The sequence below is a fragment of the Dechloromonas sp. ARDL1 genome (genome assembly GCF_051122455.1).
In the GTDB taxonomy this organism is placed as follows: Bacteria; Pseudomonadota; Gammaproteobacteria; order Burkholderiales; family Rhodocyclaceae; genus Azonexus.
Genome location: NZ_CP168939.1, coordinates 513,344 through 626,006, shown reverse-complemented (window position 1 = coordinate 626,006; position 112,663 = coordinate 513,344). Strand labels below are relative to the sequence as shown.

Annotated in this window: 115 protein-coding genes and 1 pseudogene (2 of these 116 cut by a window edge); 42 read left to right on the top strand and 74 right to left on the bottom strand. The window is 59.6% G+C overall.

Going from position 1 to position 112,663, the window contains the following annotated elements; genetic code table 11:
* The 9 genes from AB6Q56_RS03050 to AB6Q56_RS03010 form a co-directional block, all read right to left on the bottom strand.
* Positions 1–132, bottom strand: partial view of a VF530 family DNA-binding protein gene (locus tag AB6Q56_RS03050; RefSeq protein WP_434515719.1) — the 5' portion only. Its footprint begins 33 nt before the window's first position; 132 of the gene's 165 nt are visible here — the first part of the coding sequence; the start codon lies at positions 130–132; its stop codon lies off the left edge, out of view.
* A 19-nt stretch (positions 133–151) separates the two neighbouring features.
* Entirely contained in the window at positions 152–637 is a 486-nt protein-coding gene (locus tag AB6Q56_RS03045; protein WP_434515718.1) for a hypothetical protein, read from the bottom strand.
* Positions 638–815: 178 nt separating this feature from the next.
* Positions 816–1,763: an alpha-E domain-containing protein gene (locus AB6Q56_RS03040; RefSeq protein WP_434515717.1), complete on the bottom strand. Its 948-nt coding sequence runs from the start codon at positions 1,761–1,763 to the stop codon at positions 816–818.
* A 2-nt stretch (positions 1,764–1,765) separates the two neighbouring features.
* On the bottom strand, positions 1,766–3,178 hold the full coding sequence (locus tag AB6Q56_RS03035; protein ID WP_434515716.1) for a circularly permuted type 2 ATP-grasp protein: 1,413 nt from the start codon (positions 3,176–3,178) through the stop codon (positions 1,766–1,768).
* Positions 3,179–3,379: 201 nt separating this feature from the next.
* Positions 3,380–4,561, bottom strand: a complete 1,182-nt coding sequence (locus AB6Q56_RS03030) for an acetyl-CoA C-acyltransferase family protein (protein ID WP_434515715.1) — start codon at positions 4,559–4,561, stop codon at positions 3,380–3,382.
* Between the two features lie 21 nt (positions 4,562–4,582).
* Positions 4,583–5,506 (bottom strand): CobD/CbiB family protein, encoded by a 924-nt coding sequence (locus AB6Q56_RS03025; protein ID WP_434515714.1) that lies wholly within the window; start codon positions 5,504–5,506, stop codon positions 4,583–4,585.
* Between the two features lie 64 nt (positions 5,507–5,570).
* On the bottom strand, positions 5,571–6,167 hold the full coding sequence (locus AB6Q56_RS03020) for a CoA pyrophosphatase (protein WP_434515713.1): 597 nt from the start codon (positions 6,165–6,167) through the stop codon (positions 5,571–5,573).
* Positions 6,164–6,421, bottom strand: coding sequence for a hypothetical protein (locus AB6Q56_RS03015; RefSeq protein ID WP_434515712.1), 258 nt, complete (start codon positions 6,419–6,421; stop codon positions 6,164–6,166). Before AB6Q56_RS03015 ends, AB6Q56_RS03020 begins: the two co-directional genes overlap by 4 nt.
* A 10-nt stretch (positions 6,422–6,431) precedes the next feature.
* Positions 6,432–7,070, bottom strand: coding sequence for a retropepsin-like aspartic protease family protein (locus AB6Q56_RS03010; RefSeq protein ID WP_434515711.1), 639 nt, complete (start codon positions 7,068–7,070; stop codon positions 6,432–6,434).
* Positions 7,071–7,092: 22 nt separating this feature from the next.
* Here AB6Q56_RS03010 and AB6Q56_RS03005 point away from each other — a divergent pair, with 22 nt between their 5' ends.
* Positions 7,093–7,806 carry a type 1 glutamine amidotransferase gene (locus AB6Q56_RS03005; RefSeq protein ID WP_434515710.1) on the top strand — a complete coding sequence of 238 codons (714 nt, stop codon included), beginning with the start codon at positions 7,093–7,095 and terminating at the stop codon, positions 7,804–7,806.
* Positions 7,807–7,869: 63 nt separating this feature from the next.
* Here the strand turns inward: AB6Q56_RS03005 and AB6Q56_RS03000 are convergent, their stop codons facing one another.
* The 6 genes and pseudogenes from AB6Q56_RS03000 to AB6Q56_RS02975 form a co-directional block, all read right to left on the bottom strand.
* A complete protein-coding gene (locus tag AB6Q56_RS03000) occupies positions 7,870–8,364 on the bottom strand; it encodes a YajQ family cyclic di-GMP-binding protein (RefSeq protein WP_434515709.1) in 495 nt (164 codons plus the stop codon).
* Between the two features lie 60 nt (positions 8,365–8,424).
* Positions 8,425–8,736 (bottom strand): pyrimidine/purine nucleoside phosphorylase, encoded by a 312-nt coding sequence (locus AB6Q56_RS02995; RefSeq protein WP_011288757.1) that lies wholly within the window; start codon positions 8,734–8,736, stop codon positions 8,425–8,427.
* Positions 8,737–8,958 carry a DUF2788 domain-containing protein gene (locus AB6Q56_RS02990; protein WP_434515708.1) on the bottom strand — a complete coding sequence of 74 codons (222 nt, stop codon included), beginning with the start codon at positions 8,956–8,958 and terminating at the stop codon, positions 8,737–8,739. It lies immediately after the preceding gene.
* A 246-nt stretch (positions 8,959–9,204) separates the two neighbouring features.
* Positions 9,205–10,428 (bottom strand): annotated as a pseudogene (locus AB6Q56_RS02985) (argininosuccinate synthase); the annotation flags it as partial.
* 39 nt (positions 10,429–10,467) lie between these two features.
* On the bottom strand, positions 10,468–11,388 hold the full coding sequence (argF, locus tag AB6Q56_RS02980) for an ornithine carbamoyltransferase (protein WP_434515707.1): 921 nt from the start codon (positions 11,386–11,388) through the stop codon (positions 10,468–10,470).
* 2 nt (positions 11,389–11,390) lie between these two features.
* Positions 11,391–12,563, bottom strand: coding sequence for an aspartate aminotransferase family protein (locus tag AB6Q56_RS02975; protein WP_434515706.1), 1,173 nt, complete (start codon positions 12,561–12,563; stop codon positions 11,391–11,393).
* A gap of 248 nt (positions 12,564–12,811) precedes the next feature.
* On the opposite strand from AB6Q56_RS02975, the gene AB6Q56_RS02970 reads away from it, so the two are divergent.
* Positions 12,812–13,111: a DUF3579 domain-containing protein gene (locus tag AB6Q56_RS02970; protein ID WP_434515705.1), complete on the top strand. Its 300-nt coding sequence runs from the start codon at positions 12,812–12,814 to the stop codon at positions 13,109–13,111.
* A gap of 87 nt (positions 13,112–13,198) precedes the next feature.
* Here AB6Q56_RS02970 and rpsT read toward each other — a convergent pair whose 3' ends face one another.
* Positions 13,199–13,468: a 30S ribosomal protein S20 gene (gene rpsT, locus AB6Q56_RS02965; RefSeq protein WP_150429559.1), complete on the bottom strand. Its 270-nt coding sequence runs from the start codon at positions 13,466–13,468 to the stop codon at positions 13,199–13,201.
* Positions 13,469–13,642: 174 nt separating this feature from the next.
* Between rpsT and AB6Q56_RS02960 the strand changes: the two genes are divergently transcribed.
* The 7 genes from AB6Q56_RS02960 (at position 13,643) to AB6Q56_RS02930 (ending at position 21,343) form a co-directional block, all read left to right on the top strand.
* Positions 13,643–14,086: a type IV pilin protein gene (locus tag AB6Q56_RS02960; protein WP_434515704.1), complete on the top strand. Its 444-nt coding sequence runs from the start codon at positions 13,643–13,645 to the stop codon at positions 14,084–14,086.
* Positions 14,080–14,625: a GspH/FimT family pseudopilin gene (locus AB6Q56_RS02955; protein ID WP_434515703.1), complete on the top strand. Its 546-nt coding sequence runs from the start codon at positions 14,080–14,082 to the stop codon at positions 14,623–14,625. The genes AB6Q56_RS02960 and AB6Q56_RS02955 overlap by 7 nt, the downstream gene beginning before the upstream one ends.
* Entirely contained in the window at positions 14,619–15,080 is a 462-nt protein-coding gene (gene pilV, locus AB6Q56_RS02950; protein WP_434515702.1) for a type IV pilus modification protein PilV, read from the top strand. Before AB6Q56_RS02955 ends, pilV begins: the two co-directional genes overlap by 7 nt.
* On the top strand, positions 15,046–16,386 hold the full coding sequence (locus AB6Q56_RS02945; RefSeq protein WP_434515701.1) for a PilW family protein: 1,341 nt from the start codon (positions 15,046–15,048) through the stop codon (positions 16,384–16,386). Before pilV ends, AB6Q56_RS02945 begins: the two co-directional genes overlap by 35 nt.
* A gap of 68 nt (positions 16,387–16,454) precedes the next feature.
* Entirely contained in the window at positions 16,455–17,111 is a 657-nt protein-coding gene (locus AB6Q56_RS02940; protein WP_434515700.1) for a pilus assembly PilX family protein, read from the top strand.
* A gap of 27 nt (positions 17,112–17,138) precedes the next feature.
* Positions 17,139–20,672 (top strand): pilus assembly protein, encoded by a 3,534-nt coding sequence (locus tag AB6Q56_RS02935; RefSeq protein ID WP_434515699.1) that lies wholly within the window; start codon positions 17,139–17,141, stop codon positions 20,670–20,672.
* A gap of 125 nt (positions 20,673–20,797) precedes the next feature.
* Positions 20,798–21,343, top strand: coding sequence for an energy transducer TonB (locus AB6Q56_RS02930; RefSeq protein ID WP_434515698.1), 546 nt, complete (start codon positions 20,798–20,800; stop codon positions 21,341–21,343).
* Here the strand turns inward: AB6Q56_RS02930 and ispH are convergent.
* From ispH to AB6Q56_RS02905, 5 genes are read right to left on the bottom strand one after another with little or no spacing between them, the layout of a single operon-like run.
* Positions 21,297–22,232 carry a 4-hydroxy-3-methylbut-2-enyl diphosphate reductase gene (gene ispH / locus AB6Q56_RS02925; RefSeq protein WP_434515697.1) on the bottom strand — a complete coding sequence of 312 codons (936 nt, stop codon included), beginning with the start codon at positions 22,230–22,232 and terminating at the stop codon, positions 21,297–21,299. The two genes, AB6Q56_RS02930 and ispH, sit on opposite strands and share 47 nt — an antisense overlap.
* The gene (locus tag AB6Q56_RS02920) at positions 22,232–22,663 is read right to left on the bottom strand and encodes an FKBP-type peptidyl-prolyl cis-trans isomerase (RefSeq protein WP_434515696.1); all 432 of its coding nucleotides are present in this window, start codon (positions 22,661–22,663) and stop codon (positions 22,232–22,234) included. The genes ispH and AB6Q56_RS02920 overlap by 1 nt, the downstream gene beginning before the upstream one ends.
* Positions 22,660–23,208 (bottom strand): signal peptidase II, encoded by a 549-nt coding sequence (gene lspA / locus AB6Q56_RS02915; RefSeq protein ID WP_434515695.1) that lies wholly within the window; start codon positions 23,206–23,208, stop codon positions 22,660–22,662. The genes AB6Q56_RS02920 and lspA overlap by 4 nt, the downstream gene beginning before the upstream one ends.
* A complete protein-coding gene (ileS, locus tag AB6Q56_RS02910; RefSeq protein ID WP_434515694.1) occupies positions 23,132–25,930 on the bottom strand; it encodes an isoleucine--tRNA ligase in 2,799 nt (932 codons plus the stop codon). The genes lspA and ileS overlap by 77 nt, the downstream gene beginning before the upstream one ends.
* A gap of 9 nt (positions 25,931–25,939) precedes the next feature.
* The gene (locus AB6Q56_RS02905; RefSeq protein WP_434515693.1) at positions 25,940–26,863 is read right to left on the bottom strand and encodes a bifunctional riboflavin kinase/FAD synthetase; all 924 of its coding nucleotides are present in this window, start codon (positions 26,861–26,863) and stop codon (positions 25,940–25,942) included.
* Between the two features lie 161 nt (positions 26,864–27,024).
* Between AB6Q56_RS02905 and AB6Q56_RS02900 the strand changes: the two genes are divergently transcribed.
* Entirely contained in the window at positions 27,025–28,062 is a 1,038-nt protein-coding gene (locus AB6Q56_RS02900; protein ID WP_434515692.1) for a GGDEF domain-containing protein, read from the top strand.
* Between the two features lie 18 nt (positions 28,063–28,080).
* Here AB6Q56_RS02900 and AB6Q56_RS02895 read toward each other — a convergent pair whose 3' ends face one another.
* Positions 28,081–29,424, bottom strand: a complete 1,344-nt coding sequence (locus AB6Q56_RS02895; protein WP_434515691.1) for an N-acetylmuramoyl-L-alanine amidase — start codon at positions 29,422–29,424, stop codon at positions 28,081–28,083.
* Positions 29,379–29,873, bottom strand: coding sequence for a tRNA (adenosine(37)-N6)-threonylcarbamoyltransferase complex ATPase subunit type 1 TsaE (gene tsaE, locus AB6Q56_RS02890; RefSeq protein ID WP_434515690.1), 495 nt, complete (start codon positions 29,871–29,873; stop codon positions 29,379–29,381). The genes AB6Q56_RS02895 and tsaE overlap by 46 nt, the downstream gene beginning before the upstream one ends.
* On the opposite strand from tsaE, the gene queG reads away from it, so the two are divergent.
* Both queG and AB6Q56_RS02880 read left to right on the top strand, forming a co-directional pair.
* Positions 29,868–30,917 carry a tRNA epoxyqueuosine(34) reductase QueG gene (gene queG / locus AB6Q56_RS02885; protein WP_434515689.1) on the top strand — a complete coding sequence of 350 codons (1,050 nt, stop codon included), beginning with the start codon at positions 29,868–29,870 and terminating at the stop codon, positions 30,915–30,917. The genes tsaE and queG overlap by 6 nt on opposite strands.
* Before the next feature lie 88 nt (positions 30,918–31,005).
* Entirely contained in the window at positions 31,006–32,556 is a 1,551-nt protein-coding gene (locus AB6Q56_RS02880) for a diguanylate cyclase domain-containing protein (RefSeq protein ID WP_434515688.1), read from the top strand.
* Between the two features lie 13 nt (positions 32,557–32,569).
* Here the strand turns inward: AB6Q56_RS02880 and AB6Q56_RS02875 are convergent, their stop codons facing one another.
* The 10 genes from AB6Q56_RS02875 to AB6Q56_RS02830 form a co-directional block, all read right to left on the bottom strand.
* On the bottom strand, positions 32,570–33,289 hold the full coding sequence (locus AB6Q56_RS02875; protein WP_434515687.1) for a TorD/DmsD family molecular chaperone: 720 nt from the start codon (positions 33,287–33,289) through the stop codon (positions 32,570–32,572).
* The gene (locus AB6Q56_RS02870) at positions 33,279–33,950 is read right to left on the bottom strand and encodes a 4Fe-4S dicluster domain-containing protein (RefSeq protein ID WP_434515686.1); all 672 of its coding nucleotides are present in this window, start codon (positions 33,948–33,950) and stop codon (positions 33,279–33,281) included. Before AB6Q56_RS02870 ends, AB6Q56_RS02875 begins: the two co-directional genes overlap by 11 nt.
* Positions 33,950–36,523 carry a molybdopterin-dependent oxidoreductase gene (locus AB6Q56_RS02865; protein ID WP_434515685.1) on the bottom strand — a complete coding sequence of 858 codons (2,574 nt, stop codon included), beginning with the start codon at positions 36,521–36,523 and terminating at the stop codon, positions 33,950–33,952. The genes AB6Q56_RS02870 and AB6Q56_RS02865 overlap by 1 nt, the downstream gene beginning before the upstream one ends.
* Positions 36,524–36,535: 12 nt before the next feature.
* Positions 36,536–37,390, bottom strand: coding sequence for a hypothetical protein (locus AB6Q56_RS02860; protein ID WP_434515684.1), 855 nt, complete (start codon positions 37,388–37,390; stop codon positions 36,536–36,538).
* 2 nt (positions 37,391–37,392) lie between these two features.
* On the bottom strand, positions 37,393–37,701 hold the full coding sequence (locus tag AB6Q56_RS02855) for a hypothetical protein (protein ID WP_434515683.1): 309 nt from the start codon (positions 37,699–37,701) through the stop codon (positions 37,393–37,395).
* A gap of 69 nt (positions 37,702–37,770) precedes the next feature.
* A complete protein-coding gene (locus tag AB6Q56_RS02850) occupies positions 37,771–38,133 on the bottom strand; it encodes a hypothetical protein (RefSeq protein WP_434515682.1) in 363 nt (120 codons plus the stop codon).
* Between the two features lie 259 nt (positions 38,134–38,392).
* Complete coding sequence (locus tag AB6Q56_RS02845; RefSeq protein ID WP_434515681.1) at positions 38,393–39,724, bottom strand: sigma-54-dependent transcriptional regulator; 1,332 nt, start codon at positions 39,722–39,724, stop codon at positions 38,393–38,395.
* Positions 39,721–41,550 carry a sensor histidine kinase gene (locus AB6Q56_RS02840; RefSeq protein WP_434515680.1) on the bottom strand — a complete coding sequence of 610 codons (1,830 nt, stop codon included), beginning with the start codon at positions 41,548–41,550 and terminating at the stop codon, positions 39,721–39,723. Before AB6Q56_RS02840 ends, AB6Q56_RS02845 begins: the two co-directional genes overlap by 4 nt.
* A 24-nt stretch (positions 41,551–41,574) precedes the next feature.
* The gene (locus tag AB6Q56_RS02835; protein ID WP_434515679.1) at positions 41,575–42,414 is read right to left on the bottom strand and encodes a sulfurtransferase; all 840 of its coding nucleotides are present in this window, start codon (positions 42,412–42,414) and stop codon (positions 41,575–41,577) included.
* 3 nt (positions 42,415–42,417) lie between these two features.
* Positions 42,418–42,762: an STAS/SEC14 domain-containing protein gene (locus AB6Q56_RS02830; RefSeq protein WP_434515678.1), complete on the bottom strand. Its 345-nt coding sequence runs from the start codon at positions 42,760–42,762 to the stop codon at positions 42,418–42,420.
* 229 nt (positions 42,763–42,991) lie between these two features.
* Between AB6Q56_RS02830 and AB6Q56_RS02825 the strand changes: the two genes are divergently transcribed.
* The gene (locus tag AB6Q56_RS02825) at positions 42,992–43,984 is read left to right on the top strand and encodes a TerC family protein (protein WP_434515677.1); all 993 of its coding nucleotides are present in this window, start codon (positions 42,992–42,994) and stop codon (positions 43,982–43,984) included.
* Positions 43,981–44,259: a hypothetical protein gene (locus AB6Q56_RS02820; protein WP_434515676.1), complete on the top strand. Its 279-nt coding sequence runs from the start codon at positions 43,981–43,983 to the stop codon at positions 44,257–44,259. The genes AB6Q56_RS02825 and AB6Q56_RS02820 overlap by 4 nt, the downstream gene beginning before the upstream one ends.
* An 18-nt stretch (positions 44,260–44,277) precedes the next feature.
* Here the strand turns inward: AB6Q56_RS02820 and AB6Q56_RS02815 are convergent, their stop codons facing one another.
* Positions 44,278–45,129, bottom strand: a complete 852-nt coding sequence (locus AB6Q56_RS02815; protein ID WP_434515675.1) for a DMT family transporter — start codon at positions 45,127–45,129, stop codon at positions 44,278–44,280.
* A gap of 84 nt (positions 45,130–45,213) precedes the next feature.
* Positions 45,214–46,350 (bottom strand): aromatic ring-hydroxylating oxygenase subunit alpha, encoded by a 1,137-nt coding sequence (locus tag AB6Q56_RS02810; RefSeq protein WP_434515674.1) that lies wholly within the window; start codon positions 46,348–46,350, stop codon positions 45,214–45,216.
* A 104-nt stretch (positions 46,351–46,454) separates the two neighbouring features.
* On the opposite strand from AB6Q56_RS02810, the gene xseB reads away from it, so the two are divergent.
* The 6 genes from xseB to AB6Q56_RS02780 all read left to right on the top strand — a co-directional run bounded on the left by xseB (position 46,455) and on the right by AB6Q56_RS02780 (position 52,349).
* Positions 46,455–46,694 carry an exodeoxyribonuclease VII small subunit gene (gene xseB / locus AB6Q56_RS02805; protein WP_434515673.1) on the top strand — a complete coding sequence of 80 codons (240 nt, stop codon included), beginning with the start codon at positions 46,455–46,457 and terminating at the stop codon, positions 46,692–46,694.
* Positions 46,691–47,584, top strand: a complete 894-nt coding sequence (locus AB6Q56_RS02800; RefSeq protein ID WP_434515672.1) for a polyprenyl synthetase family protein — start codon at positions 46,691–46,693, stop codon at positions 47,582–47,584. Before xseB ends, AB6Q56_RS02800 begins: the two co-directional genes overlap by 4 nt.
* A gap of 1 nt (position 47,585) precedes the next feature.
* Positions 47,586–49,451 carry a 1-deoxy-D-xylulose-5-phosphate synthase gene (gene dxs / locus AB6Q56_RS02795; protein WP_434515671.1) on the top strand — a complete coding sequence of 622 codons (1,866 nt, stop codon included), beginning with the start codon at positions 47,586–47,588 and terminating at the stop codon, positions 49,449–49,451.
* A gap of 19 nt (positions 49,452–49,470) precedes the next feature.
* Positions 49,471–50,271: a GTP cyclohydrolase FolE2 gene (gene folE2, locus AB6Q56_RS02790; protein ID WP_434515670.1), complete on the top strand. Its 801-nt coding sequence runs from the start codon at positions 49,471–49,473 to the stop codon at positions 50,269–50,271.
* Between the two features lie 58 nt (positions 50,272–50,329).
* Positions 50,330–50,704 (top strand): YkgJ family cysteine cluster protein, encoded by a 375-nt coding sequence (locus AB6Q56_RS02785; RefSeq protein ID WP_434515669.1) that lies wholly within the window; start codon positions 50,330–50,332, stop codon positions 50,702–50,704.
* A 355-nt stretch (positions 50,705–51,059) separates the two neighbouring features.
* Positions 51,060–52,349 (top strand): haloacid dehalogenase-like hydrolase, encoded by a 1,290-nt coding sequence (locus AB6Q56_RS02780; protein ID WP_434515668.1) that lies wholly within the window; start codon positions 51,060–51,062, stop codon positions 52,347–52,349.
* A gap of 84 nt (positions 52,350–52,433) precedes the next feature.
* On the opposite strand, the gene AB6Q56_RS02775 is transcribed toward AB6Q56_RS02780, so the two are convergent.
* The 21 genes from AB6Q56_RS02775 to rpsP all read right to left on the bottom strand — a co-directional run bounded on the left by AB6Q56_RS02775 (position 52,434) and on the right by rpsP (position 69,786).
* On the bottom strand, positions 52,434–52,982 hold the full coding sequence (locus AB6Q56_RS02775; protein ID WP_434515667.1) for a BMC domain-containing protein: 549 nt from the start codon (positions 52,980–52,982) through the stop codon (positions 52,434–52,436).
* Between the two features lie 14 nt (positions 52,983–52,996).
* Positions 52,997–54,313, bottom strand: a complete 1,317-nt coding sequence (locus AB6Q56_RS02770; RefSeq protein ID WP_434515666.1) for a 4Fe-4S dicluster domain-containing protein — start codon at positions 54,311–54,313, stop codon at positions 52,997–52,999.
* Positions 54,314–54,353: 40 nt separating this feature from the next.
* Positions 54,354–55,100 (bottom strand): BMC domain-containing protein, encoded by a 747-nt coding sequence (locus tag AB6Q56_RS02765; protein WP_434515665.1) that lies wholly within the window; start codon positions 55,098–55,100, stop codon positions 54,354–54,356.
* Between the two features lie 4 nt (positions 55,101–55,104).
* Positions 55,105–55,764, bottom strand: a complete 660-nt coding sequence (eutL, locus tag AB6Q56_RS02760; protein WP_434515664.1) for an ethanolamine utilization microcompartment protein EutL — start codon at positions 55,762–55,764, stop codon at positions 55,105–55,107.
* A gap of 15 nt (positions 55,765–55,779) precedes the next feature.
* A complete protein-coding gene (eutC, locus tag AB6Q56_RS02755) occupies positions 55,780–56,673 on the bottom strand; it encodes an ethanolamine ammonia-lyase subunit EutC (protein WP_434515663.1) in 894 nt (297 codons plus the stop codon).
* A gap of 11 nt (positions 56,674–56,684) precedes the next feature.
* Positions 56,685–58,046, bottom strand: a complete 1,362-nt coding sequence (locus tag AB6Q56_RS02750) for an ethanolamine ammonia-lyase subunit EutB (RefSeq protein WP_434515662.1) — start codon at positions 58,044–58,046, stop codon at positions 56,685–56,687.
* 12 nt (positions 58,047–58,058) lie between these two features.
* On the bottom strand, positions 58,059–59,480 hold the full coding sequence (locus AB6Q56_RS02745; protein WP_434515661.1) for an ethanolamine ammonia-lyase reactivating factor EutA: 1,422 nt from the start codon (positions 59,478–59,480) through the stop codon (positions 58,059–58,061).
* Positions 59,481–59,493: 13 nt separating this feature from the next.
* Positions 59,494–60,729, bottom strand: coding sequence for an ethanolamine utilization protein EutH (gene eutH / locus AB6Q56_RS02740; RefSeq protein ID WP_434515660.1), 1,236 nt, complete (start codon positions 60,727–60,729; stop codon positions 59,494–59,496).
* Positions 60,730–60,760: 31 nt separating this feature from the next.
* Positions 60,761–61,582 carry an ethanolamine utilization protein EutJ gene (gene eutJ, locus AB6Q56_RS02735; RefSeq protein WP_434515659.1) on the bottom strand — a complete coding sequence of 274 codons (822 nt, stop codon included), beginning with the start codon at positions 61,580–61,582 and terminating at the stop codon, positions 60,761–60,763.
* Positions 61,583–61,596: 14 nt separating this feature from the next.
* Positions 61,597–63,015 carry an aldehyde dehydrogenase family protein gene (locus tag AB6Q56_RS02730; protein WP_434515658.1) on the bottom strand — a complete coding sequence of 473 codons (1,419 nt, stop codon included), beginning with the start codon at positions 63,013–63,015 and terminating at the stop codon, positions 61,597–61,599.
* Between the two features lie 72 nt (positions 63,016–63,087).
* Positions 63,088–63,372: a EutN/CcmL family microcompartment protein gene (locus AB6Q56_RS02725; RefSeq protein ID WP_434515657.1), complete on the bottom strand. Its 285-nt coding sequence runs from the start codon at positions 63,370–63,372 to the stop codon at positions 63,088–63,090.
* Positions 63,373–63,554: 182 nt separating this feature from the next.
* A complete protein-coding gene (eutM, locus tag AB6Q56_RS02720) occupies positions 63,555–63,845 on the bottom strand; it encodes an ethanolamine utilization microcompartment protein EutM (protein ID WP_434515656.1) in 291 nt (96 codons plus the stop codon).
* 32 nt (positions 63,846–63,877) lie between these two features.
* Positions 63,878–64,972 (bottom strand): phosphate acetyltransferase, encoded by a 1,095-nt coding sequence (gene pta, locus AB6Q56_RS02715; protein WP_434515655.1) that lies wholly within the window; start codon positions 64,970–64,972, stop codon positions 63,878–63,880.
* 8 nt (positions 64,973–64,980) lie between these two features.
* The gene (gene eutT, locus AB6Q56_RS02710) at positions 64,981–65,814 is read right to left on the bottom strand and encodes an ethanolamine utilization cob(I)yrinic acid a,c-diamide adenosyltransferase EutT (protein WP_434515654.1); all 834 of its coding nucleotides are present in this window, start codon (positions 65,812–65,814) and stop codon (positions 64,981–64,983) included.
* Between the two features lie 15 nt (positions 65,815–65,829).
* On the bottom strand, positions 65,830–66,582 hold the full coding sequence (gene eutQ, locus AB6Q56_RS02705; RefSeq protein ID WP_434515653.1) for an ethanolamine utilization acetate kinase EutQ: 753 nt from the start codon (positions 66,580–66,582) through the stop codon (positions 65,830–65,832).
* Positions 66,579–67,097 (bottom strand): EutP/PduV family microcompartment system protein, encoded by a 519-nt coding sequence (locus AB6Q56_RS02700; RefSeq protein WP_434515652.1) that lies wholly within the window; start codon positions 67,095–67,097, stop codon positions 66,579–66,581. The genes eutQ and AB6Q56_RS02700 overlap by 4 nt, the downstream gene beginning before the upstream one ends.
* Positions 67,076–67,474 carry an ethanolamine utilization microcompartment protein EutS gene (eutS, locus tag AB6Q56_RS02695; RefSeq protein ID WP_434515651.1) on the bottom strand — a complete coding sequence of 133 codons (399 nt, stop codon included), beginning with the start codon at positions 67,472–67,474 and terminating at the stop codon, positions 67,076–67,078. Before eutS ends, AB6Q56_RS02700 begins: the two co-directional genes overlap by 22 nt.
* Before the next feature lie 377 nt (positions 67,475–67,851).
* Positions 67,852–68,223, bottom strand: coding sequence for a 50S ribosomal protein L19 (gene rplS / locus AB6Q56_RS02690; RefSeq protein WP_150429528.1), 372 nt, complete (start codon positions 68,221–68,223; stop codon positions 67,852–67,854).
* A gap of 25 nt (positions 68,224–68,248) precedes the next feature.
* Entirely contained in the window at positions 68,249–69,013 is a 765-nt protein-coding gene (gene trmD, locus AB6Q56_RS02685) for a tRNA (guanosine(37)-N1)-methyltransferase TrmD (protein WP_434515650.1), read from the bottom strand.
* Complete coding sequence (gene rimM / locus AB6Q56_RS02680; RefSeq protein WP_434517121.1) at positions 69,010–69,507, bottom strand: ribosome maturation factor RimM; 498 nt, start codon at positions 69,505–69,507, stop codon at positions 69,010–69,012. The genes trmD and rimM overlap by 4 nt, the downstream gene beginning before the upstream one ends.
* A gap of 27 nt (positions 69,508–69,534) precedes the next feature.
* The gene (gene rpsP, locus AB6Q56_RS02675) at positions 69,535–69,786 is read right to left on the bottom strand and encodes a 30S ribosomal protein S16 (RefSeq protein ID WP_150429526.1); all 252 of its coding nucleotides are present in this window, start codon (positions 69,784–69,786) and stop codon (positions 69,535–69,537) included.
* 162 nt (positions 69,787–69,948) lie between these two features.
* Between rpsP and AB6Q56_RS02670 the strand changes: the two genes are divergently transcribed.
* Positions 69,949–71,463, top strand: coding sequence for a hypothetical protein (locus AB6Q56_RS02670; protein WP_434515649.1), 1,515 nt, complete (start codon positions 69,949–69,951; stop codon positions 71,461–71,463).
* Here the strand turns inward: AB6Q56_RS02670 and AB6Q56_RS02665 are convergent.
* Positions 71,435–72,268, bottom strand: a complete 834-nt coding sequence (locus AB6Q56_RS02665; RefSeq protein WP_434515648.1) for a YihY family inner membrane protein — start codon at positions 72,266–72,268, stop codon at positions 71,435–71,437. The genes AB6Q56_RS02670 and AB6Q56_RS02665 overlap by 29 nt on opposite strands.
* A gap of 21 nt (positions 72,269–72,289) precedes the next feature.
* On the opposite strand from AB6Q56_RS02665, the gene wrbA reads away from it, so the two are divergent.
* Together wrbA and AB6Q56_RS02655 are read left to right on the top strand one after the other, a co-directional pair.
* Positions 72,290–72,886: an NAD(P)H:quinone oxidoreductase gene (gene wrbA / locus AB6Q56_RS02660; RefSeq protein ID WP_434515647.1), complete on the top strand. Its 597-nt coding sequence runs from the start codon at positions 72,290–72,292 to the stop codon at positions 72,884–72,886.
* Positions 72,883–73,254, top strand: coding sequence for a DUF2069 domain-containing protein (locus AB6Q56_RS02655; RefSeq protein ID WP_434515646.1), 372 nt, complete (start codon positions 72,883–72,885; stop codon positions 73,252–73,254). Before wrbA ends, AB6Q56_RS02655 begins: the two co-directional genes overlap by 4 nt.
* A gap of 28 nt (positions 73,255–73,282) precedes the next feature.
* On the opposite strand, the gene AB6Q56_RS02650 is transcribed toward AB6Q56_RS02655, so the two are convergent.
* From AB6Q56_RS02650 to ilvB, 5 genes are all read right to left on the bottom strand, one after another.
* Positions 73,283–74,824: a 2-isopropylmalate synthase gene (locus AB6Q56_RS02650; protein WP_434515645.1), complete on the bottom strand. Its 1,542-nt coding sequence runs from the start codon at positions 74,822–74,824 to the stop codon at positions 73,283–73,285.
* Positions 74,825–74,839: 15 nt separating this feature from the next.
* Complete coding sequence (gene pssA, locus AB6Q56_RS02645) at positions 74,840–75,592, bottom strand: CDP-diacylglycerol--serine O-phosphatidyltransferase (protein WP_434515644.1); 753 nt, start codon at positions 75,590–75,592, stop codon at positions 74,840–74,842.
* Between the two features lie 151 nt (positions 75,593–75,743).
* Complete coding sequence (ilvC, locus tag AB6Q56_RS02640; RefSeq protein WP_434515643.1) at positions 75,744–76,760, bottom strand: ketol-acid reductoisomerase; 1,017 nt, start codon at positions 76,758–76,760, stop codon at positions 75,744–75,746.
* Positions 76,761–76,784: 24 nt separating this feature from the next.
* Positions 76,785–77,276, bottom strand: a complete 492-nt coding sequence (ilvN, locus tag AB6Q56_RS02635; RefSeq protein WP_027459068.1) for an acetolactate synthase small subunit — start codon at positions 77,274–77,276, stop codon at positions 76,785–76,787.
* Between the two features lie 19 nt (positions 77,277–77,295).
* The gene (gene ilvB / locus AB6Q56_RS02630) at positions 77,296–78,996 is read right to left on the bottom strand and encodes a biosynthetic-type acetolactate synthase large subunit (protein WP_434515642.1); all 1,701 of its coding nucleotides are present in this window, start codon (positions 78,994–78,996) and stop codon (positions 77,296–77,298) included.
* A gap of 102 nt (positions 78,997–79,098) precedes the next feature.
* On the opposite strand from ilvB, the gene AB6Q56_RS02625 reads away from it, so the two are divergent.
* From AB6Q56_RS02625 to AB6Q56_RS02610, 4 genes are read left to right on the top strand one after another with little or no spacing between them, the layout of a single operon-like run.
* A complete protein-coding gene (locus AB6Q56_RS02625) occupies positions 79,099–79,677 on the top strand; it encodes an RNA polymerase sigma factor (protein WP_434515641.1) in 579 nt (192 codons plus the stop codon).
* Positions 79,674–80,057, top strand: coding sequence for a DUF3619 family protein (locus AB6Q56_RS02620; RefSeq protein WP_434515640.1), 384 nt, complete (start codon positions 79,674–79,676; stop codon positions 80,055–80,057). Before AB6Q56_RS02625 ends, AB6Q56_RS02620 begins: the two co-directional genes overlap by 4 nt.
* Entirely contained in the window at positions 80,054–80,566 is a 513-nt protein-coding gene (locus AB6Q56_RS02615; protein ID WP_434515639.1) for a DUF3106 domain-containing protein, read from the top strand. Before AB6Q56_RS02620 ends, AB6Q56_RS02615 begins: the two co-directional genes overlap by 4 nt.
* On the top strand, positions 80,563–80,976 hold the full coding sequence (locus AB6Q56_RS02610) for an RDD family protein (RefSeq protein ID WP_434515638.1): 414 nt from the start codon (positions 80,563–80,565) through the stop codon (positions 80,974–80,976). Before AB6Q56_RS02615 ends, AB6Q56_RS02610 begins: the two co-directional genes overlap by 4 nt.
* On the opposite strand, the gene lptG is transcribed toward AB6Q56_RS02610, so the two are convergent.
* Both lptG and lptF read right to left on the bottom strand, forming a co-directional pair.
* Entirely contained in the window at positions 80,977–82,062 is a 1,086-nt protein-coding gene (gene lptG, locus AB6Q56_RS02605) for an LPS export ABC transporter permease LptG (protein ID WP_434515637.1), read from the bottom strand.
* On the bottom strand, positions 82,062–83,144 hold the full coding sequence (lptF, locus tag AB6Q56_RS02600) for an LPS export ABC transporter permease LptF (protein ID WP_434515636.1): 1,083 nt from the start codon (positions 83,142–83,144) through the stop codon (positions 82,062–82,064). The genes lptG and lptF overlap by 1 nt, the downstream gene beginning before the upstream one ends.
* Positions 83,145–83,215: 71 nt before the next feature.
* Between lptF and AB6Q56_RS02595 the strand changes: the two genes are divergently transcribed.
* The 5 genes from AB6Q56_RS02595 to AB6Q56_RS02575 all read left to right on the top strand — a co-directional run bounded on the left by AB6Q56_RS02595 (position 83,216) and on the right by AB6Q56_RS02575 (position 88,967).
* On the top strand, positions 83,216–84,712 hold the full coding sequence (locus tag AB6Q56_RS02595) for a leucyl aminopeptidase (protein WP_434515635.1): 1,497 nt from the start codon (positions 83,216–83,218) through the stop codon (positions 84,710–84,712).
* Positions 84,709–85,131 carry a DNA polymerase III subunit chi gene (locus AB6Q56_RS02590; RefSeq protein WP_434515634.1) on the top strand — a complete coding sequence of 141 codons (423 nt, stop codon included), beginning with the start codon at positions 84,709–84,711 and terminating at the stop codon, positions 85,129–85,131. The genes AB6Q56_RS02595 and AB6Q56_RS02590 overlap by 4 nt, the downstream gene beginning before the upstream one ends.
* Before the next feature lie 9 nt (positions 85,132–85,140).
* Complete coding sequence (locus tag AB6Q56_RS02585; RefSeq protein WP_434515633.1) at positions 85,141–85,584, top strand: hypothetical protein; 444 nt, start codon at positions 85,141–85,143, stop codon at positions 85,582–85,584.
* A 64-nt stretch (positions 85,585–85,648) separates the two neighbouring features.
* Positions 85,649–88,474 (top strand): valine--tRNA ligase, encoded by a 2,826-nt coding sequence (locus AB6Q56_RS02580; protein WP_434515632.1) that lies wholly within the window; start codon positions 85,649–85,651, stop codon positions 88,472–88,474.
* Between the two features lie 13 nt (positions 88,475–88,487).
* Entirely contained in the window at positions 88,488–88,967 is a 480-nt protein-coding gene (locus AB6Q56_RS02575) for a hypothetical protein (RefSeq protein WP_434515631.1), read from the top strand.
* Positions 88,968–89,004: 37 nt separating this feature from the next.
* On the opposite strand, the gene pabB is transcribed toward AB6Q56_RS02575, so the two are convergent.
* The 3 genes from pabB to AB6Q56_RS02560 are packed head-to-tail and all read right to left on the bottom strand — an operon-like array spanning position 89,005 to position 92,476.
* Positions 89,005–90,765, bottom strand: a complete 1,761-nt coding sequence (gene pabB, locus AB6Q56_RS02570; protein ID WP_434517120.1) for an aminodeoxychorismate synthase component I — start codon at positions 90,763–90,765, stop codon at positions 89,005–89,007.
* Positions 90,762–90,989, bottom strand: coding sequence for a sulfurtransferase TusA family protein (locus AB6Q56_RS02565; RefSeq protein ID WP_150429507.1), 228 nt, complete (start codon positions 90,987–90,989; stop codon positions 90,762–90,764). Before AB6Q56_RS02565 ends, pabB begins: the two co-directional genes overlap by 4 nt.
* Before the next feature lie 38 nt (positions 90,990–91,027).
* Positions 91,028–92,476, bottom strand: a complete 1,449-nt coding sequence (locus tag AB6Q56_RS02560; protein WP_434515630.1) for a M48 family metalloprotease — start codon at positions 92,474–92,476, stop codon at positions 91,028–91,030.
* Positions 92,477–92,587: 111 nt separating this feature from the next.
* Between AB6Q56_RS02560 and moaC the strand changes: the two genes are divergently transcribed.
* Genes moaC through soxZ form a run of 3 tightly spaced genes read left to right on the top strand, consistent with a single transcriptional unit; the run spans position 92,588 to position 93,823 of the window.
* Complete coding sequence (moaC, locus tag AB6Q56_RS02555; RefSeq protein WP_434517119.1) at positions 92,588–93,031, top strand: cyclic pyranopterin monophosphate synthase MoaC; 444 nt, start codon at positions 92,588–92,590, stop codon at positions 93,029–93,031.
* A 4-nt stretch (positions 93,032–93,035) separates the two neighbouring features.
* Entirely contained in the window at positions 93,036–93,509 is a 474-nt protein-coding gene (soxY, locus tag AB6Q56_RS02550) for a thiosulfate oxidation carrier protein SoxY (RefSeq protein ID WP_434515629.1), read from the top strand.
* 2 nt (positions 93,510–93,511) lie between these two features.
* Entirely contained in the window at positions 93,512–93,823 is a 312-nt protein-coding gene (gene soxZ, locus AB6Q56_RS02545; RefSeq protein ID WP_434515628.1) for a thiosulfate oxidation carrier complex protein SoxZ, read from the top strand.
* A gap of 77 nt (positions 93,824–93,900) precedes the next feature.
* Here the strand turns inward: soxZ and AB6Q56_RS02540 are convergent, their stop codons facing one another.
* On the bottom strand, positions 93,901–94,104 hold the full coding sequence (locus tag AB6Q56_RS02540) for a cold-shock protein (RefSeq protein ID WP_150429503.1): 204 nt from the start codon (positions 94,102–94,104) through the stop codon (positions 93,901–93,903).
* On the opposite strand from AB6Q56_RS02540, the gene AB6Q56_RS02535 reads away from it, so the two are divergent.
* From AB6Q56_RS02535 to rraA, 4 genes are all read left to right on the top strand, one after another.
* Positions 94,103–94,300: a hypothetical protein gene (locus tag AB6Q56_RS02535; protein WP_434515627.1), complete on the top strand. Its 198-nt coding sequence runs from the start codon at positions 94,103–94,105 to the stop codon at positions 94,298–94,300. The two genes, AB6Q56_RS02540 and AB6Q56_RS02535, sit on opposite strands and share 2 nt — an antisense overlap.
* 75 nt (positions 94,301–94,375) lie before the next feature.
* Entirely contained in the window at positions 94,376–94,684 is a 309-nt protein-coding gene (gene clpS / locus AB6Q56_RS02530) for an ATP-dependent Clp protease adapter ClpS (protein WP_434515626.1), read from the top strand.
* Positions 94,684–96,942 carry an ATP-dependent Clp protease ATP-binding subunit ClpA gene (gene clpA, locus AB6Q56_RS02525; RefSeq protein WP_434515625.1) on the top strand — a complete coding sequence of 753 codons (2,259 nt, stop codon included), beginning with the start codon at positions 94,684–94,686 and terminating at the stop codon, positions 96,940–96,942. Before clpS ends, clpA begins: the two co-directional genes overlap by 1 nt.
* 65 nt (positions 96,943–97,007) lie before the next feature.
* Positions 97,008–97,499, top strand: a complete 492-nt coding sequence (gene rraA / locus AB6Q56_RS02520) for a ribonuclease E activity regulator RraA (RefSeq protein ID WP_434515624.1) — start codon at positions 97,008–97,010, stop codon at positions 97,497–97,499.
* Positions 97,500–97,552: 53 nt separating this feature from the next.
* Here the strand turns inward: rraA and AB6Q56_RS02515 are convergent, their stop codons facing one another.
* On the bottom strand, positions 97,553–99,349 hold the full coding sequence (locus AB6Q56_RS02515; protein ID WP_434515623.1) for a methyl-accepting chemotaxis protein: 1,797 nt from the start codon (positions 99,347–99,349) through the stop codon (positions 97,553–97,555).
* Positions 99,350–99,672: 323 nt separating this feature from the next.
* Here AB6Q56_RS02515 and aceA point away from each other — a divergent pair, with 323 nt between their 5' ends.
* Positions 99,673–100,983: an isocitrate lyase gene (aceA, locus tag AB6Q56_RS02510; RefSeq protein WP_434515622.1), complete on the top strand. Its 1,311-nt coding sequence runs from the start codon at positions 99,673–99,675 to the stop codon at positions 100,981–100,983.
* A gap of 224 nt (positions 100,984–101,207) precedes the next feature.
* Positions 101,208–104,867 carry an EAL domain-containing protein gene (locus tag AB6Q56_RS02505; protein WP_434515621.1) on the top strand — a complete coding sequence of 1,220 codons (3,660 nt, stop codon included), beginning with the start codon at positions 101,208–101,210 and terminating at the stop codon, positions 104,865–104,867.
* A gap of 105 nt (positions 104,868–104,972) precedes the next feature.
* On the opposite strand, the gene AB6Q56_RS02500 is transcribed toward AB6Q56_RS02505, so the two are convergent.
* Entirely contained in the window at positions 104,973–105,326 is a 354-nt protein-coding gene (locus tag AB6Q56_RS02500; protein WP_434515620.1) for a YbaN family protein, read from the bottom strand.
* Positions 105,326–106,228 (bottom strand): LysR family transcriptional regulator, encoded by a 903-nt coding sequence (locus AB6Q56_RS02495; RefSeq protein WP_434515619.1) that lies wholly within the window; start codon positions 106,226–106,228, stop codon positions 105,326–105,328. The genes AB6Q56_RS02500 and AB6Q56_RS02495 overlap by 1 nt, the downstream gene beginning before the upstream one ends.
* Positions 106,229–106,342: 114 nt before the next feature.
* Here AB6Q56_RS02495 and aceB point away from each other — a divergent pair, with 114 nt between their 5' ends.
* Positions 106,343–107,941, top strand: coding sequence for a malate synthase A (aceB, locus tag AB6Q56_RS02490; RefSeq protein ID WP_434515618.1), 1,599 nt, complete (start codon positions 106,343–106,345; stop codon positions 107,939–107,941).
* A gap of 122 nt (positions 107,942–108,063) precedes the next feature.
* On the opposite strand, the gene AB6Q56_RS02485 is transcribed toward aceB, so the two are convergent.
* The 3 genes from AB6Q56_RS02485 to AB6Q56_RS02475 all read right to left on the bottom strand — a co-directional run.
* Positions 108,064–110,754, bottom strand: coding sequence for a DEAD/DEAH box helicase family protein (locus AB6Q56_RS02485; protein ID WP_434515617.1), 2,691 nt, complete (start codon positions 110,752–110,754; stop codon positions 108,064–108,066).
* Between the two features lie 88 nt (positions 110,755–110,842).
* The gene (locus AB6Q56_RS02480; protein WP_434515616.1) at positions 110,843–111,898 is read right to left on the bottom strand and encodes a virulence RhuM family protein; all 1,056 of its coding nucleotides are present in this window, start codon (positions 111,896–111,898) and stop codon (positions 110,843–110,845) included.
* On the bottom strand, positions 111,895–112,663 hold the 3' end of the coding sequence (locus AB6Q56_RS02475; RefSeq protein ID WP_434515615.1) for a site-specific DNA-methyltransferase. 971 nt of this gene lie beyond the right edge of the window; 769 of the gene's 1,740 nt are visible here — the last part of the coding sequence; the start codon falls outside the window, past its right edge — the gene reads right to left on this strand; its stop codon occupies positions 111,895–111,897. The genes AB6Q56_RS02480 and AB6Q56_RS02475 overlap by 4 nt, the downstream gene beginning before the upstream one ends.

The window sequence follows — 112,663 nt, the reverse complement described above, 5'->3', positions numbered from 1 at the left end:
GCCGACATAGTTGAAGCAGCGGATGTCGATCTGCCGTCCGAGTTCAGCCCAGCCGTAGTGGGCAACCAGTTGGTTCAGGATGGCCTCCAACGTGACGCCATGCAGCGGGTTGTTCGGTTGTTCTTGCGTCATGCCTGAACGGATCGTAGGCTCAGCGCTTGCGCTGTTTGGGCAGCGGCTTGCGCTGACGCTGGCCGGGGCGAGCCTTGGCGGCTTCCGGCTTCGGTTTGGGCACCAGCAGGTTCTTGCCGGAGCCTGCTGCTGCCGCACGATGAGCCAGCATGGCGGCGCGTAGCTGTTCGGCGGGAATCGCCACAGCCCCGCCCTCGCCGGTCGTCGCGTAGGCCGCCAACTGGCTGCGCAAGGCGACCAGGCGATCTGCCATCTCGCCCTTGCGCGGCAAAGCTTCAATCAGGCTTTCGGCTGCCGGTGTCAAGGCGACGCCACCATCGCGGTCGACCAGCAGCCCGTTCTGCCCGAGGCGGACAAAAGCTTCGCTGAGCTTTTCCTCATTGGGGATATTGCCCTGGATCAGGTCGATGGCGGCCATGATTTCAGGCAATTCGGCGGGACGGCGCTTGGCGGCAAGAGCCGTGGCAAGCAGTACAAGAGGATCGTGATCGTGGATCGGGTACATGGACAGCCTTGAAAAAAGCAAAGAAGCAGCCGAACACCGGCTGGCATCTGCGAGGTTCGCAGTTTAAAGCCAGCCGCCACCAAGCGCTGGATTCATTTCACCATTTTGGGAAATAAACCCTCCCGGTGACGCGCACGGCCCGGCATGACCGGGCCTCGTCCGCCGTGCACTCTCCAACTCAGGCCGCTTCCGTCATCGGCACCAGGAAATCCTTGCTGATCCCCTCGCCAAGCAGGTAGATGCGATCCATGAAATCCTCGAGCCACGCGTGCAGCCCCTGCTCAAGAATGCTGCCGATCTGCCCATAGTGCAGTTGTGCATGCAGCAGCCCGGCCTGGCGGGTGGTTTCGCCCGAGTGACGATTGGCAATCAGGTCGAGGTTCTTGACGACACCGTTCATGCAGAAATGTAGCGAGCGCGGCATGTCCTTGTTGAGGATCAGCAACTCGGCCACACGATCTGGTGTGATCACGTCGCGATACACCTTGCGATAGACCTCGAAGGCCGACACCGAGCGCAACAGGGCCGCCCACTGGTAGAAGTCGGTCGCCCCCTCGTCGCCATGCGGACGCAGCACGTGGTACTTGAAGTCGAGGATGCGCGCGGTGTTGTCGGCTCGTTCGAGCAGCGTCCCGAGCCGGATGAAGTGATAGGCCTCGTCCTGCAGCAGCGTGCCGAGCGTGGTGCCGCGCGTCAGCGACGAGCGCATCTTGACCCACTCGAAATACTCGCTGATGCCGGTGCTGACCAGTTGTTCGAAACTGCGAGTGCGCGCTTCCAACCAGGTGTAATTGAGCGTTTCCCACATTTCGGTGGTCAGCGTGCCACGCACGGCATGGGCATTCTCCCGGGCCATGCGCAGGCAACAATGGATCGACGAGAAGTTGTCGGCATCGCTGACCATGAATTTCAGTACGTTCTCACCGTTAACCGTCGCGTACTTGGCGGCATAGGCCTCTTCCAGGCTATTCAACGCGATAATGGCTCCCCAGCTCTGGTTTGCCGCCTCCTCGGACTGCGGCACCAGTGACATCTGGTAGGTCACATCCAACAGGCGGGCCAGATTCTCGGCGCGCTCCATGTAGCGCGACATCCAGAACAAATGATCGGCAGTACGGCTCAACATGATTAATCCTCCAGAACCCAGGTGTCCTTGGTACCGCCGCCCTGCGACGAATTGACGACCAGCGACCCCTTGGTCAGCGCGACGCGGGTCAGGCCGCCGGGCACCATGTTGACGCATTCACCCGACGACAGGACGAAAGGGCGCAGGTCGAGGTGGCGCGGCGCAATGCCCTCCTCGACGAAGGTCGGGCAGTTGGACAAGGCCAGCGTCGGCTGGGCGATGTAGCCATCCGGCTTGGCGATCAGCAACTGCCGGAAGTGCGCGATCTGCTCCTTGGTCGACGCCGGGCCGACCAGCATGCCGTAGCCGCCGGCACCATGCACTTCCTTGACTACCAGTTCGAGCAGGTGGTCGAGCACGTACTTCAGATCTTCCGGCTTGCGACACATGTAGGTCGGCACGTTGTTCAGCTTCGGCTCCTCGCCGAGATAGAAGCGGATCATGTCCGGTACGTACGGGTAGATCGACTTGTCGTCGGCGACACCGGTACCGACCGCATTGGCCAGCGTCACATTGCCGGCACGGTAGGCCTGCATCAGGCCCGGCACGCCCAGCGCCGAATCGGCGCGGAACACCTGCGGGTCGAGGAAATCGTCGTCGATGCGGCGATAAATGACATCGACACGCTGCGGCCCTTGTGTGGTCCGCATGTAAACCACGTCATCCTTGACGAAGAGATCGCGCCCCTCGACCAGTTCGACGCCCATCTGCTGGGCCAGGAAGGTGTGCTCGAAATAAGCGCTGTTGTAAGCACCCGGCGTCAGCACCACCACCGACGGATCGGTCACACCCTTTGGCGCCACCGCCCGCAGTTTTTCCAGCAACAAGTCCGGATAATGCTGCACGGGCGCCACCTTGTGCTTGGCAAACAATTCGGGGAACAGGCGCATCATCATCTTGCGGTCCTCGAGCATGTACGAGACGCCTGATGGAACGCGCAGGTTATCTTCCAGCACGTAGAACTCGCCCTCGCCGGCCCGCACGATATCGACCCCTGTAATGTGGGCGTAGATGCGCCCCGGCACATCGACGCCCTGCATGATCGGGCGATACTGGGCGTTGTTCAGTACCTGTTCAGCCGGAATGATGCCCGCCTTGAGAATTTCCTGGTCGTGGTAGACGTCCCACAGAAACATGTTGAGCGCCCTGACCCGCTGGCGCAGACCGGATTGCAGCGCCTTCCACTCCGCAGAAGGAATGATACGGGGGATGATGTCGAAAGGGATCAGGCGCTCCTTCCCCGCCTCCTCGCCATACACGGCGAAGGTAATGCCCACCCGGTGAAAGGCCAGATCAGCTTCGGCGCGCTTGCGCTCGATGCGCTCCGGCGAGCTTGCCTTTAGCCAGTCTTCATATCCCTTGTAATGCGCCCGGACGCCACCCTGGGCGTCAACCATCTCGTTATAGAAGTTCATTTTGGACTCGTCGCTGAGAATGCTCCCGTTTCGGATTCAGCAGGTTCCATGCCACCCGTAAATACGCATCCCATCATGTGCAAAATACAACTTCATGACGATTAGCGCACTGTCGAGGTGCGCAATCCGCACAAGATGGTGCAAATAAAAAACCCGCTGGATCGCTCCAGCGGGTTTTCTTTGAAAACGCAGCGAAAAGGCTTAGACGCGTTCGAAGATCACGGCGATGCCCTGGCCGCCACCGATACACATGGTGACGAGGCAGTACTTTCCGCCGATACGATTCATTTCGTAGATCGCCTTGGTGGCGATGAAGGCACCGGAGCAGCCGACCGGGTGGCCGAGGGCGATGGCACCGCCGTTCGGGTTGGTCTTGGCCGGATCGAGGCCGAGCACCTTGGAAACCGACAGGGCCTGTGCCGCGAAGGCTTCGTTGGACTCGATGACATCCATCTGATCCAGGGTCAGGCCAGCCTTCTTCAGGGCCAGCTTGGTCGCCGGGATCGGGCCTTCACCCATGACGTCGTTCGGCACGCCGGCAACGGCGTAGGAAACCATGCGGGCGATCGGCTTCTGACCAGCAGCGGCAGCCTTGGCGGCATCGGCCAGCACGAAGAACGCAGCGCCGTCGTTGATACCGGAAGCGTTACCGGCGGTGACGGTACCATCCTTCTTAAAGGCCGGCTTCATCTTGGCCAGCGATTCCATCGTGGTGCCACGCTTCAGGTGCTCGTCGGTGTCGAACACAACCTCGCCCTTACGGGTTTGCTTGACGATCGGCATGATCTGCGACTTGAAGTGACCGGCATCGATGGCGGCAGCAGCGCGACGCTGCGATTCGACCGCGAACGCATCCTGGTCTTCACGGCTGAATCCATGCTTGGCAGCGAGGTTTTCAGCCGTGATACCCATGTGGCCGACGCCGAACGGGTCGGTCAGCACGGCAACCATGGCGTCGATCGCCTTGGTGTCGCCCATACGGGCACCGGAGCGCAGGGCCGGCATCAGGTAGGCAACCTTGGACATGACTTCGACGCCACCGCCGATACCGTAGTCGGAATCGCCGAGCAGAATGTTCTGGGCAGTGGTCACGATAGCCTGCAGGCCGGAGGCGCACAGGCGGGAAACCTGCATGGCGACGGAATCCATCGGCAGGCCGGCCTGGATGGAGGCAACACGGGAGACGTAGGCATAACGGGAATCAACCGGCATCGTGGTGCCGACGGTCACGTAATTGATGGCTTGGGGATCGACACCGGAGCGGGCAATCGCTTCTTTCATCACGGCACCGCCCAGATCGCACGGATCCATGTCGGCCAGCGAACCACCAAAAGCACCAATGGGGGAACGAACAGCACTCAGAACGACAACATCTTTGCTCATGAAAACCTCCTGATATAAGTTTCAGCCCACCAGACTAGCGAGCCCCAGCAAAAAGAGCAACAACATCCACACAACCGTGGCTCGCCAGACGAGGCCTACGGCACTCTGCATGAAATCCACGTCGGCTGGGTCGCCCAGCCCCAGTTCCCCGCGATCGGCGATCTCGACGCCGTCGACAACGGGGCTTCCCAACTGAACGCCCAAGGCGCCGGCACCGGCGGCCAGAACGATACCCAGATCACGATCCGGCCATTGTGCCGGCTGCGTGCGCCAGCAATACGCCGCATCCTCGAAGTCGCCGACGATGGCAAACGCTGAGGCTGTCGTCCGCAAAGGCAGCCAGTCGATCACGCCGAAGGCTTGACGGGAGAACAGCGCGAACTGGTTTTCCTGGTCAACACGTTCAGCATTCCAGCGATCGCGCACGATCACGGCAAGGCGATAGAGCAAGGCGCCACAAGGCCCGGGGAGCAGGATGAACCACAGCAAGACGGCGAAAACATGCCGGTGCGAAGCCGCCAGGGCACCCTCGATCGACAGGCGCGCGATGTCTTCCGATCCCAGGTTGTAGGTCGAGCGCCCCTGCCACTCTGCGAGCAGGCTGCGGGCCCGGTCAAGGTCGCCGAGGCGCAAGGCCAGCTGGATCTCGGTGTAGTGGTGGCTGAACTGCCGGAATCCCATCGTCAGGTAGAGTACGCCGACGTTGAGCAGCAGCCCGAACAGAGGATTCAGCGCGACCAGCGCGCCATAAGCAATGCCGACCAGAACGACCGGCAGCAGAACGGCAAAGCACCAGGCAAGCACGCCATGGCGATAGGCGCCGGAATTGAAACGGGACTCGATGAATTCCGCCCACGCACCGAACGGCTCAGCGACGATGCGACGGTAATCGAGGGGCTGCAGCTGCTCGATGAGAAAGACTGCAATCAGCGAAAGGAGACTCATGTGGGGCTGAGGATTGCCGTGTTCGGCTTATTTTCGTATTGCAAAACGCCACGATACCACAAGCTCAGGGTGCCTGGAGCAGCCCGAGCCGCTCCGACAATGAACGGATCATGCCGGCCGTCGCTCCCCAGATGAAATACTCGCCGTAGGGCATGGCAAAGTAATGGCGCAATGCTCCGCGATAGTGCAACGAATGCCGCTGGTGATTAGCTGGGTCGATCAGGAAGGCGAGCGGCACCTCGAAAATCTCCGCAACCTCGAAGGGATCTGGCTGCAAGTCGAACGGCGGACGCACCAGCGCGACGACCGGCGTGACCCGGAACCCGGTCCCCGTCCGGCATTCAGGCAGGAACCCGACGATTTCGACACGCTCACGCGCCAGCCCGATTTCCTCCTCGGTCTCGCGCAAGGCAGTTTCGATCGGCGTCAGGTCATGCGCTTCGACACGACCGCCGGGAAAGCTGATTTGCCCAGCATGATCCCTGAGGTGGGCCGTACGCTGGGTGAGCAGGACCGTATGTCCATCGTCCCTCAGGACAATCGGAAACAGGACGGCTGCCGGCGTCAGGGGCTCATCCTGGGCGCCATCCTCCTGCACAAAGTGACCGGCCTTCGGCTCTCCGAACAAACTGGCCCGCAGTCGATCCAGATCGACGCTCATTTTGCCGGGGAGTCTTCCTCGATTTCCGCGTTCACCGAAGCCAAGGCGTCCTGCAGCGTTTCTTCCGACAGATCGTTGATCGTGGTGGCCACCAGGTCGGCCGACTCGACCGCCCCCACCGGCAGCCGCTTGCTGTCCAGGCTGGCAATCAGGACAGCCGCCGAGCCGGCCACGCGCAGCAAGGCCTGGCGCTCCCCCATCATCAACTCGATCTCGCGGCGCAAGAGGGCGATTTCCTGATCTTTTTGCGGCATATTATTTCTCCTAGAATCGTTTTTTAAGTGTCATTGTGCTGCCATCGCGCAGCATTTCCATTCGGTTCAGAAAGCTCATTCCGAGCAGTGCAATCGGCATCTCCGTCTGATGGATCAGCGCATCGACGTTGTGCAGCGTGATATCGCCGATGCGGACGGTATCCAGTTGAACCTTGCTCACCACCGCCTGGCCGTTGGCCGTATTGCTCAAGGTCTTCTGACCGCGATTGAAATCAACCCCGACCCGCCGTGCATCGGTCGCGCCCAGGGAAATCATCGTCGCCCCGGTATCGACCAGGAAACGGACCGAGGTACCGTTGATTGTGCCGGTTGTATAGAAATGCCCCTGTCCGTCGGCTGTCATGATGATCTTGCCCGAGCCATCCGTATTCACCGCACCGATAGCATGCTGGCCGACACGCAACGGACGTTTCTTGCCGCCGATCTCGACCACCACCTGATCATTCTGAATGGACAGCACTTTGACGCCATCGACCGTGTGCCCGACCGGCACGGCCTGCGGCTCGGCACCATTGATCATCAACATGGCCTTGCTACCCATGATGCCCGCCAGACCGACATCCTGAGCGCTTGCGGTGAATGGCAGCAGGACAGAGAGCAGCGCGAGGAGCGTAGAATGGCCGATCACTTTTCCGGATAAATTCTCCGCCATGAAGCCCGTCGCCATCTTTCGCCACTCCCCAACAGAAGGTCCCGGCTATTTTGCCATATTCCTTGAGCAGCAAGGGATTCCGTGGCAATTGATCGCCATCGACGAGGATGAAGCGGTGCCCACCAATGCGCACGACTACTCCGGACTATGCTTCATGGGTGGCCCGATGAGCGTCAACGATCCCCTGCCTTGGATCGAACAGAGCTGTGCGCTGATTCGTTCCGCAATAGCCGCCGGAATCCCGGTCATCGGGCACTGCCTGGGCGGCCAGTTGATGAGCAAGGCCCTGGGCGGCGCGATCACCCGCAACCCAGTCAAGGAAATCGGCTGGGGCGATGCCTACGCCGAAGGCCATGCCGTGGGCAAGCAGTGGCTGGGTGATTTGGCCGGCAAGAGCGGCAGTGTGTTTCAATGGCATGGCGAGACCTTCAGCATCCCGCCCGGCGCGACGCGTCTTTTCTCGAACAATCACTGCGCCAACCAGATGTTCGCGCTCGGCCCCCACCTGGCCATGCAGTGCCACATCGAGATGACGCCGGAAATGATCACCACATGGAACGAGGACTGGGCTGGTGAAACCCAGGGCGTGAGCGATCAGGTGAGCGTTCAAACGCCGGAAAGCATGGCCAGCGAGTTGGCCATGCGACTGCCGCAAATGCGTCAGCTATCCGATCAACTCTATTCGGTCTGGATCGGCGGACTGGCCCGCTGAGAAAGCAAAAGGGCAGCCCAAGCCGCCCATTTCGCATCTATCGCCAGTGGCGCCGGCAAGCGATCAATCGCGGAAATTGCCCGCCTTGATCGGGAAGTCGGTCACCTCCTTGCGAATCAAGGCGATGCAATCCTGCAAGTCGTCGCGCTTGGCACCCTGAACGCGCACCGCGTCGCCCTGGATCGAGGCCTGCACCTTGAGCTTGGCATCCTTGATCATCTTGACCAGTTTCTTGGCTAGCTCGGTCTCGATGCCCATCTTGATTTTCAATTCCTGCTTGACCTTGTTGCCGGAAACTTTCTGTACCGGCTGGTGATCGAGGCGCTTGGTGCTCTCGACCTCCTTCTTTTCCATGGCAGGAAACAGAATGTCCTTGATCTGGTCGAGCTGGAAGTCCGAATCACCGTGCAAGGTGATGACCTTGTCCTTCTCGTTGAACTCGACCTTGGCCGAGGTGCCCTTGAAGTCGTAGCGGTTGTCGATCTGGCGAACTGCGACATCGATGGCGTTCTTCAACGCCACCATGTCGGCTTCGGAAGTGAAGTCAAAACTGGGCATGGAATCTCCTCTAATCAAAAAACCCGGCACGACGGCCGGGCTGGTTGGCGCACTGGCTGCTTAGCCGAAGTGGCAAACGTAGTGGTACGGCTCGTCGCAGGCAATCTCGAAGCTCGAGTTGCCCGGCACGTTGAAGGACTGGCCGTCGCCGTAGGTCTTCCACTCGCTTTCGCCCTTGAGCTTGACACGGCAGGAACCGCCCACGCCTTCCATGATTTCCGGCGCACCGGTATTGAAGGTCAGGCTGGACGGCAGGATCACGCCAACCGTCTTCTTGGTGCCGTCGGCGAGGACCACGGTGTGGCTGACGCACTTGCCATCGAAATACACATTGGCCTTCTTGACCACTGAAACGTTGTCGTATTGCGACATTTAAATACCCCAGATTTTTTGAATGACACTCTTGGCGATAAAACCGACCATGCCGAAAGCCAGCACGAAGAAGAGCACAAAAGTACCCGTCTTGCCGGCCTTCGACTTCCAGGCAATCTCACCGATGATGAACAGCATGAAAAGGATGAAGGCGCCGACGCCCCAGGTCGAGAAGAAATCCGCGATCTGTTCTTCGTTGAACCCGAATACGGTGCCGTCCATCGCTTAGCCCTTCTTCTTCGCCGCCGGTTTCTTGGCGACAGCCTTGGCCGGCGCTGCCGCCTTCTTGGTTACCGGTGCGGCAACGGCCTTCTTGACCACGGCCTTGGCGGCAACCGGCTTGACGACCGCCTTCGGCGTTGTCTTGGCAGCCGGCTTCGCAGCAACCTTGGCGGCTGCTTTGCTTGCCGGCTTGGCGGCGGTTTCCTTCTTCGGTACAGCCTTCTTGGCCGCAGCCGGCTTACCGGCCTTCTTCGCAGTCAGGTTGGCCGCGATGCGCATGCGCAGGGCGTTCAGCTTGATGAAGCCACCGGCATCGCGCTGGTCGTAGGCACCAGCGTCATCCTCGAAAGTAGCGATAGTCGAATCGAACAGCGAATCGGTCTTCGAATCGCGGCCGACGACGATGACGTTGCCCTTGTACAGCTTCAGACGGACGGTACCGTTGACCGTTTGTTGGGTATGGTCGATCAGCACTTGCAGCGCTTTGCGCTCCGGGCTCCACCAGTAGCCGTTGTACACCAGGCTGGCGTAGCGCGGCATCAGGTCGTCCTTGAGGTGGGCGACTTCACGGTCGAGCGTGATCGACTCGATGGCGCGGTGGGCGCGCAACAGGATGGTGCCGCCCGGGGTTTCGTAGCAGCCGCGCGACTTCATGCCGACGTAGCGGTTTTCGACCAGATCGAGACGACCGATGCCATGCTTGCCGCCCAACTCGTTGAGCAGGGCCAGCACTTCGTGGGCCTTCAGCTTCTTGCCGTTGACGGCGACAACATCGCCCTTGGCGAATTCGAGGTCGAGGTACTCGGCCTTGTTCGGTGCCTTTTCCGGCGACACGGTCCAGCGCCACATCGATTCCTCGGCTTCGGCGGCCGGATCTTCCAGATGGCGGCCTTCGTAGGAGATGTGCAGCAGGTTGGCGTCCATCGAGTACGGGGAACCACCCTTCTTGTGTTTCATGTCGATTTCGATGCCGTGCTTTTCAGCATAGGCCATCAACTTTTCGCGCGACATCAGATCCCACTCGCGCCACGGGGCGATGACCTTGATGCCCGGCTTCAGCGCGTAGGCGCCAAGTTCGAAACGCACCTGGTCGTTGCCCTTGCCGGTCGCGCCGTGGCAGATGGCATCGGCGCCGGTTTCATTGACGATCTCAATCAGGCGCTTGGCAATCAAAGGACGAGCAATGGAAGTACCGAGCAGGTATTCGCCTTCGTAAACGGTGTTCGCCCGGAACATCGGGAAGACGAAGTCGCGGACGAATTCCTCGCGCACATCGTCGATGTAGATGTTCTTCGGCTTGATACCGGCCTTCAGCGCCTTGGCACGCGCCGGCTCAAGTTCTTCACCCTGACCGAGGTCGGCCGTGAAGGTGACCACTTCGCACTTGTAAACATCCTGCAGCCACTTGAGGATGACCGAGGTATCCAGACCGCCCGAATAGGCCAGCACAACCTTCTTGATGTCGCTCATTTGCGTTCCCTTGTTTCGATTTTGATTCAATCCAACCGCTCAGGCCTGAATACGGCCGAGCAGCAAATATTCCATCAGCGCCTTCTGCACGTGCAAACGGTTTTCCGCTTCGTCCCAAACCACCGACTGCGGACCGTCGATCACCTCGGCAGTCACTTCCTCGCCGCGATGGGCCGGCAGGCAATGCATAAACAGCGCCTGCGGATCGGCCACGCGCATCATGTCGCCGTCGACACACCAGTCGGCGAAGGCCTTGAGACGAACCTCGTTTTCCGCCTCGAAGCCCATCGAGGTCCATACATCGGTATTGACCAGATCGGCCCCGCGACAAGCGTCCATCGGATCGGCAAAGATCTCGTAGTGCGCCTTGTCCACCCCGTCAATCAGAGCAGGATTCAGCTCATAACCCGGCGGCGTCGACACGTGCACCTTGAAATCGAGCACTTGCGCCGCCTGAAGCCAGGTGTTGCACATGTTGTTGGCGTCGCCAACCCAGGCCACGGTCTTGCCCTGAATGCAGCCGCGATGCTCGATGTAGGTATAGATATCGGCCAGTATCTGACACGGATGGTATTCGTTGGTCAGGCCGTTGATCACCGGCACACGGGAATTGGCGGCAAAGCGCTCAATGATCTCCTGTTCGAAGGTACGAATCATCACGATGTCGCTCATCCGCGAGATCACCTGCGCCGCGTCCTCGACCGGCTCGCCGCGCCCGAGCTGGGAATCGCGGGTATTCAGGTAGATCGCCGCACCGCCGAGCTGGTGCATGCCGGCTTCGAAGGACAGGCGCGTCCGCGTACTAGCCTTCTCGAAGATCATGACCAGCGTACGGTCCTCAAGCGGCCAATACTTCTGGTAGGACTTGAACTGGTTCTTGATCCACGCCGTACGCTCGAATACATAGTCGAGTTCGCTACGGGAGAAATCCTTGAATTGCAAAAAGTGTTTGATTGCCATGATTAAGCAGCCAGAAATTCCTTGATCAGCGGTGCGGTACGCGCCACCAGCTCACGTGCATCGGCCTCGCTGAAGATCAGCGGCGGCAGGAAGCGGACGACGCTATCCGCCGTCACATTAATCAGCAAGCCGGCGGCCAGGCCGCGAGCGACCAGTTCGCCGCACGGGCGATCCAGTTCGATACCGATCATCAGGCCATGGCCGCGAATATCGACCACGCCATGGGTTCCCACCAGTGCTTCGGCAAACAGCTGGCGAATCAGGTCGCCAATACGGGCAGCGTTGGCCAGCAAGCCTTCCTGCTCGATAACCTCGATGGTGGTCAACGCCGCGGTGGACACCAGCGGATTGCCGCCAAAGGTCGAACCGTGGTTACCCGGCCCGAACAGGCCGGCCGCCTTGCCGCCGGCCATGCAGGCACCGATTGGCACACCGGAACCCAGTCCCTTGGCCAGAGTAGCGATATCCGGCTGGACGCCGACTTGCTGATAGCCGAACCAGCTGCCGGTACGCCCCATGCCGCACTGGACCTCATCGCAGATCATCAGCAAGCCGCGAGCATCGCACAGAGCCCGAACACCTTGGTAGAAGGCAGGATCGACCAGATGGATACCCCCCTCTCCCTGAATGACCTCGAGCATCACGGCGACCACATTATGGTACTGCTCAGCAACACTGCGGATGGCCTCAAGGTCGCCATAGGGAACCCGAACGAAGCCGCTCACCAGCGGCTCGAAACCGGCCTGAGCCTTGCGATTGCCGGTGGCCGAAAGGGTTGCCATCGTCCGCCCGTGAAAGGCCTTCTCCATCACGATGATCGTCGGCAGATCGATCTGCTTCGTATGCCCGTAAAAACGGGCCAGCTTGATTGCCGCTTCGTTGGCTTCGGCGCCCGAGTTGCTGAAGAACACTTCGCTCATGCCGGACAGCGCGCACAGCCTGTCGGCAAGCTGTTCCTGCTCGCGAATACGGTACAGATTGGAGGTATGCAACATGCGCCCTGCCTGGGCCGAAATGGCAGCAACCAGCTTCGGGTGGGCGTGGCCCAGCGTCGAGACCGCGATGCCGGACAAGGCATCCAGATACTCCCTGCCTTCGGTATCGGTAATCCGGCACCCTTGACCATGACTGAAAGTCACCGGCAAACGGGCATAGGTATTCATGACATGCGACATGAGGCAACCTCAGAAAACGAAAACGGCGGCAAATGCCGCCGAAACGACCACCACCACAAGCGGAACAAGCCTACCGGGCAGCAGAAAGCTGAATTTTATGAGAAAAACCAGGCCGTGTATAGAACAGCACCGGCCGCCAAGGCCCGATGAGTAAAGCCAGATCGCCGCCGTAATTATGGAAAGGTTAAGCGCTTCTGCTAGAATGCGCCCACGCAAGGTCGTATCGCCCGCAAACGCAGAGTAAAACAATGACAAATCCAGAATCGACCACATTCATCATTGTTGGCCTGACCAAGGAAGGACGAAAATTCCGCCCCAGTGACTGGGCCGAGCGCCTATGTGGCGTCATGTCCGCCTTCGGCGCCGAACGCAAGATGAAATACTCCCCCTACGTCGGCCCCGGCGACTACAACGGCGAAAAAGCTGTCTTCGTCGATGGCCGCCTCGGCGAACTCGAACCGATGGCCTACCGCTTCATGCTCAATTTCGCACAGGACAACGACCTGCAGATCGTCGACGGCGTCTGCTCGATCGACGGCAAGAAGTAACCAAGCCAAGCACAGCCGAGAACAATAGACACCGACAATAAAAAAGGCGCCCGGAGGCGCCATTTTTATTGGGTCAATCCGCAGGAATCAGGCAGCAGCAAGTGCCTTGATCTGAGCAGAAAGACGGCTCTTGGTACGGGAAGCTTTGTTCTTGTGAACAATCTTCTTGTCGGCAATGCGATCGAGCACTGCGACAGACTGCTGGAAGACGCCCTGTGCGGCGGCTTTGTCACCAGCTTCGATCGCCTGACGCACGCGCTTGATCGCGGTACGCAGGGTCGAACGCAGGCTGGCGTTGTGGGAGCGCTGCTTGTCAGCTTGACGGGCGCGCTTGCGGGCTTGTGCGCTATTGGCCATGAAATTAATCGCCTTGAATTCAGTAAATTGGCTACTTTAACACAACCATTTAAACTGAACAATACCCCGCCCCCCCGAAAACCATTCACTCCGGCTTTGCAACCGCTCATCTTCCCGCAAGCCTAGACCCGAGTCGATTCTATATAGTACGAACTAGACACAAAAGGAATCGTTATGCCATTACGAAAGAAAAAAGGCGGGTTTACGCTGATTGAAGTGATGATTGTCGTCGCAATCGTTGCCATACTGGGAGCGATTGCTTACCCATCTTACGTTGCTTATATGCAGCGCGGCATGATTGCCGAGGCCATTGGCAATTTGGCTGAAATGCGCGTTCGACAGGAACGCTATTTTCAAGATAACCGAAGCTATGTATCAGCTGGAGTTACCTGCAACGCCAATCTTGCTTCACTCACAACCGGCCTTGAACAAAGGTATTTCACTCTGGGGTGCGCAGGCACCGCAAATACCTTCACTGCGTGGGCAAACGGCACAGGCGCAGTAAATGGCATCAATTTCACAATTAACCAAGATAACATTCGCCAGACAACGGCATTCCCTGGAACTGTCGGCCTACCGCTGAACTGCTGGATATCGAAACGAGGAGAGGCATGCTGAAACCAGTTTCTCACCCTACCTCAATGCAGGGTTTTACGCTGGTAGAGTTATTCGTCGCCATTTTGGTGCTCGCCATTTTGCTTGGGCTTGGAGCCCCATCGTTTCGTGACTTCATTCTGCGCGGCCAGATTCGTAGCGCCAGCGAAGCAGTGGAAAATGGAATTCAGTTAGCGCGAGCAGAAGCTGTCCGCCGGAACCTGCGTGTCCGTTTCGTGATTGGAAGCCAAACCGGACAATCCTCCTGGACAGTCAGCGAAGACACCTCAGGCACGATTATTCAGCAATCTCGCGCCAGCGGCGAAGGGGCGAGCGCAGTAACGACTACAATAGCCCCCGCCGGTGCCACAACCATAACTTTCAATTCTTTCGGACGCATCGCAGCAAACGCCGACGCATCGGTTTCACTTACTCAGGTCGAACTTACTAATGCGGCAGCCCCGAGCGGCTCATCCCGTCGAGTTGTTGTTGGATCAGGAGGTGCAATTCGACTTTGCAATCCTGACACCAACCTTGCCAGTACGGACCCCACAAAATGCTGACCGTCCCTACCTCTAGAACCAAGCAAGAAGGCGTCGCCTTACTTGAAGCGCTAGTCGCCATCCTAATTTTCTCTATCGGACTTCTCGGCTTGGTCAGTTTGCAGGCCAGGGCGATTGCGACGACATCAGATGCAAAATACCGTTCCGATGCTGCATTCCTCGCGAACAAAATTATTGGAGTCATGTGGGGAGACAAGGCCAATCTAGCTGCCTATTCCTCCGGGGGAGTTGCTGGCAATGTATGTGATGCTGGGGTCGCCGGCGCAAACGCAAACGTTGTCGCATGGCTCGACGAAGTTGGTGCCGCACTCCCTGGTGCAGTTGCCAATCGTCAGCGAATTGTCGTTGACGCAGCATCAGGCCAAGTTTCCATTGCCATTTGTTGGCTTACCTCACCAAATGCTACGAGCTATCACAAACATGAAGTCTCAGCACGAATCCAAGACAACACCTGACAGGCAAGTCCCCTCCCGACACTTTAACCATCATGAAGACGGCTTTAGTCTCGTCGAACTGATGGTAGGGATGACCGTCGGCTTAATAGCGATCCTTGCAGTTTTGCAAACACTTTCGTTCTATGAGAACCAGAAACGCACTACTGTTTCTGGCGCTGACGCGCAGCAAAGCGGCCTCATGAGCTTATTTGCAATTGAACAACAAGTTCATAACGCAGGTAACGGCTATGCGTCAAACGACACCTACTCGTGCCAGAACGTTTTTTGGTACTTCGACCCCGATGGATCCACAGGAGCGCGTAGCGCGATCGGTAGCACTGGTAGCAACACACCAAACATTGCAGGCTCACTGGACATATCCCCCATCCGACTCAGCAACAACCTTACAGGCGCCCGCCCTTTTGCAGATGCTATAGACGTCAACAGCGCCTCGCGCTTTATTGGCTCGACACCAACACGACTAACTCAGCGAATGGACGCCACCAACCGGACGCTATCGGTTGAACGTATCTTTGATTTCAATGTAAATGACGTAATCTTGGTAGTACGACCTGATAGGCTTAATTGTGCGCTCATGAGAATTTCAGCGATCGATCTCAACACATTTACCTTGACGACAAACTATGCGGCAGGCAACACCCCTGAATACAACCCGCCGACAGCAGATCTGACAACGAGTAACTGGCCTGGCTATGGAATACGAGCAAGCGACGCACAAGCCTTTGTCGAAAAATCTCTGGTTTTCCGTATCGGAGACGTGAATAACGGAGGCATCACCACACAGCGTTTTTGCATTTTCCACCCCGCCAACACGAACACTTTTGAGCTACGGATTGATCCATCTGCAAACTGCTCCACAACCCCTTGTACGGCAGCAAACCAATGCTTCACTTTAGCCAATGATGTCGTCAATCTACAGGCTCAGTATGGCTTCAGCAGTGCCAACAACATTCGAACCGTTACCTTCTGGAGGAACCCTGATCACGCTGACGTAACCTCTTTGACGGATGAACAACTGCGCAAGCGGGTCAAATCTATCCGTATCGCGGTTATCGCACGAAGCAGCAAGCGAGAAGGAGGAGTAGTGACCCCAATCTGTACCGCAACGACTGCCACCGGACCATGTGCATGCCAGAATGCAGCAAACAATTTTGGCCCCTGTCTATGGCGCGACACAGCAGCCGATCAAGCTCCAGCCGTTGATTTACGTTTAGGAAATGGAGATACCGAATGGCAGCACTATCGCTACAAGGTATTTGAAACCGTTATTCCGTTACGCAATTCTGTCTGGCCAGATTTCTTATGAGCCCCGCCACCCCTAATATCGCTCGCCTCCCCGGACGCTCCTCCCGAACTCAACGTGGGGCCTCGCTAATGATTGCCCTTATTGCGCTCATTATCGTGAGCTTGGCAGGATTGGGCCTTATCCGCTCAGTAGACACTGCATCTTTGGTTTCTGGAAACTACGCATTCAAATCTAGTACGCAAAGCATGACCGACTTGGCAGTTGAAGAAGCACGCGCATACTTGGAAACGCTCGTTACAACTGCCAGCGCTGCAAATACAAATTTACCAGTTGGCTGCACAGCCTCCATTTCCGCGAACTCACTGGGGAATTGTCGCTATTACGCTCGACAACAGAATGAGGACGGTGTCACTAGAACGCCATTTATCGACTGGGCCAATGGAAACATACCAAAATACAGCGCCACCAACCCACCTCCCAGCGGGTGGCCTGCTAACGTTACGCCTCCTACAGGTTATGAAATCCAGTTTGTCATCGAACGACTATGTAATACGAACGCAGCAGTAGCAGTTGACCAAGGTACAGCACCAACTTATTCAAAATCGAAAAATACTTGTTTGAATGTATTCCGAGATCCCAATATGGTCAGCACAGGGTCAGGGCGGATTGGTTCATCATTTAGCAGTGACGACCTGCTTTTAACATCACTGGTTTACCGGGCAACCGTACGTGTTGCCGGCCCCAGAAACACAATTACTATCACACAAGCCCAGTTCCAACGCTGACCCTTGGATTAGGAAAGAGGAAAGACCATGCCCCCATCCATTTCCATCCGCGCCAAACGCATTGCCGCGCAAACACTTGTCTTCTGGTTTTTAGGCATTGAATTTATTGTACCAGCACTGAGCGCAACAACAGATTTGGCAGACTCCCCGATGGCTGTTACAAATGCCGTTAAACCGAACATCATGTTCATTCTTGACAATTCGGGCAGTATGGAATGGCGGTCCATTACTGGGACCGATGCTCTGAATGAATACAGCGATAATGAAACGGAGTTTTACTCTAGCAGCTACAATCAGCTTTGGTATGACCCAAATACCACATATTCCCCGGGGATCGATAAAACAAGCTTTTCAAGTACAAATACTACGGGGTCGCTGCTCAACCCCTCTACACCTACAGCAGCCCCAAACAACCCATATTTATCTGGCGCTGGCTCAACTGATCTCACGCCCTCGTGTTACTACGCAGGTGCAACTCCACCTTTAAAACCTACGATTGGCGGCAACTGCAGAAGCTCGGCAACGGGCTCTTACACAAATGGGCCTATTGCGGTTAAATCTTTTTATTATGTTTATTCTGGAAGCGGGTCGTTGACGACAGATAGCAACTATTCACGTCAAGACATCATTCCAAGCGTTACGAGCTACGTCCGTAACACGACCCGAACCGACTGCGGGATAGGAAGCACGACAGTCACTTGTAATTACAACCAGGAAATTCAAAATTTCGCCAATTGGTGGACCTACTATCGCACTCGCATCCTCACGATGAAAACGACGATGGGTCTAGTATTTTCAGGACTTAGTGACAAATACCGGGTTGGCTTCTCGACAATCAACAATTCGGCATCAACAGGCAATAACACCGGTGCAAATTTTATTTCCATTGGTGATTTTGATTATTCAAAAAAACTGACATGGTATACACAGCTATATTCCATCGACCCTGCCAACGGCACACCCTTGCAGAGAGCGCTTCAGCGCGTTGGCGAATATTATGCTGGCAATAGCATGGGTTATTCGTCGAACAACAGCACCGATGACCCTGTCCAATATTCCTGTCAGCATAATTATGCAATCCTATCGACAGACGGATTCTGGAACAGCAATACAGTCAATCTGGGCAATAGGGATACCACTGTCCCAACTTTACCCGAAACCGTTACGGGATTAACATCTGGAAGCAGCTTTCCCAAACCCTACTACGACGGCACCAGTACATCGAACACTCTAAGCGATGTTGCTATGTATTATTGGGCCACCGACTTGCGTACCAGCGGCACAAAATCCACCAACAACGTTTCCGCAAATGCGGCCGATCCTGCCACCTGGCAGCACATGACCACTTTTACCATCGGTTTGGGAGCAGACGGCAGTAAGGATTACCGCGATGACTATCTGACCGCGACAACCGGCAACTGGTACTACAACAATCTCATCAACGGTTCAGATAACTGGCCAACGCCTGTAGCGGATACCAACACGGCAATTGACGATTTATGGCATGCAGCGGTAAATGGGCGCGGACAATATTTCAATGCAAAACACCCGACAATCCTGAAAACCTCACTGCAAAGGGTTCTGGAAGACATTATTGCGCGTAGCGCCTCTGCTGCAGCCGTTGCTGTTGCCAGCACGGACGTCTCAATTGACAACACCTCATATGCCTCCACCTACAACTCAGGCACCTGGGATGGGCAGCTCGGAGCCTACCCTATCGATCAGATAACCGGCCTCGTCTCAACGACTGCCACTTGGACAGTCCGCGACCAGCTCGACAACATGACTCAAGCCAATCGCCGCATAGTGACGCGAGCCATCAGTAGCAATGCTGGCATCCAATTTCAGCCCAGCGCCGCATCTACTTCAACCAAACTAACTGCTACCCAACAGAATTTTCTGAATTCGAACACCACACCTCCCGGCCCGTCGGATGGCGCGGATGTTCTAGCCTATATCAGAGGAGATCGTAGTCAAGAAGGTCCAAATGGCGCCTACAGAACGCGTGCGCACCTACTTGGTGACATTATCAACGCAGAGCCAGTTCTCGTTTCCACTCCCGTTTTTTCCTACGCTGACGCCGGATATTCGGCTTTCAAGCTTGCCAATACCGTTGGGCTCCCCAATGTCACACGTATCAAAACGGTGTTCCAAGCCGCCAACGATGGCATGATCCACGCTTTTGACGGCTCCACGGGAGCTGAGAGTTGGGCGTACATTCCTAGTTTCGTTTTGCCAAATTTGAATCAACTCACCAAAAAACAGGGATTCGTACACAAATATTACGTTGATGCCACACCAATCACTGGCGATGTTGACTTCAGCAAAACCAGTGGCAGCATACTTGCCACCTCCGATTGGCGAACCATGTTAATAGGGGGGCTTGGTAAAGGTGGTAGTGGCTACTACGCACTTGATGTCACGACTCCGACCGCATCCGATGAAGCGGATGCTGCCACCAAGGTATTGTGGGAATTTCCCTCCAGCACAACCAGCGGCAATTTCAATGTAACCACACCATCCGGCTACACAGCCAATGGACTGACTATTGCCGCGAACATGATGGGTTACACCTATGGCCGCCCCATCATTACCAAGACCCGTGCCTATGGCTGGGTAGCGCTCGTTACATCTGGCTACAACAACGGGGATGGTCGCGGTTTTCTTTTTGTCATCAACGTAAAAACTGGAGCCGTTCTGCATATCTTCAACACCGCTGTCGGATCAAGTACCTCTCCTAGCGGTCTAACTTATATCAGCGGATATGCCACTAATGCGCAGTACGACAACACAATAGAACAAGCATATGGCGGTGATCTGAATGGAAACGTTTGGCGTTTTGATCTAAGTTCTGCCACTCCATCCAACTGGAGTGTGCAAAAACTTGCTGTACTCGTAGACCCAAGTGGAAATGCGCAACCAGTTACCAGCGAACCAGAATTGGCGACAGCAACGATCAATGGAGTTGCCAAGCGCTTGGTATTCGTGGGCACAGGAAAGTACCTTGGTCAAACCGATGTTCCTGGCGTTGTTGGAGCCAACTCCAATGCGACTCAAATACAAACGATGTATGGCTTGGTCGACGACCTGAGTACATCCCCCCTGATTTCACCGTTACGTAGCAATCTACAGGCCCAGACATTGGTCACGAGCGGGAGCACAAGAACAATCACGGGCCAATCCATAAATTGGACAACCCAACGAGGTTGGTACATTGACCTTCCGGCGCAGGAACGAATCACTACAACCCCTGCATTGGCCATTGGAATGCTGTATTTCACAAGTAACACCCCCAACACAGACCCTTGCTTACCCGGAGGTAGCAGTTGGCTCAACATAGTCAACTATGTTTCTGGTACGCAGGTAGCTGGAAGTAGCTACGCTTCGATTTCTCTAGGCAATGTACTGGCCAGTCGTCCAATTACCATTCAGACCGTGGATGGCAGCATCAAGGCCATTGTTCGGACATCAGACAGCCTGACGCCAACAACAGCGTTGCCCTATACACCACCTTCCATCAGAACACGTCGTGCCACTTGGAAAGAAATACCCAACCAATAGATGCGACAGAGGGTCTCGTACTCAGACGAGGCCCTCTTACAAGGCGCCCGCTTTCCACATACATCCTGATTTCATTGGGGTTTCATGTACTCGCAATATTTTTCTGGAACACGGGTATTGCGAATATGGCGCAAGCCTCCCCGCCCTCCAACTCACACCGCAGATTAAGCGCACAACTTTCGCCATTGATAGCGCAATCTTTAGATTACGACTCGTTCTCGTCGTTTGCTCGCTTGCGTCCGGAAATCAAGAATCGTAACAGGAAAACATTCCCTAAGCCGCCCCCCACCCACCTACCTTCCTCAATTTCCAGCGAGCGGCCTACCACCTATTATCGGCTGGCCGAACTAGATCAACGCCCATTGGCACTGAGTCATCCAAGACCATCCTACCCCGAAACTTCAGAGCAATATATAAGTGGGAAAATTGTCATACAGTTACTAATCAACTCAAATGGGCGTGTAGATTGGGTGGAAACACTCCCTACCGAATTGCCGACAGTATTTGTAGATGCCGCAAAGCAGGCTTTCTTAAATATCCAATTCAAGCCGGGCATGATGAGTGGTCAGCCCGTTGGAAGCCAACTTTGGCTGGAAGTATTGTTTGAAGGAGCCGAAGAGGAAATCAGCCCGCAATTAGATCCTGTAGTTCCCTTGGCAAAGGAAAACTAATGCCTTCCGTCACTCCATCCAGCTGAGCGACACGATCAGCTCCCAAAACTTGCAAACGGGCAACAACTTCATCCACAAGTAATTCTGGTGCTGAGGCTCCTGCCGTCAATCCAATAACCCCCACCCCATCGAGCCATTCGGGCAGAATGTCGTCTGCTTTATCGACCAGAAATGCACGAGTTCCCAAATTATCGGCAACCTCCCTCAGGCGGTTAGAGTTTGAGCTGTTGCTAGAACCAACAACCAAAACTAATTCAGTTTGTTGAGCCAAAGCCTTCACGGCATCCTGCCGGTTTTGCGTGGCATAGCAAATATCGTCCTTCTTCGGCCCCTGAATATCTGGGAATCGTGCCTTCAGCGCATCGATTACCTGTGTTGCATCGTCAACCGACAAGGTGGTCTGCGTTACGAAAGACAGTGAATCCGGGTGCTGTATGACCAGTCGTTGAACATCCTCAGCCGTTTCCACCAGATACATCCCACTGTCGCTCTGTCCCATCGTGCCTTCGACCTCGGGATGCCCCTTGTGGCCGATCATGACGACTTCGCGGGTCTGGTTGCGCATCTTGCCGACTTCGACGTGAACCTTGGTCACCAGTGGGCAGGTGGCATCGAAGACCTTCAGGCCACGGGCTTCCGCATCGGCACGGACGGCCTTGGAAACGCCGTGAGCGCTAAAGATGACCGTGCTGCCGGCGGGTACTTCATCCAGTTCCTCGACGAAAACCGCTCCCTTGGCCCGCAGGTCGTCGCAGACAAACTTGTTGTGCACGACTTCGTGGCGCACATAGATCGGCGCCCCGAATTTCTCCAGGGCGCGCTCGACGATCGCGATGGCACGTTCGACGCCGGCGCAGAAGCCGCGAGGGTTGGCAAGGATGATTTCCATTACATGATTCCGATGATTTTCACTTCGAAGCGGATCGTCTTGCCGGCCATCGGGTGATTGAAGTCGAAGAGCGCGTGCGTGGCGTCCAGTTCGCGCAGGAAGCCGGCAAAGGTGCCGCCGTTCGGCGCGGTAAATTCGACGACGGAATTCTCCTTGAGTTCCATTTCCGGTGGCAGGCCGCTACGGGCGATACGCTCGACCAAGCGGGCGTTGTGTTGTCCGAAAGCCTCGTCCGGGGGCAATTCGAATACGTATTGCTCCATCGCCGGCAGGCCGATCAGGACCCTTTCAAGGTTCTCGGCCAACTGCCCGCTCCCCATCTGCAGAGTAGCCGGGCTCATGTCGAAGGTAGACAGGAACTCTTCGCCATCCTGCGCGGTAATGCGGTAGTGAAGGGTCAGATAGCTGTCGGAGCGAACAACTGTGCTCATTGCGAATCTCTTTCTTTGACGAAAAGCGAAGCCCAGACCATGAGGACCGCGCCGAGCGTGATCGCTGAATCGGCAACATTGAAGGCCGGCCAGTAGTAACCGGCAGCATGCCACTGAACGAAATCAACGACGGCACCGAAACGAATGCGGTCGATCACATTGCCCAATGCACCGCCCATGACCAGCGTGAGGGCCAGTGCCATCAGTTTCTGCTCGGGATGGCGCTTGAGTTCCAACGCGATCCAGCCGGAAACGCCCAACGCCAGAACGCTGAAGAACCAGCGCTGCCAGCCCGGCTGGTCGGCCAGAAAACTGAAGGCGGCACCCGGATTGAAGGTCAGCACCCAGTTCCAGAACGGTGCCACATAGATGGTTTCACCGTACTGGAGATGACCAAGCACCACCCATTTACTGAACTGGTCGAGAATAACAACAATCGCCGCCAGCCCATACCACCCCTTGGCCGTTCTAGGCACGGGTACGCGCCTCACCCTCGCCGTGCAGGTTGCTGACACAGCGGCCGCACAGCCCAGGATGTCCGGCATCGGCCCCCACATCGTCGCGCACATGCCAGCAGCGTTCGCACTTGGCATGCTCCAGCGGCGTGGCCATGACCTGCTCGACATCGTCGCGGATCGCGGTGGCGGCCGACACGATGAAGACAAACTTAAGGTCGTCGCCGAGCGAAGCCAGTGCCTCGAACTTCTCGCCGGCACAATGGACGGCGACCGCCGCCTGCAGGGCCGAACCGATTTTTCCGGCTTCGCGCTGGGCTTCCAGCGCCTTGGTCACATCGGCACGCGCGGCGCGGATCAGGCTCCACTTGGCGAGCAGGTCGCCCTCGCCCTCCACCGCCGGCAAGTCGTGCCAGAGCTGGAACATCACCGAATCATCTTCCTTGCCGGTCAGCACGGCCCATACCTCTTCGGCGGTGAAGGATGTAATCGGCGCCAGCAGACGCACGAAAGCCTGCGTGACATGCCACAAGGCGGATTGCGCCGAACGGCGGGCAACCGACTTCGGCGCCGTGGTGTATAGGCGGTCCTTCAGGATGTCGAGGTAGAAGCCGCCAAGATCCTCTGAACAAAAGGTTTGCAGTGCCTGAACGACACGGTGGAATTCGTACTTGTCGTAGTCGGCACGGCAGCTGTCCTGCAGTTCGCGGGTCAGGGCCAGCGCGTAGCGGTCGATCTCCAGCCATTGCCCGACCGGCAGCATGTCGGCGGCGGCGTCGAAATCGGAAACGTTGGCAAGCAGGAAGCGCAGGGTATTGCGGATGCGGCGGTAGCCTTCGACAACGCGCTTGAGGATTTCGTCGGAAATGCTCAATTCGCCGGAATAGTCGGTCGAGGCCGTCCACAGGCGCAGGATGTCGGCGCCCATCTTGTCGGACACCTGCTGCGGCGCGATCACGTTGCCCTTGGACTTGGACATCTTGTGGCCCTTGCCATCGACGACGAAACCGTGCGTCAGCAGGGCCTTGTACGGGGCACGGCCGTCGATGGCGCAACCGGAGAGCAGCGAGGACTGGAACCAGCCGCGATGTTGGTCGGAGCCTTCGAGATACAGATCGGCCGGATGTGTCGACACGGCGGCGTGCGAGCCACGTAGCACATGCCAGTGCGTGGTGCCGGAATCGAACCAGACATCCAGCGTGTCCTTCATCTTGACGTACTGGCCAGCCTCTTCACCGAGCAGTTCGGCGGCATCGAGACTGAACCAAGCCTCAATGCCGGCCTTCTCGACGCGCTGTGCAACCAATTCGACCAACTCGGCCGTACGCGGGTGCGGGTGGCCGGTATCCTTGTGCAGGAAGAAGGGAATCGGCACGCCCCAGTTGCGCTGGCGCGATACGCACCAGTCGGGGCGAGTCTTCATCATGCCTTCCAGACGGGCGCGGCCCCAGGCCGGGAAGAACTGGGTTTCATCGACAGCGCGCTCGGCGATCCAGCGCAAGGTCGGTTCGCTCTCGTCCTTGCGGTTTTCCATGCCGATGAACCATTGGGTCGTGGCGCGGAAGATGATCGGCGTCTTGTGGCGCCAGCAGTGCGGATAGCTGTGCTGGATGCGTTCCTGCTTGAGCAGGCGGCCACGCGCCTCCAATTCGCCAAGGACGAGCGGATTGGCTTCCCAGACGGTTTTTCCGGCCAGTTCGCCGGTCGACAGCGCGGGGACGGTGGAGATGAACTTGCCGTCGTTACCGACCGGGTTGTTAACCGGCAAACCGTATTTCTTGCCGATGTTGTAGTCGTCCACACCGTGTGCCGGTGCCGTATGCACCAAGCCGGTACCCGCCTCGGTCGTCACGTGCGTGCCGCAGATGATGGCCACGTCGCGGCTCTGGAACGGGTGCTTCAACAGCATCTGATCCAGCTTGTCGCCGGTGCAGGAACCCGCCACCGTGCCTTCCAGCCCGTAGCGCTTGAGCGCCGCATCGGCGAGTTCGCGGACAAGGATCAGGGCGCCCTTCTCCGTTTCGATCAGGTCATAGGTCAGTTCCGGATGCACGCTGACCGCCTCGTTGGCCGGCAGCGTCCAAGGCGTTGTCGTCCAGATCACGGCGAAGGCCGGGCCGCGCAGATGCGTCAGACCAAAAGCGGCGGCCAGCTTGGCCGCATGGTTTTCATGAACCTCAAAGGCGACATCGATGGCCGGCGAATTCTTGTCCTCGTACTCGACCTCGGCCTCGGCCAGTGCCGAACCGCAGTCCAGACACCAGTTGACCGGCTTCAGGCCCTGGTACAAGTAGCCCTGCTCCAGGATTTTTCCAAGGGCGCGGATTTCGTCGGCTTCCGCCTTGAAATTCATGGTCAGGTAAGGATTGTCCCATTCACCCAGCACACCGAGGCGGATGAAGTCCTTCTTCTGGCGCTCGACCTGTTCGGCGGCATAGGCGCGGCACAACTCGCGCACCTGATCGGCCGGGATGTTCTTGCCGTGCAGTTTCTCGATCTGATGCTCGATGGGCAGGCCGTGGCAGTCCCACCCCGGCACATAAGGCGCATCGAAACCGCTCAAGGTCTTCGAACGGACGATGATGTCCTTGAGCACCTTGTTGACCGCATGGCCGATGTGAATGTCGCCGTTGGCGTACGGTGGGCCGTCGTGCAGCACAAAACGGGGGCGCCCTGCGCTGATCTCGCGAATACGCTGGTAGAGCTTCTTCTGCTGCCACTGGGCGACCCATTGCGGCTCGCGCTTGGGCAAGTCGCCGCGCATCGGGAACGGGGTATCGGGGAGATTCAGCGTGTCTTTGTAGTCAGCCATTGTGCGTGCTCACAGCTTGAAAAATGCCCGCGCTGCCGCGGCGTCGGCCGCGATCTGCGCCTTGAGGGCGTCGAAATTGGGAAAGCGTTGCTCGTCGCGCAGCTTATGTACGAAACGCACCGAAATATGCGCACCGTAGATGTCGCGATCAAAATCGAAAAGATGAACCTCCAGCAGCGGCCGGATCGTTCCGCCAACGGTGGGGCGGATACCGAGGTTGGCGACGCCCGGCAGGGGCCGATCGCCAAGGCCGCTGACCTCAACGGCAAACACACCGGCCATCGGCAAGGGATTGTGCTTGATACGCAGATTGGCCGTGGCGAAACCGAGTTGCCTGCCCAGCTTCTGGCCGTGTAGCACTTGACCGTCGATGATGTAGGGGCGACCAAGCAAACGCGCGGCATGCTCCATGTCACCCGCCGCCAACGCGCGGCGTACGCCTGAACTGGAGACGCGCTCGCCATCGAGCGTAACGCTGCCCATGGCTTCGACGCTAAAACCGAAGCGGGCGCCGGCCTGCTGAAGGTAAGCATAGTCGCCGCTGCGGCCACGACCGAAACGGAAGTCATCGCCGATGATCAAATGCCTGACCTGGCATCCTTGCACCAGCACCTGCTCGACGAACTCCTCGGCCGAGAGGGCGGCGAACCGAGCATTAAACGGGCACACCATCGCCTGGCTGGCACCGCATTCGGCCAGGAGCTCCAGCTTCTCACGAACCGTGGTCAAACGTGCCGGTGCGGACTCCGGTGTAAAAAACTCCCGGGGATGCGGCTCGAAGGTAAGCACCATCGGGACCAGCCGATGTTCGCGCGCGTAGTCCGCCAAGCGAGCGACCAAGGCGCTGTGTCCCAGGTGAACGCCGTCGAAATTGCCGATGGCGAGCACAACGGGAGCAGGGACAGGACGTGAATGGCCGCGAAAGACGCGCATGGATTGCTTGATGGGAAAAACGTTGAATTATAACGGTCTGTAACCCCCTCGGGGCACCCCGGTCGGCCTCGCCCCGCACAGCATTGACGCAAGCCAGGCAGTCGACACCCCGCATTTCGCTATAATCGGCAAATTGAACACTCTGCTTTCCGCCCCACGTCATGCTTGAATTGATCAGCCATGTCATCCAGATTTCGTCGCGCCGGGATCGCACGGAGATCAATTCATCAATGGTGGACGCGCTGAAGGCACTGTTTCACCCGCAGCGACTGACCATTTATCGCTGCTACCCCGGCACCCGAAAGCTGATGGTCTTTGCCTGTGCCAGCCATGGCCCGGATGGAAAACGGCTGCGCAACGCCTATGTGCCGGACAGGAAATTCTGCCAGCCACTCGAGCGCGACCCCATCCTCGCCCGTTGCCGCAAGGAAAAATCGGCCGTGCTGGATTACCTCGACGATGGTTCCCATCGGGTCGTCTTCCCGATCATGGATCACAATGAGCCGATCTATCTCATCGACCTTGTGCTCTCCGACAACTTCTCGGCCGACGAACGCGTGACCCTGATGGGGCTGGTCGAGTATTTCGGCAACCACATCGGCCTGCTCGACTACGGCGAAACCGACACGCTGACCGGGCTGGCCAACCGCAAGACATTCGACAAGCACCTTTTCGAACTCCTCGGCAAGGCGTCCATCGATCCGCAAAACGACACCCATGAAAGCCGACGCCGCGGCTCCGACAACAACCCGCACTGGCTGGCAGTCTGCGACATCGACCACTTCAAGCTCGTCAATGACACCTTCGGACATCTGATTGGCGATGAAGTGCTGATCATGCTGGCACAGGTCATGCGCCAGTCATTCCGCTTCGACGATCAGCTGTTCCGTTTTGGCGGTGAGGAGTTCGTGGCATTGCTGCAGCCAATGACCGAGCAGGACGCCATGTCGGCGCTGCAGCGCTTCAGGAGCACCGTCGAACACCAGTCTTTCAGTCGTGTCGGCAAGATCACGATCAGCATCGGATTCAGCGCCCTGCAAGCGCACGACACCCCAACCGATGCCATAGACCGCGCCGACGAGGCCCTCTACTTCGCCAAGCACAATGGCCGGAATCAGGTGGCCTGCTACGAACGATTGATCGCAGCGGGCGATCTTTCAGCCAAGGAAATCGCCAAGGGCGAGGTCGAGTTGTTCTAAGCCCCCGCCAGGGCTTGCCTACGTCAGCTTGGCCTTCGGTCCGGGCGGATGCTTGATGAAGTACTGGCGAATGCCGCGCACCATCGCCCCCGCCAGCTTTTCCTGATAAGCATCGTCGTTGAGGCGCGCCTCTTCTTCCGGATTGGAGATAAAGGCCGTTTCGATGAGTGCCGACGGAATATCGGGCGCCTTGAGCACGGCAAACCCCGCCTGCTCGACATGGGCCTTGTGCAAGGTATTGATCGAACCCAATTCGCCCAGCAGGTACTTGCCCAGCTTAAGGCTATCGTTGATGGTCGCCGTCTGCGACAAATCGAGCAGCGTACGCGCCAGGAAGAGATCCTTGCTACCGAGATTCACGCCACCAATCAGGTCGGCATCGTTTTCCTTTTGCGCCAGGAGGCGGGCCTGCGTGCTCGAAGCACCTTTTTCGGAGAGCACGAAGACCGATGACCCGCGGGCATCCGGCTTGATCCAGGCATCGGCATGTATGGACAGGAAAAGGTCGGCGCGCACGCGGCGGGCCTTTTGTACACGCATCTGCAAGGGAACGAAGAAATCAGAATCGCGGGTCAGCACGGCACGCATGTTCGGCTCGGCATCGATGCGGGCCTTCAGACGGCGGGCCACCTCGAGCGTGACGTTTTTTTCATAGGTTCCCGCCCTGCCAATGGCACCGGGGTCCTCGCCGCCATGCCCGGGGTCAAGCATGATGGTCACCAGGCGATCGACGACGGGTTTGCCGGACTTCTTGGCGGTCTGCACCTCGGGGGCTTCGACCGGAGGCTTGTCCGATTTCCTGCCAGCCATATCATCGGGTCGCGCCTCGTCGGCAACCTGAAAATCCTGTCCGCCCTTGAAGGGCTCAACAGCCTCCTTACGACCTTCGAGCAAGGCCATCATCGGATCCGGCGGATTAACCGGATAGACATCAAGCACCAGCCGATGACCGTACTCGCCAACCGGTGCCAATGTGAACACCTGCGGATTGACCTTGCCCTTCAACTCCATGACTAGGCGAACAACGCCCGGCTTGAAGCGACCGGCACGCAGCAACTTGATGTTGGGGTCATCGGTCGCCACCTTGCGCGCCAGGCTATCGAGAACACTGTTGAACTCGACACCTTCGATGTCGACGACCAGGCGATCCGGATTCTCGACCGTGAAATGCGTGAATTTGAGCGGTGCGTCATGCTCCAGCGTGACGCGGGTGTAATCGGCTGCCGGCCAGACGCGGACAGCCAACACGGACGGCAGCTTCGCTGCGGCGCCGGCTAGCGGCGTCACGGAGACGAGCAGCGAGGCGCCGGCATATTTCAGGAGTTGGCGGCGCCCATGGCTGGGATGAGCGCGTCTAGACATGCTTGCCCTTCCGGTGAATCTGCCACGGCTTCGAGGACACGCCCGACACCCGCATGATAAAGGCGCAACCGCAGGTCTGCCGGCGGAAGGCAGCCTTGAGCGCGCTCCGGCCACTCGACCAGGCAGAGCGCAGCGTCATTAAAGTATTCATCAAAGCCCGCATCGAGAAACTCCTCGGGTGACTCGAAACGATAAAAATCAAAGTGATATAAGTATAAGCTCGAAATTACGTAAACTTCAACCAATGAATAGGTCGGACTTTTGACCGGCCCGGCGTGACCAAGTGCCTGAATCAGCGCTCGCGACAAGGTCGTCTTGCCCACACCCAGGTCACCTTCGAGGAAGACGACCATGCCCGGTTTCAGCGCGGGAGCCAGCTTTTCGCCAACAGCCTGGGTTGCCGCCTCGTCGGGCAATTCGAAAACAGCGGTAACATCGGGGTTATGCACGATCAGGACTCCACGGTGGATTACGCGGCGCTCAAGGAACAAATCCGCGACGCAGGACGACAACTGGGCTTTGCAGCCATCGGCGTGGCCAGGGCCGACCCCGGCGAAGCGGTGGCCGGGCTGCGCGCCTGGCTGGCCGAGGGATGCCATGGCGACATGGATTATATGGCCCGCCATGCCGAATTGCGCGCCCGCCCCGAACTCCTTCAACCGGGCACGATCACCGTCATCAGCGCCGCCCTCGACTACCTGCCCCACGCCAACATCGTCGACCGGCCGGATCAGGCGGCCATTTCGCGCTACGCGCAGGGCCGCGACTACCACAAGGTGATCCGCGGCCGGCTACAGAAACTCGCCGACCAAGTCAGTGCACTGGTTGGGCCCTTCGGCTACCGCGTCTTCTCCGACTCAGCGCCAGTCATGGAAGTCGAATTCGCCCGCCAGGCGGGTCTCGGCTGGCGGGGAAAACATACACTGCTGCTCTCGCAGCACGGTTCCTGGCGCTTTCTCGGCGAAATCTACGCAGATCTTCCCCTGCCACCGGACGCACCGATCGAAGCCCATTGCGGGACATGCACCGCCTGCATCGACGCCTGCCCGACGCGTGCCATTGTCGCTCCCTACAAGGTGGATGCCCGCCGTTGCATTTCCTACCTGAGCATCGAACTGGACGGCCCGATTCCCGAGGAATTCCGCCCACAGATGGGCAATCGCATCTACGGCTGCGACGACTGCCAGCTATGCTGCCCCTGGAACCGGTTCGCGCAGATCGGCGACCGCGAGTTTGCCCCGCGCCACGGGCTGGATTCGGCCAGCCTGATCCAGCTGTCACGCTGGACGGAGCAACAGTTCAACGACCGCTTGGCTGGAAACCCCATACGTCGCATTGGGCACTCGCGCTGGCTGCGCAACATCGCCGTCGCACTCGGCAATGGCCCCGCAACGCCCGATGCCATGGCGGCGCTGCGCGATTTGTGCGACCACCAATCGCCCCTCGTGCGCGAGCACGCTATCTGGGCACGCCAACGACTCGACGCCCAATAAAACCAGATATCATACATTTTTATCACTTTGGTGATATTTACAGATTTCAGGAAGCAGTGAATCATCCGGTCATCCGGATACGACCTTCATGCTTTCCTTTCACCATCGCCATACCCTGATCGCCACAATGGGCCTCTGGCTCGGGGTTGTCGCATTTGCCGCCCATCTCCTGCTTTCCGCCGAGATCGGACGGCGTGAACGGGATTTCGATAATCAGATTCAACATCTGGCCAGCGAGGTCAGGAACAAGCTGGACATGAATGAAGCCGTGCTCGCCGGCTTCGCCGCATTCCTCCAGGCCGTGGAACGCAATGACATCGCCTCGGCAACACGCTACGCCGCTTCGGTCACCGCCGCTTATCCGCATATCTACATGCTTGAAGTGGCGCGCCAGGTGCCGCTTTCGGAACAAGCCGAGCTACAGGCCACCTTGCGCAGGGAATGGTTGCCGGGTTTCACGATCAAGGATTTCCCCTGGCTCACCCAGCGCACGCTGGCCGGCCCGAGCACACAAAAATTCACCTGGCCGATTCTCTTCATGTATCCGGCCCTGCCGGAAGCCGAGAGCATCTATGGCGTGCGCCTGGAAACCGTGGACTATCTGGCGCATTCACTGGCGCTCGCGCAAAAGAACACCCGCCCCGTGGCCTCCCCGCTATTTCAGATGTATGAAGGTGGCACCGCCTACATACTGCTCCGGGAGGTGGATCGTAGCGAACGACGTGACAGCACCCGTGGACTGAACATTTTCGGCACCACCATGACGGCCTTGCTGCTGATCAAGGCCGAGTCGCTGCTGCCAAGCAGCCCTCTCGGTGCGAAACAGCCTGGTTTCGAATACTCGGCGGCGCTGCTCTCCGCCAATCACGACCCAAGCACCTTGTTCACCCTGTCCGCCGAAGCATCGGAATGGCCGAACCGGGCATTCCTCCCCCGCCTTAGCCGTCAACTAAGTATCGACAACGCTTCGCAGCCGACGCTCATGCGCTTCGAGCAACAACTGCTCTGGGGCGAACTGCTGAGCGGGGAAACGATCCTCATCTTTGCCCTGCTCGCCTGCGCGCTGGTAACCGTTCCCACGCTGATCCTTCGCCACCTCAAGACACTGGAACATGGAGAACGCGAACACGAGCGCTCGGCCTATCTGGCCACGCACGATCTGCTCACCGGCCTACCCAACCGCTTTCTGTTCAGCGACCGCTTCGAGCAGTCGGTCCAGCAACACCTCCGGAATGGCAACGCCTTCTCCTTGCTCCTGCTCGATCTCGATCACTTCAAGGAAATCAACGACCGGCACGGACACGAAGTGGGGGATGAAGTCCTGATCGAAGCGGCACGGCGTATGACCCACGAAATTCGTGCCTGCGATACCGTCGCCCGCCATGGCGGCGATGAATTCGTCATCCTCCTGGCGAACACGCTGAACCTGCAGGATGCCCAGGCCGTGGGCGAAAAACTGAGGGCGGCGATTGCGGCACCTGTGGCGACCAGCGCCGGCCACCTGACACTGACCTGCAGTATCGGTGTTGCCCTCTATCCGGCGCAGGGCCAAACGCTCGACGCCATACGCAAGGCCGCCGATCAGGCCATGTACCAGGCCAAAGCAGGCGGCCGAAACGCCGTGGCGGCGGCCGGCTGAACGACCGGCCGCCCTACCAACTCGGCCCGGCGGCACCGGGCATGAAGCGGATCGGCGCGACTTCGACCTTGTCGAGCACCAGCTTGCGATTGATGCGCTCGGCCATCTGCTCCCGGGAGGGAATCGGCAGGTCATACACCTCGTCGAGCAAGCGACGGAAGCGCAGCAGCCAGACATGCGTCAATTCAACCAGCGCCGCGTAAAAACGGGTACCGCATTGCATCGATACCCGTTGCGCGAAATCGGGAAACCAGTAGCCGAGGTGCTCGTCGATGAAAGCCGCCGCCGATTTCAGGTCGACGGTCGGATCGACGAGGATGAGGCGCAAATACTGCAGCTGCAGCACGAAATGGTCGTCGAAGCGGTTGCGCCAGTCGACCGCCTGTAACCCGGCTGCCGCGTAGAGCTCCCGCAACTCGAACATCGGCGCCGCGCAGGCCAGATGGTCGTCGGACAACCAGACGGATTCGTAGGGCGAGGCGCCCAGGCTATTGTTCAGATAAATCGCCGCAAAATCGGCCGCCAGTTCATCGAGGGACTCCTCCTCGTTCAAGGCATCGGCCATGTTGGCGTAGGCGGCCCGACCATCGTCGCCTGCCGGCGGCAAAGCCAGGCCGTGCGGGAAGTCGGCAGACCGCAGCGCGCCGATGAGCGCCCCCTCCAGCTCCCGATCGTGCAGGCGGATCAATTGATCAAGATCGTCGGCCAGCGCGACAAACAGTTCATTTTCCATCGATCCGTCCCTTGCTGTGAGGAATGAAGGCAATCGACGGGCGCGTCAGCTCCGGATTGGCCATATTCTTGACTTGCTTGACCGGTTTATCGTTGGGCCCCATTGCCGTGGTCTTGAACGCCCCCTTCCATATTTCCTCGATCGGCCCGATATCCAGCACCCGCATCATGCAGGCCATCACGCAATAAGGTTTGCGGCCGGCTTCCAGTTCGTCGATGCACATGTTGCATTTCTTGATCACCAGTTCCTGCGGATCCCACTGCGGCGCACCGTAGGGGCAGGCGGCCTCGCATTTGCGGCAGCCGATGCACAGCGTCGAATCGATATCGACCACGCCGTTGTCGGCCCGCTTCCAGATCGCCCCGGTCGGGCAGGTCGGCAGACAGGCCGGTTCGGCGCAGTGGTTGCACGCCATGTTGACCTTGTAGGCATGGACATCCGGAAAGCTGCCGCCCTCGACGTACATGACGCGCCGGAAGCGCGGCCCCGGCGGCAAGCCGTTCTTGTCCTTGCAGGCGATTTCGCAGGCCCGGCAGCCGATGCAATCGACGTTGTGGTGGATAAACCCGAGCTGGACGGCCGGTTTTACCGGCTCGTAGGTCTGCGCAACCTTGCGCTCGATGGCCGACTTGAGTTCCTGCTTGTCGATCTTCTTGACCATTACTTGTCCCTCCGGAAGATGACGGAGCGCGAGGTGGCCTGGGTATCCCAACCCGGGTGATGTTCAAGGCTGGTCTTCTTGAAATCGACCAGGATGGTGTTGTAGGCGAACGCGCCGGCCGGGCTCGGCTGGTCCAACGTCAGGAAATCCGGGTTGCCAGCGCGATCGGTGCCGTCCTTGGCGAGATCCATCCATGCACCTTCATAGAGCACGACGACGCCCGGCATGCAGCGCTCGGTCACATACGCGGGAACGACCACCCGCCCGCGGTCGTTCCAGACCTCGACAATATCTCCGGTAACGATGCCGCGCGCCTTGGCATCGCGGGCGCTGATGGTGATTTCCTGCTGGTAGGTTTCGCGCAGCCAGGGAATGTTGTGGAAGATCGAATGGGTACGCCAGCGCGGGTGCGGCGTGACCATATGGAAAGGATAGGTCTTCGCCTTCTCGTGATTCAGCGACTCGAAGGGCTCGATCCACTTCGGGATGTAGGGGATTTCGTAGCCGTACTGGGTCTTCGTCCAATCCTTGATGTTGGCCAGCGTAGTGGAGAGTATTTCGATCTTGCCCGAGGGTGTCTCGAATGGCACGCCCTGGCTGATCTGTTCCTCGAACGCGACATGCGGCTTGTCGAAGGTGAATTTGTAGACCCCGTGCTTCTTGAAGGTCTCCCAGGACATCTTGACGCCCTGGTGCGCCTGCACCTTGTTCTTCCACCAGTCGGTCAGGTAGGCCTCGTCGGTCGCATCGTTGTTCTGGAAATAATCGCGCTGCGACTTGGGGTTGTAGCGCTTGCCGAAATTCTCGACGCTCGGATCGAGCTTCTCGATGCGATAGGCCAGCTCGGTAAATACCTGGAAATCGGTCTTCGACTCGCCCAGCGGCTCGATGACCTTCGGCCGATGGATGTAGTAGTGGCCCTTGTACCAGGGCAAGGCCACGTCCTGGCGCTCGAAGTGGGTGGCGATCGGGAACAGCACGTCGGCCCACAGGCCGGACGGCGTGATGGTCGAATCCATGCAGACGACCAGTTCCAGCTTCTTGATCGCGGCGATTTCCTTGTTGATGTTGGTCAGCTGGTTGAACCAGTCCGAGCCGTGCCAGAAGATCGCCTTGATGTTGGGAATCTTGCCGTCCAGCTCGTCGTTGCGCGGCCAGCAGCCGATTTCCTCGCGCTTCACGTTGGGGTAGTTGAGCACGCAGTGCGCCCAGCGATCCGACTTCAGCGAGGCGTACCAGACGTTGGCGTACTTGTCGTATGGGTAGGCCACCGCTTCAGCGTGCCAGCCCTTGCCGACACCCTCGGCGCAGCCGCCCAGAATGCCGATGTTGCCGGTCATCGCCTGAAGGGCGGCGGCCATCCGGTTGTATTGCTCGCCGTACGATGCGCGCCCCGGCGCCCAGCTCGCCTTCAGCGCGGCGGGCTTGGTCGTGGCGTACATCTCGGCCAGCTTCCTGATATCGGCCGCCGGCACGCCGCATATTTTCTCGGCCCACTCCGACGTTTTCGGCGTGCCGTCGTACTTGCCGAGGATGTAGTCCTTGAAGTTCTCGCGATCCTTGAACTGCTCCGGCGTCGTGCCGGCATCCATCCCCTGGCAGAACTTGTCGATGAACTTCTGGTCCTGCAGGTTGTTGGCAAAGATATGGTGGGCCATGCCGGCGAGCATCGCGGCATCGGTGTTCGGCTTGATCGGAATCCACCAGGCGTCGTAGCTGGCCGCCGAGTCGGTGTATTGCGGATCGACCACGACGAACTTGCAACCGCGCTGCTTGGCGAGGCGCATGTAGTAGAAAGTGTTGCCGCCATGGAAGGTGTAGGCCGGGTTCCAGCCCCACATGATGATCAGCTTGGAGTGCGCGAAGGCGTCATCCTCGTTGCCGTCGGTGATGGTGCCGAAGGTCATGCGCGAACTGAAGGTCGTGCCCTGATAGCTGGGCACCGACCATGAGTTGGTGCGGCAGCCGAACATGCCGAGGAAACGGGCGAGCAGCCCCTCGATCTGGTCGGATTTGTGCAGCACGCCATAGGAGGTACCGGCATACGCCTGGTCGAGAATGGCGGTCGGTCCGTATTTCTGCTTCAGGTCGACCATCTTGCGGGCCACGTAGTCGAGCGCCTCATCCCACGATACCCGCTTGAACTTGCCCTCGCCGCGTTCGCCGACGCGCATCATCGGGTAGAGCAGCCGCTCCGGCGAATACAGCCGGCTGCGATAGGAGCGCCCGCGCAGGCAGGCGCGCAGTTGCGGCACCTGCTCGCTCTCGAAACCGAACTTGCCGCCCTCCTGGTAACGCCCGTCGTCAGTACTCAGCCGAACGATCACATCGCCCTTCTTGTGCGCCACCAGCATGTGGCGCGAACCGCAATTGTGGTCGCAGGAGGTCACCACGGTGGTCAGTTGGTCGTCACGCGGGTAGGGCTCGTAGGCGAAGGCCTTGGCCTCCTTCTCACCGCTGCCGAGTTCAACCAGCCCGCTGGTCGTCGCCACGGCGGCGCCGGCCCCGACGGTCTTCAGGAAATTGCGGCGCTTGGGGTTGAGGAGATCGAGCCAGTTTGTTTTCTTGTCCATGGTCGTTCCTGCTTATTTCTGGGTCACAACGGGAAGCAGAAAGCGTGCTTCCGATTCGGTCGGGCGGTCCTTGGCCCAGTCGGGCACCTCGGGGGCCATGCCCTCCCAGGCGTGGCGCGGATAGGGATAGCTGATGCGGTACCACGAGCGGCCGCCGTGGCAGCCGTAGCAGGTATCCGCGTTTTTCGCCCCGGCCGCCTCGATGGCCTCCGCTTTCAGATAGCTGACCTGATGGCGCTTGGTACGGATTGCCGCATGGCAGGTCAGGCAGCTGTTGCCGAACATTTCTTTGCTCTCAAGCCATGGCGAAGGCAGGCCCATGACCTGGATGTTCATCTGGCCGTGGCATTTCAGGCAGGTGGTTTCCGGATTGACCTGTTTGCGCAGCGTGAAGGCATCGGTCGATTGCGGCATCGCGGTCGCCGACGAGCCGGGCGCCTCCTCGCGCGGGTCGCTGCCCTGGTGGCAGGTCGTGCAGCTCAGGTTCATCAACTCCCTGGCCATCGGCGTCACCAGATGGCGGCGATGGAACGTATCCTGCTCGCCGGCATAGGTGCTCAACCGCTGGTACCAGGCCTTGCTGGCAGCCGCCTTGATGCCGACCGGCGAGGTCTCGCGCACCTTGTCTTCGAGCACCTCCCGGTGGCAAGCCAGGCACTGGGCGTCAGTCGCCTTGTCGATCGCCGGCTTGAAATGGATCGGGTCGTAGGTGGCGCGCAGATGGTCCTTTCCCGAGTTGACCGGGCCTTGGGCCGCAATGGCGGCCGTCTGCGCTGGCTGACGCAGTTGCAAACCCAGAAAGATGCCGACTGCTGTCGCAATCGCCACCAGCGCCAGAATCAGAATGCCGGTCTTGGGGCTTTCCATGATCAATCTTTCTTGTTGTCGTTGTCGTGCAGTTGGCGAATATCGTAGCGCCCCTGCAGATTGGGCCGGTTGAACGGGGTATACCAAGCCCCCTGGTCCTTCAGGAAATCGACCCCGGTTCGCGGTTCGCCTATCCCTTTCAGTGCCCGCGCCTTCCAGGCTTCACTTTGCTCGAAACGCTCGACAACCGGCGCACCGGCTGGCCGTTGATAAGGCTGCAAACCGGCCACCCCATCCGTCTGTGCCGATGCCGCGGCAGTCAGGAAAAACTGTCCGATCAGGAAAACCCGGATTTTGATCTTGCACGTCACGATGCATGACTCCATCGAAAAAAGGGGCGGAGAGAAAGTTACCTCCGCCCCATTGTGGCACCGGGTTCGTTATTTCTTGCCCTGCATGCCGCTCATGCCCTTCTGGCCCTCCATACCGGACATGCCGCCCATACCGGACATACCTTTCTGGCCTTCCATACCGGACATGCCCTCCATGCCTTCCATACCGGACATCCCACCCATGCCGGACATGCCCTTCTGACCTTCCATACCCGACATACCGCCCATGCCGGACATGCCTTTCTGGCCTTCCATACCGGACATCCCCTTCTGTCCCTGCATGCCGGACATGCCGCTCATCCCCTTTTGACCTTCCATGCCGGACATGCCTTTCTGCTCGGCATGCACGTTGGCGGTAGCGGCAGCCAGGGAAACGAAGGCAACGGCAGCCATAGTCGACAATTTCTTCATGTAGGTTCCTCTCATGTCATTAGGTATTCGCCCCGCCTCCTTGGCAAAAGCGGCCCCGGTAGCGACCGGGACAGTATGCCTAACGCACATTCCGGACCATCTCGAAGCAAAAGCACATGCAATTGATTACATTGATTTTTTATCAAACAACGCAAGCAGGCCAAATCGCCATACTGCCAAATTGTCAGGGCACAATCGCGTACATTCCCGCAACCTATTGATTCCAAACAAATCCGCACCATGCCATTTTGGCAGGCGCTCAGAAATCCAGTTCGTACAGCTTGATCAGGCGGTAGATGTTGCGTTCGCTGATGCCCAGGACAGCGGCCACCTGCGCCCGATTACCGGCATGCCGAATCAGGCTCTGGCGCAGGCATTCGCGCTCGACCTCGGCCAACTTCGGCTCATGCTCGAAGGCGTAAATCACCGCATCCTCACGGCGCGACAGCAATGGCCCGAAATGTTCGGGGCGGATGCGCTCTTCCCGTCCGGCCAGGATCGCCGCCCGCTCGATCAGGTTGCGCAGCTCACGCACGTTCCCCGGCCAGTCGTAGGCGACCAGCAGCTTTTGCGCCTCGACGGTCAGCTTGCGTTCGATACCGCGCGAGAAGCGCTGCAGGAAATGCGTGGCCAGCAAGGGAATGTCGTCGCGCCGCTCGCGCAAGGGCGGCACCTGGATGACGAAGCTGGCCAGGCGGAAATACAGGTCGCTGCGAAAACCGCCGGACTGGCTCAACTCGGCCAGGTCGCGGTTGGTTGCCACGACAAAGCGCACATCGGCCTTCAGCGTCTTCGCCCCGCCGACCCGCCGGAAGGTGCTCGTCTCCAGCACCCGCAACAGCTTGGCCTGGTTGGCCGGCGAGGTTTCGCCGATTTCGTCGAGGAACAGGGTGCTGCCCGCCGCCTCCTCGATCAGGCCCTTTTTCTGGCGGTCGGCACCGGTGAAGGCGCCGCGCTCGTGGCCGAAGAGTTCCGATTCGAACAGCGTCTCCTGCAGCGTACCGCCGTCGATAGTCACCATTTCCCGCCCGGCCCGCACACTTCCCTCGTGCACGGCCTGCGCCACCATTTCCTTGCCGGTCCCGGACTCGCCCTGGATCAGCACCGTCGCATCGGTCGGCGCGACGGCTTCGATCATCCGCTGCAGCGCTTCCATCGCTTTCGAGCCTCCCACCAGCGGCCCCGGCCGACGGGATTCGAGCTGGCGCTGGTAGAAGGCGTTCCGGCTGCGCAATTCGGCGCTGGCCAGTTCGCGGCGAATGGTGATTTCCAGTTCGTCAAGGCTCACCGGCTTGGTCAGGTATTCGACGGCGCCCGCCTGGATCAGGCTGACCGCATTGCGGATCGAGCCGTAACCGGTGAGTACGATGATCGGGAACTGGGGCGACAGGGTTTCGACCAATTGCGGCGTTTCGGCGTCGGGCAGCTTGAAGTCGAGAAAAAGCAGGTCGGGCTCGCGCTCGGCCAGCACCCGCGAGGCCTCGGCCCAACTCGTGGCCCCGATGGCTTCCAGTCCCATATCGCCGATCTGCTCGACCAGCAACTGGTTGAAGACGCGGTCGTCGTCGACGACCAGAATCAGTTTTTTCATGCCTCCACCTTTGCGACCGGCAACGCGACACGGAAGATCGTCCCCGTCCCTTCGCGACTGACCACGTCGATACGACCGCCGTAGCGCTCGACGATGCTCTTGCAGATAGTCAGTCCAAGACCAGTGCCACCTTCGCCATCGGCCCGACGGCTGTAGAACGGGTCGAATATGCGGCCGAGGGCCTCGTCGGGAATGCCGCAACCGCTGTCGATTACCTCGAGCAACGCCTCGCTCTCGCCCCCTCGTGTCCGCACCGTCAATTCGCCCCCCTGCGGCATGGCGTGATGGGCATTCTGCACGAGGTTGAGCACCAGCATGCGCAGATCGCTGTCATCCGCCAGTACGCGCGGTTCCGCGGCGTCGAGGTCGAGATGCTGGACAATGCCGTGGCTGCGGGCATCAAAGTCGAGCAGGCTGACCGTATCGCCGACCGCGCGGTTGAGATCGACGATCTGCGGAATCTGCTGCGGCAAACGGGAGAGCAGCAGCAAGCGCTGGGTAATGCCGGTGCAGCGGTCAATCTCGACGCTCATCATCTCGAGATAGCCGAGCAGCCGCTTGGGATCGTCCTGCCCGTTGCGCAAGCCGCGCAGCAGACCATCGACCGCGAGGCGCATCGAACCGAGCGGATTGTGGATTTCATGGGCAATGCCGGCCGCGAGCAGGCCGAGCTCGGACAGGCGCTGCTCCTGCGAATGGCGCACGGCCTGCGAGAGATCGATGATCGATTCGACAATCAATGCCTCGCCTTCGTGTTGCAAGCGCACGGAATGCACCTCGACCGGGAGTTCCCGGCCATCGGCGGCGCGATGATGGTGGCGACACTTGAGCGCCTGTCCATCCTGCCGCAGTTCGTGTACCGGGCAGATAACCATGGTCGGCGCGCAGGGCGTTTCGCGGGCATGGCTGGAGCGATGGCAGGCCTGGCCGAGCACCTGCTCCGGGCTCACCCCCAGTTGCCGGCAGTAGGCGCTATTGGCCGCCAGCACCCGGAAATCGCGCTGTCGGATGACGCGCACCCCGTCGGGCAGGCCATCGAGCAATTGCTGCAGGTACTGCTGTTGCTTCTCGGAACGACCGATCTGCTCGACCAGGCGTTCCGCCATATGGTTGAAGCTGGTCGCGAGACGCCCCATTTCATCCGCCTCGCCCAGCGGCGCGCGAATCGACAGATTGCCCGCCGCCAGCGCATTGGCCGTTGCATCCAGTCGGCCCAGCGGCGCGATGACCCGGCGGCGCAACAAGCGCCAGACAGACCAAAGGGTCAGGCCGAGCACCGCGATGCCGGCCGCCGAAAACAGCGCTGCGCTGCGGTAAGCAGCCTGGCGGATGGTTCCCGCATCGTAATCGACCACCAGGATTCCATTGACCGGATGCAGATCGATCGGCCCGTGGCAACCGATACAGGGGAGTTGGTTGGGCACCGGGTTGATCGAGCGCAGCACCTCGCCCCCCCCATCCCCCTCGACGAAACGACTGACCGGAACGCCCGGCTTCGTCGCCGCGGTCAATTCGGGAAATACGCGCCCCAACCGGCCGTCAGCCGACGCGAAACGCACCTCGCCATGCGGCGCCAGGATCATCACACCGGCGATGCCCGGCTGTTGCCCCAGTTGCCGGACGATATCGCGCAACCCCGGCACATCGCGCTTGAGCATCGCGTTTTCGAGTGCCACCCGGAGCAGACGGTTCACCTGCTCCGAGGTGGTCGCCCGCTCTCGTTCCAGTTGGTCGCGATAAAGTCCGAGAAAGAGGATGCCGAAGAGCAGCGAGGCCCCGCCGGCAACCAGCAACACCTGGCGGAGGATACGGCGCGACAACGACATTCCGGCTCCTCCCCGCAGCCCCGCTCAGCGGGCGACCGGCCGCCCCGGGTCGGCGCACCACTCGCTCCACGACCCGGCATAGAGTCGCGAACCGGGCAAACCGGCAATCTCCATCGCTACCATGTTCAGGCAGGCGGAAACACCGGATCCGCACTGGTGGATGACCTGGTCGGGCGGCGATCCGGCGAGAAGCGCCAACCACTCTGCTCGCAACTGTGCCGCCGGCTTGAAACGGCCGTCGGCCTGCAGGTTGTCCTTGAAGAAACGGTTCACGGCACCGGGAATGTGGCCGCCGACCGGATCGATGGTCTCGTTCTCGCCGCGAAAGCGATCCGGCCCGCGCGCATCGACCAGATGCATGTGCGGCGTCTCGATACGTTCCAGCACGTAATCGGCCTTGACTTTCAGATCGCGGGGGCGAGCCACGAAAACGCGCGGAACGGGCGTCGGCCGCAGGTCGGTCAGCGCACCGCCCGCCGCCTGCCAGGCCTGCAAGCCGCCGTCGAGCAGCGCAACCGCGTCATGCCCCAGCCAGCGCAGCAGCCACCACAAGCGACCGGCAATCATCCCCTGGGCATCGTCGTAAACCACCACCTGCGTCGTGGCGCCAATCCCGATATCGCCCAGGTAGTGCGCCAGTTGCTCAATGTCGGGCAAGGGATGGCGACCGTTGCTGCCGGTCATCGGCCCCGACAGGTCACGGTCGCAATGCAGGAAGACCGCTCCGGGAATATGGCTCGCGGCGTAGGCACGTTCGCCGTAGCCGGTATCCGACAGTTGGTGGCGCACATCGACCACCAGCCAGTCGGGATCGTCGAGATGCGCCCGCAGCGTGGCGACATCGACCAGCGTCGTGTAGCTCACCGCCTACTGCTCCAGCCAGCCCTTCGCCTCATCGGCGTTGTCGAAGACCTCGACATCGGCATTGACGAAGGTCTGCGATATCCAGGCGCTCCAGGTTACCCACTGGCTGTCGGTAACCACGGCGATGCGCTTGAAATCATTGGCGTGCGCCCGCGAGAACTTGACCTCTTCCCAGGCCACATCCAGGGTCAGGCCGGCCATCTGGGTCAGGTCGAAGTACAGGTCAACCGGCCCCTCGAACCTGACCTTGAAATTGACGACCTCCTCGAACTCCTTGTAATCGGCCAGTGTGAACTCGCCGACGACGGAGACATTGACACGGTTGGCCTGGTGGTCGATGACGATCATTTTTATGCTCCTCGCAGTCTTTGTGATTCCAGTTTAACCCGGAATGCCCCGTCTTGCGGTCCTTTCCGGAAAAGCCGGCGGCCTCGCCGAGGCGGCGACTCTTCGCTCCGCCCTGAGCGACGATCCGGTTTTTCCGATACCTTTCGCCGACCGGAAGTCCACAATGAAAAAAACGCGCGCCACGGGGCAGTGAGTGTCCGGACAGGCGACAAACAAAAGGAGTCTCGCAATGGAGTCGATCGGTACCTGGTGGATGTGGGTGGGATTTTTCGCCATCGTCCTCGTCATGCTCGCCATCGACCTGTTCGTTGTCGGCGGCAGCAAGCAGCATCGCGTCAGCGTGCGCGAAGCCGCCACCTGGTCGCTGATCTGGGTCAGCGTCTCCATGCTCTTCGCCGGCGCCTTGTGGCTCTACCTGGATGGCACGGCAGGCCGCGAGCTGGCCAACCAGAAAGCACTCGAGTACATCACCGGCTACCTGATCGAAAAATCGCTGGCGGTGGACAACGTCTTCGTCTGGCTGATGCTGTTCGGCTTCTTCGCGATTCCGCCGGAACTGCAGAAGCGCGTGCTGGTCTTCGGCGTCCTCGGCGCCATCGTCCTGCGCACCTTGATGATCCTTGCCGGCGTCTGGCTGATTGCCCATTTCCACTGGCTGCTCTACGTCTTCGGCGCCTTCCTGCTGATCACCGGGATCAAGATGTGGTGGTTCGCCGACGAGAAACCCGATCTGGCGAACAATCCGCTGATCAACTGGATACGCCGCCACGTCAAGGTAACCGACCAATTGCATGGCGAAAGTTTCTTCATCAAGCGGCCTGAAGCTGGCACGCTGGTCCGCTACGCCACGCCGCTCTTCCTGGTCCTCGTACTGGTCGAGTTTTCCGACGTGATCTTCGCCGTCGACTCGATCCCGGCCATTTTTGCCATCACCACCGACCCGTTCATCGTCCTCACATCCAACATCTTCGCCATCCTCGGCCTGCGTGCCATGTACTTCCTGCTCGCCGACATGGCCGACCGTTTCTCGCTGCTCAAGTATGGACTGGCTATCGTGCTGATCTTCATCGGCACCAAGATGCTGCTCATCGATGTCGTCAAGATTCCGGTGCTCCTCTCGCTGGGCGTCGTCGCCGGCATCATCGCGACCTCCGTTGCACTGTCGCTGCGTCGCAGCAACACTCCGGTTCCCAACCCAAAGCTGGGAAAGGAAATGTCATGATTCCACTGACCTACCCCACCAACCTTCTGTCGGCATACGCGCTACGCCCCGGGAATTTGCTGCGTGAGGTCGCGCCCCGGCAAGATCGCGTACCGCAGGATCAGCGCGTCGACCTACCGGAAATCCAGGAATCCTTTCGCGTCAGTTTCAGTGATGAAGCGCGCGCCTACGAAGCGAATGGCCTGGGTAACGAGCAATATCGGCCGGTACCGGCCGACGCGAACCCGCAAATCGCGCAAAAACTGCGTGCCTACGAAGTAGTCGCCGGACTGTAGTCGGCAATCCCGACGATCTCAGTCGCCTTCCGCCGGATTGGCCCGCGAAAAATGCGTTGCAGCCACGCCGGAAGCGACGATCAGCCCAATCGCCAACCACGACGAGGCAGCCATGACCTCGCCCCAGATCAGCATGCCGAACAGGCTGGAGAAGATCACCGTACTGTAGGCCAGCGCAGCCGACATCAGTGTCTTGCCGCGCGAATAGGCGCGGGTCATCGCCAGTTGGGCAGCGGTCGCGAAGCAGGCGACCCCGAGGAGGAACAAGCCGCTGCGCAGGTCCATCGGATGGATTTCGCTAAACAGCAGCCACACCCCGGCCCCGATCGACGACACCAGTGAAAAATAGAATACCGTGCGCGTCTCCGGCTCACCCCGCGCCCCCAGTTCACGCACGCTGAAATAGGCCATGCCGGCCAGCACGCCGGAACCGAGGCCGATCAGCCCGCCCGTCAACTGATCGGCATGGAATGTGGGCTTGAGCAGCAGGACGACCCCGACAAGGCCAAGCATCAAGGACGCAAGAATGCCCTTACGCATCCGCATGCCGGCAAATCCCAGATAGAGGGCAAGGAAAATCGCCGAGGTGTAGTTCAGCGTGACCGCCGTGGCCAATGGCAACAAGGTGATGGCATAAAAATACGAGAACAGCGCCGAGAAACCGACCGCGCCGCGTGTCACCTGCCAGCGCCAGTGCGCCGTCTTCAGCGATACGCCGCGCAGGCGGACCAGTCCGAACATCAGGATCAGCGAAATGAAACTGCGCCAGAACGTGATCTCGACCGCCGAATGCGTCGCAGCGGCCAGCTTGACGCAGACGCCCATGCAGGCGAACAGGAAGCTGGCGGCGATCATCCACAGGGCTTGCATGCAGCGGAACTCGAAAATGGAAAAGGGCGCCGGATTTTACCCCGACGCCCTGCTTCGGCGCTGCGCGGAATCAGCGCGCTTCGCTTATCTGGCTTCGATATCCTTCTGCATGATCCGGCGATAGAACTCGTGAAAGTGCTGCATGCCGTCTTCCATCGGGCTCTGGTACGGGCCGACCTCATTGCGCCCTTCGGCCAGCAATGCCTTGCGGCCACGGTCCATGCGCTCGCCGATGTCGTCATCCTCGATGGCGGTTTCCATGTAGGCGGCGCGCTCGGCCTCGATGAACTCGCGTTCGAAATCGACGATTTCCTCGGGGTAGTAGAACTCGACGACGTTCATCGTCTTGTCCGGCCCCATCGGCAGCAGCGTCGACACGACCAGCACGTGCGGATACCACTCGACCATGATGTTCGGGTAGTAGGTCAGCCAGATGGCGCCCTGCGGCGGCGTCTCGCCCCGGTCGCCGTAGTATTCGCGAACGACCTTCTGCCAACGGTTGTAGACGGCGGACGACGAGTCCTTCATGAGCGAGGTAATGCCGACCTTCTGAACGGAATACCAGTCACCGAACTGCCAGGTCAGGTCTTCGCAGGTGACGAAATTACCCAGCCCCGGATGGTAGGGCACGACATGGTAGTCCTCCAGATAGACCTCGATGAAGGTCTTCCAGTTGTAGTTGCACTCGTGCATCTCGACGTGGTCGAGCTTGTAGCCGGAAAAGTCGAGGTCGCGGGCAACTTTCATCCCGCCCAGGTCGGCATTGGCCGAGCGCGGCCCCTTGAACAGCAGGCCGTTCCAGTTTTCCAGCTTTGCCTTGTTAAGATTCAGGCAGGGATTCTGCGGAAAGTGCGGTGCGCCGATCAGCTCGCCACCCTGTTCATAGGTCCAGCGGTGGATCGGGCAGACGATCGGCCCGTTCAGCTTGCCGGCGCCCTGCAGCATGATCGCCTGCCGATGGCGACAGACGTTGGACATCTGCCAGATGCCGGCATTCGTGCCCTCGCTGCCGCCGTTGAGCAGCATCTGGCCGTGATCCTTCCACTCCAGGGAACGGTAATCACCCGCGTCCGGCACCATCAACTGGTGGCCGACGTAGCCAGGACCGGCATCGAAGATGAGCTTCTTCTCCAGCTCATGAATCGATTGATCGAAGTACCAGTCCACCGGCAGTTGGGAAACTGCGGGGGCCAAACGGGACAGATTCGCCACGTCAGACATTCCACGCTCCAGCGGGTTGAAAAAACAGGATTTTACCCCGCCCCGCATTTGACCTGAAGCCCCTGGATGGAGTATTTTCGCGTGTTTCCCCGAACCCCACTGACATGGATCAAACCCCCATCGCCGACATGAAATTCGAGACGGCCCTCGCCGAACTCGAAGACATCGTCTCCAGCATGGAAGGCGGCAAGCTCGAACTCGAAGCTTCCATCGCCGCCTACAAGCGCGGCATGGAACTGATGAAGCACTGCCAGGCCCAGCTTGCCGATGCCGAGGAACAGGTCCGCGTACTCGAAAACGGGGAATTCAAGACAGTCGATAGAAATACGCTGGAGGCCCAGTGAGCACCCTGCCCTTCACCGAATGGATGGCCGTCACTCAGGACCGTGCCGAAACCGCGCTCGGCCGCTTCCTGCCCTCCGGCGACAGCATCCCGGCCCGCCTGCATGAAGCGATGCGCTACGCCACGCTCGGCGGCGGCAAGCGCGTCCGCCCGCTGCTCGCCCACGCCGCCGGCGAGCTGACCGGCGCCACGCCGGAAGCGCTTGATGTGGTGGGCTGCGCCGTCGAGATGATCCACGCCTATTCGCTGGTGCACGACGACCTGCCGTGCATGGACGACGATGTGCTGCGCCGCGGCCGCCCGACCTGCCATGTCGAATTCGACGAAGCGACCGCCCTGCTGGTTGGCGACAGCCTGCAGACCATGGCCTTCGAACTGCTGGCCAGCCAGCCCCTCGGCGAGCCGAAGCAGCAGCTCGAAATGATCGCCTTGCTCGCCCACGCCAGCGGTTCGCGCGGCATGGCCGGCGGCCAGGCCATCGATCTCGCCTCGGTCGGCAAGCCGCTAACCCAGCCCGAACTGGAGTTGATGCACGCGCTGAAGACCGGCGCCCTGATCCGCGCTGCCGTGCTGCTCGGCGCCCTCGCCGGCCAACCGCTCTCCACCGACGAGCGCAGCAACCTCGACCGTTTTGCCAAGCGCGCCGGCCTGCTCTTCCAGGTTGTCGACGACATTCTCGACTGCACGGCGAGCACAGCCACATTGGGCAAGACCGCCGGCAAGGACGAGGCTGCCGACAAGCCGACCTACGTCGCCCTGCTCGGCCTGGAAAAAGCCCGCGCCTACGCCGACGAACTGCGCGCCGACGCCCGCGACGCCCTCGCCATCTTCGGCGACCGCGCCACCCGCCTGAACCAACTGGCCGATTTCATCTGCCACCGGCAATTCTGAGATGCCTTACAGCCTGCTCGATACCATCCACAGTCCGGCCGATCTGCGTCGCCTGGATCGCAAGCAACTGCCGCAACTCGCCGTTGAATTGCGCGCCTTCCTGATCGAATCCGTCTCCCAGACCGGCGGCCACCTGTCGTCCAACCTCGGCACGGTCGAGCTGACCATCGCCCTGCACGCCGTATTCAACACCCCGGACGACCGCCTAGTGTGGGACGTCGGCCACCAGTGCTACCCGCACAAGGTGCTCACCGGCCGCCGCGAGGGCATGGCCAAGCTGCGCATGCGCCACGGTGTTGCCGGCTTTCCGAAGCGCTGCGAAAGCCCTTACGACACCTTCGGCGTCGGCCACTCGTCAACCTCGATCTCGGCAGCCCTGGGCATGGCCCTGGCCGCCAAGCAGAAGGGCGAAGACCGCAAGGCCGTCGCCATCATTGGCGATGGCGCCATGTCGGCCGGCATGGCCTTCGAGGCACTGAACAACGCCGGCGTCGCCGATGCCGACATGCTGGTCATCCTCAACGACAACGAAATGTCGATCTCGCCGCCGGTCGGCGCGCTGAACAACATCCTGACCCGCCTGACTTCCAGCAAGACCTACAACGTCGCCCGCGAAGCCGGCCGCCACATGCTCGGCTTCGCACCGCCGCTGCTCGAACTGGCGCGCCGGGCCGAGGAACACGTCAAGGGCATGATCGCCCCCGGCACGCTGTTCGAGGAATTCGGCTTCCACTACTACGGCCCGATCGACGGCCACGATCTCGACGCCCTGATCCCGACGCTGGAAAACCTGAAGAAGCTCAAGGGCCCGAAGTTCCTGCACGTCATCACCAAAAAGGGCCAAGGTTACAAGCTGGCCGAGAACGACCCCATCCTCTACCACGGCGTCGGCAAGTTCGCCGCCGGCGAGGGCATCCAGTCGGCCAAAGGCTCCGGCAAACTGACCTACACCCAGGTTTTTGGCGACTGGCTGTGCGACCAGGCCAAGGCCGACTCCCGACTGGTCGGCGTCACCCCGGCCATGCGCGAAGGGTCGGGCATGGTCCGCTTCGCCAACGAACACGCTGACCGCTACTACGATGTCGGCATCGCCGAACAGCATGCCGTCACCTTCGCCGCCGGCCTCGCCTGCGAAGGCCTGAAGCCGGTCGTCGCCATCTACTCGACCTTCCTCCAGCGCGCCTACGACCAGTTGGTCCATGACGTCGCCCTGCAGAACCTGCCGGTCGTCTTTGCTGTCGACCGCGGCGGCCTGGTTGGCGCCGATGGCCCGACACACCACGGCACCTTCGACCTGTCCTACGTCACCTGCATCCCCAACATGGTGGTCATGACCCCGTCGGACGAAGCCGAGTGCCGGCGCATGCTGTCCACGGCCTATACCCTCGATTGCCCCTCCATGGTGCGCTACCCGCGCGGCAGCGGCACCGGCGCCCCCCCCTCGCCCGAACTCGATACTTTGCCGCTGGGCAAGGGCGAAATTCGCCGCCAAGGTCATGGCGTCGCGCTCCTCGCTTTCGGTCCCCTGCTCGGTGCAGCACTTCCCGCTGGCGACGAACTGGATGCCACCGTAGCCAACATGCGCTTCGTCAAACCCATCGACGAAGCGCTGATTGTTGAATTGGCCGGGAACCATTCCCTGCTCGTGACCATCGAAGAGAACGCCGTGATTGGTGGTGCCGGTTCGGAAGTCGAGCGGGTACTGGCGGAAAACAGGCTGACAGTGCCGGTACTGCGCCTTGGCCTGCCCGACCGCTTCATCGACCATGGCGAACAAGGCCAGCTCCTGTCCGAGTTGGGCCTCGACAAGGAAGGCATCGTGCGCACGATCCGTGAAAAACTCGGCGCCCGAGCCGACCAACAATAAATTACCGAGAGAACAGCGAATGAGCGCCCCCACCCCCAACATCCCCGACGTCCAGAACTCTGCCGACACACGCCAGATCGCGATCAACAAGGTCGGCATCAAGTCCATCCGCCACCCGGTCAAGGTGCAGGACAAATCGACCGGCGTGCAGCACACCATCGCCATGTTCAACATGTACGTCGGCCTGCCGCACAACTTCAAGGGCACCCACATGTCCCGCTTCGTGGAAATCCTGAACAGCCACGAACGCGAAATCTCGGTCGAGAACTTCCCGACCATGCTGCGCGACATGGTCGTCAAGCTCGAAGCCGAAACCGGCCACATCGAGATGAATTTCCCGTATTTCATCAACAAGACCGCCCCGGTGTCCGGCGTGCAGAGCCTGATGGACTATGACGTCACCTTCATCGGCGACATCAGTAACGGCGATATCGTCACCTCGACCAAGGTCGTGGTCCCGGTAACCAGCCTGTGCCCCTGCTCGAAAAAGATTTCCGAGCGCGGCGCCCACAACCAGCGCTCGCACGTCACCGTCACCGCCCGTACCAATGATTTCGTGTGGATCGAGGAAATCGTGCAACTGGTCGAACAGGAAGCCTCCTGCGAACTCTACGGGCTGCTCAAGCGCCCGGACGAGAAATACGTCACCGAGCGCGCCTACGACAACCCAAAATTTGTCGAGGACATGGTCCGCGACGTGGCTGCCCGCCTCAACGCCGAAAAGCGCATCGACGCTTATATCGTGGAATCGGAAAACTTTGAGTCCATCCACAACCACTCGGCCTACGCGCTGATCGAAAACGACAAGACCGCCCGCTAACGCCGCCGGGCCTGGGCAGGAACGCTCGCTTTCCTGCCCGGCAGCGCAACGACTGACAGTGCGCAGAACCCAAATTCCGCAGCCGCAATCCGACGGCCGTGTCTTCTACGACATGACTGAAGAGGACAATCCTTGCTTCAGCTGTGGCGCATGCTGTTACCACTACCGGGTTTCCTTCTACCACGGCGAACTCGACACCCAGCCGGGCGGTTTCGTCCCAGCCCACCTGACCAGTCCGGTCAGCCCCTTCCTGGCCTGCATGCGCGGCACGGAAACCGGTCGCGGACGCTGCATTGCTCTGCACGACGACGGTCACTGCGCCATCTACAGCCAGCGCCCATCGACCTGCCGGGAGTTTCAGGCCTTCCTCGCCGACGGCTCGCCGCACCCCGAATGCCAACGCTTGCGCGAACACTATGGCATAGGCCGATAGGCAATCCAAAAGCACCGCAACACCCCGTTTTGAACTGCCGAGCACCCGGTTTTATTTGGGGGGGTGGAAGCCAGCTCAAAGGCGGACGCCAAGTCAAAGCATAGCGGCATCTGAAATCTGCGGAAAAAAAGCGTGAACCGCTCGCTGGCCATGCCGGCAGCCTGAACAGTCCTTAAAAGGTGCTGTTTAATCCCCCGCCCCTGCCAGCGTTGACCCAAGTCAAGGCAAGGCGAATTTGCGTAGCAGCCCTCTCCTATCCCGCCCATGAATGGGAGTAGCATGACCAAGTAGCGGGTTGTCTTAGCACTCTTCAGGTTTGACTCTATCGTTTCATGCCAATCACAAGGAGAGACTCATGAAATCGCAGCGCACCTATCTGCTCATTGCCGCCCTGATCGCTGGATTGTTCGGCGGCTGTGCCCAAACCACGCAGTATTCCGACTCCCAGGCCCAAGTCCAGCAGGCCGTCAAGCTCGCTGACTACAACTGGGACAAATTCAATAAAGCGCAAATCGAGAAACTGCTCGCTACCCATGGCAAGGGCAGCGCCAACTACAACGCGGCCAAACCGCCCTACGCAGTGTTCGACTGGGACAACACGATGGTCTTCCTGGACATCGAGGAAGCCACGCTGATTTACCAGTTGGTGAACCTCAAGTTCAACATGACGCCGGCCCAGATGGACAAGGCACTGCGCATGAACGTCCCGACGAGCAACTTCAAGGCAGACTACAACAATGCTGCCGGCCAGCCGGTGAATCTCGATCTCGTCGTACCTGATGCCGTGGAGAGCTACACCTGGATTTACAACAACTACCAGGGACTGAAGGGGAAGATGCCGCTGGAGGAAGTGAAGAAGAATCCGCACTACACCAACTTCATCACCAAGGTACGTTATCTGTACGAAGCAATCGGCGACACCTTCGACGTCTCCATCTCCTACCCTTGGGTACTCTACCTGTTTACCGGACTGAACGAACAACAAGTCCGCAAGATGACACAGGAGACGACGGATTGGCAGTTAACCCAGCCCGTCGAAAAAGTGAAGTGGACCAGCCCTGCCTCCATTCCGGGCAAGGCGGGGGTCGTTTCCGTCAGTTGGAAAAATGGTTTGCGATTGATGCCTGAAATGCAGGACATCTTCCGCGCCTTCCGTGCGGCAGGCATCGACATCTGGATTTGCACCGCCTCCTTTGTCGATGTCGTCAAGGAAATCTCGTCCAATCCCAAGTACGGTTACTTCAGTCCCGACAACCGCGTGATCGGCATGGAACTCGAACGGGACGCCAAGGGAATTATCCAGACCGAGTTCCGCAAGGGCTACGATCAGACTCAAGGCAAGGGCAAAACCAAGGCGATTGAACGCTTCCTGGTGTCGAAGTATGGCTCCGGCCCCATCTTCGTTGCCGGCGACAGCGAAGGCGACATGAACATGATGCAGGATTTCGCCGACACCAAGCTGGTGCTGATCGTCAATCGCCTGAAGGGCAAGGACATCGACAAGCTGTCCCGCACTGCCGCTGCTGACTATGGCAAGGCCGACGCCAAGGTATTGCTGCAGGGACGCGACGATAACAAGGGGACCTTCATTCCCTCCCAGGCCCACGTCAAGCTGGGCGCCAAGGAAGGCCAAGTACTCAAGTGATTTCCTCCGGGAAGGCCGGCATGCGCCGGCCTTGAAAAAAAGGGCCGGCAACTTGCCGGCCCTTTTTTCTTACGCCACCGTCCGTCAGAGCAGGTGTTCGATCACCTGTTTGTGTGGCCGCGGAATGACGACCCGCTGCACCAACATCCCCTTCTCGCCCGCTATCTCGCAACCGGCACGCACTGCGGCCTCAATGTCGGCCACCTCGCCACTCAAGACCACATAACTCTTGCCGCCGATACCGAAAGCCAGATGCATGCGCACCGGCTCCACCGATGCAGCCTTGACCGCCGCATCGGCCGCCTCGATGCAGGAGGCAACCGAGTAGGTTTCGATCACCCCTGCAGCCCGCACCTCACCAATACTGTTCCCCCCCGAGATAGCCGGCATGATGGAGGGATGAATGCTGGGGATGATGAAATGATCGACCGCCGTCTCGGCAGCCAGAGCAATGGCGGCCTTGACCGACTGCTGGACAGCCGCCACATCGCCGCCAACCATCACGATGTATTTCCCCGGGCAAATGGCCTTGGCGATCAGGATGGACACATTGGCCGTCTTGGCCATGATGTCGCTGGCCTCGATACCCTTGGCAATGCTGGTGGTTTCAATCAATCCAATGGCATGCAACACAATGTTCTCCTTGGCTAGCGGCGGATGGTGATGGCGGCTGCCGTCACTTCGCTGACGGTACCGTCAATACTGGCATGGATGCGTGCGCCCAGGCTACCTTCGGGGATATCGCCGATCAGCTGCCCCGCTCTCACGGCATCACCCGCCTTGACCAGCGCCAACGCGGGGGCACCGATGTGCTGTTGCAGTTTGATGACGACTGTCGCCGGTCGGTGCACATCGGCCTGCATTGGCGCCGGCACGCTGTATTGCTGGATGGCCAGCCTGGCCAGCAGGCGCGAGATAGGCACCAGACGATACTCGGCCATCGGGTCGGCGGGGCGCAGTTCCCCTTCATACTTCAGCCCCTGTTCCCGCATCTGGGCCTTGAGCGCCATGTTTACCCGCATCGGCGAAATATCCACCGGGCAGGCATAGGCTTCGCAGACGGCGCACTCGGAGCATGTCAATGCCGAGAGCAGGGTCGATGGATTGCCTACGTGGTTATAGTTCAGCGAGCGGACAATGAGATGCGGAGGCAACTCGTGACCGATAAGGTGACGGGGGCACAGCTCAGTACATAGCAGGCATTGCTCACAGGTCGTCTTGGCAACGCGCAGGACCGTCTGCATGCTTTGCCGATGCCGGCGCACCACAATGTGCTCCTCCGGCAGGGCAATGATCGCGGAAGTCGTCTTGGTCACCGGATCGGAGAGATCGTGGAGCAAGTGCCCCATCATCGGCCCGCCGCCCACATAGGCCGCATTGGTCACGCTCGGTCCGCCGGCCAATTCGACCAGTTCGGCCATCGGCGTGCCCACGGGTACTGTAACGGTAATCGGCGTCCTGACGGCGCCCGTTACCGTCACCGGGCGCAGGATCACCGGATTACCCTCATCCACCGCCTGGGCGACGTTGATCAGGGTCATCACATTGCTCACGGCAACCCCCACGTCACCGGGTCGCTTGGCCGGTGGTACGCGGCGGCCAGTAGCCATCCAGATGGTAATCACCTCGTCGCCGGCAGGATAGACATCCTTCAGGTAATGGAGGCGTACATTCGCTGGCAGAAGGGGCTCCAGGGCGGCTATCGCCGGTTTGTACTTGGCCTTGAGGGCAATGATGCCCTCCTTCGCCCCCGTCGCTGCCATGCCATAACGCAAACCGCGCAGGAGTTCCTCGGCTCGCTGTGCCATGAGTTGCTGGTCCACTCGCAACAACGGTTCGCACTCTGCCCCGTTCACGATAAAAATTTCGGCCCGGGCTTCGAGCTTCACATGGGTCGGAAAGCCGGCCCCGCCGCCACCGACCACCCCGGCAGCTCTGACCTTGGCACTGATATCGTTCATCATCGTCATCCCTCTCTGACCGCGCGGCGTCGCCCTTGTCGCATCAAATCAGCCGGTGGGCAGGAAAATAGCGGCTGCCGGTCTTGTCCAGGCGACCATCGCCAACCCATTGATCAAGGATTTCACGTGCCGCAGCCGGCGCCATGTGGAAGCGTCGCGCCACGTCCTGGCAGGTGCGGCCCCGGGCAGTTGCGGCTATATAGGCCAACAGGGTCTCCGGCGACGGCGGTTCGCCAACCGCGCGCACCGCTACCGACTCATCCTCCAACGGAAATTGAACAGAAGCCGGAGCGGGCAAGGGCGATGCCTCGGACACCGACTTGACCAAGAGCACGCCCGGCGCCGGCTCCGCGCCTGCCTCCATTGGCAGCGCGGACAGCAGCGGAATGCTCACCGCTACGGCAGTCATGCCCTGAACAGCGCCCTCTTCCTTTATCGGAATGCTCGCGCCATTGCCAGCGTTCGGCTTGCTGGCTCCGCCTGACGAAGACAGAGGAGGCTCCGGCTCAAGATGCAGAAGGTCGAGGACCAAACTTTCCGTATCGACATCCGGCCGACCGAGAACCAGGATACTAAGCACCGTGCCAACCCTGGCCGCCGCGGCCTTTCCGGCATCCACCGCAGCACGGCAGGAGGCCAGATCACCTTCGACGACGACAGTGATCCACCCCGGTGAAATCACGTGCTGCTTGAGCAGACGCACGCTGGCAGCCTTGACCATGGCATCGCCGGCCTCAATGGCGGCGACCATCCCCACGACCTCGACGAAACCGATGGCGTCTACGCGCATGAGATCACCCGCAACGGATCGGGCAGGCCGCCACGTCGAGCACAGCAGCCGTGAAGGCATCGCAGGCAGCCTTGCAGGCAGCCTGGCTGCCGGTCATGAAGGCGCCGGAATAGTTGGTTTCCGAGGGTGGCGGCACATAGGTCACCAATGTCACCTCGGCTGCCTTGAGAGCGGCATCGATGCCGAAAGTGGCCTCCAGGGGCGGGGCGATCAGATAAGCCATCGGCGTCCCGACCTTGATCCCGGCAACTCCCGATAGATAAGTGCCCGTACGGGAAATGAGGTGAGAAAGAAAGGCAATCGATCCATCCTCGTTGGCACAACGGAAAGCCGGCCCGTCCTCGATGGTGGCGATAGCCGCTTCCAGTCCGGCACGCACCTCGCCCGGGGTCCGTCCGCCAAACATGATCATCACCTCGCCGGCGGTCGGTGAGGAACTGTGTGCAGCGCCAGCATAGAGCGAGCGCCCGTAGACCACCTCCACCTGGGCCTGCTTGGTAGCCTCGTCGGCGGCAATATAGGTGACATCGTCGGAGTCGGCGGTAAGCAGACCGAGACTATTGAAGTGCTCCGGCAATTTCAACTGCTTCTTGAAATCCGCCTGCAGGGAAGCGATCAGCCGAACGGCCCTGACGCTCGGCTTGATGATATCCATGATGGCCATGACGATTCCTTTCGCTTAACGATTGAGGGCGATGCCGCTGGCCTTCTTGTCCAGCATCTTCTTCGCCATGTCCACGATGACGGCGGCGGCCTCCACCGGTGGCGTGCCGGCCCGGTGGATATTGGAGATGCAGTTGCGGTCCGACTCCACGGTCTTGGCCAGAGTCGGGCTGTAAACCATGTAGCAGGAGAGACTTTCCGACTGCCCCAACCCCGGGCGCTCGCCGATTAGCAGAATCACCACCTTGGCTCCCAGCAGTTCGCCGATCTGGTCTTCCACCTTGACCCGGCCATGACGCACGAAGAAGGGAGTCCCGACGTCGAGGCCGGCACTTTCCAGGCCCTTCAGCAGGGGCGGCAGGATTTCGTCGAAATTGGCGGTAATGGCATCGGTGGACAGGCCATCGGAGACCACCACCTGCACTTGCGGATTTTTCTTGCACTTGGCCAGGATGACATCGACGGCTTCCTTGCACAGGCGCCGCCCGAGGTCGGGGCGGGTCAGATATTGGTCCTTGTCGGTGATTTCCGAATGGACTTCGAGGAGGCCGGTCTTCGTCACCCATTCCGAGGGAACCTCTTTCAACACCGTATCCTTGGAGCGTGAATGATCGGCCAGGAAACGCAGCAGCGTCACCGTGCGAGGGCGTGGGCCGGCCCGGCCAACAGCAATGCGTGCTGCCGTGTTGCGCCGCAAATCCTCCAGAACCTCCTTGCGATGGGGATTGCGTACGCCGATCCAGGTCTTGAACTCGTCGCCGCCCAGGTCCGCCAGACTCTCGCCATTCGCCTGCGGCGCGGTTGCTGCCGCCGAGCCACCCAAGCCGCTGGCCGAGGCACTCGTCTTGCCGCCCTCGGCAAGCTTGCCCATAACCGCGCGGACGATGTCATCAATCTGTTTCTGGTCCATGCTGCTTCCCCTTAGAAGAACATTGACGCATCACCAGCCTTGGCGGTGAGCCGTCCATTTTCCATGATGCCCATGCGCTCGAGCCAGCGCTCGAACTCCGGGGCCGGTCTCAGATCGAGCAACTGGCGGATGGTGGCTGTATCGTGGAAGGCCGTCGTCTGGTAGTTGAGCATGATGTCGTCGCCCATGGGCAGACCCATGATGTAATTGCAGCCGGCCGTGGCCAACAGGATCATCAGGTTCTCGTTGGAGTTCTGGTTGGCCTCGGCGTGGTTGGTGTAGCAGCAATCGCAGCCCATGGAGACACCAGATAACTTGCCCATGAAATGGTCCTCCAGTCCGGCCCGAACGATCTGGCGATCGTTGTAGAGGTATTCCGGGCCGATGAAACCGACCACCGTGTTCACCAACAGCGGGTTGTAACGCCGGGCCAAGCCGTAATTCCGTGCCTCCATGGTTAGCTGGTCGGCGCCATAGTGCGCATTGGCGGAAAGGGCCGACCCCTGCCCCGTCTCGAAATACATCACACTGGAGCCCGCGGAGCGGTTGTAAGTGGTTGCTACCTGATGCGCCTCGTCCAGCATGTCAATGGTCACGCCGAATTCGGCCAACCCCTTCTCGCTGCCGCAGATACTCTGAAAGACCAGCCCGGCTGGCGCCCCCTGGCGGATCGCCTCCATCTGGGTAGTGACGTGTGCCAGCACGCACCCCTGGGTGGGAATGCTGTACTTGTCGATGACTTCGTAGATCTGGTGCAGCAGACGTTTGACGTTCTCCACGTTGTCGGTCACCGGATTGATGCCGATCACCGCATCGCCGGCGCCGAACGAGAGGCCTTCGTAGATCTGTGCAAGAACGCTCTTGACATCATCACGGTAGTCATTGGGCTGCAGACGACAACTGAAGGTCCCGGGCAGCCCCACCGTGGTATTGGCCTTCTTGACCACCGGCATGCGCTTGGCCCCATAGATCAGGTCGGCGTTGGAGCATATCTTGGCGACGCCGGCCACCACCTCCGAGGTCAGCCCCTTGCGCAGGAACTCAATATCCTCCAGACGCGTTCCGTCGCAGAACAGGTATTCGCGCAACGCACTGATGGTCCACGTCTTGACCTTTTCGTAGGCTCCCTCGTTGATACCATCCTGAATGATGCGGGTAACGACATCCTCCTCGTAGGGCACCACCGGGTTGTTACGCAGATCGGCCACGCTCAGCTCGCTGAGCACCTGCTTGGCGGCCACCCGTTCCTGGGCGGTTTCTGCGGCAATCCCCGCCAGCACGTCGCCGGACCGGGGTTCGTTGGCTTTGGCCAGGACATCCTTGACATCCCGAAACTGGTAGGTTTTTCCGAACAGGCGTGTGGAGAGTTTCATGGTTCCTCTTCCTCAAGAAGGAAATGCCAGTGATTTGACGGTGAGCGGGACAATCTCGCCCCCGAAATAACTTTTGCCGATATCGACGTAGTCTCCCTCCCGCGTCTCCACCTCGTCGATGATGGCCAAGGCACGACCGCCGAGCGTGGGCTGCAGTTCCATGCCCAGAACCTTGCCGAAATCCTGGCGGGCAATGGCAATAAGGGGCAACTGTGGATTGGGATGACGTGCCGCGAAGATCCGCAGGGCCTCGGAACAGGCGAGGACGCTACGGTAAGCCACCGGCAATCCCGGCGGCATGGCCAGTGCACAGAGATCTCGTGCCGGATCAAGGTCCTGGCGGCGGGCGGTGAGATCCCAGGCATCGGCCAATTCCCGAGGATCACCACCGTCGGCCTCACCGAGGGCAGGCACGACCACGGGAACGTCGCGCAGTGGCAACTGCCCATAGTTGAGCCAGATCGTGCTGCCCGAGAGGGAAAGGGTATGGGCGCCGGCGCCGATGACGGTGGCCCGCACCGTCTGCTTCGGCTCCTGCAGGGGCATGGACGCAAAACCGGGATGGCGGCGCAGAGCGTCGGCCAGCAGGGGGCCGATGTCGCCAAATGCGAAGGGCTTGGCGACCGGGTGGTAGAGGCATTCTCCGACGCCACCGGAGACAAAGAGCGCATCAAGGTGGTGACCGCGCCGCAGGCAGTCGGTCATCAGCAACTGGTGGGCCAGTGCCGATGGTGCTCCCTCGATGACTTCCACGATCAGGGCCGCCATGCGCCCCGCCAGCATTTCTAGCTCATGCTGATTGAGGTTCTCACGCCCAGCCAGCCCCAGGTCCGCAAGGATTCTGACTGCCGGATCGTGGATGAAACGCACCTTCCCTTCCCCGTCGGTCTCCACCAGATGCCCACCCACGTTGAGGCAGGCCGTATCCACCACGCGACCGCAATCAAAGACAACGTAGTTCGAAGTGCCGCCGCCGACATCTATATTCATCACCCGGGCGGAATGCATTCTCGAATACTCACCGGCACCGGAGCCATGGCCGGCGATGACCGATTCCAGATGGGGCCCCGCCGTAGCCACTACAAAGTCACCTAACGACTCGGCCAGCTGCATCACCGTGCCCCGCGCATTGCGTGCCTTCGAGGTCTCCCCGGTAATGATGACCGCGCCGCTCTCCACGGCATCCCGCACCATCCCGGCGGCCCGGTACTGGCTATCGATAAAGGCGGCCAATTCCGGCTGGCGAATATGACCTTCGTGGTCCACCGGCGTAAACACCACCGGGCTCTCATACGTGATTTCCCGGCGCGAGAACTCGTAGCGCGGCACCTGCGACGGAGCCGCCCGGTTGACCAGTTCCAGGCAGGAAAAGATCACTTGCGTCGTCGTCGTGCCGATGTCGATGCCCACGCTGCGAATCTCCCGGATACTCATGCCGGCTTATCCATTACCGGCCGCTGCCCACGGTTGCCTGAGGCGCTATGAGCATGGCCACCATGACGGCAGTCACCCCCCCCACCAGCTTGCCAACGATGACCGCGAAGATCATGCCGGGCATGTTGGCAGCCGTGAACCCGAGATGGTCGCCAAAGGTAAAGGCAGCACTGACGGCAAAAGCCACGTTGAGTACCTTGCCCCGATCATCCATCTTGTTGAGCATGCCGAACATCGGAATATTGTTGGCCAGCGTGGCCACCATGCCGGCGGCGGCGTTGTTGTTCATCTTGAGCAATGAGCCCACACCCATCAAGGGTTTCTCGAACCAGCGGGAAAGCAGAAAGACCATGGGATAGGCTCCCAACAACACGCAAGCGATATAGCCGATAACCTCGACCGCGCGCATCACCTCACCCGGCTTGTCGCCGGCCACCATGAAGATGGGGTCCATGCCCGGTATCAGGGTAAAGCCGAGGGTTGTCTGCAATACGGCTGCCGCCAGGCCGATGGTGATCAGGCTGACCAGTATCTTGGCGAAAACCTGGAAGCCACTGATCATTCGCTCCGGAATGAGCCACAGGCCAACAGCCACCAGGACCGAGAAGAAGAGGACCGGAATCAGGTTCTGGAGGATCAGGCCCCAAGTGAATACTACCGGCTGACCACCAATGGAGATGCCCGAATACATGGCCACCAGCCCGCCGGCGATGCAGCCCAGCGGAATAGTCACCATACCGGCCAACACGCCCATGGCCAGGAAGCGGCGGTCCTTCTCGTCGATGATGCCAATGGCTACCGGAATCGAAAAAACGATCGTCGGCCCCATCATGGCACCGAGAATGAGGCCGGCGTAGAGCCAGGAGGCGTTATCCACCACACCATTTACCGTCGCCAGTTCCTTGGCGAGGAAGAAACCGCCCATATCGTTGGCCAGCAGTGTCGTGGCAAACATTGCCGGACTGGCACCGACTGCCTGGTAGGCGGGAATAATCACGGGCCCGAGCACCTGGGCCAGGACGGGGGCAATGGCAATGACGCCGACCATGGCCAGGCCAAGAGCCCCCATCGCCATGAAGCCCTCCTCGAACTGGCTGCCAGCACCGGTAATAGCGCGCCCCAGCGCCCCCAGACCAATCTTCGACAAGACCGCCTCAGCCCCACCGAACTGGTTCAAAATTCGGTCGATAGCCGCAATCCCCATGAAGCTCATCATGATGATCATGATGATTTTGTTGATCATTTCCATGCTTTACTCCCTTTGCGGCTTGTTGTTTTTGCTAGGTGGCGCTTTCCGGCACAGGCCGGTAGGCGGCAATGGAAAGCGGGGTGAGAAAGAGTGGCTGGCTCGGCAGGAACACCTGCAATTGCGGGAACTCGCTGGCGAACAACTCACGTACCCCGGGCAGGGCACAGGAGCCACCGGAGAGATAGAGACTATCCACGGCATGGCCGGCGAGGTGCTGACGAACGATGTCGGCCATCTTCTCGAACACGGCCTGCACGCTCGGCCAGATTTCATGGCCGCGCTCGATCTTCAGTTGCTCGGCTTCCTCCAGTGGAATGTTGTGGCCGCCAGCCAGCGTCAGCGACACATGATGGCCGCCGGTAGGCTCGTCACCGGAATAGACCACCCTCCCCCCCTTCACCACGGCGATGCCGGTGGTACCGCCACCGATATCCACCACCGCTCCGGCTTCGATGGCCAGCAGCCTGGCAACAGCCGACGGCTCGTCGATCACCTCGGCCACCTCGAGCCCAGCCGCTTCGATGACATTGACCGAGATGCGCGGATCAGTTCCCGGAGGAAAGGAGGTATGGGCCTTGGCGAAACGCACGCCCAGCTGTTGCTCCAGTGCTTCTACCTGACGACGGACGATATTCACCGCGCCGAAATAATCCCAGACGATCCCGTCGCGCACCACATCGGCCCACTGCAACTGAACGCCGACTGGCTGGTCTTCGGCATCGACGACCATGGAGACCACGTCGCTGGTACCCAAATCGATGCCCAAGCGCAAACCATCGCCCCCCACAGCAGCAGCCCCCGCACCAAGCAGGGCGGCAGCCCGGTCGAGGCGGGGTGATAGCCAGAGATCCATTTCCCTTGCCATGCTCAGACAATACGGAAGTGGTCCACCAGAACACAGCGCCGCAGGCGCACAAAGGTGGCTGCCGAGGTTACCCCCTCGCCGGTGGGTGTGGAAATGGTCATCGTCGTCCACCCTTCGCCACCGAAGCCCAGACCGGCCAGGCAAGGGCCGTTCTTGACGAAAATGCTGGTATTGATGGCATTGGCCATATAGTCCAGGTTATCGAGATCCTTGGAGTGCATGGCAGCGGTGTGACGACACCCTCCTTCGAGGCGGACGGCGAGATCAATGGCTTCACGGGCATTACCGGCACGAATGAGCGGCAATACCGGCATCATCTGTTCGAGTACCGCCAACGGGTGGTCCTCAGGAGCCTCGAAAAACAGCAGGCGTGTTTCTTCCGGCACTTCGATACCGGCAGCCTGGGCAATCTTGGCAGCATCCCTCCCCACCCACTGGCGATTGATCGCCAGCTTGCCGTCCTTGTCGGAGACCAGCACGGTCCCTTCAACCCGCTTCACCTGTTCTGCGGTTAGTTCGACAGCCTTATGCTTCTTCATTTCCGCCTTCAGGGCATCGGCTATGCAATCGACGGCAATCACTTCCTTTTCGTCAACACAGATGATGTTGTTGTCAAAGGAAGCCCCCCACACGATGTCCCTTGCCGCCTGAACAAGATTTGCCGTCGCATCGACGACGACCGGCGGATTACCGGCACCGGCAGCGATCAGGCGTTTATCACTATGTTTGCGCGCCTCATGGACGACCGCCTCCCCCCCGGTCACCGTCAGCAGGTTGATGCCGGGAAACCTGAACAGGCGCTGGGCGGTCTCGATGTTCGGGCTGGTTACGGTAGTCACCAGATTGTCGGGGCCTCCGGCCGCCACCACCGCTTCGTTAATGAGGGAAATGGTCTTCTGGGAAACGCGCTTGGCTGCGGGATGGGGGGCGAAAACCACCGCGTTGCCGGCGGCGATCATGCTGATCGCGTTGTTGATCACCGTGCAGGCTGGATTGGTGGACGGCGTAACCGAGGCAATGACCCCCCAGGCAGCATTCTCCGTCAACGTCAGTCCCCGGTCACCGGTCAGAACCGCCGCATGCAGACATTCGCTACCCGGCGTCTGGCGCGCCTGCGCAATGTTTTTAAGTATTTTGTCCTCGACCCGCCCCATGCCGGTCTCGGCTACCGCCATCTCCGCAAGTTCGCGTGCATTCGCCTCTCCAACCCGGCGGATGGCCTCAATCACCTTGCCTCGTGTCACCAGGCAACGCAACCCCGGCTGAGCTTTGGTAGCCGCCGCAACGGCATCGTCCAGGCTATCGAAAACACCGGGAGCTGACTTCAGGCCAACCGTTTCACCGCCGTGCGCCGGCGACTTGTCTATCGCCTGCAATACAGCCAGAACGATACGTTGTACCTCCTTGGCGTCCAGATCCATACAGATCTCCCACTTGCCCGCCGGCCCAATCCTGGCGCTTCTGCAACACCGCGCCCTTCCCTGACCGGCGCGTTATTTGTGATACACCACCTGCTGGCCTACAACCACTTCGTCAACAATGCCGACAACGCTCATGTCCACCGGCACTTGGTCACCGATTGTCTTGCGGGCGGAACTGCCCTGCACCACGAGAACCCACTCCCCGATACCCGCCCCGATACTGTCGGCAGCAACGTGGAGAGAACCCTGCGGCTTGCCGGCTGTATCGATGAAGTCGACAAGGAGCAGCCGATCCCCTTCGAAGCCGGGACACTTGACGGTCGACACGACCTGGCCGACTACCACTGCTAGTTCCATCTTGTACCTCGCCTAGATAAGAGGCGCTCGGACAAGGGCCCGACATCCATGACACCAACCCGCAGCCCCACCGTCGCCCACGAGCCGCGAGCGATAGCCCGCAACCCTGGCGACGGAACAGACTGCAGCAGACTGACCGATATCGAACTCCTTGCCCGGGAGCTTCAGACTCCCCAGACCAGTCAGTCTTCGATACTTCCGGTCATCTTGATCGGGAAGATTTCTTCCAGGTCTGCGTGCGGACGCGGGATGACGTGCACGGACACCAATTCGCCGATGCGTTGAGCAGCGGCAGCACCGGCATCAGTGGCGGCCTTACAGGCAGCCACGTCGCCGCGTACGAGTGCCGTAACCAGCCCGCCACCGATTTGCTTGTAGCCAACCAGCTTGACGCGAGCTGCCTTGACCATGGCGTCGGATGCTTCGATCAAAGCCACGAGACCTTTCGTTTCGATCATGCCTAGAGCTTCCATTGCATCGTCTCCAAAAAATGGGTCTTACGACCTCAGAAAGAATGGACTGCACGCTTTGAAGCATACAGCCTGTCAAGAGCCTGCGGGTTAACGCCGATCAAACCGGAGGCCGATTTTTGCTGCTCACTGCACACCAGACTACCCTGGCCGCGAGCCATCTTGTTGGCAACGAGGGTAACGTCAATGATGTCCTCGACACTGCACCCCCGTGACAAATCGTGCATCGGGTATTGCAGTCCTTGGATCAATGGGCCGACAGCCGCATAGCCCCCCAGCCGCTCAGCGATCTTGTAGCCGATATTGCCAGCCTCCAAAGAGGGAAAGACGAAGACATTGGCGCTGCCAGCCAGAGGACTGTCGGGAACCTTCTTCATCGCCACGGAAGGGACGTAGGCAGCATCGAACTGCAACTCCCCGTCAATCACCAAACCCGGACAGCGCTGTCGCACCAGGCTGACCGCCGCCCGTACTTTCTCCACTGCCGGATGTTTGGCGCTACCTCGGCTGGAAAACGAGAGAAGACCCACGGCCGGATCGCTCCCGGTCACCGTGCGGTAGCTCTCTGCAGTGGAAATCGTGATATCAGCCAGTTGTTCGGGCGTCGGTTCAGGCACTACGCCGCAATCAGCAAATCCCAGTGCCCGCCCGCCACCAGGGGCAATCATGAAAAAAATGCTCGAGACCGTCTTGTTACCTGGCGCCAGGCCGATGGCATTGAGCGCCGCACGCAACACGGCAGAGGTCGAGGAGAGGTTACCGGCAACGCAGTAATCCGCATCACCGGCAGCAACCATCATGGCCCCGTACCAAAGGGGATCGGTGAGATATTCCAGTATCTGTTCGCGGCCCATTCCCCGCTCGGCCACCCGCGGCAAGAGGATATCCGCATAGTACTCACGTTTGTCCGAGCGCTCCGGATCTACCACCGGCACCTGCGACAGATGCAGCCCTTTCGCGCGGCATAGACTACGAATGGCGAAAGGGTTGCCCAGCAGAACGGGCTTCGCCAACCCCTCGGCCACCAGTCGCGCCACCGCTGCGATAGCCCGCTCATCAAGGCTGTCGGGAAACACCACCCGGCCCGGAAACTGACGGCAGAAGTCTGAGCAGTTCTTGATCAGGTCCATGATGTCAGTTACTTGATGTCGGCGGACTGCTCCAAGGAAGCCACATGGGAGAGCAGCATGACCACATAAACGGCACTACTCAAGCGATTGAGGGCTTGCATGAGGTCCGGACGCAGGACGTTGAAATCACGATCGATATAAACGTCGGCCGCAGCAACCTCGGCTTCCCGAATATGAGCCCGCAATAGATTCAGGCGGGCGATGGTCGCCCCCTGGGTCGCCTCCGGCACGATGTGGTCGTGGCCAAAATAGTGCAGCGGATCATGTGACAAGCGATGAATTGCCTCCTCATCGAGATCCCCCATGCGTACTGGTGCCAGCAATTCATTGGTTACCTCAGCCCGCAGCACGTTGCCGAGGCTGGAGCGGATATCCGCCAGCCAGTTGGCCATGACCGATTGCCGCTCCCGCTCATTCAACTCTGCCTGAGCCCAGACGGCGTAGGCAATGGCAGTATCCAGCTTGCCACGCAGCTTGATGCGGGGATCATTTTTTGGCGTCAGGGTGTGGCTATCGAGATGAGTCAAGGCATCCGGTTTGTACTTCACCTCCTGGCCACAAAGCTGGCAATTGGCGGCGTGTCTTTGTTCGGAACCGGTCAGCGGGTGCACCTGAACCAAGGCTACGTTGCCGCCCCCCTCCTCCCGGCTCTCCGGGACGGTCCCCTCACCTTCACGGAACATCCTCCCCGCCTCATCCACATACTTCACACGAATCTGGCGCTCGTCGAGCATGCTCCACGCCGACGGGGTCAGGCGTCCTGTCGCCGGCAAATGCACCTCGGTACCCGGTGTCAGGCTGAAGTTATCGCGCAGCCAGGATTCGGTAATGAAGATCGACATCTGGAAACCGCCTTCTCAGCCCTGCCAATCAGCCGGATAGGTCACATACAGGAAGCGGACGCGGGAGGGTGTCCCGAATTCGATAGCAGCGCCCTTGGGGATGAAAATCACATCCCCGGGATGGCCGATCACGGTTTGCCCCTCGCTACGGATGTGTAGCTCACCCTCGAGCACCACATCGATCTCGTCATAGGTAAGCGTCCACGGAAAGAAGCAGTTACTCCAAGCCATGTAGCCTGCTGCCATGGGGCTACCATCGTGGGCGGTGACCACATCGGTTAGTCCAACCTGGTTTTTCGCCCCTGCCCCCTCGAACAAGCCGAATGATACGGAGTCTGAGCGCACATGCTTGATCCCCCTGGCGATGCGCTGCATGGCATAGGCTCCCTCACCACCGGTGCTCGTACTGCCGTTGCGACGCTCCTCGATAGTCCTGCGAATCAACTGGTCCACCACGGCATCGGAAACGCAGCCCGGCGGCAGCTTTGCCAGAATGGCGGCACGGATGGCCGCCACCTCGGCCTCACCCGGTGGCGCAGTAGAGCTAAGCGGACTGGCGGCGACCGGGGTCGCTCCGGACGCCTCCTGGCCCAGTATCTTGCAAGAAGGCAGCGTAACCACCGACTCGACAATGGCGACGCCAAGCTCCTGAGCAACCACACGTGCCTCGGCAGTGACAATGGCCTGCGGCAATAACGCCTCGATACGCTTCCGACCAGCCGCATGTTCCTGACGCACAAACTCGGCGGAAATGAGGGTTTTTTTCATTCCGAAACCTCCTCACCATGAACGAACCCAGGCGCCCAGCGGCCCGTTGGTCCGACCAGCAATCGTTTCAGGGGTAGTACGCTGTCGGGAGTAAGTGCTGAAATCCGAAAGACCGGTCCGATAATCCCGTGCTCACGCATCAGAGCCTCAACCCGATCTGAATCGCCTCCTGGCAGATCGATCTTGGTGATCACGCCGATCAAGCGCTTCTGCCCATAGACTCCAAGCAACCCCGGAGGGAGACGACAACTGAAGTCGTTTGCGGCTTGGACGTACACCAACGTACCAACGTCGGAAGCGGTAGTGATGAGCGCATGGTAGAGACGAGGATGGCTGAAAAACTCCCCCGGCGTATCCAGGCCGATATCCGCCTCGTACTCAACCGCCTGGGTTTTCTGAGCACAGCCAGTCCGCCCGAAGAGAATATTGAACAGCGTCGTCTTGCCGGCACCTATCGGGCCAGCGAGCATGAAAGCATGTGTCCGGTCGACACTCAGGTGCGCGTGATCCGGCATACTGAATATCCCAACAGCCGCTCAAGAACACCGGTAACCTGAACCAGCCCTTCCTCGACAGCCCCGACCGATCCGTAGATCACCAAGGCGCCGGAGAAGCGGTCAAGAAAACCGATTTCGACGGAGGCGGCCTTCGTGGCGATATCACCAGCGATCATCGCGGTCTCCCCCGGCGTCAGGGTCATGATGCCAATGGCTTCGGCACCGGGAACCCCTATTTTCTTGCTCAAATCGTCCGTCGGATGCGCAATCAGATGAGCAAGCGTTACCTGCTTTCCAGGCACGAACTCCTGAATAATCCGTTCCTTCTGCCTTTCGTTCCAATCTGGCAATTTGCCTTCCTTTTGGAGATTTGAGGGCTGGCAAGCAGTTTTCAATCTAACCGGAAGCCGGTCCTGTCATTTTGCGCAAAATCAAATCTATTGGAATCCTTCCGCCTGGAGAAAAAACTCACAGCAACCGGAAGCGACTTCGCAGGCAAAGCACCCCCGAAATGCTCCATACATCACCTCGACGTCAGCACTATCACCCAAAACCATGCTGCAGGCAACGCTAGCCCGGCAACCCCCGGAGGGTTGCAAATTTGAACATAGTAAGAATCAATTCGAAGCAAGGCAAACGGATTCCCTCGCCCACCCCTCAACACCACCAGACAGCCTAATCGATGCAGGATGGCTGGAATCAACTCATACAGTAAGCAAAAAAAACGGGGCGCCGTAGCACCCCGTTTTTCATTGAACCTTCAGAAAGCCGATCAGGCCTTCTTGAAATCCAGCTTTTCCTTGATACGAGCCGACTTGCCGGAACGCTCGCGCAGGTAGTACAGCTTGGCGCGACGAACGTCACCGCGACGCTTCAGTTCGATCGAAGCAACCAGCGGGGAATAGGTCTGGAACGTACGCTCAACGCCTTCGCCGGAAGAGATCTTGCGGACGATGAAGTTGGAGTTCAGGCCACGGTTACGCTTGGCGATAACCACGCCTTCGTAAGCCTGCAGACGCTCGCGGGTACCTTCCTTGACCTTCACCTGAACGACGACGGTGTCGCCCGGGGCGAATTCGGGAATGGTCTTGCCGGCGGAAACGCGGGCAATTTCTTCTTGCTCAAGTTGTTGAATCAGGTTCATGTGAGATCCTTCAATTTATAAACATCTACTCACCGCATTGCTCCTCCCCGGAAATTTCCGTGAGGAGTTGCGTCTCTTCCGCGCTCAACACGCGGTGCGCCAGTAAATCCGGCCGGCGCTTCCGGGTTCGTGCCAGCGACTGCTTGAGCCGCCAGCGACGAATTCTTTTGTGGTCACCGGACATCAACACCTCCGGCACCGCCTCACCCTCATAAACCTCCGGGCGGGTGTAGTGCGGACAATCCAGCAGACCACCGACAAACGAATCTTCCACCGCCGAAGCGGCATCTCCGAGCACCCCAGGCAACTGGCGGACGATGGCATCGATCAATACCATCGCCGGCAATTCGCCACCGGAGAGCACAAAATCCCCGATCGAAACTTCTTCATCAACACAGCGCTCGATCAGACGCTCGTCAATCCCTTCATAACGACCACAAAGAAGGATCAAGCCTTCATCGCCGGTCGCCAGTTGCATGACCCGCTCATGAGTCAGTGGCTTACCTTGCGGCGAGAGGTAGATGACTCGGCTCGTCGCCAGCCCCGCCTCGCGCTGCTGCAGTTTTGCGGCATCGATCGCCTTCTCCAGCGGCCCCGGCTGCATCAGCATGCCCGGCCCGCCCCCGAAAGGGCGATCATCGACCCGCCGCCAGGCATTGTCAGCGAAATCGCGAGGATTCCAGCCTTGCCAGACCCAGCGCTGCTCTTCCAGCGCACGACGGGTGATGCCACTTTGCGTTACCGCCGCAAACATCTCCGGGAAGATGGTCACGCAGTCGAACCGGATCACCAGTCGCTGCCCCACTCCACGCGGATCAGTCCCGCTTCCTTGTCCACCGCCAGCACCACTGCCGAGACAAACGGCAACAGGCGCTCGGCCCCTTCTTCACCAACGACACGCAACACATCGTTGGCGCCCGTTTCGATCAACCCGGAAACCTTGCCGAGTTTTTCGTCTGCGGTATTGACGACTTCCAGGCCGATCAAATCGCCCCAATAGAACTCATCTTCGTCGGTCGCCGGCAACGCATCGCGCGGCGCACCGACCAACACCCCTTTCATCGTTTCAGCGTCCGTACGGTCGGCAATGCCATCAAGCAGCACCACCACACCATCGCCGTGAACCTTCAAACCTTTCAGCTTGACCTCACGCCACGGCTCGCCTTCCCTGGCAATCCACCAGACCGGCATTTCAGACCAATCCAGCGGATCATCCCCGAAGGGGTACAACCTGAGCCAGCCCCGAATCCCGTACGGGTCGGCCAGCCGACCCAGCACCACGATATCGTTGCCGCTCGAAGTCAAAATAACTTAGGCAGCCTTGGCGGCGTTTTGCTTGACCAGGCGAGCAACGGTCGGCGACAGCTGGGCGCCGTTCTTCAGCCAGTGCTCAAGGCGATCGGTAGCGATACGCAGACCTTCGGCATTGCCGGAAGCAACCGGGTTGTAGAAGCCGATACGCTCGACAAAACGGCCATCGCGACGGTTACGGGAATCGGTCACAACCATGTTGTAGAACGGACGCTTCTTGGCGCCACCACGGGCAAGACGGATAACAACCATGAGAATACTTTCGTTAGCTGGAAAAAAGACCGGAGATTATAGCGCTTTATCAAGGAAAAACAAGCCACTTAGGCAGCCAAAGAGAAGCCGAGCAGCGCAAAACCGCTCGGAGCCGACAGACGGCCATGGTGGAAAAGTAAATATTTGTTATTCTCCGCAGCGATGAACCGAGCCAAGGACAACTCCACAACCAGCACGCCGGAAGCCAACATCAAGGGCATTCTTGAATGGCTCGCATTGGCACACGGCCGCTCCAACGCTGAAGACGGCGAGCAGTTACATCGCCAACTCATCTGCCTGCGCGACACCCCGATACCCGGCCCGCAGCGCCTCAAGTTGCTTGATCTGCTCTTCAGCCAAGCCGAACGCATTACCAAAGCCGAACTACCGCGATTGAACGAAGTCAGCCTACCGATATCCCGCAAGCTTCGGCAACGGGTTCGCACGCTGCTGGATATTCTGGAAACGCTAACCCAAGACTATTTCAATACGCTGGCCGACCTGTTCGACCCCCAGGCCGACAACACTCCCCGCATGCCGCACATGTCGCTGCGTCGCGCCATGCACGCCATTGCCTGGCAGGTCCGCATCGCCCACATGATCGCTTCACCGATGCCGCTCGGACTGTGGCAGCAACTACATGCCGCTTTCCGCACGGCCCGCCGGTTGGGTCTGGATGAGTTTCCCGGCCCTCATGGCGGACCAAGCATACGGCGCATCTATACCTCCATCTTGCTGTCGGCCATTGCCCAACCTGTATCCTTTTCCGCCGACGAACTCGAGTTCATTAGCGAATATATCGACAAATGCACGCCCGATGTCGGCCTACTCGACACTCCCCCTCTTGATGCCCGGGGCATCTTCTGGATCGATCCGGACAAGGACTTCCCGGCCCACGCGCTGATCCGCCGCATTCCCAGCCCGGAATCGGAGGTGCTGTACTTCTCCTGTGACATGCTGGCCGAACAGGCTCTCAAGCACCGAGGCGAATTGCTCAGGGACATCGCCGCCCAGGACATCGGCCTACCCCGATTTGCCGACACCCATGCCGGACCTGGCGTTTTGCTTCGCCTGAACCAGCTCTGGGGCCACCCTGCCAAGCGACGCTTCCCTCGCCGACGGCAATCGTATCGTGCCCATCTGAGTTCTGGCCTGGGTAACCTCTACCAGCTGATGAAGGCTCCGGAAACCCGGATCGAACAGAGCGAGTGGATGGTCACCAACGAGAGTCCCGACGGTTACGCGCTGATGCATATGTCCGGACAAACCCACGACGTCCGGGTTGGTGACATCGTCGCCCTTCAAGCCTGCGACGAACAGGCCGACAGCGCCAGCATCTGGCATATCTGCATCATTCGCTGGGCCATTTCGGAAAACCCCGAGCATATCGAACTTGGATTGCAGCTACTCGCACCCAAGGCAATCTCGGTCGAAATCGCCCACCCGTTCGATCTCGATGCCAGCAAGGTTCCCGCGCTGATACTGCCCGCCACCCCGCCGCTGCACCCCAAACAGTCGCTCATAGTCCCGCCAGGGCTGATCCGGGAAAGCGCACGGCACATCGTGGTACTGCAGGAAGAGGAAAACCTGAGCATTCGTGAACTGCAGGCCGATGAACTGCGCGAACAAACCAGCTCGGTGGAAATCTTCAGCGTTTCGCCGGACGGCTCAGCGTAGCGACAATCAGCCCCCCGAAGAGAACCACGGCCCAGGACAGGTGGAGCCAGACGAGAAACACCGGAAACACCGCAAAAGCCCCGTAGATGCTTTTCAGGGTGGCCGAACCGACCAGGAACATCTCGAACCCCTTTTGCATCACCGAAAACGCCAGTGCCGCGAACACCCCGCCGATCACGGCGGCACGCCGGGAAACATCGGCATTGGGAACCGCGTAATACAGAAACGAGAAGAACAGCCCGAGCAGCAGCATGGCAACGCCCTTCAGCGCCATCCGGCGAACCCACAGCGCCTCATCGAACAAGCCCAGGGAAGTGGTGACGGCAAACGACATGATCCCGGCAACCGCACCAAGTACGAACGGCCAGACCATCATCACAAAAGCGTAAAGACGAATGCGCGCAAGAAACGGGCGCGGCTTGACCTGCCATAGATGATTGAAAGCCCGCTCGATGGTATTCATCAACAGGAAGGCCGTGACACTCAAGAGGCCGATGCCCGCCAGCGTGAGCTGCTGCGCCTTTTGGGAGAACTTTCCGATATTTCCGGCGATGACCCCTGCCGCGCCGCCGGGCAACAAGGCTTCACGTACCAGCAGGTCAAGCCGCCCGACCAGCACGTCGAAAAAGGGAATCGCGCCGGCAACGGCGAGCACCACGGCAACCAGCGGCACCAGGGCCATCAGGGTCGTGAACGCAAGGGCCGAACTGGTCTGCATCATGTTTTCGCTGAGGAAACGGCGAAAAATGCCGACCGGGCCGGCGGAGCGGGCTTTGGCCGATCGGGAACGGAGGTGCTTCTGCATGGGGCCGTATAATAGCCGACCATGCAAGACATTCTCATCCTCTATTACAGCCATCGCGGCTCGGTTCGCGCCCTGGCCGAACGCATTGCCAATGGCATCGAGGCTGTTCCCGGGATGCAGGCCCGGCTGCGTACCGTCCCCCGCATATCCGCAGTGTGCGAAGCGGTGGCACCCGCAATCCCGGACTCCGGCGCCCCGTACGTCGAACTTTCCGACCTGCAGGAATGCGCAGCACTCGCCCTGGGCAGCCCGGTTCGCTTCGGCAACATGGCCGCTCCGCTGAAGTATTTCTGGGACAGCACCGTCGCCGCCTGGCAGAACGGCACGCTAACCGGCAAACCGGCCTGCGTTTTCACATCGAGCGGCAGCCAGCATGGCGGCAACGAGGCAACCTTGCTCTCGATGACACTCCCCCTGCTGCATCACGGCATGCTGGTCATGGGCCTGCCTTTTACCGAACCCGAACTGGCATCGACCGCAACCGGTGGCACGCCCTACGGCGCAAGCCACGTCGCCGGACACACCGGCAACCCACAGCTATCCAACGAAGAAAGCCGCCTGGCCTTTGCCCTGGGCAAACGTCTCGCCCTGCTCACCGAAAAACTGAATCGCCCGTGAACGCCCAACGCTATCAACTCATCGCCAGTACCAGCCTGATCCTGCTGATCGCCCTCTGTCTCGCCTGGGAAGGCTGGCTCGCCCCGCTCAAACCGGGCGGCTCGTGGATGATCCTCAAGGGCGCCTTCCTGCTTTTCCCGCTGTTCGGCATCCTGCGCGGCAAGCGCTATACCTACAAATGGCTGTCGCTGTTCATCCAGTTTTATCTGATGGAAGGAGCGACACGGGCTACCAGCGACAGCGGCCTGTCGCAATGGCTGGCGGCGGGAGAAACACTGCTTTCAGTTGTGCTTTTTGCGGCGCTCGTTCTCTACATCCGGGCCACGCGCATCGCGCCCACCAAAGAAAAAGCCGCCCAGTCAAACTGAGGCGGCTTTCGCTCGGTGCCCCCAGTGCTCAAACGTCGCCCTGAGCCTTGACCTTATCCAGTGACGAATGCAGCTTGTTCAGGGCATTCAGGTAGGAACGGGCCGACGCGATCACGATGTCGGTATCCGCACCATTGCCATTGACGATACGCTCGTCCTTGGATAGCCGCGTCGTCACCTCGCCCTGCGCGTCGGTACCAGTGGTGATGGCATTGACCGAGTAAAGCAGCAGTTCGGCGCCGCTACCGACGATGCTTTCGATCGCCTTGAAGGTCGCATCGACCGGACCGCCGCCGCTGGCTTCGCCCTTCTTCTCAGTGCCACCAACATTGAGGATCACCTTGGCGAAAGGCATTTCGCCGGTTTCCGAGCAGACATGCGAATAAACCAGCTTGTAGTGCTCCTGGTCCGGCGTGACAACCTCCTCGGAAACCAGCGCATGCAGGTCCTCGTCGAAAATCTCGTGCTTGCGATCTGCCAGTTCCTTGAAACGGGCGAAGGCAGCATTCAGCACCTCGTCGCTTTCCAACTCGATGCCCAGTTCCTGCAGGCGGGTCTTGAAGGCATTCCGCCCGGAGTGCTTGCCGAGCACCAGCTTGTTCTGGCTCCAGCCTACATCCTGGGCACGCATGATTTCGTAGGTTTCGCGGTGCTTGAGCACGCCGTCCTGATGGATGCCCGACTCGTGCGCGAAGGCATTGGCACCGACCACTGCCTTGTTCGGCTGCACCGGGTAGCCGGTGATCTGCGACACCAGCTTGGACGCGGGAACGATCTGCGTCGTATCGATCCGGGATTCGACCGGAAAAATGTCCGGACGGGTGCGCACCGCCATGACGATTTCTTCCAACGCGGCATTGCCGGCACGCTCGCCCAGGCCATTGATCGTACATTCGACCTGGCGCGCGCCGGCCAGCACGGCGGCCAGCGAGTTGGAAACGGCCAGCCCGAGGTCATTGTGGCAATGCACCGACCAGACGACCTTGTCCGAATTCGGCACGCGTTCGATCAGCTGGCGCATGGTTTCGGCGTACTGGAAGGGAATGGCGTAACCGACGGTATCCGGCACGTTGATGGTCTTGGCACCGGCCTTGATCACTGCCTCGAAGATACGGCACAGGAAATCGATTTCCGAGCGACCGGCATCCTCGGCCGAAAACTCGATATCGTCGGTGTACTGCCGCGCCCAGCCGATAGCCTTGACGGCCTGTTCGACCACCTGGTCCGGCGTCATGCGCAGCTTTTTCTCCATGTGGATCGGCGACGTGGCGATGAAGGTATGAATACGCCCCGATTTGGCCGGCTTGATGGCCTCGCCGGCACGGCCGATATCGTTCTCGTTGGCGCGGGCCAGCGAGCAGACCGTGGAATCCTTGATCGCCTGGGCAATGGAATGAATCGAATCGAAATCACCGGGAGAAGCGGCGGCAAAACCGGCCTCGATCACATCGACGCGCATCTTTTCCAGCTGGCGGGCGACGCGGATCTTCTCTTCCTTGGTCATCGACGCGCCCGGGCTCTGTTCGCCGTCGCGCAGCGTCGTATCGAAAATTACCAGATGCTGTTTCATGAAGAACTCCGGGAATTACTGGGGCTTGCGCTTGAGCAGGCCGATTGCCGCCTGGACATAACCAGACAGGCCATACACGACGAAGAAACCGAACAGCGCGATTTCTGGGCTATAGGCGACCAGGGCAAAACCAAGGGCGATGGCCGCAATCACGAAGAAAGGCACGCTTTTCTTCAGATTGATATCCTTGAAACTATAGAAACGGATATTCGACACCATGGTCACGCCGGCAAAGATTGTCAGCGCGCACGCAAACCAGCGTACATCGCCGCCGGCCACGCCGGTCTCGATCATTACCCAGACCAGACCAGCCACCAATGCGGCGGCGGCCGGCGATGGAAGCCCTTGGAAATAGCGCTTATCCATCACCTCCAGCGTGGTATTGAAGCGCGCCAGACGCAGCGCCGCACCGGCGCAGTAGATGAAGGCTGCGATCCAGCCCAGCCGACCCAGGTCGCGCAAGGCCCATTCGTACATCACGAGAGCCGGTGCCGCACCAAAGCTGACCATGTCGGACAGTGAATCGTATTCGGCACCGAAGGCCGACTGGGTATTGGTCAAGCGCGCTACCCGACCGTCCAGCCCATCGAGCACCATGGCAATGAAAATGGCCATGGCGGCCCGGGCGAAGTCGCCCTGCATCGCCTGCACGATGGCAAAGAAACCGGCAAACAGTGCCGCCGTGGTGAACAGGTTGGGCAGCACGTAAATGCCGCGCCGCTTGACTTCAGGATTGAATAGCGATTTACGGGGTTTGAGTTCGGTCATGGGGCTTGTATGAACGGGCAACCCGAAGAGGATACACCCGGAAAGCATCGAAATCCGCAAACAACAAGGGCGGTGCAGTTTCCCACACCGCCCGAAGCGAGGGCAGCCTCAACTGCACAGACGCAGAGTGGCTACCAAGCTAGAGACCAATTTAGTTCTTGGACTGGTCAACCAGCTTGTTCTTCTTGATCCACGGCATCATGTCGCGCAACTGGCCACCGACCGTTTCGATCTGGTGAACCGCATTCAGGCGACGACGAGCGGTCATCGAAGGATAGTTGGTACGACCTTCGAGGATGAACATCTTGGCGTACTCGCCGGTCTGGATGCGCTTCAGGGCATTGCGCATGGCGACGCGCGACTGCTCGTTGATGACTTCCGGACCGGTCACGTACTCGCCGTATTCGGCGTTGTTCGAGATCGAGTAGTTCATGTTGGCGATGCCGCCTTCGTACATCAGGTCGACGATCAGCTTCAGTTCGTGCAGACACTCGAAGTAAGCCATTTCCGGAGCGTAGCCAGCTTCAACCAGGGTTTCGAAGCCCATCTTGACCAGTTCGACGGCGCCCCCGCACAGCACGGCTTGCTCGCCGAACAGGTCGGTTTCGGTTTCTTCGCGGAAGTTGGTCTCGATGACACCGCCCTTGGTGCCGCCGTTGGCAGCAGCGTAGGAGAGGGCGATATCCTTGGCCTTGCCGGACTTGTCCTGGTAAACGGCGATCAGGGACGGTACGCCGCCACCCTTCAGGTACTCGGAACGGACGGTGTGGCCCGGGCCCTTCGGCGCGACCATGATGACGTCCACGTCGGCGCGCGGCACGACCTGGTTGTAATGCACGTTGAAGCCATGGGCGAAGGCCAGGGCAGCGCCCTTCTTCAGGTTCGGGGCGACTTCCTCGTTGTACACCTGCGGAATGTTCTCGTCCGGCAACAGGATCATGACGACGTCGGCGCCCTTGACGGCCTTGGCGATCTCTTCGACCTTCAGACCGGCCGCTTCGGCCTTCTTCCAGGAAGCGCCATCCTTGCGCAGGCCAACGGTGACCTTGACGCCGGAATCCTTCAGGTTCTGGGCGTGGGCATGGCCCTGCGAACCGTAACCAACGATGGTGACCTTTTTGCCCTTGATCAGGGAGAGGTCGGCGTCCTTGTCGTAATAAACTTTCATGAAATCCTCTTTAGAGACAAATAGTTAGACTTTGAGAATACGATCACCGCGACCGATGCCACAAACACCGGTACGGACGGTTTCGAGAATCAGGCCGGCATCGAGCGCGGCAATGAAGGAATCGAGCTTGGAGCTGGCACCGGTCAACTCGATAACATAGGTCGACTCCGTGACGTCGATGATGCGGCCACGGAAAATATCGGCCATCCGCTTCATCTCTTCGCGATCCTTGCCGGTAGCACGAACCTTGATCAGCATCAGTTCGCGCTCGACATGCGCAGCTTCGGAGAGATCGACCACCTTGACGACATCAACCAGCTTGTTGAGCTGCTTGGTGATCTGCTCGAGTACCTCGTCGGAACCCCAGGTCAGGATGGTCATGCGTGACAACGAGGGATCTTCCGTCGGTGCCACGGTCAGCGATTCGATGTTGTAGCCGCGGGCGGAGAACAGCCCAGCGACACGGGACAGCGCCCCGGCTTCGTTTTCAATCAGGATGGAAATGATATGACGCATTTTTCTTTTCCTCCCCCGCTCAGATATCTTCGGCGAGGATCATTTCGGTCAGGCCCTTGCCCGCTGCCACCATTGGGAACACGTTGGCACCCGGATCAATGATGAAGTCCATAAACACCAGGCGATCCTTGTACTCCGTGAAGGCCTTGCGCAGCGCCGGCTCGACATCTTCCGGTCGCTCGATACGCATGCCGACGTGCCCGTAGGACTCGGCCAGCTTGACGAAATCCGGCAGCGACGTGACGTAGGACTGCGAATAACGCTTGGAGTAGAACATTTCCTGCCACTGACGAACCATGCCAAGCATGCCGTTGTTCAGGTTGATGATCTTGATCGGCAGCTCGTACTGTTTGCAGGTCGACAGTTCCTGGATGCACATCTGGATTGACCCCTCGCCGGTGACGCAGGCCACCTGCGCTCCCGGGTTGGCGAGCAGGACGCCCATGCCGTACGGCAGGCCGACACCCATGGTCCCCAGGCCGCCGGAGTTGATCCAGCGACGCGGCTTGTCGAATTTGTAGTACTGCGCAGCAAACATCTGATGCTGGCCGACGTCGGAGGTGACGAAAGCGTCGCCGCCGGTCACTTCGTACAGCTTTTCGACCACGTACTGCGGCATGATGTGCTCGGATTGGCGATAGGCCAGCGAGTTGCGACCGCGCCACTCGTCGATCTGCTTCCACCAATCGGCCACTTCGGGATCGGCCGTGAAGCCGCCGTCGATCAGCTTGAGGATTTCATCGAGGACATCGTTCACATTGCCGACGATGGGCACATCAACCTTGACGCGCTTGGAAATCGACGATGGATCGACGTCGATGTGGATGACACGGCGCTTCTCTTCGCCGAAATGCTCCGGATTGCCGATCACGCGATCGTCGAAGCGAGCGCCAATGGCCAGGATCACGTCAGCAAAATGCATCGCGTTGTTGGCTTCGAAGGTACCGTGCATACCCAGCATGCCGACAAACTGCTTGTCTGTTGCCGGATAGCCGCCAAGCCCCATCAGGGTGTTAGTCACTGGAAAATTCAGCTTGCGTGCCAGTGTGGTCAGCTTCTCGGCGGCATCGGAGAGGATCACGCCACCGCCGGTATAGATGATCGGGCGTTTGGCTTCCTGCAGGATCTGCACGGCCTTCTTGATCTGCCCTAAGTGCCCCTTAACCACCGGGTTGTACGAGCGCATTTGCACCGACTTCGGGTAGTCGAAATCGCAAACCTGGGCCGTGATGTCCTTCGGGATGTCAACGACAACAGGACCGGGACGGCCGGTCGAGGCAATGTGGAAGGCTTTCTTGATGGTCGACGCCAGATCCTTGACATCCTTGACCAGGAAGTTGTGCTTTACGCAGGGGCGGGTGATGCCGACGGTGTCGCACTCCTGGAAGGCATCCTGGCCGATGTACTGGGTCGGCACCTGGCCACACAGCACGACCATTGGAATCGAATCCATGTAGGCAGTGGCAATGCCGGTCACGGTGTTGGTCACGCCCGGACCGGAGGTCACCAGCGCGACCCCGACCTTCTGCGAAGAGCGCGAATAGGCGTCCGCAGCATGGACAGCAGCCTGCTCATGGCGGACCAGAATGTGCTTGACGTCCTCCTGCTTGAAAAGCGCATCGTAAATATGCAGAACGGAACCGCCGGGGTAACCGAACACATAATCGACCTTTTCTTCTTGCAGGCACCTGATTACAATTTCTGCACCGCTGATCATCATTCTTGAGCCCAAAAAAGCTGTTGCCTAAAAGGGCGTAACCTTAATCGACCGCCCATTTTCGGTCAAGGTTTCCTGGCATATCCACATATCGCTCAAGGCCTTTTGGAAGAGACAACCCTGGCATCACCCCAACAACTTTCCTGCTTTCTCGAATCGATTGAGCGCCGAGCCTTCAAGCAAGCGATGTTTGCCGTCCGTGACGAGGAGGCGGCGCTCGACATCGTGCAGGATGCCATGCTTAAACTCGCCGAAAAATATGGCGACCGGCCTGATGATGAGTTCCCGATGCTCTTTCAGCGCATCCTGCAAAACACAATTCGCGACTACTACCGGCGCAGCAAGGTCCGCTCGATGTGGACCACCTTGCTGTCGGCCTTCTCGTCGGACGAGGACGACGACCACGACCCGCTCGAAACGCTCGCTGCCGACGAGGATGAGGCCGGCCCCAAGACACCCGAAAGCAAGTTGTTGCAGGCACAAACCCTCAACCTGATCGAGGACGAAATAAAAAAGCTGCCGGCACGTCAACGCGAAGCCTTCCTCATGCGTTACTGGGAGGACATGGACGTCGCTGAGACCGCAGCGGCGATGGGCTGCTCAGAAGGCAGTGTCAAGACCCATTGCTCGCGTGCCACCCACACGCTAGCAACCGCCCTGTCGGCAAAAGGGATAAAGCTATGAACGAAGAACGTTACGCATATCGCGTTCGGCAAGCGCTGAACCACGGATTGAAGGATATTCCACCGGCCGCCTCCCGGCGCCTCGAAGCCGCGCGCCATCTGGCGCTGGGCCGGCAAAAACAGGCCGCCCCTCAAATGGCCTTGGCCGGCTTTGGTGGCCCATCCTTCCGTTTGGGCTCGCACGTTCCCTATCTGAAGCAGATTCTCGCCATTGCGGCATTGTTGCTCGGCATGTGGATTTCCTTCTACTGGCACAGCGTTCAATACGTCACTGCGCTGGAAGAAGTGGATAGCGCACTGCTCACCGATGACCTGCCCCCCGATGCTTTCCTGGACAACGATTTCTTCGAATGGCTATTAGACGACTCGCCGGAGGATTGATCCTCGCCCTTGGTCTGAATGCCGCCATCGCTGTCGAGCCGCCGACAACGGCGATTATCGGCACGCCGCCACAACCAGGCTGGAACCAGTTGAGCACCCAGCAAAAAACCATCCTTGCTCCACTGGCCAAGAATTGGGAAGGCATGGAGAACATTCGCAAGAAAAAATGGCTGGGCATTGCCGAGCGCTACCCCTCAATGAAACCCGACGAGCAACAACGCATGCAGGACCGCATGCGGGAATGGGCTTCACTGTCGCCTTCCGAACGCAACAAGGTTCGCGACACCTACAAAGATTTCAATCAGCTTCCGACTGAACAGAAACAGGTCGTAAAACAAAAGTGGGAGGCTTATTCGAACCTTAGCCCCGAGGAGCGACAGCGCATCCGCGAGTCCGGCCGCTCATCGAAGCTGCTGACCCCAAACGCGGCACTAACCACCTCCTCTGCGCCAAGCGGCGCTGAGCCCATGCCTCCCGTGCCACATTCCGCCGGCGCACAAAACCAATGACAACCGAACTACCGGGCCTCCGGCGACGCCTCGTCTGCATGCTATATGAAGGATTGGTCGTTTTTTCGATCTTGCTGATCGGCTTCCTTCTCCCCCAGGTCATGCTATCGGGTTTTGGCTGGGTCATCGGCGCCAAGGGGCTGTGGATTCACGTCCTGTTTTTACTGATGGCCTATTTTGTCTGGTGTTGGCTCAACGGAGGCCAAACGCTACCCATGAAAACCTGGAAAATGCGTTTGATCGACGAAAGCGGCCAGCCGTTGCGTCCGCTGCAAGCCATCCTGCGCTATCTCGCCGCCTGGCCCAGCATCCTGTTTCTGGGAATCGGCATCGTCTGGGCTCTACTGGACAAGGACAAGCAGTTCCTGCACGACCGAATCGCCGGTACCCGTATCGTTAGCGCCAGCTGATCAGCGGCGCTCGACCCACCACAACATCCCCATTGCAACGAGCAGGAACAGGGCAGACGGTGCCGTCGCGCTAACCAGCGGCGACCATGAGTTGATCGCCCCGAGGTTGGAGGACAGGCCATTCAACGCATAGAAGAGGATGCCGAGCATGACGCCGGCAAATATCTTCAAACTGACGCCGCCCACCCGGTTGTGCGAATACCCGAACGGTAGCGCGAGCGCGACCATTACCAAGGCAGCCAGGGGATAGAGCAACTTCTTCCAAAGCGCAATCTGGTAACGCTCCGTCTTTTGCTTGTTGTCGCTCAGGTGCCGGGTGTAGTTCAACAGCCCGATCAGCGACATACGCTCGGGAGAAACCATCAACGCCGCCAACAGGTTCGGCGTGACATTCGAGTGCCACTCGCCATCAGGACTGCTCTCAACCCGTGCCGAATCTCCCTCCAGAACGGTTTTGACGACATCCTGCAAAACCCATCGATCCGGCAACTGAAACTCTGCCTGACGCGCATCAGTCACCGACTCGAGTTGGTTGTCCTGGCTGAATTTGTAGATACGGACGCCTTGCAGGGGTGCATCGGGCATTGCATTACGAATGTTGATGAAACTACGCCCATCCTTGACCCACAGCCCGCTATCAAAACCGCTTTGGGCAATCACCGTGCTCATCGCCTTGGCCCTGATCTCCCTCCCCAGCCGCTCACTGAAGGGAACCAGGGCCTCGCCCACTACAAAGGTCAACAACGCCAACAGCAAGGCTGCCCTGAATAGGGTTTTCAGCAAGTCGCTCGTGGCGAGCCCGGAGGCTCGCAGAACGGTGATTTCCGAATGACGTGCCAATGTGGACAAGGCATACAGGGCCCCGATCAGCGTCGCGATGGGAATCAATTCGTAAATCAGGCCAGGCATACCCAGCGCAACGAACAAGGCAGCGTGAAATACCGTGTACCCGACCTTGCCGACACTGCGCAGCTCGTCGATGAAGTTAAAGAAGGCGAATAGCGCCAGAAAAGCGGCGAGCACAAGGAATATCGATGCAAATGTCTCGCGAATCAGATAGCGCTGATAGAGATTCAGGCGAAACATCAATGCCCCCAGCGCTGCCAAGGCATGCGCACAACGATCCGTTTGTAGAAAAGCGCCACCAGCGGCAAGAGCATCGCGACGTGAGCCGCCCAGACGCCCACCCAGAAAGACATCTTGCCTTGCGCCACCCAAGCCTGACTCACCGATAGCAGATTGTTGTAAATGGCGTAGATCAGGATGGCGATCAACATGTTGGCCGAACGCCCGGCCCGCGGATTCACATAGGAAAGCGGAATAGCGAGAAGACACAGGATCAATGCCGAAACTGGCAAGCCGATCCGCCACAGCAGTTCGCCGCGCGCGACATTGCTGTCGTCGAGAAGCAGTTCAGTGATCGGCATGCCCTTCGGCGACGGCGAGGATGAGTCTGGCTCACCGTCCTCGACCCGCGCCCGGTAGCGTTCGAACTCCATGACCTTGAACGCTGGACTACCCGGCTCCACCTCGTAACGCCGTCCACGCTCCAATACGACAAAGCGGTCGCCGTTTCCGGCTGTTTCCTGAAAGCCCGAGTCCGATACGATCACGCCGAACTTGCCTTCCTGATACGAAGCCACGAAGACGTTGCCGACATTGCTGCCATCGTCACCTACGCCCTCCACGAAAAATACCCGCTGTCCTTTCTTGACCTCCCTGAAAGCGCCGGGCGACACCTGCGAAAGTTCGCTGCGCGCGGAAAGGCGCTCACGGTACTCGGCCGAGCTGGAATTAGCCCAGGGAGCAAGAAAACCGGAAACCGCGGCAATCGCCAGAATGATCGGTATCGCGAAACGCAGCACCGGCATGATCCAGCCGGTGAGCGGCAATCCGGCAGAAAACCAGACCACCATCTCGGAATCCCGATAAACGCGCGACAAACTGAGCAAAATAGACACAAAAAGCGTCAGCGACAGCAAAACAGGCATGAAATTCAACGCCGCGAAACCCAGCAATGATGCTACCGCTTCCGGCGCAATGCGTCCGCCCGCCGCTTCCTTGAGCAAACGAATCAAATGGGTCGAGGTCAGAATAGCCAGCAGCGCAACGCTGATGCCGGCAGCTGCCTGGGCAAATTCGCGCCGGGCGGCGCGCTCGAATATCATGCTTTGACGAAACCGAAAAAATACGAGGATAATCCCTCGAATACTGATATTTCCTTGATCAGGAGCAGCTTGTGGAATTTAGCATAAAAAGCGGAAGCCCGGAAAAACAGCGCAGCGCCTGCGTCGTCGTTGGTGTTTTCGAGTCGAGGAAACTGACCCTCCCGGCAGAACTGCTCGACAACGCTTCCGGCGGCTACCTTGCCGATATCGTCCGCCGTGGTGATATGGAAGGCAAGGCTGGCAGCACACTGCTGTTGCATAACGTGCCGGCCACCCTCTGCGACCGCATCCTGCTTGTCGGGCTGGGCAAGGAAAAGGAATTTCGCGAAAAGGAATTCGCCAGCGCCATCCGTACCGCCGTCAAGGTGCTCAACGAAACCGGCGCCTTCGACGCCACACTGTTCCTGACCGAACTGCAGGTCAGAAAGCGCAGTATTGCCTGGCGTGTCCGCCAGACGGTGATCGCAGCGCTGGATGCCACGTACAAGTTCGACCAGTTCAAGAGCAAGAAGGAAGAAATTCGCCGCCCCCTGCGCAAGCTGACCATCAGTGTCGAACGCCGCAACGAACTGGCACCGGCCGAAGAAGGCATGCATCAGGGTCTGGCCATTGCCGAAGGTATCGCCCTGACCAAGACTCTTGGCAACCTGCCGCCCAACGTCTGCCACCCTGCCTATCTGGCCGAACAGGCCCGGACCATGGCCCAGACCCTCCAGCTTGACTGTGACGTGCTGGAGCGCGACGACATGGAAAAACTGGGCATGCATTCGCTGCTTGCCGTTGCCCGCGGTTCACACCAGCCGCCCAAGCTTATCGTGCTGAGCTACAAGGGCGCCAAAGCCAACGAAAAACCGATCGTCCTGGTCGGCAAGGGCGTTACCTTCGACACCGGTGGCATTTCGCTGAAACCCGGTGCCGAAATGGACGAGATGAAATACGACATGTGCGGTGCCGCCAGCGTGCTGGGAACGATGCAGGCTGTAGCCCGCATGGCACTACCGATCAACCTGACCGTCATCGTACCGGCCACCGAGAACATGCCGGGCGGCAACGCAACCCGCCCGGGCGACATTGTCACTTCGATGTCCGGACAGACCATCGAAATCCTGAACACAGATGCCGAAGGCCGCCTGATTCTGTGCGACGCGCTGACCTACGCCGAACGATTTGACCCGGACACCCTGATCGATGTCGCCACGTTGACCGGCGCCTGTGTCGTCGCCTTGGGCAACGTCGCCACCGGCCTGTTCGCCAACAAGGATGGCCTCGCACGCGACCTTCAGGACGCTGGCGACGAAGCCAACGACCGCGCCTGGCACATGCCGCTGTGGGACGATTACCAGGAGTTACTGAAGAGCCCCTTCGCCGACATGGCCAACATCGGCGGGCGTTACGGCGGCGCCATTTCGGCTGCCTGCTTCCTGTCGCGCTTCACCCGGAAATTCGACTGGGCGCACCTTGACATCGCCGGCACCGCCTGGAAATCGGGCGCCGACAAGGGCGCCACCGGACGCCCCGTGCCGCTGCTCACTCATTACCTGTTGCAACGCGCGGGCAAGCTCAATTGACCCAGGTTTTCTTCTACCATGGCTCCAGCGACCGAATCGCCGCCGCCTGCGCCCTGCTCAGCGGCGCATACGCCAAGAAAAAGCCGATGCTCGTATACGCGACGGAGCCAGAGGTGGCCGGCAGCATAGACCGCATGCTGTGGACGCATTCGGCGCTGAGCTTTGTGCCGCATTGCCGTGCCGACTCCCCCCTGGCCGCCGAAACGCCTATCCTGATTACTGACAACCTCGACAGCATCGCGCAGGATGAGCGCCTGATGAATCTGAGCCGGGACATCCCGCCCGGCTTCTCGCGCTTCGAGAGCCTGATCGAAGTGGTTGGCCAGGATGAGGATGACCGCAGCGCCGCACGCGACCGAGTCAAGTTCTACAAGGACCGCGGGTACGAAGTCCGCTACTTCGATCTCAGCGACCGCTAAGGAATACCCGTGCCCAGCCCCATCCTCGCCCGCGCCGACGCCCTGATGCACCGCAAGCGCCAGACCGAGGCCGAATTCGACGACGTACCGATTCTGACCGACAGCATCGACGATGAGGATGACATTCCGGTGCTGGTCGACGAGGCGCCCTTCGTTACCGAAGCTGACCCCTTCCCGGCTACGCTGTCGCAACCGGCTGCCGCGCTCGCTGCGGCGGGAGCCTCCACGCTTGAAGAGCCCGTCCTCGGTGCAAGCGACGCCCAGCCAGCGCAGACAGAAACCCATCACACCCCGGGCCCGGTGGACACTGACCTGCGCGAACAACTAGCCTGTGAATTGGCTCGCCGCGTCGAACAACGCCTAGCCGCCGAACTCCCGCGCATCATCGAGGCAACTGTCCGCGACTTTCTGGCCGAACAGGAAATGATTGCGGCCGCATCGCAACGCGACTGACATCGAACCAAAGCCGGGGCAGCGCTCCGGTATAATTGCGGGTTTCCCCTTTTCCGAGAAGTCCATGGAACTCGCCAAAGCCTTTGAGCCCGCCGATATCGAACGCCGCTGGTACCCCGCGTGGGAAGGTCAGAATTATTTTGCTGCCGGCGTAGACGGCAACAAGCAAGACAATTTCTGCATCCTGCTGCCGCCACCGAACGTCACCGGCACCCTGCACATGGGCCACGGCTTCAACCAGACGATCATGGATGCGCTGACCCGCTACTACCGGATGCGCGGCCATAACACGCTGTGGCAGCCGGGCACCGACCACGCCGGCATCGCCACGCAGATCGTCGTCGAGCGCCAGCTGGATGCACAAGGTATCAGCCGCCATGACCTCGGCCGCGAGAAGTTCTTGGAAAAAGTCTGGGAATGGAAGGAGTACTCCGGCGGCACGATCACCCGCCAGATGCGCCGCATGGGCACCAGCCCGGACTGGACACGCGAGCGCTTCACCATGGATGCCGGCCTCAACAAGGTCGTCACCGAAACCTTCGTCCGCCTCTACAACGAAGGCTTGATCTACCGCGGCAAGCGCCTGGTGAACTGGGACCCGAAGCTGCACACCGCCGTGTCCGACCTGGAAGTCGTTCAGGAAGAGGAAGACGGCTTCATGTGGCACATCCGCTACCCGCTGGCCGACGGCTCAGGTAGCCTGGTGGTCGCCACCACCCGTCCGGAAACCATGCTCGGCGACACGGCCGTGATGGTCCACCCGGAAGACGAGCGCTACAAGGCCATGATCGGCAAGATGGTGAAGTTGCCGCTGACCGATCGGGAAATCCCGATCATCGCCGACAGCTATGTCGATCTCGAATTCGGTACCGGCTGCGTCAAGGTCACGCCAGCGCACGACTTCAACGACTACGCCGTTGGCCAGCGCCACGGCCTGCCGATGATCTCGATCCTGACACTGGATGCCAAGATCAACGACAACGCGCCGGAAAAATACCGCGGCCTCGACCGCTTCGATGCCCGCAAGGCCGTCGTTGCCGACCTGGAAGCCCTCGGTATCCTGGAAAAGACCGACAAGCACAAGCTCAAGGTACCGCGCGGCGACCGCACCGGCGTCGTCATCGAGCCGATGCTGACCGACCAGTGGTTCGTCGCCATGTCCAAGCCGGGCGCCGATGGCAAATCGATCACCGAGAAGGCCCTTGAGGTCGTCCATTCCGGCGAAATCAAGTTCCATCCGGAAAACTGGGTCAATACCTACAACCAGTGGCTGAACAACATCCAGGATTGGTGTATTTCCCGCCAGCTGTGGTGGGGCCATCAAATTCCGGCCTGGTACGGCGTCAATGGCGAGGTGTTCGTCGCCCAGAACGAGGAAGAAGCCCGCAAGCAGGCCGACAAGGCCGGTTACGCCGGCCAGCTGACGCGCGACGAAGACGTGCTCGACACCTGGTACTCCTCTGCCCTGTGGCCGTTCTCGACCCTGGACTGGACCGGCGACGAAGCAACCGATGCCGCCAACCCGATGCTGCAACAGTACCTGCCCTCGTCCGTGCTGGTCACCGGCTTCGACATCATCTTCTTCTGGGTGGCGCGCATGGTCATGATGACCAAGCACATCACCGGCAAGATTCCGTTCAAGCATGTTTATGTACACGGCCTGATCCGCGATGGCGAAGGCCAGAAGATGTCCAAGTCCAAGGGCAACGTGCTCGACCCGATCGACCTGATCAACGGCATCGGCATCGACGCCCTGGTCGAGAAGCGCACCTTCGGCCTGATGAATCCCAAGCAGGCCGAGAGCATCGCCAAGAAGACCAAGAAGGAGTTCCCGGAGGGCATTCCGGCCTTCGGCACCGATGCGCTGCGCTTCACTTTTGCATCGCTCGCCAGCCCCGGCCGCGACATCAAGTTCGACCTGAACCGCTGCGACGGCTACCGCAATTTCTGCAACAAGCTGTGGAACGCCACCCGCTTCGTGCTGATGAACGTCGAAGGCCACGACCTGGCTCTCGAACACCAGCAAGGCGGCCCGGCCTGCGGCGGCTCGGCGCCGCTCGAATTCAGCTTCGCCGACCGCTGGATCGTCAGCCAGCTGCAGCGCGTCGAGAAGGAAGTCGAGCAGCACTTCACCGACTACCGTTTCGACCTGATCGCCCAGGCCATCTACAAGTTCATCTGGGACGAGTTCTGCGACTGGTACCTGGAAATCGCCAAGGTCGAGATCCAGACCGGCAACGATGCCCAGCAGCGCGGCGCCCGCCGGACGCTGGTGCGTACGCTGGAAGCCGTGCTGCGACTGGCTCATCCGCTGATCCCGTTCATTACCGAGGAACTGTGGCAGACCGTTGCTCCCATTGCCGGCCGCAAGACGCAGGAATCGATCATGCTCGCCGCCTACCCGTGTGCCGAGGAATACAAGATCGACGCCGCCTCCGAAGCCAAGGTCGATCGCCTCAAGGCGCTGGCCTACGCCTGCCGCAACCTGCGCGGCGAGATGGGCGTTTCGCCCGCCCAGCGCATGCCCTTGCTGGTGGCCGGTGGCGGCGCGGAGATTTCCGAGTTCGCGCCTATTCTGCAAGCTCTGGGTAAGCTGTCCGAGGTACAAATCGTAGACGACATGCCGGCCGATGCCATGGCACCGGTCGCGGTAGTCGGCGAAACGCGCCTGATGCTGAAGGTCGAGATCGACGTTGCTGTCGAGAAGGAGCGCCTGAAGAAGGAAATCGAAAGGCTGGAGAAGCAGATTTCGATCGCCCAGGGCAAGCTCTCGAACGAAGGCTTCGTCGCCCGTGCCCCGGCCGCTGTTGTCGAACAGGAAAAACAGCGGGTAGCCGAATTCTCGGCGACGCTGGAAAAACTCAAACCCCAACTCGCCAAACTCGGCTGAACAAAGAGCGCCCATGCAAGATAACCGCAGTTTCTTCACACAGATCTTCACGACGCTGATGATCTTTTCCCTGGCCGTCGGTGCCAGCACGGTCGCATTCATCTACTCCTGGCCGTGGGAGAAGGCCAACCCCGAGTGGAAGCCGAATTTCCGTCTGGTCGCCCTCTGCGGCGAGAAGAAGGAAGCCTGCGGCATCAGCTACGGCGAACTGGACGAAGCAAAGGCAAAGGGACAGATCAGCCTGGAGATGACCGAGGCCGCCGGTGAGTTCGAGGAGCCCTTGAACTGGCTGAAATGGAGCAGGAACGACGGGGTCTATGAAGTCAAGGCTTCGTCCTGGCATTTCCAGACCAGCATCCGCTACAAGGTCGAGAAGGATGCGCCGGTCCTCGTTGCCGTTCAGGACGTCGATGTCGCCAAGGCATTCACCTATGGCATGGGCGCCGCCATGTTCCTGGTAATCGGCCTCAATCTGCGTCGTCTGCGCCGTTAAGCGCAACGCCAACGACTAATAAAAAAACGGCCGGTTCTCAAATCCGGCCGTTTTTTTTGGCCGGCCGCAAGCGAGCGGGCATCAGCCCACGCAGGGCGTTGCCAAGAAAAAAGTCGCCGCTCAGGTCGGCCGGATAAAGCACGGCCTCGCGCGCCCTGCCGCTGGCCAGCAATTCGGCCCGTAGCACACCCGGTAGCGCACCACACGCAAGCGGCGGGGTCAGCAACACGCCATCCCGCTCGACAAAGACGTTGCTACGCGCCCCTTCGGCGATCTCTCCGCGCTCATTGGTGAAAATCAGGTCGAATACCGGAGAATCGGCCGGCAGAGCGCGCAGAGCTGCATCGTACAAATGGCGTGCCGTTGTCTTGTGGAGACGCAGCGGATCACTGCTATCGATACGCTCTTCGGCCAGTTCGGCCAATCGCACAGAGGGCGGCGTATCGTCCAGTTCGACGGCCTGGATATCGATATCGCCCGCCTTGTCCAAGGTCAGGCGAACACGCCAAATGCCTTGCGAAGGGTGCATGCCCAGTTCGCGACACAGGCGCTGCTCGTCCAGCGGAAAGCCGAACCATTGAGCAGAACGACGAAGCCGCGCCAGATGGCCCGCCCACATCGGATAGACGCCGTTCTCACGACGCAAGGTTTCGATCAGCTTGAGGCCAGGATCGAGACTGCGCAGGAACTCGGCCTTCAGCAGACACTCTCGCCATTCGGCTTCAGGCAAGGAGTCGGCGACGATGCCACTGCCCACCCCCATTTTCCCCCGATGACCGCTTGCCAGCTCCAGCGTTCGAATCGCCACATTCAGCCGAAAATCGCCGTTCGGCGCCAGAAATCCGAGCGCTCCGGTATACAGGCCGCGCGCCCCCCCCTCCAACTCGCCGATGATCTGCATGGCGCGGATTTTCGGTGCGCCGGTAATCGATCCACAAGGAAAGAGCGCACGCAGGACGGCCTCGAAATTCTGCCGTCCAATCCGCGCCGATACCGCAGAAACCATCTGCCAGACCGTCGGATATGCCTCAATCCCGAACAGACGGTCGACCGACACACTGCCCGGCTCTGCCAGGCGGCCAAGGTCGTTGCGCAGCAGATCGACGATCATCAGGTTTTCCGCACGGTCCTTGACCGAATCGCGCAAGGTTTCGCTCGGCATGCTGCGCGGCGCGGTACCCTTCATCGGCCGCGTCAACAAACGCTCGCCGTGCCGCTCCAAAAACAACTCCGGTGAAAGTGAAACGAAGCCGCCCTGCGGGTTGCCGACAAAACAGCCGTAGCGCACCGGCTGGCGCTGGCGCAAATGCGCATATACGGCCAACGGCGACCCGAACCAGGAGAACTCCATCGGAAAGGTGAAGTTAACCTGATAGCAGTCACCATCGGAAATAAAGCGCTTGATCCCCGCGACGGCAAGTTGGTAGCCTGATTCATCCAAGGCCGGCGCGAGGTTGCCGATACCGGCGATATCATCAGCCCCCTCTGCGGCCAGCCATGCCTCTGCCTCGCCCCCCGACAACGCGAGGCGCTCGCGAAAGCGCCAAAACCGTGCGAGCACAGTCTCTCCTGGCTGCCACCCTGCAGGTGCCGAACGTGGCTCAAGCAAATATCCGAGTTCATACCCGATGGCCGCCACAGTCCAGCCGGTCTGTTCGCCGAGTAGCCGCATGGCCGAAACGAAGGAGTCGGCACAGCAAACCTCGAGGCAATCGATCAAGCCTTCGAAGCGCCAAGCGGCAGGTTCGCCCGCCGGCGCCTGCCTGTCTTCAAAAAATGCTGTGAATTCGGAGCTTATTTGCGCTTCAGGTAAAACTCGAAGACCCGGTTCTCTTCCTTCTGCTCAAGCAATTCGTTACCGGTCTGCTTGGCAAAGGCGGGAAAATCCTTCAGCGAGCCCGGATCGGTCGCCAGAACGCGCAAGATTTGGCCGGTTTCCATTTCAGCCAGGGTCTTCTTGGTACGGAGAATGGGAAGCGGGCAGTTCAGCCCCTTGACATCGAGATCGCGATCAAATTCCATGGTCATTCTTCGGATGAATTCAAGCCGCGATTCTAACCTTAATTGCGCTTTTCCTTGAGTTCATCGATCTGGCGACGCTTCATCTCACGCAGTCGGGCATCGATCGACGACATTTCGTAGAAATTTGCGTCCCCAGCCTTCTGCGCCAATTGCAACTGCTCGATGGCACCGGCAGTCTGCCCCTGCAGAATAAACACCTCGGCCAGCGCCCGATGCTGCATGGCACGCTGACCAAGTCCGGCGTAGCTCTCGGCGCGCAGTTTGTGCAATCGAACATCCTCGGGGTAGTTACGCAACTGCGCCTCGGCAAAACGCAAAGAATCGTCAAAGCGGCGCACCCCGGTCAGCGATGTCCCGAAGCCATAGACCAGTGCGAGATTCAGCGGGTAACGCACCATCGCATCGCGATAGATAGCCAGCCCTCCGGCCGTATCGCCTTGCGCCAGACGAATATCCGCCCGAAGATGCTCCAGCATGGCGGCCGTCACCTTCAGACGTCTGGCCGCCTCGACTTCCTTTTCCGCACCGCTCCAGTCGCGGAGCCGATAGCGGGCATAGGCCAGACCGTAGTGGATAGCTCCCTCGGAGGCGAATTTCTTCTCCTGGAGCAAAGCTTCGAAATCCTTGACTGCTTCGCGAGGCGTTCCCTGCATGGCCCTGACCTTGGCACGAACCAAGTGGAAATCGACGCTATCGACTACCTGGCGGTAAGGTACCGCCTGCTCGCGGTTCTGCATGTCGCTCAAACGTTCGCCCGACAGCGGATGGGTACGCAAGTAGGCGGTTGCGTTGTTCTCGTAGAGACGAACCGCCTGCTGCAAGCGCGCAAAGAATGCAGCCATACCGCGCACGTCGAAACCGGCCTTGCGCAAAATGTCAAAACCCTGACGATCAGCCTCACGTTCGAAATCACGGGAGAAGGCCAATTGCGCCGAGATCGCGCCAGCCTGCGTACCGGCAATCGCCGCTCCCGCCACCTGTCCGCTCGAACGCGCAGCCAGCAACGCCAGGGCCATCGCCACCATGGAAGCCATGCCGATCTGTTTCGATTGGTATATCTGGCGGGCAATGTGGCGCTGGGTAACGTGGGAGATTTCGTGACCAAGCACCCCAGCCAGCTCCGATTCGGTCTGCGACGACAGGATCAGGCCCGTATGCACGCCGATATAGCCGCCGGGCATTGCGAAGGCATTGATATTCGGATCATTGATGGCGAAGAAGGTAAATCCGAAACCGGGATCATTACTGACTGCCGCCAGACGCCCACCCAATTGATTGAGATAGGTTTCGATATCGGCATCGTCGAGATAAGCCGGTTCCCGCCAGCGAATATCATGCATGATCTGCATACCGATCTTCTTCTCGGTACTCAGCGAAAACTCACTGCTCGCGATGTCGCCCAGCTCCGGCAACTCATCGGCCCGGGCAGGCTGGATAGCCAGGGAACAAGCAAGAGTCAGGGCGACGAATCGTTGGGTCAGACGCATGGTGCTATGATAGCGCAGCCTTCAATATCGCCATCCGGCGGATAGTAACCAAACGTAACGCTCGTGACCGACTCCACACTGACTCATTTCGATCATGCCGGCCAGGCCCACATGGTCGACGTCGGCGCCAAAGCCGAAACCGCCCGTATTGCCCGCGCCGCCGGCAGCATCTTCATGCGCCCAGAGACACTGGCCCTGATCCGTAGCGGAACGAGCAAGAAAGGCGACGTGCTGGGCATTGCCCGCATCGCCGCCATTCAGGCTTCGAAGCGTACCGGCGACCTGATCCCGCTGTGCCATCCCATCGCGCTGACACGCGTCGCGGCAGATTTCACCATCGATGAACAGCAGAGCGCGATCCACTGCGAAGTGACCGCCGAGTGCTTTGGTCGTACCGGTGTCGAAATGGAGGCACTGACCGCCACCTCCGTCGGCTTGCTGACCATTTACGATATGGCCAAGGCCGTCGATCGGGGCATGCGCATCGAGAATATTCGCCTGCTGGAAAAATCCGGCGGCAAATCGGGCCACTGGCTGGCCGAACAATCACGCTGAAACCATGCTTGAATTACGCAGACAATTCCTCAAGGGAGGCCTGTCGGCAGCCCTGCTCACACCGCTGCTCGGCACCGGCCTACTAACGCCCACCCGCGTTCTCGCTGCCGACTGGAACAGGCCCGCCTTCACCGCCCGCAATGTCGGCGATGCGCTGAAAGCCTACGGCAGCGCCAACGCTGCCGAAAGCCGTGACATCCTGATCAACGCGCCAGAGATCGCTGAAAACGGTGCCAAGGTCGAGATCGAGATTACAAGCAATATCGCCAATACACGCAGCCTGGCGGTATTTGCCGACAAGAATCCGATGCCGCTCTGTTCGTCCATCGAGTTCTCAGGTCCCGTTCTTCCCTATCTGCGCGAGCAGCTCAAGCTATCGGAGACCACGCGTATTCGCGTCGTCGCGAAGACTGCAGAAGGAAAATTCCATGTCGCCTTTCGGGAGATCAAGGTGACCCTCGGTGGTTGCGGAGGCTGATCATGGGTGAGCAAATCAAGATTCGCGCGCAAAATCAGGGTGAAACCACCGACATACGGATACTGATGCAGCATCCGATGGAAACCGGTCAACGCAAGGATGACAAGGGACAGATTTTCCCCGCCCAATTCATCCAGACGTTTACGGTCAGCCTGAACGGCAAGGTCATCATTGACGGCCAACTCAACACCTCGGTCTCGAAGAACCCGCTCTTTACGTTCAAGGCGCGCGGCATCAAATCTGGCGACAAACTCAGCGTCGCATGGACAGACAATACAGGCGACAAGCGACAGGACGAAATCACAGTCTCCTGACAACCTAAACCGCAGGAAACAGACGAAAAAAAGCCCGCCTGGATCAGGCGGGCTTTTTAATTATCTTGGGATCCGAGTCAAACGCCCTGGATATTGGAAGCTTGCTTGCCCTTCGGGCCCTGGACGACGTCGAAGGAAACCTTCTGGCCTTCCTTCAGGGTCTTGAAGCCATTCATGTTGATGGCGGAGAAGTGGGCGAAGAGATCTTCGCTGCCGTCATCCGGAGTAATAAAGCCAAAGCCTTTGGAATCATTGAACCACTTAACGGTACCGAGTGCCATGTTTGCTACTTTCTTACAAAAATCGAACAAATTTCCGGGTCTCCCCGACTCCCTGTTTGCGCTCAACGACCCGGTGCTCACGGCAATCCCGATACAGCTTGAAGCCAAACACAATGGCTTTCTACGCGACTTGAAATATGTCGTCAACAAGTTTCTATGCCGCAGCGCAGCATATTCCGGCAAGGGAATTGCTTGACTCAGACTGGAAATTGGCGGATTCAGCCTTATATGATGTATTGCACATTGAGTCGGACTGTATAGAATCGAATGCATGGCTACAAAGATTGGTGAAGGCGGACAGCTCGAGGCCCTGCGCAGCAGGCTGGGGCCGCCGAAGATGTACAAGGTAGTGTTGCTGAACGACGATTACACGCCGATGGATTTCGTCATCACCATTCTGCAGCGCTTTTTTTCTCTGGATACTGAACAAGCGACGCGAATCATGCTCAAAGTTCACAACGACGGAAGAGGGGTTTGTGGCGTATTTCCGCGCGACATCGCCGCGACCAAAGTAGAACAGGTACTTGCATTCGCTCGCCAGCACCAACACCCGCTTGCCTGCATCATGGAGGAAAACTGATGATTGCCCAGGAACTCGAAGTCAGCCTGCACATGGCCTTTGTCGAGGCACGTCAAAAACGCCACGAGTTCATCACTGTCGAGCATCTGCTGTTGGCGCTGATCGACAATCCCTCCGCTGCGGATGCCCTGCGTGCCTGCGGTGCCAAGACCGATACGCTGCGCAAGGACCTCACCAATTTCATCGACGAACACACGCCGACGGTATCCGGCGAGGACGACATCGACACTCAACCGACGCTAGGCTTCCAGCGCGTCATCCAACGCGCCATCCTGCACGTGCAATCATCCGGCAAGAAGGAGGTCAATGGCGCCAACGTGCTGGTTGCCATCTACGGCGAGAAGGATTCGCATGCCGTCTATTTCCTGCAAAAGCAGGGGGTGACGCGGCTGGACGTGGTCAATTTCATTTCGCACGGCATCAGCAAGGTGCCGCAACCGAAGGCAACCCCGGAAGGCGAGGTGGAAACCGAAGGCGAAAAAGCCGAAGCCGGCCCGCTTGAGCAATACACCATCAATCTCAACGCACTTGCCCTGCAGGGCAAGATCGATCCGCTGATCGGCCGGGACAAGGAACTGGAACGCGTGATCCAGACCCTGTGCCGCAGGCGCAAGAACAATCCGCTGCTGGTCGGCGAAGCCGGCGTCGGCAAGACCGCCATCGCCGAAGGGCTGGCGCGCAAGGTTATCGAAAACGACGTACCGGAAATCCTGGCCAAGGCCAATGTCTACTCGCTGGACATGGGTGCCCTGCTCGCCGGCACCAAGTACCGCGGCGACTTCGAGCAGCGCCTGAAAGCCGTGCTCAAGGCCTTGCAGGAGAATCCGAATGCCATCCTGTTCATTGACGAAATTCATACGCTGATCGGCGCCGGCTCGGCCTCCGGCGGCACGCTGGATGCGTCCAACCTGCTCAAGCCAGCGCTCTCCTCCGGCCAACTGAAGTGCATCGGTGCGACGACCTACACCGAGTTTCGTGGCATCTTCGAAAAGGACAGTGCCCTGTCGCGCCGCTTCCAGAAGATCGACGTCAATGAGCCGTCCGTCGCCGAAACCGTCGAGATTCTCAAGGGCTTGAAGGCGCGTTTCGAGGCGCATCACGGCATCAAGTACTCGGCCACGGCCATTTCGTCTGCCGTCGAATTGTCGGCTCGCTACATCACCGACCGTCACCTGCCGGACAAGGCGATCGACGTCATCGACGAAGCCGGTGCGGCGCAGCGCATCCTGCCCAAGTCGAAGCAGAAGAAGGTGATCAACAAGACCGACATTGAGGAAATTGTCGCCAAGATTGCCCGCATACCCTCGCAGCACGTGACGATGGACGACCGCAGCGCCCTGAAGAACCTCGACCGCGACTTGAAGGCCACCGTTTTCGGCCAGGACAAGGCCATCGATGCGCTCGCCAAGGCGATCAAGATGGCCCGCTCCGGCCTTGGCAATCCGGGCAAGCCGATCGGTTCCTTCCTGTTCAGCGGCCCGACCGGCGTCGGCAAGACGGAAGTCGCCAAGCAACTCGCCTACTTCCTGGGCATCGAGCTGCAGCGTTTCGACATGTCGGAATACATGGAACGCCACGCGGTATCCCGCCTGATCGGTGCCCCGCCGGGCTACGTTGGTTTCGACCAGGGCGGCCTGCTCACCGAGGCCATCACCAAGAAGCCCTACACGGTACTGCTGCTCGACGAAATCGAAAAGGCGCATCCGGACATCTTCAACATCCTGCTGCAGGTCATGGACCACGGCACCCTGACCGACAACAATGGTCGCAAGGCCGATTTCCGCAACGTGATCATCATCATGACAACCAATGCGGGGGCGGCCGACCTGCAGAAAACGAGCATGGGCTTCACCGCCTCCAAGCAGAACGGCGACGAAATGGTCGAGATCAAGCGCCTGTTCACGCCGGAATTCCGCAACCGCCTCGACGCGACCATTTCCTTCGCGCCGCTGGACCACGAGGTCATCCTGCGCGTGGTCGACAAGTTCCTGATGCAGCTTGAAGAGCAGTTGCACGAGAAAAAGGTCGAAGCAAGCTTCAGCGAAGCGGTCAAGGAAATGCTCGCCGAGAAGGGCTTCGATCCCTTGATGGGAGCCCGCCCGATGGCGCGTCTGATCCAGGACACCATCCGCTCGGCGCTAGCCGACGAGTTGCTGTTCGGCAAACTGGCCAACGGCGGCCACGTAATGGTCGATCTCGACAAGGACGGCAAGATCGCGCTGAACTTCGAGGAAGAAAAGGCCGAAGCAACCGTCTGACGATTGCCATCCGCCCCCAAAGCCGTGCAAGATTGCACGGCATTTTTTATTTCGAGGACTGCAGAATGAGCTTCAAAACCCCCGACCTGTGCGATGCTTTCGAAGCCGAACTGGGCAAGACCGTGCGCGTCGTCGCCCCGATGTTCCAGCGCTACGGCGGCAGAACCAGTTTCTCCGGCCAGATCGTCACCCTCAAGCTATTCGAGGACAACTCGCTGGTGCGCGAGGTATTCGGTGAAGACGGCAAGGGCAAGGTCCTGGTCATCGACGGCGGCGGCTCGCTGCGCTGCGCGCTGGTCGGCGACCAATTGGCCATCCTCGCCCACAAGAACGGCTGGGAGGGAGTGATCGTTTACGGCTGCATTCGCGATTCCGGCGACATCAACGGCATCGATATCGGTGTCCGCGCGCTGAATACCCACCCGCAGAAGACCCTCAAAAAGGGGATCGGCGACAAGAACGTGGCGGTCACTTTCGGCGGTGTCACCTTCAACCCGGGCGAATGGTTGTATGCCGACGAGGATGGCGTGCTGGTCGCCACCCATCCGCTTATTTGAATTTTCCCGTGGGCAGGGATGCCGAAAGGCACCCCTGCCCACGCATCCAATGATCAGCCCTCGAGCAACACCGCGCTATCGCAGCCGATGCGCAAGCCGCCCCAGTGGCGGCCATTGACCATGATCGGCAGATCGATTTCCGACAGGATTTCGCCGGTATCCCGAACATAGGTCTGCAGCAGGAGCGGCTTCAGGTTCTTTGCGGCGCGCTGGCCGGTCGGGTCTTCCCAGATTCGACGGGTACGGTTGCCGACCAGGTCGGCATCGTAATCGCCGGTCAGCGGCTTCGAGTATTTCAGGTGATGAACGGCCGCATAACCCTTGGTGTCGACGATCAGGGCAAAGATGCCCCCTTTGAGCAAAGCCAAGGTATCTTCCCCAAGCGGCCTGACATCACGCTCGAAATCAGCAGCATAGCTAACGTCGTATTTTTGTGGGTTGGTATTCGGAATCGGACGATAGTTCTGATCCCATATATTTACCCCCCGGGCTTCCAGCTGGGCCAACCTGCTCTCCATGGTCGCCAAGGCCTTGCGCGCCTGCTCCACGTTGTAGTCGAACACACCGCGGCCGATCTTGAACCGCGAAACCAGCTCCTGCACGCTCTCGGTCGCCGCGCTCAACTTGCCGGTCGATTGCTCCGAGGACTCCATACTCACCGCCACTTCGCTGGATAAGGCGTGCACCTGGACCACCGCCTCGTGCACCTGGCCATTGGTTGCCGACAACTCCTCCATCGCCGTCGCAATCTGATTGAGCTGATCGCCGGTCCGTTCGAAATCGCTGACCATGCGCTGGAATTCGCCCGACGAGCGTTCTACGACCTGGCGCGTCTGCTGAATATCGCTGTTGATCATCTCGTTTTCGCGCTGCGTTTCCTTGACCAGCGAAATCATGCCCCCGATGTTTTCATTGATTTCCTGCGTCGCCACATTGACCCGCTCCGCCAACTTCCGAACCTCGTCGGCCACCACGGCGAAACCGCGTCCCATTTCACCGGCCCGCGCCGCCTCGATCGCCGCATTGAGCGCCAGCAGATTGGTCTGGTCGGCAATATCCTTGATCAGTCCTGCAATCTGCCGAATGCTGTCGGAGCGCGTCGCCAGTTGATCGACGGTGCCGTTGAAACTGCTCAGCTTATCGCTGACCGCCTGCACCTTGATCACAATTTCATGCATCTCGTTCAGCGAATTCCGCGCTGAATCAAGATTCGAATCAGTGGAGTGGGATATCGTTTCAGCGGAAGCCGATACCTCGTGAATGGCCTGCGTCGCCTCGTTGCTGGCGCCAAATACCGCATCGGCAATTTCGCCCTGACGACTTGCCCGGGTCGCGGTCACCGCCACCGTCTTTTTCACCAGTACCGCTTCGCGTGCAATATTGACGCTCATCTGACGCACTTCGCTGATGATCTGGCGCATCTTGTCGGCGAACCGGTTGTAGGATTCGGCCAGCGTGCGCAGCTCGTCGTGGCTGATCGTTGGCAGGTTGCGCGAGAAGTCGCCTTCCCCGCGCGCAATCTCGTCGAAAATGGTTGAGATCAGGCGAATCGGGCGAAGGATCAAATACCGGATATAAACAATCTGCAGCACGTTCCACAGCAGCGCGGCCACCGTCAGCCCGATCATCAGCATCAACCCGCTATCCAAACTTGCCAAAACCCGCTGCAACGACTCCGGAGTGGCTCCGGAAGATTTCAGGGTATCGGTGACAACGTCTTTCTGATGGAAATAAATCCCCAAGTAGCCGACATCGATTACGAAGAGCAAAAGGAAGCTCATTAATTTCTTGGTCAGCGAATTCCAGAAAGTTCGCTCGTTCCAGTCATACAGTTGTCTCAGAATTTCCATATTAATAGTTGTTATTTATAAAATTCGACGGATTCAACACCCAATTTCGAGAACGGTCAAGGCAAGGCCTCCGCGCAAAATCGGGAAAAATTCCCGACATCCGAGGCAAAAAATGCTGCATTGCATTTCATCGAAGCAAGCAGCGTTTCACAATGCAAAATTTACACAACAACCCAATGATATAAAACAAAAAAATATTGTCTTATGTCTTATATAAGACTATTGCTGCTCTGCAGAAAAATATCTATACTTCTCCCATCGACGTTGTAACGGGCCTCCCGCCGCAACGCCGTCCCCCAAACCAAATCTCTTGAGGAATTCACATGAGCACTCGCGAACAGCAAATCGCCGCCCTCGAAAAAGACTGGGCTGAAAACCCCCGCTGGAAGCTCGTCAAGCGCGGCTACTCCGCAGCTGACGTCGTCCGTCTGCGTGGCTCCCTGCAGCCGGAATACACCCTGGCCCAGCGCGGTGCCAAGACCCTCTGGGAAAAGGTCAACGGCGGTGCCAAGAAGGGCTACGTGAATGCTTTCGGCGCCATCACCGCCGGTCAAGCCATGCAGCAGGCCAAGGCTGGTCTGGAAGCCGTTTATCTGTCCGGCTGGCAAGTTGCTGCCGACGGCAACACCTCCGAAACCATGTACCCGGACCAGTCGCTGTATGCCTACGACTCCGTGCCGACCATGGTTCGCCGCATCAACAACACCTTCAAGCGCGCCGATGAAATTCAGTGGTCGCGTGGCATCAACCCGGGCGACGAAGGCTTCATCGACTACTTCCTGCCGATCGTTGCTGACGCTGAAGCCGGTTTCGGTGGCGTTCTGAACGCTTTCGAACTGATGAAGAACATGATCGCCTCGGGCGCTGCCGGTGTTCACTTCGAAGACCAGCTGGCTGCCGCCAAGAAGTGCGGCCACATGGGTGGCAAGGTGCTCGTGCCGACCCGCGAAGCCGTTGAGAAGCTGATCTCCGCTCGTTTCGCTGCTGACGTCATGGGCGTTCCGACCCTGATCCTGGCTCGTACCGATGCCGAAGCCGCCAACCTGATCACCTCCGACTACGACGAGAACGACAAGCCGTTCCTGACGGGCGAGCGCACCCAGGAAGGTTTCTACCGCGTCAAGAACGGCCTGGAGCAGTCCATCTCCCGTGGCGTTGCTTACGCTCCGTACGCTGACCTCGTCTGGTGCGAAACCGGCGTGCCCGATATCGGCTTCGCCCGCGAATTCGCTCAAGCCGTTCAGGCCGCCTGCCCGGGCAAGCTGCTGTCCTACAACTGCTCGCCGTCCTTCAACTGGAAGAAGAACCTCAACGACTCGCAGATCGCCTCCTTCCAGGAAGAACTGTCGGCACTGGGTTACAAGTACCAGTTCATCACCCTGGCTGGTATCCACGTCAACTGGTACAACACCTTCAAGTTCGCCCACGCTTACGCTCGCGGCGAAGGCATGAAGCACTACGTGAACATGGTTCAGGAACCGGAATTCGCTGCCCGCGAAGATGGCTACACCTTCGTGTCGCACCAGCAAGAAGTCGGCACCGGTTACTTCGACGAAGTCACCACCGTCATCCAGGGCGGTTCCTCCTCCGTCAAGGCCCTCACCGGCTCGACCGAAGAAGAGCAGTTCCACTAATCGGACTTTACGATTTAGGCATCTCGCTGCCCTACCCGGCAGCGTTCATAGACCGGCTCCCACAAGGGGCCGGTCTTTTTTTTTCGACAAGCGCAGCACACGCCGAACATCAATCAACAATATCGACAAAAACAATAAACTTGCCAGACTCACCCCATCAAGGTAGTCTTGTCTTCAAATAGCCGGTGCCGGTGCGCCAAGGCAAAACTATCGAAGGGGAGTCTGTGATTCGCTGGCATGCCCGAGCAAGAAGCCTGTCCCTGCAGAACCGTATCACGCTGGTAACGCTGCTTGTCTTCCTTCTGGGCATCTGGACGGTGACGCTCTATGCGACCCGCAGCCTACGCGACGATTTCATACGGGTCATCGGGAATCAGCAGTATTCAACCGTTTCGACCCTGGCATCCCAACTCAACGACGAACTGGCGGATGGACTCGCGCAACTGGGGCACATGGCCGGCGAGATCGATCCTGAGCTTTTACAATCGCCACAACGCCTGCAGGACTACCTGGTCAGACATTCCGAGCACATTCGTCCCTTCAACGGTGGCCTGCGCGTATCGGACCATGATGGCAGAACCCTGGCCAGCTTTCCCTACTCGGAAGATCGCATCGGTGTTTCCTATGCCGACCGCGACTACATGATTTCCGCACTCAAGGACGGGCGCCCCAATATCGGCAAACCGGCCATTGGCAAGATCCTCGGCACGCCGGTCATCGGCCTGGCCTACCCAATCAAGTCGACGAGCGGGCAGACGATTGGCGCCGTCGTCGGCGCGATCATTCTCGGCGACTCCAGCATTTTCCAGAAGATAGTCAAAACCCGCTACGGGCAGACCGGCGGCTATCTGATCATCGCCCCACGACACCACATCGTGGTCGCCGGCACCGACAGCGGCAGGAACATGACGCCGACGCCGCCGCAAGGCGCCAACATCATGAACGATCGCTATGTTGCCGGCTACGAAGGCTACGGCATTGCCCTGAATTCACGGGGTATCGAGGAGATTTCGGCCGCCAAGCGCATCCCGGTGGCGGACTGGCTGCTGGTCAGCGTACTGCCGACAGCTGAAGCCTTTGCCCCACTAAGCGCCCTACAACAGCGCGTGTTGATGTCTGCCCTGTTGCTCAGCATGCTGGCTGGTGCGCTGGCCTGGTGGCTAGTCCGCCGAACGCTCCGCAAGCAGTTCGCCCCCATGCTGGCAGCCACCGAAGCACTGACCGACATGAGCTCCCACAACCACATTGCCGATCAGCCACTCGATGTAAAGCGACAGGACGAAGTCGGCCGCCTGATCGGCAGTTTCAACGTACTCCTCGACTCGCTGCGTCAACGCGAACTGGCTTTGAAAGACAGCGAGCAACACTATCGAACCCTCGCCAACGGGGGGTCGGCGCTGATCTGGACATCGGGCACCGACAAGCAGTGCAACTACGTCAACGAGCCCTGGCTTCGCTTTACCGGACGCACGCTGGAACAGGAAACCGGACAAGGCAGGATGGAGGGAATACATCCTGACGATTTCGCACAATGCCAGGAGCGCTTCACCAGCCACTTCGAGCGCCACGAGGCATTCAGCATGGAGTACCGCTTGCGCCATGCGAGCGGAGACTATCGCTGGATACTCGACGATGCCGCCCCACGCTACGACAGCGACGGTAATTTCATCGGTTACATCGGCTTCTGTCATGATATTACCGAGCGTAAACTGGCCACCGACGCCCTGCTCCGGGCGGCCAGCGTCTTTTCCCATGCACGCGAAGGCATCGTGGTCACCAGCACCGATGGCACGATCGTCGACGCCAACGAAGCGTTCACCCGGATCACCGGCTTCACCCGCGAGGAAGCCATCGGCCGTAACCCCAATATCCTGCGCTCGGGGAGTCAGCCGCCGGAATTCTACGAATCGATGTGGAAGCAGCTTATCGAACAGGGGCACTGGACCGGCGAGATATGGAATCGACGGAAAAACGGCGAGGTTTATGCCGAACTGCTGACCATCAGTTCGGTCTGCGACTCCAGCGGCAAACCGACGAACTACATCGGCCTGTTTTCCGACATCACGGCCCAAAAGGAACACCAGCGCGAACTCGAATCCATTGCCCACTATGATCCACTCACCGGCCTGCCCAACCGTGTGCTGCTGGGCGACCGGCTACGCCAGGCCATGCGGCAATCCGAGCGCCGCAATCTCCTGCTGGGAGTTGCCTATATCGACCTGGACGGCTTCAAGTCGATCAACGATAACTTCGGACACCAGACCGGCGACCAATTCCTGATTGCCGTCGCCCAAGCCATGAAAGATGCCCTGCGGGAAGGCGACACGATCGCCCGCCTGGGTGGAGACGAATTCGTCGTCATCCTCCTCGACCTGCCATCGCACCAGATTGCCGCGCCGCTCCTCGAACGCCTGCTCGCTGCGGCGGCCCGCCCCATCCACCTCCATGGCACGGGGCACCGGGTATCGGCCAGCATCGGCGTGACCTTCTACCCGCAGTCCGAACCGGCCGACGCCGACCAACTGCTGCGCCAGGCCGATCAGGCCATGTACCAGGCCAAACTCGCTGGCAAGAATCGTTACCATTTCTTCGACATCGAGCAGGATCGCAGCACCCGCGGGCGGCATGAGAGCATCGAACGTATCCGCGAAGCCATCGATAACGACGAATTCACGCTTTACTACCAACCCAAGGTCAACATGCGCGACGGTAGCCTGGTTGGCACCGAGGCCCTGCTACGCTGGCGCCATCCGGAACGCGGCATGCTGCTGCCCGCCGAGTTCCTGCCGGCCATCGAAGAGCATGCGCTGGGAAAAGTACTGGGGGAATGGGTCATTGCCCAGGCGTTCGCTCAGATCAGCCGCTGGCAAAAACTCGGCCACGCAATTCCGGTCAGTATCAATGTCGGCGCCTACCAGTTGCAACAACCCGATTTCGTGCAGCGCCTGAGCACGGCGATGGCCTTGCATCCGGAGGTCTCGCCTTCGCTGCTTCAACTCGAGGTGCTGGAAACCAGCGCACTGGAAGAACTGGCCCACGTATCGAAAGTCATCGCCGAATGCCGCCAACTCGGCATTCATTTCGCGCTGGACGATTTCGGAACCGGCTATTCCTCGCTCACCTACCTCAAACGCCTGCCGGCCCAAGCCCTCAAGATCGACCAGAGCTTCGTCCGTGACATGCTGGACAACGCCGACGACCTTGCCATCCTCGAGGGCATCATCGGCTTTGCCCATGCCTTTGCACGCGAACTGATCGCCGAAGGCGTTGAAACCGAAGCACATGGCGAGTTGCTGCTGCAATTGGGGTGTGAACTCGGCCAAGGTTTCGGTATCGCCCAGCCCATGCCCGGTAACGATATGCCCACCTGGGTCGGCAGCTGGACGCCACCTGCTGCCTGGACAGCCGCCCGGCGCATTGGACGCGACGCACTGCCAGCCCTGTACGCGATGGTCGAGCACCGCTCCTGGATACGTCAGGTCACCGCCTACCTGAGCGGCCAACGCGACACACCACCCGATCTCGACCCGGGACTATGCCGCTTTGGCAGTTGGCTAGGCAGCCGACTGGTCAAGGCAACCCCGGAGGAGATTATCGAAATCACTGCCGCAAGCAATCTGCACGAACAAGCTCACCGTCTGGCGCGGGAACTGATCTCCGATTACCGTCATGGTCAACGCGCGGACATCGGCAGCCGACTCGCCGAACTCGAACATTTGCGCGATGCGCTCACCCGGAGTCTTTTCAGTTTCTGCAACGAAACCGCTGATAACCGGCCTGCTCCGGCCCTAAAAACGCCCTATCAGGCCAGACCGTCCCTCCGCCCGACCCACGCACCACGACGAAACGAGCGAAAACGGCGCACCACGGAGCAGCCCAACTAAGAAGCGCTAACAAAACGAAGCGCAGCGCTCCTGATCAAGAATACCGACACCCACAGGAAATCCGCTTGGGGGCGCAACAACACCAGGATCATTTTGTCAGCGCGTCTAAACCGAAGGTCTGCTCAACATCCAGCCCAGCACCACAACAGCGATACACGGCGGCAGATAACGCCACGGCTCAGGCAAACCGTACCAGCCCCCAAACGCACTGATGCCCATCATGATTGCCGCCGCCCATTTGGCGGCAACCGGAATCGCCCGATGATCGCGCCAGGCACGGATGGCTGGGCCGGCCTTGGGATGCGCCAGCAGTTTTTCCTCCCACTCCGGATGGGAGCGAGCAAAGAACCAAGCCGCCAGTATCAGGAAAGGCGTCGTCGGCAACAGCGGCAGGAAGGCCCCGATCACACCGAGGACGACGGAAAGCGCCCCCAGCGTGCGATAGACGGGCGTCTTCATCAGCGCAGTTCCCAATAGCTGGGCCGGCTGTAGTTGTCCTTGAGCAGGTCGATGAAAAGCCTGACCCGCAGCGGCAGATGGCGGCGCTGCGGAAAGACCGCATAAATGCCCATCGGTGGCGCCTGCCAGGCATCGAGAACCGAGGTCAGCCGTCCTTCCTTGAGGTCGCGCCCAACCTCCCACAGCGAACGCCAGGCCAGCCCGCGCCCGGCCAGCGCCCACTCGTGCAACACGGCGCCATCGTTGCACTCAAAGCTGCCACTGACCTTGATGGTTTCCGTTTCCCCGCTATCCGGATGACGAAATATCCAACCTCGCTGCTGGCCGAGCGACAAACAGTTGTGTCCGGCCAGATCGGCTGGCGAGCGCGGCACCCCATGCTCGACCAGGTAAGCCGGGCTGGCTACCACCATGCGGCGCATCTCGCCCAGACGCACACTGATCAGGCTGGAATCGGTCATTTCGCCAATACGGACCGCACAATCGATATTTTCGTTGATCAGGTCGACCAGGCGGTCGCTCAGATTGAGATTGACCCGTACCTCCGGGTTAACCTGCATGAAATCGCCAACCAGCGGCGCCACATGCTGCCGCCCAAAGCCGGCAGGGGCAGATACCTTCAGATAGCCGCTGGCTTTCAGGCCACCGAGCGAAACCGCCGCCTCGGCATTGGCCAGGTCGTTGAGCAGTTTTTGGCAGTCTTCCAGAAAAGCTTGCCCTTCGAAGGTCAATGTCAGCTTGCGCGTGGTACGCACCAGCAAGCGCACGCCCAGCCGCGCCTCCAGCGCATCGATGCGGCGCCCGATGATCGCCGGTGTAACCCCCTCGACCCGCGCCGCCGCGGACAAACTCCCCCGGGTTGCGACACTGGCAAAGGCTTCGATCTGCTTGAGGCGGTCCATTTAATACTTTAAGTAAAAGATGAAGTGATTTTAGCCGTCTTTCAAGTCTTATAGAAGACTCATAGAATGCATCCCATCGCAGTATCCGAAACCTTCTTTTTTCAGGAGTTCCGCATGGCCCTCAATCTGCCCGCCGGTATGCAAATTACCGCCCCCGTGAAGCCCGAATGGGAATCCATTCTGACGACCGAAGCCCTCGAATTCGTCGCCAAGCTGCACCGCGCCTTCGAAGGCCGTCGCCAGGAACTGCTCAAGGCCCGCGTCGAGCGCCAGGCCCGCATCGACGCCGGCGAAATGCCGGACTTCCTGCCGGAAACCAAGCACATCCGCGAAGGCGACTGGAAGGTTGCCCCGGTGCCGGCCGCGTTGCAATGCCGCCGCGTCGAAATCACCGGCCCGGTCGAAGCCAAGATGATCATCAACGCCTTCAACTCGGGCGCTGACTCCTACATGACCGACTTCGAGGATTCCAACAGCCCGAACTGGGAAAACCAGATCCAGGGCCAGGTGAACCTGTACAAGGCCATCCGCCGCGAACTGTCGTTCAAGAACGAAGCCGGCAAGGAATACAAGCTGAACGACAAGATCGCCACCCTGCAGATCCGTCCGCGCGGCTGGCACCTCGACGAAAAGCACGTCCTCGTTGATGGCCAGCGCGTTTCCGGCGGCCTGTTCGACTTCGGCCTGGTCTTCTTCCACAACGCCAAGGAGCAGATCGCCCGCGGCGCCGGCCCGTTCTACTACCTGCCGAAGATGGAAAGCCACCTCGAAGCCCGCCTGTGGAACGACGCCTTCGTCATGGCGCAGGACCACGTCGGCCTGCCGCAAGGCACCATCAAGGCCACCGTGCTGGTCGAAACCATCCTCGCCACCTTCGAGATGGAAGAAATCCTGTACGAACTGCGCAACCACTCCGCCGGCCTGAACGCCGGTCGCTGGGACTACATCTTCTCCTGCATCAAGAAGTTCAAGAAGAACAAGGACTTCTGCCTGGCCCAACGCGGCGCCATCACCATGGAAGTGCCCTTCATGCGCGGCTACGCCCTGGCCCTCGTCCAGGCCTGCCACAAGCGTGGCGCACCGGCCATGGGCGGCATGTCGGCCCTGATCCCGATCAAGAACGACCCGGTCGCCAACGAAAAAGCGCTGGCCGGCATCCGCCACGACAAGACCCGCGACGCCAACGACGGCTTCGACGGCGGCTGGGTGGCCCACCCGGGCCTGGTGCCCATCGCCATGGAAGAGTTCGTCAAGGTGCTCGGCGACAAGCCGAACCAGTTCGAGAAGCAGGTTGAAGGCAAGTTCGGCCCGGAACAATGGCTCGACTTCCGCCCGACCACCCCGATCACCGAAGCCGGCCTGCGCAACAACATCAACGTCGGCATCCACTACCTCGGCAGCTGGCTGGCCGGCAACGGCTGCGTGCCCATCCACAACCTGATGGAAGACGCCGCCACCGCCGAAATCTCCCGCTCGCAAGTCTGGCAGTGGGTGGTTTCGCCGAAGGGTGTGCTCGACGACGGCCGCAAGGTCACCGTTGAAATGGTCCGCCCGATGATCGCCGAGGAACTGGCCAAGGTGAAGGCCACCGTCACCGCCCAGGGCGAAGATACCGCCTCCTACGACCAGGCCGCCGAAATCTTCGACCGCATGTCGCTGACCCCGGATTACCCGGAGTTCCTGACCCTGCCGCTGTACGAAGCGATGGCCTAAAAAAATACGAAGTGGAGAGAGACTTGACGCCGGGGCAACCCGGCGTTTTTTTATGCCTGGAAGCGACTGCTGCGGTGCACTGCCCGTTTTGGGCAAAAACCGTTTCCTGACTCTTCCAAGAACTACTCCACTGAAAATCTGGAAAGATAGGCCAGCGTCCGGTTGTCCGCTACTTCGTCATGGGGAATCAATAGATAACGCCACGGTTTACCGCCCACGGCTTTACCGTAGTCCGAGGCGTGAGCACACCACCTTGCAGCTGCAGCGGCTTTCGCCAACACTTCCTCGGAAGCTAAATCCCCCCGAGCTTTGGTCTCGCACATCAGAATCTCGTTAGCCGTTTCCGCCACAAAATCCGGCACGTACTCCGGTTGCTCAGCCCCCAAGCGATAAAAAATCTGAAACTGCCCCTTGGCCGGTTTGAACCACTTCGCGGCTTCCCGCTCCAGAATCACCGCAAAGCGCCGTTCGGTATCGGAATCGAACTTCTGCAGCGGATACAGACACTTTTCAAAGCCGCCAAAGAGCATCTGCTTGATCTTGCCGATCTCAGCGACCGTATCGCGAAAATAATGAATTTCTCCGGCCGTCGCCGAGTAGCTGCACGACTTGATGGCAGTAAAACCGCGTTTGACCTCTGCCACATAGCCAACAGAACCTTCATCGAAATGATCCAGCATTTGCGCGTGGATATTGTCGGAAATCAGGCGACGATATCCATCCAGCACATTGCGTAACTCATCGTCCGAAGCCAGTTTTTCTCGCAACGCCGCAACCGCCTGCCCCGCCAGGTCATACAGCAACTCGGCATGACTATCGTAGTCAATGTCATCGAAATCCATCAAACCATGGACGATGTAATCTTCCGGGCGCTGCTCGACAATACCAGCCTGTGCCGCCAGTGTTTCCTGGGCATGGTTATGCAGATTCTGAATCAGAATATCCCGCTCGCCCGGTTGCAAGCTGGCAAAACCTCTCGTATCCAGCGAAAACGGCCGAAATCCCCCGACGACCTCCCCGGTCGGCACCACAACAATACGCGGAATGTCGATGGATCGCTCCACCACTGACTGAATCGTTTGAGCAACGATCGCCGCCACATCCACCGGCGTTTCTTCCGGCAACAAATCCCCCTGGGCCGGGGCCATTTGCTGACGCACCGCAGCCACGATTTCAGCCTGAATCGGCGCATTCAGCAAAGCGCCGCTGGTCGGCGCCAAATCGCGGCGAATCTCATAGCTTGCGGCAACCTGCCGAGCCAAACGCACCACTTCCATTTCTCTTGAGGTCGTATAAACCGGCTGCCGGATTTCCATTCCGGGCACGCCTGGCAGCACAGCCAAGCCCAGCTCGACATCGGCCAATGACGGCACATCGATGCTCACCTTGCGCGCATCATCTTCCGGCGCATCCAGAATCAATTGCTGCAGCCTGATCGTCGAATCGGGTCGATTCGCCTCGTCGACGATCTCCTGAAAGCGATCATGGGCAACGATATTCAATCGATCCACCGCCGCCACGCCGGTGCGCTGACCATACGGCAAACGCAGGCCGCGCCCGATTGACTGCTCGATCAAGGTCCGCGCATTGGCGGCCCGTAGCGGCACGATGGTGTACAGATTGGTCACATCCCAGCCTTCCTTCAGCATGTTGACGTGAATCACAATCTCCGTCGGCTCATCGACGCTTTCCACCGCCAGCAAGCGGCTAACCATCTGCTCCTCATCCACCCCCGATTTGCTGCTATCGACCTGGATCACCTTGTCCCGATAACGTCCCTCGAAAAACTCGGCAGACTGGATCAAATCCAGCAACTGGCCGGCATGTGTCGTATCCCGCGCAATCACCAGCATGAAAGGCTTCACCAAACGCACGCCGTTCTGGTGGGCGTAGGTAGTCAGCTCCACCTTGGTTGCTTCGTGCAAACGCACCCCGTCTTGCAGCTTGATGCGCTCCAGCGCATCTGCCGGGTATTGTGCGGGATTGAAATTGCGCTGCGTCACCACGGCGGGAGATTTCACAAACCCATCGTCCAGCGCCCGCGCCAGCGGATAATCGACCACCACGTTGCGGAACGGCACCGGCCCTTTGGCACTCTCGACAAAAGGCGTCGCCGTCAGCTCCAAACCCAAAATCGGCTTGAGTTCGTTAATTGCCCGCACCCCAGCGCTCGCCCGGTAGCGATGTGACTCATCCATCAACAAGACCAAATCGGGCAAGGCCGCCAGATAGTCAAAATAGCTCTGACCGATATACTCGGAAAGCCGCTTAATGCGCGGGCTCTTGCCGCCGCGCACCTCCGAATTGATCTTGGAAATGTTGAAGATGTTAATCGTCACCGGCGACAGCAACCCACCCTGCAAATTCGCCCCGCGCTGCTCGTAGTTATCGCCGGTGATGATCTCCGGCGGCGACACCGCAAACTCGGCGACGCCTTTGAACACATACTTCGGCGTATTCGGCGTGAAATCGGCAATCAGCTTATTGTAGATGGTCAGGTTCGGCGCCATCACGAAAAAATTCTGAATACCATGCGCCAGATACAGGTAGCTGATGAAGGCGCCCATCAGGCGCGTCTTGCCCACGCCGGTCGCCAGTGCGAAACAAAGCGAAGGAAATTCCCGGTCAAAATCCTTGAGCAACGGAAATGCGGCCTGCATTTGCGCCAGAAGCGCCGGCAAATCGCGCTCACCATGAGCCAAAGTATCTGGCGCCACGGCGATGGCCCGCGCCAGTTGTTCCAGCGACTCCCGCTGCGGCGCACGCAGGCTCAGGCGTCCCGACAGGGAACGGACGACTTGTTCTGCGCTCATGGGCGTCCTCTTTGTATTTGATGCAAACAGGCAGACCGGGTTATCCAGGAATCTCGAATAACTGACCGCTTCATCTCCCAACGCTTATTCATTCCCCGTCCCCTGCTTTCTTCTTTGGCAAGCGCTTTCGGCTCTTTTCCAGTTGTTTGACCGGCTGTGCAATCGCCGCCTCAAAATCCTTTTCGACCCGCCCCGGCAAAGCGCCGATCTGCTGCTGATACTGCGCAAACGCCGCCTGTGCCTTGATCAACGCCGCTTCGGCGGAAACCGAGCCCGCATGGGTCAGGATGTCCTTGCGCGTCAGGCGCAAAAAATCGTCGAGCTGCGTACTCCAGTCGCGCATCGTCATCGGCTGCCGTGCGCTGGCCTGCAACTCGGCCACTTCGATATAGGCGGTGACGATGCGGTTCAGCGTCTCCAGCTCCCCTGCATCGAGATAGTTCTTGGCGCTGGCCACATCTGACTTGCGCACTGGCCCGCCACGCGAGGCTGCAGCCCAACTGGTCAGCCCCATGTTCGGCGCCTGAGCATCGGCACGCAACGCAATCAATTCGGCAGCCGTATGCCCATGAGCAGCCCAGTGCATCTTGTTTTGCACGGTTGCGAAAAACTGCCGCGAAGTTTCCGTATTCGGGTCGTAATCAATGCTGGTCGCGTAGATGTCCAGCACCTTGCGCCAAAACGCCTTCTCCGACGAACGGATGTCGCGGATGCGCGCCAGCAGCTCCTCGAAATAGCCGCCGTCCTGGTCGTCCTTGAAACGCTCGTTATCCAGCAAAAAGCCTTTGTGCAGATAGGCCTGCAATTGTTCAGTCGCCCAGCGCCGAAATTGCGTCCCCCGGTGCGACTTCACCCGGTAGCCAATCGCCAGCGCCATCTCCAGACTGTAGTGCTTCAGGCTCCGGCTAACCTGCCGCCCACGCTCTTCGCGAACTTGTAAGTACGGCTTACAAGTTGCCTCTTCCCCTAACTCACCGCTGTTGTAGATGGCGCGAATATGCTGAGTAATGTTCTGCGGCGTGCTCTGGTACAAGTCGGCCAACTGCTGCTGCGTCAGCCAGACGCCCCCCTCAGCAAAGCGCACCTGAACCCGCGTCTGGGCATCCTCGGTCTGGTAAAGCAGGAACTCGCCGCCGCCCGTCATGCCCCCGGCTCCTTGTCCTCACCAAACAAATCCAGGGTCGCCTCAGCCTGAGCGGCTTTTTTCCCTCGCCCCTTGCCGGAAAGGGCCGAGGAGAGCGGCACTTCCGGCTCGGCAGGCGGCTCGGCGTGTGGTTTCTCGGCCATCGGCAGATTGGCCACATTGAGGCTGTAATCATCGTGGCCCCACTCGCAGCGCGAAAGCACCATTTTAGGCAGTTTCTTCAAACTCAGATTCGGCCAGCGTTGCCCGGCCTGCACGGCGGTGAGGCCACGGAAAGCGCTGCAACAGACCAGCAGCGAACGGCTTTCACCCACCTCCTCAGACAGTTGCGCCAGTTGCTCCACACCCAGCGTCTGCGTCGTCACATAGATGAAATCGCTTTCGCTGGAATGCCCGTGCTGCCAGAAATGGTTTTCCGACGGCGCGTAGCTGAAGCCTTCCAGCTTGCACACCGCCTCGGCCAGCATCGCCGCGTTGTATTCCGGATTGACCACCCAGTTGCCCCAACGATCCTTTTCCAGCAGCGACGGGGCCAGCCGGTAATAGCGGAAACCGCCGCCGCCCAGCCAGTTGACCGCAGCAGTCACCCCACCGGGATCATCGCCGTCGATGACCTTCTTCAAGCGCGGGATGATGTGGGTATGGCAGTGCTCGCCCAGCTCGATCATGATCCAGCGCCGGCCCATCTTGTGGGCCACGGCGCCGGTGGTGCCGGAACCGGCGAAGGAGTCGAGGACGAGGTCGCCGGGGTTGGTGGCGATGTGA

Excerpts from the sequence above, each read along its gene's own strand:
- AB6Q56_RS03045 (WP_434515718.1), bottom strand. The coding sequence starts at position 637 with ATGTACCCGATCCACGATCACGATCCTCTTGTACTGCTTGCCACGGCT.
- AB6Q56_RS03040 (WP_434515717.1), bottom strand. The coding sequence starts at position 1,763 with ATGTTGAGCCGTACTGCCGATCATTTGTTCTGGATGTCGCGCTACATG.
- AB6Q56_RS03035 (WP_434515716.1), bottom strand. The coding sequence starts at position 3,178 with ATGAACTTCTATAACGAGATGGTTGACGCCCAGGGTGGCGTCCGGGCG.
- AB6Q56_RS03030 (WP_434515715.1), bottom strand. The coding sequence starts at position 4,561 with ATGAGCAAAGATGTTGTCGTTCTGAGTGCTGTTCGTTCCCCCATTGGT.
- AB6Q56_RS03025 (WP_434515714.1), bottom strand. The coding sequence starts at position 5,506 with ATGAGTCTCCTTTCGCTGATTGCAGTCTTTCTCATCGAGCAGCTGCAG.
- AB6Q56_RS03020 (WP_434515713.1), bottom strand. The coding sequence starts at position 6,167 with ATGAGCGTCGATCTGGATCGACTGCGGGCCAGTTTGTTCGGAGAGCCG.
- AB6Q56_RS03015 (WP_434515712.1), bottom strand. The coding sequence starts at position 6,421 with ATGCCGCAAAAAGATCAGGAAATCGCCCTCTTGCGCCGCGAGATCGAG.
- AB6Q56_RS03005 (WP_434515710.1), top strand. The coding sequence starts at position 7,093 with ATGAAGCCCGTCGCCATCTTTCGCCACTCCCCAACAGAAGGTCCCGGC.
- AB6Q56_RS03000 (WP_434515709.1), bottom strand. The coding sequence starts at position 8,364 with ATGCCCAGTTTTGACTTCACTTCCGAAGCCGACATGGTGGCGTTGAAG.
- AB6Q56_RS02995 (WP_011288757.1), bottom strand. The coding sequence starts at position 8,736 with ATGTCGCAATACGACAACGTTTCAGTGGTCAAGAAGGCCAATGTGTAT.
- AB6Q56_RS02990 (WP_434515708.1), bottom strand. The coding sequence starts at position 8,958 with ATGGACGGCACCGTATTCGGGTTCAACGAAGAACAGATCGCGGATTTC.
- argF (WP_434515707.1), bottom strand. The coding sequence starts at position 11,388 with ATGGCAATCAAACACTTTTTGCAATTCAAGGATTTCTCCCGTAGCGAA.
- AB6Q56_RS02975 (WP_434515706.1), bottom strand. The coding sequence starts at position 12,563 with ATGTCGCATGTCATGAATACCTATGCCCGTTTGCCGGTGACTTTCAGT.
- AB6Q56_RS02970 (WP_434515705.1), top strand. The coding sequence starts at position 12,812 with ATGACAAATCCAGAATCGACCACATTCATCATTGTTGGCCTGACCAAG.
- rpsT (WP_150429559.1), bottom strand. The coding sequence starts at position 13,468 with ATGGCCAATAGCGCACAAGCCCGCAAGCGCGCCCGTCAAGCTGACAAG.
- AB6Q56_RS02960 (WP_434515704.1), top strand. The coding sequence starts at position 13,643 with ATGCCATTACGAAAGAAAAAAGGCGGGTTTACGCTGATTGAAGTGATG.
- AB6Q56_RS02955 (WP_434515703.1), top strand. The coding sequence starts at position 14,080 with ATGCTGAAACCAGTTTCTCACCCTACCTCAATGCAGGGTTTTACGCTG.
- pilV (WP_434515702.1), top strand. The coding sequence starts at position 14,619 with ATGCTGACCGTCCCTACCTCTAGAACCAAGCAAGAAGGCGTCGCCTTA.
- AB6Q56_RS02945 (WP_434515701.1), top strand. The coding sequence starts at position 15,046 with ATGAAGTCTCAGCACGAATCCAAGACAACACCTGACAGGCAAGTCCCC.
- AB6Q56_RS02940 (WP_434515700.1), top strand. The coding sequence starts at position 16,455 with ATGATTGCCCTTATTGCGCTCATTATCGTGAGCTTGGCAGGATTGGGC.
- AB6Q56_RS02935 (WP_434515699.1), top strand. The coding sequence starts at position 17,139 with ATGCCCCCATCCATTTCCATCCGCGCCAAACGCATTGCCGCGCAAACA.
- AB6Q56_RS02930 (WP_434515698.1), top strand. The coding sequence starts at position 20,798 with ATGGCGCAAGCCTCCCCGCCCTCCAACTCACACCGCAGATTAAGCGCA.
- ispH (WP_434515697.1), bottom strand. The coding sequence starts at position 22,232 with ATGGAAATCATCCTTGCCAACCCTCGCGGCTTCTGCGCCGGCGTCGAA.
- AB6Q56_RS02920 (WP_434515696.1), bottom strand. The coding sequence starts at position 22,663 with ATGAGCACAGTTGTTCGCTCCGACAGCTATCTGACCCTTCACTACCGC.
- lspA (WP_434515695.1), bottom strand. The coding sequence starts at position 23,208 with ATGCCGGACATCCTGGGCTGTGCGGCCGCTGTGTCAGCAACCTGCACG.
- ileS (WP_434515694.1), bottom strand. The coding sequence starts at position 25,930 with ATGGCTGACTACAAAGACACGCTGAATCTCCCCGATACCCCGTTCCCG.
- AB6Q56_RS02905 (WP_434515693.1), bottom strand. The coding sequence starts at position 26,863 with ATGCGCGTCTTTCGCGGCCATTCACGTCCTGTCCCTGCTCCCGTTGTG.
- AB6Q56_RS02900 (WP_434515692.1), top strand. The coding sequence starts at position 27,025 with ATGCTTGAATTGATCAGCCATGTCATCCAGATTTCGTCGCGCCGGGAT.
- AB6Q56_RS02895 (WP_434515691.1), bottom strand. The coding sequence starts at position 29,424 with ATGTCTAGACGCGCTCATCCCAGCCATGGGCGCCGCCAACTCCTGAAA.
- queG (WP_434515689.1), top strand. The coding sequence starts at position 29,868 with ATGCACGATCAGGACTCCACGGTGGATTACGCGGCGCTCAAGGAACAA.
- AB6Q56_RS02880 (WP_434515688.1), top strand. The coding sequence starts at position 31,006 with ATGCTTTCCTTTCACCATCGCCATACCCTGATCGCCACAATGGGCCTC.
- AB6Q56_RS02875 (WP_434515687.1), bottom strand. The coding sequence starts at position 33,289 with ATGGAAAATGAACTGTTTGTCGCGCTGGCCGACGATCTTGATCAATTG.
- AB6Q56_RS02870 (WP_434515686.1), bottom strand. The coding sequence starts at position 33,950 with ATGGTCAAGAAGATCGACAAGCAGGAACTCAAGTCGGCCATCGAGCGC.
- AB6Q56_RS02865 (WP_434515685.1), bottom strand. The coding sequence starts at position 36,523 with ATGGACAAGAAAACAAACTGGCTCGATCTCCTCAACCCCAAGCGCCGC.
- AB6Q56_RS02860 (WP_434515684.1), bottom strand. The coding sequence starts at position 37,390 with ATGGAAAGCCCCAAGACCGGCATTCTGATTCTGGCGCTGGTGGCGATT.
- AB6Q56_RS02850 (WP_434515682.1), bottom strand. The coding sequence starts at position 38,133 with ATGAAGAAATTGTCGACTATGGCTGCCGTTGCCTTCGTTTCCCTGGCT.
- AB6Q56_RS02845 (WP_434515681.1), bottom strand. The coding sequence starts at position 39,724 with ATGAAAAAACTGATTCTGGTCGTCGACGACGACCGCGTCTTCAACCAG.
- AB6Q56_RS02840 (WP_434515680.1), bottom strand. The coding sequence starts at position 41,550 with ATGTCGTTGTCGCGCCGTATCCTCCGCCAGGTGTTGCTGGTTGCCGGC.
- AB6Q56_RS02830 (WP_434515678.1), bottom strand. The coding sequence starts at position 42,762 with ATGATCGTCATCGACCACCAGGCCAACCGTGTCAATGTCTCCGTCGTC.
- AB6Q56_RS02825 (WP_434515677.1), top strand. The coding sequence starts at position 42,992 with ATGGAGTCGATCGGTACCTGGTGGATGTGGGTGGGATTTTTCGCCATC.
- AB6Q56_RS02820 (WP_434515676.1), top strand. The coding sequence starts at position 43,981 with ATGATTCCACTGACCTACCCCACCAACCTTCTGTCGGCATACGCGCTA.
- AB6Q56_RS02815 (WP_434515675.1), bottom strand. The coding sequence starts at position 45,129 with ATGCAAGCCCTGTGGATGATCGCCGCCAGCTTCCTGTTCGCCTGCATG.
- AB6Q56_RS02810 (WP_434515674.1), bottom strand. The coding sequence starts at position 46,350 with ATGTCTGACGTGGCGAATCTGTCCCGTTTGGCCCCCGCAGTTTCCCAA.
- xseB (WP_434515673.1), top strand. The coding sequence starts at position 46,455 with ATGGATCAAACCCCCATCGCCGACATGAAATTCGAGACGGCCCTCGCC.
- dxs (WP_434515671.1), top strand. The coding sequence starts at position 47,586 with ATGCCTTACAGCCTGCTCGATACCATCCACAGTCCGGCCGATCTGCGT.
- folE2 (WP_434515670.1), top strand. The coding sequence starts at position 49,471 with ATGAGCGCCCCCACCCCCAACATCCCCGACGTCCAGAACTCTGCCGAC.
- AB6Q56_RS02780 (WP_434515668.1), top strand. The coding sequence starts at position 51,060 with ATGAAATCGCAGCGCACCTATCTGCTCATTGCCGCCCTGATCGCTGGA.
- AB6Q56_RS02770 (WP_434515666.1), bottom strand. The coding sequence starts at position 54,313 with ATGATGAACGATATCAGTGCCAAGGTCAGAGCTGCCGGGGTGGTCGGT.
- AB6Q56_RS02765 (WP_434515665.1), bottom strand. The coding sequence starts at position 55,100 with ATGCGCGTAGACGCCATCGGTTTCGTCGAGGTCGTGGGGATGGTCGCC.
- eutL (WP_434515664.1), bottom strand. The coding sequence starts at position 55,764 with ATGGCCATCATGGATATCATCAAGCCGAGCGTCAGGGCCGTTCGGCTG.
- eutC (WP_434515663.1), bottom strand. The coding sequence starts at position 56,673 with ATGGACCAGAAACAGATTGATGACATCGTCCGCGCGGTTATGGGCAAG.
- AB6Q56_RS02750 (WP_434515662.1), bottom strand. The coding sequence starts at position 58,046 with ATGAAACTCTCCACACGCCTGTTCGGAAAAACCTACCAGTTTCGGGAT.
- AB6Q56_RS02745 (WP_434515661.1), bottom strand. The coding sequence starts at position 59,480 with ATGAGTATCCGGGAGATTCGCAGCGTGGGCATCGACATCGGCACGACG.
- eutH (WP_434515660.1), bottom strand. The coding sequence starts at position 60,729 with ATGGAAATGATCAACAAAATCATCATGATCATCATGATGAGCTTCATG.
- eutJ (WP_434515659.1), bottom strand. The coding sequence starts at position 61,582 with ATGGATCTCTGGCTATCACCCCGCCTCGACCGGGCTGCCGCCCTGCTT.
- AB6Q56_RS02730 (WP_434515658.1), bottom strand. The coding sequence starts at position 63,015 with ATGGATCTGGACGCCAAGGAGGTACAACGTATCGTTCTGGCTGTATTG.
- AB6Q56_RS02725 (WP_434515657.1), bottom strand. The coding sequence starts at position 63,372 with ATGGAACTAGCAGTGGTAGTCGGCCAGGTCGTGTCGACCGTCAAGTGT.
- eutM (WP_434515656.1), bottom strand. The coding sequence starts at position 63,845 with ATGGAAGCTCTAGGCATGATCGAAACGAAAGGTCTCGTGGCTTTGATC.
- pta (WP_434515655.1), bottom strand. The coding sequence starts at position 64,972 with ATGGACCTGATCAAGAACTGCTCAGACTTCTGCCGTCAGTTTCCGGGC.
- eutT (WP_434515654.1), bottom strand. The coding sequence starts at position 65,814 with ATGTCGATCTTCATTACCGAATCCTGGCTGCGCGATAACTTCAGCCTG.
- eutQ (WP_434515653.1), bottom strand. The coding sequence starts at position 66,582 with ATGAAAAAAACCCTCATTTCCGCCGAGTTTGTGCGTCAGGAACATGCG.
- AB6Q56_RS02700 (WP_434515652.1), bottom strand. The coding sequence starts at position 67,097 with ATGCCGGATCACGCGCACCTGAGTGTCGACCGGACACATGCTTTCATG.
- rplS (WP_150429528.1), bottom strand. The coding sequence starts at position 68,223 with ATGAACCTGATTCAACAACTTGAGCAAGAAGAAATTGCCCGCGTTTCC.
- rpsP (WP_150429526.1), bottom strand. The coding sequence starts at position 69,786 with ATGGTTGTTATCCGTCTTGCCCGTGGTGGCGCCAAGAAGCGTCCGTTC.
- AB6Q56_RS02670 (WP_434515649.1), top strand. The coding sequence starts at position 69,949 with ATGAACCGAGCCAAGGACAACTCCACAACCAGCACGCCGGAAGCCAAC.
- AB6Q56_RS02665 (WP_434515648.1), bottom strand. The coding sequence starts at position 72,268 with ATGCAGAAGCACCTCCGTTCCCGATCGGCCAAAGCCCGCTCCGCCGGC.
- wrbA (WP_434515647.1), top strand. The coding sequence starts at position 72,290 with ATGCAAGACATTCTCATCCTCTATTACAGCCATCGCGGCTCGGTTCGC.
- AB6Q56_RS02650 (WP_434515645.1), bottom strand. The coding sequence starts at position 74,824 with ATGAAACAGCATCTGGTAATTTTCGATACGACGCTGCGCGACGGCGAA.
- pssA (WP_434515644.1), bottom strand. The coding sequence starts at position 75,592 with ATGACCGAACTCAAACCCCGTAAATCGCTATTCAATCCTGAAGTCAAG.
- ilvC (WP_434515643.1), bottom strand. The coding sequence starts at position 76,760 with ATGAAAGTTTATTACGACAAGGACGCCGACCTCTCCCTGATCAAGGGC.
- ilvN (WP_027459068.1), bottom strand. The coding sequence starts at position 77,276 with ATGCGTCATATCATTTCCATCCTGATTGAAAACGAAGCCGGGGCGCTG.
- ilvB (WP_434515642.1), bottom strand. The coding sequence starts at position 78,996 with ATGATGATCAGCGGTGCAGAAATTGTAATCAGGTGCCTGCAAGAAGAA.
- AB6Q56_RS02620 (WP_434515640.1), top strand. The coding sequence starts at position 79,674 with ATGAACGAAGAACGTTACGCATATCGCGTTCGGCAAGCGCTGAACCAC.
- AB6Q56_RS02610 (WP_434515638.1), top strand. The coding sequence starts at position 80,563 with ATGACAACCGAACTACCGGGCCTCCGGCGACGCCTCGTCTGCATGCTA.
- lptG (WP_434515637.1), bottom strand. The coding sequence starts at position 82,062 with ATGTTTCGCCTGAATCTCTATCAGCGCTATCTGATTCGCGAGACATTT.
- lptF (WP_434515636.1), bottom strand. The coding sequence starts at position 83,144 with ATGATATTCGAGCGCGCCGCCCGGCGCGAATTTGCCCAGGCAGCTGCC.
- AB6Q56_RS02580 (WP_434515632.1), top strand. The coding sequence starts at position 85,649 with ATGGAACTCGCCAAAGCCTTTGAGCCCGCCGATATCGAACGCCGCTGG.
- AB6Q56_RS02575 (WP_434515631.1), top strand. The coding sequence starts at position 88,488 with ATGCAAGATAACCGCAGTTTCTTCACACAGATCTTCACGACGCTGATG.
- AB6Q56_RS02565 (WP_150429507.1), bottom strand. The coding sequence starts at position 90,989 with ATGGAATTTGATCGCGATCTCGATGTCAAGGGGCTGAACTGCCCGCTT.
- AB6Q56_RS02560 (WP_434515630.1), bottom strand. The coding sequence starts at position 92,476 with ATGCGTCTGACCCAACGATTCGTCGCCCTGACTCTTGCTTGTTCCCTG.
- moaC (WP_434517119.1), top strand. The coding sequence starts at position 92,588 with ATGGTCGACGTCGGCGCCAAAGCCGAAACCGCCCGTATTGCCCGCGCC.
- soxY (WP_434515629.1), top strand. The coding sequence starts at position 93,036 with ATGCTTGAATTACGCAGACAATTCCTCAAGGGAGGCCTGTCGGCAGCC.
- soxZ (WP_434515628.1), top strand. The coding sequence starts at position 93,512 with ATGGGTGAGCAAATCAAGATTCGCGCGCAAAATCAGGGTGAAACCACC.
- AB6Q56_RS02535 (WP_434515627.1), top strand. The coding sequence starts at position 94,103 with ATGTTTGCTACTTTCTTACAAAAATCGAACAAATTTCCGGGTCTCCCC.
- AB6Q56_RS02540 (WP_150429503.1), bottom strand. The coding sequence starts at position 94,104 with ATGGCACTCGGTACCGTTAAGTGGTTCAATGATTCCAAAGGCTTTGGC.
- clpS (WP_434515626.1), top strand. The coding sequence starts at position 94,376 with ATGGCTACAAAGATTGGTGAAGGCGGACAGCTCGAGGCCCTGCGCAGC.
- clpA (WP_434515625.1), top strand. The coding sequence starts at position 94,684 with ATGATTGCCCAGGAACTCGAAGTCAGCCTGCACATGGCCTTTGTCGAG.
- rraA (WP_434515624.1), top strand. The coding sequence starts at position 97,008 with ATGAGCTTCAAAACCCCCGACCTGTGCGATGCTTTCGAAGCCGAACTG.
- AB6Q56_RS02515 (WP_434515623.1), bottom strand. The coding sequence starts at position 99,349 with ATGGAAATTCTGAGACAACTGTATGACTGGAACGAGCGAACTTTCTGG.
- aceA (WP_434515622.1), top strand. The coding sequence starts at position 99,673 with ATGAGCACTCGCGAACAGCAAATCGCCGCCCTCGAAAAAGACTGGGCT.
- AB6Q56_RS02500 (WP_434515620.1), bottom strand. The coding sequence starts at position 105,326 with ATGAAGACGCCCGTCTATCGCACGCTGGGGGCGCTTTCCGTCGTCCTC.
- AB6Q56_RS02495 (WP_434515619.1), bottom strand. The coding sequence starts at position 106,228 with ATGGACCGCCTCAAGCAGATCGAAGCCTTTGCCAGTGTCGCAACCCGG.
- aceB (WP_434515618.1), top strand. The coding sequence starts at position 106,343 with ATGGCCCTCAATCTGCCCGCCGGTATGCAAATTACCGCCCCCGTGAAG.
- AB6Q56_RS02485 (WP_434515617.1), bottom strand. The coding sequence starts at position 110,754 with ATGAGCGCAGAACAAGTCGTCCGTTCCCTGTCGGGACGCCTGAGCCTG.
- AB6Q56_RS02480 (WP_434515616.1), bottom strand. The coding sequence starts at position 111,898 with ATGACGGGCGGCGGCGAGTTCCTGCTTTACCAGACCGAGGATGCCCAG.